Source organism: Pseudocitrobacter vendiensis (assembly GCF_943590815.1).
GTDB lineage: Bacteria > Pseudomonadota > Gammaproteobacteria > Enterobacterales > Enterobacteriaceae > Pseudocitrobacter > Pseudocitrobacter vendiensis.
In genome coordinates, this window is the sequence record NZ_CALSBS010000011.1 from 57,672 (window position 1) to 143,478 (window position 85,807).

General features: G+C 54.5%; 76 protein-coding genes and 1 riboswitch (1 of these 77 running past the window's edge). Of the genes, 35 read left to right on the forward strand and 41 right to left on the reverse strand.

Annotated features, from left to right (window positions below; all coding sequences use genetic code 11):
• From acs to NMC31_RS13255, 4 genes are all read left to right on the forward strand, one after another.
• A protein-coding gene (gene acs, locus NMC31_RS13240) for an acetate--CoA ligase (RefSeq protein ID WP_253898212.1) crosses the window boundary here: on the forward strand, nt 1–1,260 show its 3' portion. 699 nt of this gene lie to the left of the window's left edge; only the last 1,260 of its 1,959 coding nucleotides appear in the window; the start codon falls outside the window, past its left edge; the stop codon is at nt 1,258–1,260.
• Nucleotides 1,261–1,396: 136 nt separating this feature from the next.
• A complete protein-coding gene (locus NMC31_RS13245) occupies nt 1,397–1,711 on the forward strand; it encodes a DUF485 domain-containing protein (protein WP_149461804.1) in 315 nt (104 codons plus the stop codon).
• The gene (gene actP, locus NMC31_RS13250; RefSeq protein WP_149461803.1) at nt 1,708–3,357 is read left to right on the forward strand and encodes a cation/acetate symporter ActP; all 1,650 of its coding nucleotides are present in this window, start codon (nt 1,708–1,710) and stop codon (nt 3,355–3,357) included. Before NMC31_RS13245 ends, actP begins: the two co-directional genes overlap by 4 nt.
• Before the next feature lie 151 nt (nt 3,358–3,508).
• Nucleotides 3,509–5,947 carry a DmsA/YnfE/YnfF family dimethyl sulfoxide reductase gene (locus NMC31_RS13255; RefSeq protein WP_253898213.1) on the forward strand — a complete coding sequence of 813 codons (2,439 nt, stop codon included), beginning with the start codon at nt 3,509–3,511 and terminating at the stop codon, nt 5,945–5,947.
• Nucleotides 5,948–6,157: 210 nt separating this feature from the next.
• Here the strand turns inward: NMC31_RS13255 and NMC31_RS13260 are convergent, their stop codons facing one another.
• The gene (locus tag NMC31_RS13260) at nt 6,158–7,726 is read right to left on the reverse strand and encodes a hypothetical protein (RefSeq protein ID WP_253898214.1); all 1,569 of its coding nucleotides are present in this window, start codon (nt 7,724–7,726) and stop codon (nt 6,158–6,160) included.
• Between the two features lie 47 nt (nt 7,727–7,773).
• Here NMC31_RS13260 and NMC31_RS13265 point away from each other — a divergent pair, with 47 nt between their 5' ends.
• Both NMC31_RS13265 and NMC31_RS13270 read left to right on the forward strand, forming a co-directional pair.
• Nucleotides 7,774–9,069 (forward strand): Gfo/Idh/MocA family protein, encoded by a 1,296-nt coding sequence (locus tag NMC31_RS13265; RefSeq protein ID WP_253898215.1) that lies wholly within the window; start codon nt 7,774–7,776, stop codon nt 9,067–9,069.
• 86 nt (nt 9,070–9,155) lie between these two features.
• Nucleotides 9,156–10,433, forward strand: coding sequence for an ABC transporter substrate-binding protein (locus tag NMC31_RS13270; RefSeq protein WP_253898216.1), 1,278 nt, complete (start codon nt 9,156–9,158; stop codon nt 10,431–10,433).
• Nucleotides 10,434–10,435: 2 nt separating this feature from the next.
• On the opposite strand, the gene NMC31_RS13275 is transcribed toward NMC31_RS13270, so the two are convergent.
• Nucleotides 10,436–11,125, reverse strand: coding sequence for an LrgB family protein (locus tag NMC31_RS13275; protein WP_253898217.1), 690 nt, complete (start codon nt 11,123–11,125; stop codon nt 10,436–10,438).
• Nucleotides 11,118–11,528 carry a CidA/LrgA family protein gene (locus NMC31_RS13280; protein WP_015966301.1) on the reverse strand — a complete coding sequence of 137 codons (411 nt, stop codon included), beginning with the start codon at nt 11,526–11,528 and terminating at the stop codon, nt 11,118–11,120. Before NMC31_RS13280 ends, NMC31_RS13275 begins: the two co-directional genes overlap by 8 nt.
• A gap of 103 nt (nt 11,529–11,631) precedes the next feature.
• Here NMC31_RS13280 and NMC31_RS13285 point away from each other — a divergent pair, with 103 nt between their 5' ends.
• A complete protein-coding gene (locus tag NMC31_RS13285; RefSeq protein WP_253898218.1) occupies nt 11,632–12,516 on the forward strand; it encodes a LysR family transcriptional regulator in 885 nt (294 codons plus the stop codon).
• Between the two features lie 113 nt (nt 12,517–12,629).
• On the opposite strand, the gene NMC31_RS13290 is transcribed toward NMC31_RS13285, so the two are convergent.
• Both NMC31_RS13290 and NMC31_RS13295 read right to left on the reverse strand, forming a co-directional pair.
• Nucleotides 12,630–14,276, reverse strand: a complete 1,647-nt coding sequence (locus tag NMC31_RS13290; protein ID WP_149461797.1) for a Na+/H+ antiporter — start codon at nt 14,274–14,276, stop codon at nt 12,630–12,632.
• 150 nt (nt 14,277–14,426) lie between these two features.
• Nucleotides 14,427–15,446, reverse strand: coding sequence for a LacI family DNA-binding transcriptional regulator (locus tag NMC31_RS13295; protein WP_149461796.1), 1,020 nt, complete (start codon nt 15,444–15,446; stop codon nt 14,427–14,429).
• A 245-nt stretch (nt 15,447–15,691) separates the two neighbouring features.
• Between NMC31_RS13295 and NMC31_RS13300 the strand changes: the two genes are divergently transcribed.
• The 5 genes from NMC31_RS13300 to NMC31_RS13320 all read left to right on the forward strand — a co-directional run bounded on the left by NMC31_RS13300 (nt 15,692) and on the right by NMC31_RS13320 (nt 19,668).
• Nucleotides 15,692–16,135 (forward strand): PTS sugar transporter subunit IIA, encoded by a 444-nt coding sequence (locus tag NMC31_RS13300; protein ID WP_253898219.1) that lies wholly within the window; start codon nt 15,692–15,694, stop codon nt 16,133–16,135.
• An 82-nt stretch (nt 16,136–16,217) separates the two neighbouring features.
• A complete protein-coding gene (locus NMC31_RS13305) occupies nt 16,218–16,490 on the forward strand; it encodes a PTS sugar transporter subunit IIB (protein WP_015966306.1) in 273 nt (90 codons plus the stop codon).
• 22 nt (nt 16,491–16,512) lie between these two features.
• Nucleotides 16,513–17,895: a PTS ascorbate transporter subunit IIC gene (locus NMC31_RS13310; RefSeq protein WP_253898220.1), complete on the forward strand. Its 1,383-nt coding sequence runs from the start codon at nt 16,513–16,515 to the stop codon at nt 17,893–17,895.
• Nucleotides 17,895–18,722, forward strand: a complete 828-nt coding sequence (locus tag NMC31_RS13315) for a transketolase (RefSeq protein ID WP_436650293.1) — start codon at nt 17,895–17,897, stop codon at nt 18,720–18,722. Before NMC31_RS13310 ends, NMC31_RS13315 begins: the two co-directional genes overlap by 1 nt.
• Complete coding sequence (locus tag NMC31_RS13320) at nt 18,715–19,668, forward strand: transketolase family protein (RefSeq protein ID WP_253898221.1); 954 nt, start codon at nt 18,715–18,717, stop codon at nt 19,666–19,668. Before NMC31_RS13315 ends, NMC31_RS13320 begins: the two co-directional genes overlap by 8 nt.
• A gap of 115 nt (nt 19,669–19,783) precedes the next feature.
• Here NMC31_RS13320 and NMC31_RS13325 read toward each other — a convergent pair whose 3' ends face one another.
• The 3 genes from NMC31_RS13325 to soxR form a co-directional block, all read right to left on the reverse strand.
• Nucleotides 19,784–21,133, reverse strand: coding sequence for an NCS2 family permease (locus NMC31_RS13325; protein ID WP_253898222.1), 1,350 nt, complete (start codon nt 21,131–21,133; stop codon nt 19,784–19,786).
• A gap of 415 nt (nt 21,134–21,548) precedes the next feature.
• Nucleotides 21,549–22,217: a glutathione S-transferase family protein gene (locus NMC31_RS13330; RefSeq protein ID WP_253898223.1), complete on the reverse strand. Its 669-nt coding sequence runs from the start codon at nt 22,215–22,217 to the stop codon at nt 21,549–21,551.
• 263 nt (nt 22,218–22,480) lie between these two features.
• Nucleotides 22,481–22,939, reverse strand: a complete 459-nt coding sequence (gene soxR / locus NMC31_RS13335) for a redox-sensitive transcriptional activator SoxR (RefSeq protein ID WP_253898224.1) — start codon at nt 22,937–22,939, stop codon at nt 22,481–22,483.
• 87 nt (nt 22,940–23,026) lie between these two features.
• Between soxR and soxS the strand changes: the two genes are divergently transcribed.
• Nucleotides 23,027–23,356: a superoxide response transcriptional regulator SoxS gene (soxS, locus tag NMC31_RS13340; RefSeq protein ID WP_149461789.1), complete on the forward strand. Its 330-nt coding sequence runs from the start codon at nt 23,027–23,029 to the stop codon at nt 23,354–23,356.
• Between the two features lie 272 nt (nt 23,357–23,628).
• The gene (locus NMC31_RS13345) at nt 23,629–23,910 is read left to right on the forward strand and encodes a YjcB family protein (RefSeq protein WP_253898225.1); all 282 of its coding nucleotides are present in this window, start codon (nt 23,629–23,631) and stop codon (nt 23,908–23,910) included.
• A 54-nt stretch (nt 23,911–23,964) separates the two neighbouring features.
• Here the strand turns inward: NMC31_RS13345 and ssb1 are convergent, their stop codons facing one another.
• Nucleotides 23,965–24,492: a single-stranded DNA-binding protein SSB1 gene (gene ssb1 / locus NMC31_RS13350; protein WP_149461788.1), complete on the reverse strand. Its 528-nt coding sequence runs from the start codon at nt 24,490–24,492 to the stop codon at nt 23,965–23,967.
• A gap of 247 nt (nt 24,493–24,739) precedes the next feature.
• On the opposite strand from ssb1, the gene uvrA reads away from it, so the two are divergent.
• On the forward strand, nt 24,740–27,565 hold the full coding sequence (uvrA, locus tag NMC31_RS13355) for an excinuclease ABC subunit UvrA (RefSeq protein ID WP_149461787.1): 2,826 nt from the start codon (nt 24,740–24,742) through the stop codon (nt 27,563–27,565).
• On the opposite strand, the gene NMC31_RS13360 is transcribed toward uvrA, so the two are convergent.
• The 5 genes from NMC31_RS13360 to dnaB form a co-directional block, all read right to left on the reverse strand.
• Nucleotides 27,566–27,919 carry an MmcQ/YjbR family DNA-binding protein gene (locus tag NMC31_RS13360; protein WP_149461786.1) on the reverse strand — a complete coding sequence of 118 codons (354 nt, stop codon included), beginning with the start codon at nt 27,917–27,919 and terminating at the stop codon, nt 27,566–27,568. It lies immediately after the preceding gene.
• A 131-nt stretch (nt 27,920–28,050) separates the two neighbouring features.
• Nucleotides 28,051–28,764 carry an acid phosphatase AphA gene (gene aphA / locus NMC31_RS13365; protein WP_253898226.1) on the reverse strand — a complete coding sequence of 238 codons (714 nt, stop codon included), beginning with the start codon at nt 28,762–28,764 and terminating at the stop codon, nt 28,051–28,053.
• A 196-nt stretch (nt 28,765–28,960) separates the two neighbouring features.
• Nucleotides 28,961–30,154, reverse strand: coding sequence for an aromatic amino acid transaminase (gene tyrB / locus NMC31_RS13370; RefSeq protein WP_149461784.1), 1,194 nt, complete (start codon nt 30,152–30,154; stop codon nt 28,961–28,963).
• A 138-nt stretch (nt 30,155–30,292) separates the two neighbouring features.
• Complete coding sequence (alr, locus tag NMC31_RS13375; protein ID WP_253898227.1) at nt 30,293–31,372, reverse strand: alanine racemase; 1,080 nt, start codon at nt 31,370–31,372, stop codon at nt 30,293–30,295.
• 47 nt (nt 31,373–31,419) lie between these two features.
• Nucleotides 31,420–32,835: a replicative DNA helicase gene (gene dnaB / locus NMC31_RS13380; protein ID WP_108476017.1), complete on the reverse strand. Its 1,416-nt coding sequence runs from the start codon at nt 32,833–32,835 to the stop codon at nt 31,420–31,422.
• Nucleotides 32,836–32,898: 63 nt separating this feature from the next.
• On the opposite strand from dnaB, the gene NMC31_RS13385 reads away from it, so the two are divergent.
• Complete coding sequence (locus NMC31_RS13385) at nt 32,899–33,882, forward strand: quinone oxidoreductase (RefSeq protein WP_253898228.1); 984 nt, start codon at nt 32,899–32,901, stop codon at nt 33,880–33,882.
• 165 nt (nt 33,883–34,047) lie between these two features.
• Here the strand turns inward: NMC31_RS13385 and pspG are convergent, their stop codons facing one another.
• The 3 genes from pspG to NMC31_RS13400 form a co-directional block, all read right to left on the reverse strand.
• Nucleotides 34,048–34,290, reverse strand: a complete 243-nt coding sequence (pspG, locus tag NMC31_RS13390) for an envelope stress response protein PspG (protein WP_149461781.1) — start codon at nt 34,288–34,290, stop codon at nt 34,048–34,050.
• Between the two features lie 139 nt (nt 34,291–34,429).
• A complete protein-coding gene (gene dusA, locus NMC31_RS13395; RefSeq protein ID WP_253898229.1) occupies nt 34,430–35,425 on the reverse strand; it encodes a tRNA dihydrouridine(20/20a) synthase DusA in 996 nt (331 codons plus the stop codon).
• A gap of 234 nt (nt 35,426–35,659) precedes the next feature.
• The gene (locus tag NMC31_RS13400) at nt 35,660–37,006 is read right to left on the reverse strand and encodes a conjugal transfer protein TraF (RefSeq protein ID WP_436650301.1); all 1,347 of its coding nucleotides are present in this window, start codon (nt 37,004–37,006) and stop codon (nt 35,660–35,662) included.
• Between the two features lie 277 nt (nt 37,007–37,283).
• Here NMC31_RS13400 and zur point away from each other — a divergent pair, with 277 nt between their 5' ends.
• On the forward strand, nt 37,284–37,799 hold the full coding sequence (gene zur, locus NMC31_RS13405; protein WP_231825649.1) for a zinc uptake transcriptional repressor Zur: 516 nt from the start codon (nt 37,284–37,286) through the stop codon (nt 37,797–37,799).
• A 77-nt stretch (nt 37,800–37,876) separates the two neighbouring features.
• Here zur and NMC31_RS13410 read toward each other — a convergent pair whose 3' ends face one another.
• The 4 genes from NMC31_RS13410 to NMC31_RS13425 form a co-directional block, all read right to left on the reverse strand.
• The gene (locus tag NMC31_RS13410) at nt 37,877–38,086 is read right to left on the reverse strand and encodes a CsbD family protein (RefSeq protein WP_015966328.1); all 210 of its coding nucleotides are present in this window, start codon (nt 38,084–38,086) and stop codon (nt 37,877–37,879) included.
• A gap of 137 nt (nt 38,087–38,223) precedes the next feature.
• Nucleotides 38,224–39,552, reverse strand: a complete 1,329-nt coding sequence (dinF, locus tag NMC31_RS13415; protein WP_253898231.1) for an MATE family efflux transporter DinF — start codon at nt 39,550–39,552, stop codon at nt 38,224–38,226.
• A 67-nt stretch (nt 39,553–39,619) separates the two neighbouring features.
• Nucleotides 39,620–40,228, reverse strand: coding sequence for a transcriptional repressor LexA (gene lexA, locus NMC31_RS13420; protein WP_253898232.1), 609 nt, complete (start codon nt 40,226–40,228; stop codon nt 39,620–39,622).
• A gap of 109 nt (nt 40,229–40,337) precedes the next feature.
• The gene (locus tag NMC31_RS13425; protein WP_253898233.1) at nt 40,338–40,706 is read right to left on the reverse strand and encodes a diacylglycerol kinase; all 369 of its coding nucleotides are present in this window, start codon (nt 40,704–40,706) and stop codon (nt 40,338–40,340) included.
• Between the two features lie 130 nt (nt 40,707–40,836).
• Between NMC31_RS13425 and plsB the strand changes: the two genes are divergently transcribed.
• Nucleotides 40,837–43,278: a glycerol-3-phosphate 1-O-acyltransferase PlsB gene (gene plsB, locus NMC31_RS13430; RefSeq protein WP_253898234.1), complete on the forward strand. Its 2,442-nt coding sequence runs from the start codon at nt 40,837–40,839 to the stop codon at nt 43,276–43,278.
• Between the two features lie 178 nt (nt 43,279–43,456).
• Here plsB and ubiA read toward each other — a convergent pair whose 3' ends face one another.
• The 5 genes from ubiA to malK form a co-directional block, all read right to left on the reverse strand.
• A complete protein-coding gene (gene ubiA / locus NMC31_RS13435; protein ID WP_149461775.1) occupies nt 43,457–44,329 on the reverse strand; it encodes a 4-hydroxybenzoate octaprenyltransferase in 873 nt (290 codons plus the stop codon).
• A 12-nt stretch (nt 44,330–44,341) separates the two neighbouring features.
• The gene (gene ubiC / locus NMC31_RS13440; RefSeq protein ID WP_253898235.1) at nt 44,342–44,836 is read right to left on the reverse strand and encodes a chorismate lyase; all 495 of its coding nucleotides are present in this window, start codon (nt 44,834–44,836) and stop codon (nt 44,342–44,344) included.
• Between the two features lie 188 nt (nt 44,837–45,024).
• Complete coding sequence (malM, locus tag NMC31_RS13445; protein WP_253898236.1) at nt 45,025–45,966, reverse strand: maltose operon protein MalM; 942 nt, start codon at nt 45,964–45,966, stop codon at nt 45,025–45,027.
• Between the two features lie 112 nt (nt 45,967–46,078).
• Nucleotides 46,079–47,404, reverse strand: a complete 1,326-nt coding sequence (locus NMC31_RS13450; RefSeq protein ID WP_253898237.1) for a maltoporin — start codon at nt 47,402–47,404, stop codon at nt 46,079–46,081.
• 75 nt (nt 47,405–47,479) lie between these two features.
• Complete coding sequence (gene malK, locus NMC31_RS13455) at nt 47,480–48,589, reverse strand: maltose/maltodextrin ABC transporter ATP-binding protein MalK (protein WP_015966337.1); 1,110 nt, start codon at nt 48,587–48,589, stop codon at nt 47,480–47,482.
• 372 nt (nt 48,590–48,961) lie between these two features.
• Here malK and malE point away from each other — a divergent pair, with 372 nt between their 5' ends.
• The 3 genes from malE to malG all read left to right on the forward strand — a co-directional run bounded on the left by malE (nt 48,962) and on the right by malG (nt 52,729).
• Nucleotides 48,962–50,152 (forward strand): maltose/maltodextrin ABC transporter substrate-binding protein MalE, encoded by a 1,191-nt coding sequence (gene malE / locus NMC31_RS13460; protein ID WP_253898238.1) that lies wholly within the window; start codon nt 48,962–48,964, stop codon nt 50,150–50,152.
• A gap of 127 nt (nt 50,153–50,279) precedes the next feature.
• Nucleotides 50,280–51,824 carry a maltose ABC transporter permease MalF gene (gene malF / locus NMC31_RS13465; RefSeq protein WP_253898239.1) on the forward strand — a complete coding sequence of 515 codons (1,545 nt, stop codon included), beginning with the start codon at nt 50,280–50,282 and terminating at the stop codon, nt 51,822–51,824.
• A 14-nt stretch (nt 51,825–51,838) separates the two neighbouring features.
• Entirely contained in the window at nt 51,839–52,729 is an 891-nt protein-coding gene (malG, locus tag NMC31_RS13470) for a maltose ABC transporter permease MalG (RefSeq protein ID WP_108475999.1), read from the forward strand.
• A 95-nt stretch (nt 52,730–52,824) separates the two neighbouring features.
• Here the strand turns inward: malG and psiE are convergent, their stop codons facing one another.
• The 6 genes from psiE to pgi all read right to left on the reverse strand — a co-directional run bounded on the left by psiE (nt 52,825) and on the right by pgi (nt 59,471).
• Complete coding sequence (gene psiE, locus NMC31_RS13475) at nt 52,825–53,235, reverse strand: phosphate-starvation-inducible protein PsiE (protein ID WP_015966341.1); 411 nt, start codon at nt 53,233–53,235, stop codon at nt 52,825–52,827.
• Between the two features lie 359 nt (nt 53,236–53,594).
• Nucleotides 53,595–55,691 (reverse strand): YjbH domain-containing protein, encoded by a 2,097-nt coding sequence (locus NMC31_RS13480; protein ID WP_253898240.1) that lies wholly within the window; start codon nt 55,689–55,691, stop codon nt 53,595–53,597.
• Complete coding sequence (locus NMC31_RS13485; protein WP_253898241.1) at nt 55,691–56,428, reverse strand: capsule biosynthesis GfcC family protein; 738 nt, start codon at nt 56,426–56,428, stop codon at nt 55,691–55,693. The genes NMC31_RS13480 and NMC31_RS13485 overlap by 1 nt, the downstream gene beginning before the upstream one ends.
• Entirely contained in the window at nt 56,425–57,063 is a 639-nt protein-coding gene (locus NMC31_RS13490) for a YjbF family lipoprotein (protein WP_253898242.1), read from the reverse strand. The genes NMC31_RS13485 and NMC31_RS13490 overlap by 4 nt, the downstream gene beginning before the upstream one ends.
• Before the next feature lie 63 nt (nt 57,064–57,126).
• Nucleotides 57,127–57,369, reverse strand: a complete 243-nt coding sequence (gene yjbE / locus NMC31_RS13495) for an exopolysaccharide production protein YjbE (RefSeq protein ID WP_253898243.1) — start codon at nt 57,367–57,369, stop codon at nt 57,127–57,129.
• A 452-nt stretch (nt 57,370–57,821) separates the two neighbouring features.
• Nucleotides 57,822–59,471, reverse strand: coding sequence for a glucose-6-phosphate isomerase (gene pgi / locus NMC31_RS13500; RefSeq protein ID WP_253898244.1), 1,650 nt, complete (start codon nt 59,469–59,471; stop codon nt 57,822–57,824).
• 234 nt (nt 59,472–59,705) lie between these two features.
• Nucleotides 59,706–59,900, forward strand: a riboswitch (Lysine riboswitch).
• 85 nt (nt 59,901–59,985) lie between these two features.
• Here pgi and lysC point away from each other — a divergent pair.
• From lysC to NMC31_RS13515, 3 genes are all read left to right on the forward strand, one after another.
• A complete protein-coding gene (gene lysC / locus NMC31_RS13505) occupies nt 59,986–61,335 on the forward strand; it encodes a lysine-sensitive aspartokinase 3 (RefSeq protein WP_253898245.1) in 1,350 nt (449 codons plus the stop codon).
• A 98-nt stretch (nt 61,336–61,433) separates the two neighbouring features.
• Nucleotides 61,434–62,375 (forward strand): ketopantoate/pantoate/pantothenate transporter PanS, encoded by a 942-nt coding sequence (gene panS / locus NMC31_RS13510; RefSeq protein WP_108475993.1) that lies wholly within the window; start codon nt 61,434–61,436, stop codon nt 62,373–62,375.
• Between the two features lie 360 nt (nt 62,376–62,735).
• Complete coding sequence (locus NMC31_RS13515; RefSeq protein ID WP_253898246.1) at nt 62,736–63,008, forward strand: YjbD family protein; 273 nt, start codon at nt 62,736–62,738, stop codon at nt 63,006–63,008.
• Here NMC31_RS13515 and rluF read toward each other — a convergent pair whose 3' ends face one another.
• Entirely contained in the window at nt 63,009–63,881 is an 873-nt protein-coding gene (gene rluF, locus NMC31_RS13520) for a 23S rRNA pseudouridine(2604) synthase RluF (protein ID WP_149461759.1), read from the reverse strand.
• A 348-nt stretch (nt 63,882–64,229) separates the two neighbouring features.
• Here rluF and NMC31_RS13525 point away from each other — a divergent pair, with 348 nt between their 5' ends.
• From NMC31_RS13525 to NMC31_RS13560, 8 genes are all read left to right on the forward strand, one after another.
• Complete coding sequence (locus NMC31_RS13525; protein WP_253898247.1) at nt 64,230–65,177, forward strand: sugar-binding transcriptional regulator; 948 nt, start codon at nt 64,230–64,232, stop codon at nt 65,175–65,177.
• A 71-nt stretch (nt 65,178–65,248) separates the two neighbouring features.
• Complete coding sequence (locus NMC31_RS13530; RefSeq protein WP_253898248.1) at nt 65,249–66,055, forward strand: SDR family oxidoreductase; 807 nt, start codon at nt 65,249–65,251, stop codon at nt 66,053–66,055.
• 9 nt (nt 66,056–66,064) lie between these two features.
• Entirely contained in the window at nt 66,065–66,472 is a 408-nt protein-coding gene (locus tag NMC31_RS13535) for a mannose/fructose/sorbose PTS transporter subunit IIA (protein WP_253898249.1), read from the forward strand.
• Nucleotides 66,472–66,966 (forward strand): PTS sugar transporter subunit IIB, encoded by a 495-nt coding sequence (locus NMC31_RS13540; protein WP_253898250.1) that lies wholly within the window; start codon nt 66,472–66,474, stop codon nt 66,964–66,966. The genes NMC31_RS13535 and NMC31_RS13540 overlap by 1 nt, the downstream gene beginning before the upstream one ends.
• Nucleotides 66,967–67,031: 65 nt before the next feature.
• Nucleotides 67,032–67,829, forward strand: coding sequence for a PTS mannose/fructose/sorbose transporter subunit IIC (locus NMC31_RS13545; RefSeq protein ID WP_253898251.1), 798 nt, complete (start codon nt 67,032–67,034; stop codon nt 67,827–67,829).
• Nucleotides 67,830–67,840: 11 nt separating this feature from the next.
• Nucleotides 67,841–68,665 carry a PTS system mannose/fructose/sorbose family transporter subunit IID gene (locus NMC31_RS13550; RefSeq protein WP_015966358.1) on the forward strand — a complete coding sequence of 275 codons (825 nt, stop codon included), beginning with the start codon at nt 67,841–67,843 and terminating at the stop codon, nt 68,663–68,665.
• A 51-nt stretch (nt 68,666–68,716) separates the two neighbouring features.
• Nucleotides 68,717–69,946 carry an L-sorbose 1-phosphate reductase gene (sorE, locus tag NMC31_RS13555; protein ID WP_253898252.1) on the forward strand — a complete coding sequence of 410 codons (1,230 nt, stop codon included), beginning with the start codon at nt 68,717–68,719 and terminating at the stop codon, nt 69,944–69,946.
• The gene (locus NMC31_RS13560; RefSeq protein WP_253898253.1) at nt 69,939–70,751 is read left to right on the forward strand and encodes a shikimate 5-dehydrogenase; all 813 of its coding nucleotides are present in this window, start codon (nt 69,939–69,941) and stop codon (nt 70,749–70,751) included. Before sorE ends, NMC31_RS13560 begins: the two co-directional genes overlap by 8 nt.
• A 26-nt stretch (nt 70,752–70,777) precedes the next feature.
• Here NMC31_RS13560 and NMC31_RS13565 read toward each other — a convergent pair whose 3' ends face one another.
• Complete coding sequence (locus tag NMC31_RS13565) at nt 70,778–71,092, reverse strand: CcdB family protein (protein WP_253898254.1); 315 nt, start codon at nt 71,090–71,092, stop codon at nt 70,778–70,780.
• Entirely contained in the window at nt 71,092–71,385 is a 294-nt protein-coding gene (locus NMC31_RS13570) for a type II toxin-antitoxin system CcdA family antitoxin (RefSeq protein WP_253898255.1), read from the reverse strand. The genes NMC31_RS13565 and NMC31_RS13570 overlap by 1 nt, the downstream gene beginning before the upstream one ends.
• A gap of 182 nt (nt 71,386–71,567) precedes the next feature.
• Between NMC31_RS13570 and pepE the strand changes: the two genes are divergently transcribed.
• The gene (gene pepE / locus NMC31_RS13575; RefSeq protein ID WP_253898256.1) at nt 71,568–72,257 is read left to right on the forward strand and encodes a dipeptidase PepE; all 690 of its coding nucleotides are present in this window, start codon (nt 71,568–71,570) and stop codon (nt 72,255–72,257) included.
• An 82-nt stretch (nt 72,258–72,339) separates the two neighbouring features.
• On the opposite strand, the gene NMC31_RS13580 is transcribed toward pepE, so the two are convergent.
• Both NMC31_RS13580 and metH read right to left on the reverse strand, forming a co-directional pair.
• On the reverse strand, nt 72,340–73,971 hold the full coding sequence (locus NMC31_RS13580) for a Na/Pi cotransporter family protein (RefSeq protein ID WP_149461750.1): 1,632 nt from the start codon (nt 73,969–73,971) through the stop codon (nt 72,340–72,342).
• Nucleotides 73,972–74,305: 334 nt separating this feature from the next.
• Entirely contained in the window at nt 74,306–77,989 is a 3,684-nt protein-coding gene (gene metH / locus NMC31_RS13585; protein ID WP_253898257.1) for a methionine synthase, read from the reverse strand.
• A gap of 202 nt (nt 77,990–78,191) precedes the next feature.
• Here metH and iclR point away from each other — a divergent pair, with 202 nt between their 5' ends.
• Nucleotides 78,192–79,016: a glyoxylate bypass operon transcriptional repressor IclR gene (gene iclR / locus NMC31_RS13590; protein WP_149461748.1), complete on the forward strand. Its 825-nt coding sequence runs from the start codon at nt 78,192–78,194 to the stop codon at nt 79,014–79,016.
• A 153-nt stretch (nt 79,017–79,169) separates the two neighbouring features.
• On the opposite strand, the gene aceK is transcribed toward iclR, so the two are convergent.
• From aceK to metA, 4 genes are all read right to left on the reverse strand, one after another.
• Nucleotides 79,170–80,954: a bifunctional isocitrate dehydrogenase kinase/phosphatase gene (gene aceK / locus NMC31_RS13595; RefSeq protein ID WP_253898258.1), complete on the reverse strand. Its 1,785-nt coding sequence runs from the start codon at nt 80,952–80,954 to the stop codon at nt 79,170–79,172.
• Between the two features lie 102 nt (nt 80,955–81,056).
• Complete coding sequence (gene aceA, locus NMC31_RS13600) at nt 81,057–82,361, reverse strand: isocitrate lyase (protein ID WP_253898259.1); 1,305 nt, start codon at nt 82,359–82,361, stop codon at nt 81,057–81,059.
• Nucleotides 82,362–82,392: 31 nt separating this feature from the next.
• On the reverse strand, nt 82,393–83,994 hold the full coding sequence (gene aceB, locus NMC31_RS13605; protein ID WP_253898260.1) for a malate synthase A: 1,602 nt from the start codon (nt 83,992–83,994) through the stop codon (nt 82,393–82,395).
• Nucleotides 83,995–84,264: 270 nt separating this feature from the next.
• Nucleotides 84,265–85,194 (reverse strand): homoserine O-acetyltransferase MetA, encoded by a 930-nt coding sequence (gene metA / locus NMC31_RS13610; RefSeq protein WP_149461744.1) that lies wholly within the window; start codon nt 85,192–85,194, stop codon nt 84,265–84,267.
• A 156-nt stretch (nt 85,195–85,350) separates the two neighbouring features.
• On the opposite strand from metA, the gene NMC31_RS13615 reads away from it, so the two are divergent.
• Nucleotides 85,351–85,794: an acetyltransferase gene (locus tag NMC31_RS13615; RefSeq protein WP_253898261.1), complete on the forward strand. Its 444-nt coding sequence runs from the start codon at nt 85,351–85,353 to the stop codon at nt 85,792–85,794.
• Nucleotides 85,795–85,807: the final 13 nt, after the last annotated feature.

Here is an 85,807-nt window from a genome sequence, read left to right on the forward strand (position 1 = left end):
GACTTATGGTGGAGCGACCTGATTGAAAAAGCTGACGACCAGCACCAACCGGAAGAGATGAATGCCGAAGATCCGCTGTTTATTCTCTACACCTCCGGTTCAACCGGCAAACCGAAAGGCGTGCTGCACACCACCGGGGGTTACCTGGTTTATGCGGCCACCACCTTCAAATATGCGTTTGATTATCATCCGGGCGACATCTACTGGTGTACCGCGGATGTGGGCTGGGTCACCGGTCACAGCTACCTGCTTTACGGCCCGCTGGCTTGCGGCGCGACTACGCTGATGTTTGAAGGCGTGCCGAACTCACCAACCCCGGCGCGTATGTGTCAGGTTGTCGATAAACACAACGTTAACATTCTTTACACCGCGCCAACGGCGATCCGCGCCCTGATGGCGGAAGGCGATAAGGCGATTGAAGGCACCGATCGCTCTTCCCTGCGCATTCTTGGTTCCGTTGGCGAGCCAATTAACCCGGAAGCGTGGGAGTGGTACTGGAAGAAAATCGGTAAAGAGAAATGCCCGGTGATCGACACCTGGTGGCAGACCGAGACCGGTGGATTCATGATTACCCCACTGCCGGGCGCGACTGAACTGAAAGCCGGTTCTGCCAGCCGCCCGTTCTTCGGTGTACAGCCTGCGTTGGTGGATAACGAAGGGAATCCGCAGCAAGGCGCAACCGAAGGTAACCTGGTGATCACCGACTCCTGGCCGGGTCAGGCACGCACGCTCTTTGGCGATCATGAACGCTTCGAGCAGACCTATTTCTCGACCTTCAAAAACATGTATTTCAGCGGTGACGGCGCGCGTCGCGACGAAGATGGCTATTACTGGATAACAGGCCGCGTGGATGACGTGCTGAATGTTTCCGGTCACCGTCTGGGTACGGCGGAAATTGAATCGGCGCTGGTATCGCATCCGAAAGTCGCGGAAGCGGCAGTGGTCGGCATTCCGCACAATATCAAAGGCCAGGCGATTTACGCTTATGTCACGCTGAATCATGGCGAAGAGCCGACGCCGGCGCTGTACACTGAAGTGCGTAACTGGGTGCGTAAAGAGATTGGCCCGCTGGCGACGCCGGACGTGCTGCACTGGACAGACTCATTACCCAAAACGCGTTCGGGCAAGATCATGCGCCGCATTCTGCGCAAGATAGCCGCGGGCGATACCAGCAACCTCGGCGACACCTCGACGCTCGCCGATCCGGGCGTGGTGGATAAACTGCTCGAAGAGAAGCAGGCGATTACTATGCCTTCATAACGCAGCCTTTCTCCCTCTCCCCGTGGGAGAGGGTCGGGGTGAGGGCCGTCATGGGCACCTTTCCCCCTCACCCTAACCCTCTCCCTCAAGGGAGAGGGAATTAAAATATCTCAACCCTACCTCTGGAGACTCTGTGATGAATGACACCATTTATCAGCGGATAGAAGACAGTGCGCGTTTCAGGGAGTTAGTCGAAAAACGGCAACGGTTTGCCACCATTCTGTCGATTATCATGCTGGTGGTTTATATCAGCTTTATCCTTTTGATTGCATTTGCGCCTGGCTGGCTGGGCACCCCGCTGCACGCGGGTACCAGCGTCACCCGAGGTATTCCTATTGGCGTGGGCGTGATTCTTATCTCCTTCGTCCTGACCGGTATTTATATCTGGCGCGCGAACGGCGAATTCGATCGTCTTAACAACGCGGTACTGCACGAGGTAAAAGCATCATGAAGCGAGTCCTGACGGCGCTTGCCGCCACACTACCCTTCGCCGCTAACGCAGCCGATGCTATCAGCGGTGCCGTACAACGCCAGCCAACCAACTGGCAGGCGATTATCATGTTTTTAATTTTCGTCGTGTTTACGCTCGGTATTACCTACTGGGCCTCTAAACGCGTACGTTCGCGTAATGACTACTACACCGCTGGCGGCAACATTACCGGTTTCCAGAACGGGCTGGCGATTGCGGGCGATTATATGTCTGCCGCCTCATTCCTCGGGATCTCCGCACTGGTCTTTACCTCCGGTTATGACGGGCTGATTTACTCTCTCGGCTTCCTGGTGGGCTGGCCCATCATTCTGTTCCTGATTGCCGAGCGCCTGCGTAACCTGGGCCGCTATACCTTTGCCGACGTGGCCTCCTATCGCCTGAAGCAGGGACCCATTCGTATTCTCTCCGCTTGTGGTTCGCTGGTGGTCGTCGCGCTGTACCTCATTGCGCAGATGGTCGGTGCGGGCAAACTGATTGAGCTGCTGTTTGGCCTGAACTATCACATCGCGGTGGTGCTGGTTGGCGTGCTGATGATGATGTACGTGCTGTTTGGCGGTATGCTCGCCACCACGTGGGTACAGATTATCAAAGCCGTGCTGCTGCTGTTTGGCGCGAGTTTTATGGCCTTTATGGTGATGAAACACGTGGGCTTCAGCTTCAATAACCTGTTCACCGAAGCAATGGCCGTGCATCCGAAAGGTGAAGCCATCATGAGCCCTGGCGGGCTGGTGAAAGATCCGATTTCCGCGTTGTCGTTGGGCCTTGGTCTGATGTTCGGTACGGCGGGGCTACCGCATATTCTGATGCGCTTCTTCACGGTCAGCGATGCCCGCGAAGCGCGTAAAAGCGTGTTCTACGCTACCGGCTTTATGGGTTACTTCTACATCCTGACCTTTATCATCGGCTTTGGCGCAATCATGCTGGTGGGGGCGAATCCGGTCTATAAAGATGCGGCAGGCGCGCTGATTGGCGGTAATAACATGGCGGCGGTTCACCTGGCAAATGCGGTCGGCGGTAACCTGTTCCTCGGCTTTATTTCCGCAGTGGCCTTCGCCACCATTCTGGCGGTCGTCGCCGGGCTGACGCTGGCAGGCGCTTCGGCGGTGTCGCACGACCTTTACGCTAACGTCTTCCGTAAAGGCGCCACCGAGCGTGAAGAGCTGCGCGTATCAAAAATCACCGTACTGGTGCTGGGCGTGATTGCTATCGTGCTGGGCGTGCTGTTTGAAAACCAGAATATCGCCTTCATGGTTGGCCTGGCGTTTGCGATTGCCGCCAGCTGCAACTTCCCAATCATCCTGCTCTCCATGTACTGGTCAAAACTGACCACCCGTGGCGCGATGATGGGCGGCTGGTTAGGCCTGCTGACAGCAGTGGTGCTGATGATTCTCGGCCCAACCATTTGGGTACAGATCCTCGGCCACGAAAAAGCCATCTTCCCGTATGAATACCCGGCGCTGTTCTCCATCACCGTGGCATTCCTGGGAATTTGGTTCTTCTCGGCAACCGACAACTCTGCTGAGGGTAACCTTGAGCGCGAACAGTTCCGCGCCCAGTTTATCCGTTCACAAACCGGCCTCGGCGTCGAGCAGGGTCGTGCGCATTAATGTTCCCTTTTCCCCGGCTTTGTGGCCGGGGAATTTGTGATTCCACGCGGTCAGGTCAATACTGAAGCCTTTTCTCAAGCGTAGTATCAGCCACTTCAATATTTCCGCTTAATTAATTATCACTGCGGATAAATATGTCGTGGAGTCACTCATGTTCACCAGACCCGAGGCAAACCGCCTTTCTCGCCGCCAGTTTATCCAAACCAGCGCAACGAGCGGACTGGCCGTTGCTGCCAGCACCCTATCTTTGCCTTTCAGTATCAAAATCGCCCTCGCGGCAGATGATAACTGCAACGCATCAGTAGAAGAAAAAACGGTATGGGGAACCTGCTCAGTCAATTGTCATAGCCGTTGCGCACTGCGACTCCACGTACGCAATAATGAGGTTTATCAGGTAGAAACGGATAACACGGGTGATGATAGCTACGGAAACCAACAGGTGCGTGCATGCCTGCGAGGGCGATCCATCCGTCGACGAATGAATCATCCAGATCGTCTCAACTACCCAATGAAACGCGTCGGAGCACGCGGAGAGGGTAAATTTGAGCGTATAAGTTGGGATGAAGCACTTGAGATGATGGCCAGCAATCTGCAACGTATCGTCAAAACCTGGGGCAACGAATCCGTCTGGATCAATTACTCATCCGGTATCAAGGGAGGCAATATCACGCTTTGCTCCCCTAACAACTCTTTGGTTAGCCGTTTGATGAACTGCTATGGAGGTTATCTGAGTCAGTATGGGTCGTACAGCCAGTCGCAGGTCACCTGCGCCATGACCTATACCTTTGGTAGCAACGACGGCAATAGTATGTCGGATATCGAGAATAGCAAGCTGGTGGTGCTTTTCGGCAATAACCCGGCAGAGACCCGTATGAGTGGTAGTGGCGTCACCTACTACCTTTCCCAGGCCCGGGAACGGTCGAAAGCGCGCATGATCGTTATTGATCCCCGTTATACCGATACGGCCGCCGGACGAGAAGATGAATGGATCCCGATCCGCCCTGGTACGGATGCTGCGCTTGCCGCAGGTATTGCCTGGGTGCTGATCGTTGAGAATCTTGTCGATCAGGCATTTCTCGACACCTATTGCGTTGGCTACGATGAAACGACGTTGCCGAAGGGTGCGCCTGAAAACGGGCACTATAAAGCCTATATTCTGGGCGAAGGCGATGATGCAACAGCAAAAACCCCCCAGTGGGCATCGAAAATCACGGGCATTCCTGTGGAAAGGATTATCAAACTGGCACGAGAAATTGGCAGTACCAAACCCGCTTTTATCTCGCAAGGTTGGGGGCCGCAGCGACAGGCAAACGGCGAGCTCACAACTCGGGCCATCGCTATGCTACCGATCCTAACGGGCAATGTCGGTATTCATGGTGGCAATAGCGGCGGACGTGAAACCTCTTATATTCTAAAAATGAACGCCATGCCGGTACTGAAGAATCCGGTAAAAACAAAAATATCCTGCTTTTCATGGACCGATGCCATCGTTCGCGGCCCGCAGATGACAGCGCTCAAAGACGGCGTGAAAGGTAAAGATAAGCTGGATGTCCCCATCAAATTTATCTGGAACTACGCAGGGAATACGCTGGTCAATCAGCACTCCGACATCAACCGAACCCACGATATCCTGCAAGACACATCGAAATGCGAAATGATTGTGGTCATCGAGAACTTTATGACCTCTTCGGCAAAATATGCCGACCTGCTATTACCCGATCTCATGACCGTCGAGCAGGAAGACATCATTTCCAATGACTATACCGGCAATATGGGCTACCTGATTTTTAGCCAACCCGCCACTACGCCTAAATTTGAGCGTAAACCGATTTACTGGATTATGGGGGAACTGGCAAAACGGCTCGGTCCTGATATTTATCAGCGATTTACAGAAGGGCGAAGTCAGTCTGAATGGCTTCGTTATCTCTATGATCAAACGCGCGAAAAAGATACCGAACTGCCGGAATTTGAGGCGCTGAAAGCGATGGGGATCTACAAACGACGAGATCCAAAAGGTCATCATGTCGCCTATCAGAAATTCAGAGAAGATCCTCAAGCCAATCCTCTCAAAACACCCAGCGGTAAAATAGAGATCTACTCCTCGGCACTCGCGGATATCGCCAACACATGGCAACTGGAACGCGATGAAACCATCAGTCCACTGCCGGTTTATGCTTCCACGTTTGAAGGCTGGGACGATCCGTTACGCAAAACCTATCCGTTACAGATGTTTGGTTTCCACTATAAGGGAAGGACCCACTCCTCCTACGGCAATGTGGATGTGCTGGCAGAAGCCTGTCGACAGGAAGTGTGGCTAAACCCCATTGATGCACAGAAACGCGGGGTAAAAAGCGGGGATGAGGTCCGCGTTTTCAATACCCGAGGAGAGCTTTATGTCACCGTTAAAGTAACGCCCCGAATTATGCCTGGCGTCGCGGCGATGGGTGAAGGAGCATGGCATCAAGCCAATATGTGGGGAGACAGAATCGATCACGGTGCGTGTATGAATACACTCACTACTCAGCGACCATCCCCTCTCGCGAAAGGCAACCCGCAGCACACCAATCTGGTCGAGATCGTAAAACGCTAGCACAATTCCGGGCCTGGTCAGCCCGGGAAGTGATCACACTTTCCGCCTCTTCTGGTGATAACAATCACCTTTTAAGACAGAAGAAAAGCGATCTTCATCACACTGTTTTCTCTGAAGATGCCAGGCATATCACACAATTTACGCCTGGAGAAAATCCTCCCCACCAGGGTCTCCACATAGAGACGACACCGCAACGCCAACGCCCTATTCTTACCTCATCGACAAACTGTAAGCGAAACGACTCAGACGTTCAGGATTCAACAGCATAGGCAAAAACAGCGGACTGCCCGCGGGTGGCGTTTCCAGCCAGCGGTCGAGCGTGTCGGCATAGCGCAGCAGCGCGTTTTGCTGTTCAGCCATTTCGCTGGCGGAAGGCTCGCTACCGTAATGATCGTGCCAGGTGAGCAGCGTCACGCTGGCGGCGACGCTGGAAAACATCTGGCCGTAGACTTCGGCGCTACGCCAGGCGGCGAGCAGTTGTTCCAGTGAATCGTTCGGGCAAGTGATGCGCGGCATCAGTTCCCGCAGGCTCTGTACGGCGTTGGCGGCGAGGAAGCAGGCGGTCTCTTTCTCAAGGGCGATCAGCTCGCGCTGCTCATTGCCAAGCGCCGGGTCATCGGTGGGCATCAGCGGCTGGTACGCCTGCATCCAGTTGGCGCTGCGGGTGTCCATGTGCAGCAGTTGTTGCGCCTGAGAAAGGCTTTCGGGGATCTGGCTTTGATAGTGCATACGCCGTCCCAGCAGGTTAGGCGTTTTGCACAGCCAGTCATAGCTGGTGTGCAGCAATGTAGCGAGGCGTTTTTTATCCTGCGACGACCGGAAACGAAGCTGCTGCTGTTCAGCCCAGCGTTCGAAGGTGGAGGGCGCGCCCTCCTGAAGTTGATTCGCCGCCGACAGGCCGAGCAGATTGATGGCGTTGACGGAGTCCATCACCCGGCTGTCGGGTAACCACTGCCAGCTGACGCGGGAAGTGATGGCTTCAACTTCGTTTTCCGCCACGCTCAGCGCCCAGCTCAGGCGACCGCTGATTTCATCTGCGAGATAGCACGGCAGCGCCGTCCAGCCGTAGCCGGTGCCGAAGAGGTCAAACTCGATCCACTTATTGTGGCCGGGCAGCGTGGCGATATTGGGATGGTTGGCGAAGCCGGGGTGGTAATCCAGCTCGGTGGCTTTGATGGAGGCACGCACGTCGCCCGGCAGGGTCGCGAGAATGCTCGAGAGCTGCTGGCGCGGCCAGCTGTCATCGATAAAGTCGCGCAGTACCAGCTTCTTGCCCTGCCCGCGCAGCAGGCTCCAGACGGAATGCAGGCTGCGCTGCCAGCCGGAAGTCTGAAACGCAGGCGTTGTCAGGCTGAGAATTAAACCGCTCAGGTGCGGCAACGCCTGCAATAACGGATGCATGATTGCCGCATAAAATTGCGGCCAGAAATCGGGTGCGCTTTTTTCATCAAATGCCAGCTCGGGAAATTTGCGCTTGATAATGTCATCCGTCGGTGCCGCTTCACCCTGAAGCCAGAAGGATAAATTATTGTCGGCCAGATAACGGTCAACGCGTTTTAAATACAGCAGCGCGTAATTTTGCTGATGAATAAGGTTCTCGACATTCAGTTTCTGACTCAATGGCGAGGGCGTAGCCAAAATAGAAAGCAGTTCCTGTTGGTGCAGGATTATCCCGGTGAAACCATGCTGTTTCGCACTCTGCACGCCCTGAACAAACCAGGGCCAGTGCCAGATAAAGGTGCTATTCAGTTCCATCAACTGGTGGGGAATACGTTTCATCGCGACATCCTGCCATTATTTGGTCGTTTATCATAATCGAGGACACAATGAAAAAATATGCGCTGGTCGGCACGGGAGGACGTGCGGGTTTATATATTTCAGCTATCGGCGGTCAATGGCGCGAAAATGCCAAACTGGTGGCCTTTTGCGATACCAATCAGACGCGCATGAATTACGCCAATACGCTGCTACAAAAAGAAGGCGCTGAGCCCGTTTCCACCTGGAAAGCCGCGCAGTTTGAAGAGATGATCTGTGAAACCCGCCCGGACATTATTATCGTCACCACCATGGATCGCACGCATGACGACTATATCGTGCGGGCGCTGCACGCGGGTTGTGATGTGATCACCGAAAAACCGATGACCATTGATGAAAAGCGCGCCCTGCGCATTCTGGACGCCATCGAAGAAACCGGCCATACCGTGCGCGTGGCATTCAACTATCGTTATGCGCCGCATCATAGCAAGGTGCGCGAACTGCTGATGCAGGGCGTGATTGGTCAGGTCACATCAGTGCACTTCGAGTGGCTGCTCAACACCGAACACGGGGCAGACTATTTCCGTCGCTGGCACCGCGAAAAACGCAACTGCGGCGGCCTGCTGGTGCATAAATCAACCCATCACTTCGACCTGATGAACTTCTGGCTGGCAAGCTACCCGGAACGCGTTTACGCCGAAGGCAGCCTGCAATTCTACGGCAAAGAGAACGCCGAAAAACGCGGCGTGACGCAGTTCTATCCACGAACGCATGGCTACACGGAAGCGAAAAATGATCCGTTTGCGCTGGAAATGGCGGAAAACGCACAGCTAAAAGCGCTCTATCTGGACGCCGAACATGAAGATAACTATTTCCGCGACCAGAGTGTCTTCAGTGACGGCATCACCATCGAAGACACGATGTCAGTGCTGGTGAAATACCAGAACCAGGTGCAGCTCACCTACTCCCTGAACGCTTACTTACCGTGGGAAGGGCTGAATGTGGTGTTCAACGGTACCGAAGGGCGTCTGGAGATGAAAATCATCGAGAAATCCTACGTCAACGCGGGCGGTAAACGCGAGAACGAAGGCAGCCTGGAGCTGTGTGATATCACCGTCTTCCCGATGTTTGCCGAGCCGTGGAAAGCGGATTTCACCCTTGGCGAAGGCGGCCACGGCGGTGGCGATAACGCCATGCTGGCGGATCTGTTTGGCGTACCGGGCAACGACCCGCTACAACGCGCCGCCGACCACCGGGCCGGGGCGATGTCCATTCTCACCGGAATTGCCGGGAATATTTCGATGCAGCAGCAGCGCCCGGTCAATTTTAAAGAGTTTGAACTCGTTTCTCGCCTGACCAAACGTTAATCACTACGGCGCGGCGACCTGCCGCGCCAATACCTCTGGTTAGTATTTTGCTGTTACTCACCTGCTTCTCTGTTTCGGAGTCGATAATGAATAAAATAGCTACAGGTGTTATCGCAACCCTTTTAATGTCCTGCACCACCGCCTGGGCGCAGCCCGTGGAATTACGCATGTCCTGGTGGGGCGGCAACAGCCGTCATCAGTCAACGTTAAAGGCTATCGCCGCGTTTGAACAAAAATACCCCGATATAAAAGTAAAGGCGGAATATACCGGCTGGGATGGCCATCTTTCGCGTTTAACCACGCAAATGGCGAGCGGTACCGAGCCCGATGTCATGCAAACCAACTGGCCGTGGCTGATTATTTTCTCTAAAAATGGCGAAGGCTATTACGATTTAAATAAGCTGAAAGAGGTGCTGGATTTAGCGCAGTACGCGCCGGGCGATCTCAATTCCACCACCGTGAAAGGTAAACTTAATGGTCTACCGATTTCGGTGAATGCCCCGGTGTTTTATTACAACGATGTCACCTGGAAAAAAGCGGGGCTGACATATCCAAAGAACTGGGATGAACTTTTTGCTGCGGGGAAAACCTTTCGCAGCACGTTAGGGGAAAACTATTATCCGTATGCGATGGTTGATCAGGATGTTATTTTACTGCTCAACGCGTGGATGATGCAGAAATACGGCAAGCCGATGTTTGATTCCAGTGGAAAATTCACCTGGAATGACGCGCAGTGGCAAGAGGCCTTTTCTTTTGTGAAACGTCTCAGCGACGATCACGTTATTCCAGGGCCAAAAACGATGTCCTCTTATGGCAAAGGCAATCTCTATGAGATGAAGCCGTGGATCACCGGCGAATGGGGAGGTACGTTTACATGGAATATTTCTATTCGCATGTATATCAATAACATGACACCGCCCGCTCAACTGGTGTTAGGCGATTATGTTATGCAGCCGGGAGCACGTGATTCTGGTGTCTATTTTAAAACCGCGCAGATGTTCTCCGTGTCGAAATCGACCCGTCATCCTCAGGAAGCCGCAACGCTTATCAACTTCCTGCTGAATGATCCGCAGGCGGTGGAAGCATTGGGGCTGGAGCGCGGTATTCCGTTAAGCAAAACCGCAGAGAAAATATTGACCGACAATGGCACGATTGATCCGAACGACCCGGTCGTTGCCGGGCTGCGCCAGGCACAATCATTACCCACAACCGCCGTTGCGACACCTTACATTGAGGATTTACAGGTGGTGGATCAGTTCACCGCGGCGCGCGAAAAAATGGATCATGGCGGCCAAACGCCTGCCCAGGTTGCCGTCACATTCCGCCAGCAGGTTGAGCGTATTGTTCGGCGGTTGAACCGTTAATTTTAAAACATCATCCAACCCACCAGCGGGGCGACCAACACCATCACCACGCCTGACAGCATCATCACCAGGCTTGCCACCACGCCCTCCTGCGGGCCGAGCTCGTAGGAGCGCGCGGTTCCGGCGCCGTGCGATGCAGCGCCAAATCCTGCGCCTTTTGCCATACCTTCACGAATGGAGAGGCGTAAAAACAGCACATCGCCAATCGCCATACCAAAGACACCGGTCACTACCACAAACAACGCCACCAGATCCGGCTGTCCGCCGAGCGGTTTAGCCGCCGCCAGCGCGAACGGCGTGGTTACCGAGCGCACCGCCAGGCTGCGCTGAATTTCATCGGGCAACGTAAACAGACGCGCCAGCCATACGGAACTGGTCACCGCCACCACCGTTGCGGTAATCACCCCGGCAGACAGCGACATCCAGTGTCGCTTGATGATCGCCAGATTGTCATACACCGGTACGGCAAACGCGATGGTCGCCGGGCCCAATAGCCACAGCAGCCAGTGCGCTTCACCCATATAGTTTTGATAGGAGATATGACCGAACACCAGCATGAGCACCAGCAGAACTGGCGTTAACACCAAAGGCATCAGCGGCAGTTTGCGAAAGCGGCGATAGAGTCGCTTGTTGGCGAAATAGAGCACCAGCGTAATCGCCAGACACAGCACGCTCAGTTGAAAGTTACTCATGACGCATCCGCTTCAGTTCGTAACGATAGACTTTATCCACCACCCAGGCCGTCGCTCCGAGCACCATCATGGTGCTGAGCGCAATCACCAGGAAAATACGCCAGCCATCGACCATCAGCAGTTGCGCATAATTCACCACCGCCACCACAGCGGGCACGAAGAAGAGCAGCATTTCCGCCAGCAGCCAGCGCGAGCCCGCGCGCACCCACTTCAGCGGCACAATATGGCAGACAATCAGCGCCAGCATCAGCACCATCCCCACCAGGTTGGCGGGCAGCGGCAGATTCAGCCAGTTCACCAGATATTCAGCAAAAACAAAGAGCCCCGCGTACAGAATGACCTGCACCGGCACCTGAAGACGTTGCAAAACGGAGGGCATCACGCGCCCTAAGGCCTCGGCCATGAAAGGAGTGTCCAGAAAAAATCAGAGACGCACAGTATAGTGAGCGTACGAGGATGGCAGAAATGAATTAAACTCATCGCAGGTATAGTTTCGAGGCATAATCATGGACATCAGAACGCTGCGCTATTTCGTTGAAGTGGTACGTCAGCAAAGCTTTACCCGCGCGGCGGAGAAACTCTTCGTTACGCAGCCCACCATCAGCAAGATGCTGAAAAACCTGGAAGATGAACTCAACAGCACCCTGCTCATCCGCGACGGACGCAAATTGCTGCTCACCGATACCGGGCAAGTCGTATTTGAACGCGGGCTGGTGATCCTCGATGAATTCCGCCAACTGGAAGCCGAACTGACCGATATCAACCACCTCAACAAAGGCCAGTTGCGCCTCGGCATCCCGCCAATGGTCGGCATGATGATGGCCGGGCCCATCAGCCTTTTTCGCCAGCGCTACCCCGGCGTAGAACTCAAAGTGTCCGAATTCGGCGGGCTGACGGTGCAGCAGGCGGTGATGAACGGCGAGCTGGATTTAGCCATGACCGCGCTGCCGGTGGAAGAAGAGAGCGGCCTTGCGACGTTGCCGCTATTCAGCCACCCGCTTTGCGTGCTGGTTCCCCGTTCCGGCGAGTGGCTGGAACAGTCCTCAGTTTCTCCGGAGCAGCTCGCAGCACATCCTTTGCTTATCTATAACGAAGATTTCGCCTTGAGCCGTCAGTTGATGCATCTGTTTAATCAACACAACGTGAAGCCGCGTATCGCGGTGCGCAGCGGCCAATGGGATTTCCTCGCGGCGATGGTCCAGGCGGGTGTCGGCGTGGCGATTTTGCCGGAGCCGATTTGCGAAAGGCTGGATGCGAAAACGCTGCGCTGGCTGCCGCTCGAGAGCGAACTGCACTGGCAACTGGGCATGATTTGGCGCGAAGGCGTGTATTTGTCGCACAGCGCTCAGGCGTGGCTGAAGTGCTGTGAGGGGTTTTGGTTACCGAAGTAGGCAACCCTCACCCTAACCCTCTCCCACAGGGAGAGGGAACCGCTCGCAGATAAATGACAGAACAGCGCCGGTTGTCTCCCTCTCCCTGTGGGAGAGGGCCGGGGTGAGGGGCATCACTCACCTTCAATCAACAGCGCTTCCAGCAAATCAAGGTCATGCAGCAATTTCTGCAATGTCTCGTTACTGATCTGCCGCGTCGCACGCAGGTGATACAACTCCCCGCGCTCTGAACGCAGCGCCGCCAGGCGGAAACGACGTTCCAGTTGCTCTTCCAGCATGGACGTTTCGACGTCATTACGCCCATCGGCGCGGCGACGCAGGTTACCAATGACGCGGGAACTGACTTCCGTCAGCAACTGGTTATCAATGTTCTCCTGGGTATCTGCCGCCAGTCGCTCTTCCATCTTCTGAATCGCGACAATCGCCACTTCCGCCGTTGCAGACCGGGCCAGACGCTCCTCTTTTTGCTGCTGTGGCAGGTCACGAACTTCAACGTGGCGCAGCAGAATTGGCAGCATAATCACGCCGACAAACAGTGAGAAGAGAATGACGCCCGCCGACAGGAACACCAGCTCATAACGTGCCGGGAAGACGTTGCCATCAGGCAGCAGCAGCGGGATGGAGAGCACACCGGCAAGGGTTATCGCCCCGCGCACGCCGGCGAAGGAGGCAATGGCCAGCTCGCGCGTTGACCAGCTCCCGAACTCCATCGGTTTTTTCTTCAGGAAGCGTTGGCTGAAGCGCTGCATCGTCCACAGCCAGCCAAAGCGCACCAGCATCAGCGCCGCATAAATCAGCAGAATATCGGTAAACAGCATCCAGATTTCAACGTTCGGATCGGCTTCTGCAGCCACCAGCGAGGTCTCAAGAATGCCCGGTAATTGCAGGCCCAACAGCAGGAACACCATGCCGTTAAACACGAACTCCAGCATCGCCCAGGTGCTGTTGGCACGCAGACGCATTGCCAGCGGCGCGGTACGCATCACGCCAGAACGGGTGATGGTCATCCCCGCAGCCACCGCCGCCAGGATGCCGGATACGCCGACGTGTTCCGCAATCAGATAAGACGCGAACGGCAGCAGGAACAGCAGTACGATTTGCGTTGCCGGCTCATCGCCGCCCCAACGGCTGAGGAAGCGCAGCGAGCGACCATATAGCCAGCTCACCACAAAACCGGCCAGGATGCCGCCAATCGCCACTTTCATAAATTCCAGCGTCGCGCCGCCAACGGTAAAGACCATCGTGCCCATGGCAACCGCCACGGCAAATTTTAGCGAGACCAGGCCCGAAGCGTCGTTCATTAACGCTTCGCCCTGCAAGATACCCATGATTTTCTTCGGAATGCGCCCTTCACCAACAATGCCGGAGAGCGCCACCGCATCGGTCGGCGACAGCACCGCCGCCAGCGCGAACGCAGGCACCAGTGGGATCCCCGGCACCAGCCAGTAAATCAGGAAACCAATACCAACTACCGTTACCAGCACCAGCGCAAGGGCCAGGCCGAGGATTTCGCGCCCGTGTTCAAGGAACTCGCGGGTCGGCGTTTTCCAGCCATCGGCGAACAGCAGCGGCGGAATAAACAGAACGAGGAACAGCTCCGGGTCGAACTCCACGTGAAGGCCGAAGGTCGGCCACGCCAGCAGCGCACCGATGGCGATCTGCATCAGCGGCAGTGGCACCTGAAATGGCAAGACACGGGTTACAACCCCGGAGAGCGAGACCACGAGGGTCATGATGAGTATGGTGAAGAATATTTCCATGCGATCCCTGTTTGCAGCGTTGTCTTATTATGTGGAACGTAAAATATGAAGCGTCATGCCTCTGTATCATACGCATACCAGAGTAACGCAAAAGGAAACGAGACGATCCTTAAAATGAAAAATCGACCGGTAAAAAAATGCGAAAAATCATTAACAGCTGTCGCGCTGGCACAACCTTGAGGTAATCGTAGCTTTCGGGCTCCAGTCGTTGTCGCTCAGTCGCGCGAGTAACGCTTTTCCGGCATCCGCGCCAATTTTTCGATGCGGCACAGCCATGGTGGTGAGGGGTGGCTGACACACCCGGCTCACATCGCTGTCGCCAAATCCAACAACCGCGAGATCTTCCGGCACTTTAATACGCCGACGCTGACACTCATACAGCACACCGCAGGCCAGCTCATCCGATTCACACACCAGCGCGTCCAGTTCCGGCCAGGCCAGCAGAAATTCCGGAAGCTGCGCTGCACCGGTGGAAAACGTGGGCGACGACGCCGCGTTAATGACGCGATCCGGGGAACGGTGATGACGCAACATCGCCTTGTACCAGCCCTGCAGGTGCTGTTGAAACACCCATTTCTCCTGATTGGCGCAGAGTAAGCCTATATTTTGATAGCCTCGCGTAATCAGCATCTCGGTCAGTTCAAACATCGCAGCAGCATGGTCAATGCCAATATTCATATCAATAGGATCGGCACGCACCGCGCCAATCTCCATCACCGGAATCGACGCATTTTGCAGCCAGTTGCGCACGTTTTCACTGTGTTCGACGCTCAGCAGTACCGCCGCCGCGATATTGGAAGCCAGCAGGGTTTCCAGCAGTTTTTCTTCCTGCTCCGGCTGATGCTGAGACTCCGCCAGCATGATTTGATAGCCCGCCGGTTGCAGCACCTGTTGTAAACCCGCAAACATTTCTGAGCAGCCGAATTCGCTAAGATGCGGCACGACCATCGCGATCGTCCACGATGAGGCGGAAGCCAACGCGCTGGCCGCCAGATTCGGCACATAGCCAAGCTCCTGAACAGCGGCTTCAATTTTCTCGCGTAACTTATCCGATACCGCCTCGGGCGTTCGCAGGGCCCGGGATACGGTCATTGTACCAACCCCTGCCAGCTGGGCGACGTCGGCCAGCGTAACCTTTCCCGTACTGCGTCGTTTTCGGGTTATCGACATTTGAATTCCTGAGTAAACGCTATGTTATTAGAGAGTTAGCGATCATTTTTTCTTCACATGTTGGGCAGTATACGCCGGAAATCCACAATTTTGCTGTGAATTGATGCGCCCCGATTTGATAGCGCTATCACAATTTCCAATGATACATTTTGATAGCGCTATCTTTGTGACAACCATCACGGTTACCAACTTCGCCGTTGAATAAAGTTTGCTCATTCCACACATCCCGTTGCAGGAGAATCCATGTGCTGAACCAATGGCTGAACGACACCACCATTGCACTAAAAGATGAGGTTGAAAGCTGGCCTCAGGCGCTGGAGATTTGTGCTCAGCCGCTGCTTAAGTCAGGGATTATCGAGCCCGGTTACGTGACGGCGATAATCCAGCAGCATCAAAAGTTAAGCCCCTATTACGTCCTGGCGCCCGGTCTGGCAATGCCGCACGCCCGCCCCGAAGAAGGTGCTCACGCAATAGGATTGTCATTGCTGAAATTACAGCGCGGTGTGGCGTTCGGGGCCGATGAATTTGATCCGGTAGATGTGATTATCATGCTCGCGGCCCCCGATAAGCACAGCCATATTGAAATGATTTCTGCGCTTGCCGAGCTTTTTTCCAGCGAAGACGATCTCGCATTGCTGCATCAGGCGAAAACATTAGAGGAGATTACAACCATTATTTCCCGTTTCTGATTTTATTTTTTCTCCGTTTTACATGCTCACGATCTCTCCTGACATCGTGCGCCCGTACTCTACTCAAAATAAGGTAACAACCATGAAAATAATGGCAATTTGTGGCTCCGGTTTGGGCAGTAGTTTTATGGTGGAAATGAATATCAAAAAAGTACTGAAGAAATTAAATATTGAGGCGGAAGTCGAGCATTCAGATTTATCTTCGGCAACACCCGGCGCTGCCGATCTCTTTGTGATGGCGAAAGATATTGCCAGTAGCGCCAGTGTTCCGGAAAGTCAGCTCGTCGTCATTAACAATATTATCGATATTAATGAATTAGAAACTAAGCTCAGCGCTTATTTCTCGGCACAATAATCCTGATTAAAGCGAGGCGGATATGTTTATCCTTGAAACGCTAAATTTTGTTGTCGATATTCTTAAAGTCCCTTCCGTTCTGGTCGGGTTAATTGCCTTAATTGGCCTCGTGGCACAGAAAAAATCATTTTCTGATGTAGTAAAAGGTACCATCAAAACCATTCTCGGCTTCATTGTGCTGGGCGGCGGCGCATCCGTTCTGGTGGGTTCACTGAATCCACTCGGCGGTATGTTCGAGCACGCGTTCAACATTCAGGGCATCATTCCTAATAACGAAGCAATCGTCTCTATTGCGCTGGAAAAATATGGCGCATCAACGGCGCTCATCATGGCCTTCGGCATGGTAGCCAATATCATCGTCGCCCGCTTTACGCGTCTGAAGTACATCTTCCTGACCGGGCACCATACGTTCTATATGGCGTGCATGATCGGCGTTATTCTGACAGTGGCAGGCTTCGACGGCATTGGTCTGGTGTTTACCGGGTCGCTGATTCTTGGTCTGGTGATGGCCTTCTTCCCGGCGCTGGCGCAACGCTATATGAAGCGCATTACCGGTACTGACGATATCGCGTTTGGTCACTTCGGCACGCTGGGTTATGTGCTTTCTGGCTGGATTGGCAGCGTGTGCGGAAAGGGTTCCCGCTCTACTGAAGAGATGAACCTGCCGAAAAATCTGAGCTTCCTGCGCGACAGTTCGATCTCGATTTCGCTCACCATGATCATCATTTACATGATTCTGGCCGTCAGTGCCGGACGCGAATATGTTGAAACCCAGCTCAGCGGCGGACAAAACTACCTGGTTTACTCCATCATTCAGGCCATCACCTTTGCAGCGGGCGTGTTCATCATCCTACAGGGTGTACGCTTAATCCTCGCAGAAATCGTGCCGGCCTTTACCGGCTTCTCAGAAAAACTGGTGCCTAATGCCCGCCCGGCGCTGGATTGCCCGGTCGTCTATCCCTATGCGCCTAACGCGGTTTTAATTGGTTTCCTGTTCAGCTTCCTCGGCGGGTTGGTTGGTTTGTTCCTGCTCGGGCAGTTCAAACTGGTATTGATTCTGCCTGGCGTTGTACCGCACTTCTTCACCGGTGCCACCGCAGGCGTGTTTGGTAACGCCACCGGAGGCCGACGCGGCGCAATGATCGGCGCATTTGCCAACGGCTTGTTGATCACCTTCCTTCCTGTATTGCTGTTGCCAGTGCTTGGCGCGATTGGCTTCGCGAATACCACCTTCTCCGACGCGGATTTCGGCGTCGTCGGCATCATCATGGGTAACCTGGCGCGCTACCTCTCACCGTTGGCGATTACCGGCCTGGTCGTGGCGCTGTTCGCGCTACTGGTGGTCTACAACATCGTAAAAAGTAAACCCAACGCGCAGCAGCAAGACACAGGAGCAAAATCATAATGCATGATGAACTGAAAAGACTGGCGCGCGATATTCGCGTTGCCACGCTGAAATCATTAACCCAGCTGGGTTTTGGCCACTATGGCGGCAGCATGTCGGTGGTCGAGACGCTGGCGGTGCTGTATGGCGATGTGATGCGCATCGACCCCGCCGACCCGGACTGGCCGCAGCGCGACTATTTTGTCCTGTCGAAAGGTCATGCGGGCCCTGCGCTGTACAGCACGCTGGCAATCAAAGGCTATTTCCCGATGGAGGAGTTGGCCACCCTTAACCAGAACGGCACGCGCCTGCCAAGTCACCCGGACCGGCTCAAAACGCGCGGCGTGGATGCCACTACAGGCTCGCTCGGCCAGGGGATATCTATCGCGGCGGGCATGGCGCTGTCGCATAAACTCGCCAGCCGTCCTAATCGCGTATTTTGCATTGTCGGCGACGGTGAGCTGAACGAAGGTCAATGCTGGGAAGCGTTCCAGTTTATCGCCCACCACAAACTGAACAACCTGCTGGTATTTATCGACTGGAACAAGCAGCAACTGGATGGTGAACTGGACGACATTATCGCCCCCTTCGATCTTGCGGAAAAATTCCACGCTTTCGGTTTCGATGTACAAACGGTAAAAGGCGACGATATTGCAGCGATTCAGGCCGTCACCCGCCCGGTACGCAGCGGCGATGATCGTCCCCGCATCGTGATCCTGGATAGTGTGAAAGGGCAAGGTGTGCCTTATCTGGAAAGTCTGAGCAATACCCACCATCTGCGCCTGAATGATGAGATGCGAGAGGCGCTGAATGAATCTATTCGCCAACTGGAGGCCGCGTATGATTAAGGTTGCACCTGCGGGAGAAAAAGACGCCGTTGAAATGCGTAAGGTCTACGCCGGATTCATCGCAGAACAGGTCAAGGCAGGCAGCGAGATTATTGCACTGGAAGCAGACCTGATGAGTTCGATGGCGATGGATAGCGTACAGCGCGAATTTCCCCAACACGTCATCAACTGCGGGATCATGGAGGCCAACGTGATTGGCACTGCCGCAGGGCTGGCGCTGACCGGGCGAAAACCCTTTGTCCACACGTTTACTGCATTCGCCAGTCGCCGCTGCTTTGACCAGTTATTTATGTCGCTGGATTATCAGCGCAATAACGTCAAAGTGATCGCCTCTGATGCGGGCGCCACTGCCTGTCACAACGGCGGCACGCATATGTCGTTTGAAGATATGGGCATTGTGCGCGGCCTGGCGCACTCCGTGGTGCTGGAAGTCACCGATGCAGCAATGTTTAAAGATATTCTGCGCCAACTCGCTACCCTGGAAGGTTTCTACTGGGTACGTACCATCCGTAAACAGGCACCCACGGTTTATCAGGAGGGCTCGACATTCACCATTGGTAAAGGAAACGTTCTGCGCGACGGCAATGACATCACGCTAATCGCCAACGGTATTATGGTGGCGAAAGCGCTCGAAGCGGCGGAAAAGCTTTCTGCTGAAGGAGTGAGTGCCGCCGTTATCGATATGTTTACGCTCAAGCCTATCGACCGAATGCTGGTGAAGAACTATGCCGAGAAAACAGGGCGAATTGTCACCTGCGAAAACCACAGCATTCATAACGGGCTGGGCTCGGCGGTGGCGGAAGTTTTGGTGGAAACCTGCCCGGTCCCGATGCGCCGTGTGGGCGTGAAAGAGCGCTATGGCCAGGTAGGAACGCAGGATTTTCTGGAGCAGGAGTATGGGCTCACACGCGATGATATTGTCGCGGCGGCAAGGGAATTGCTGTAGTAAAGGTGTAAAAAAAGCGGCCGTGAGGCCGCTTTAGAGGAACTGTAGGGCGCACGCTGTAAATAGCCTGATAGCGCTGTGCCCATCAGACCTACAAAGCCCGCAGTAATACGAATTAAATCGCCCAACCGCCCGCATAAAACGCCACCAGCGCTACCGCAATCACGATAGTGCCGATATTCAGCTTACGCCACTCACCAGACACCACGCGGCCAATCACCAGCGTGGCGAAACCGATCATAATGCCGGTCACAATGTTGCAGGTCAGCACGATAAATACAGCGGTAATCAGGCCAGACATCGCATCAACAAAGTCGTTGAAGTCAATACGTGCCACGTTGCTCAGCATCAGCAGGCCAACGTACATCAGCGCCGGAGCGGTGGCGTAGGCCGGAACCAGATAAGAGAGCGGAGAGAGGAACAGAATCAACAGGAACAGGATGCCGACGGTGATCGCCGTTAAGCCCGTCTTGCCGCCCGCCGCCGTACCGGCTGCAGATTCGATGTACACTGCCGCTGGCGCTGCGCCAACAAACGCGGAGAACACGCTGCTCAGGGAGTCAGTGGTCAGCGCTTTGCCGCCGTTGATAATCTGCCCGTCTTTGTCCAGCAGGTTAGCCTGACCGGCGACGGCGCGAATAGTGCCAGTGGCATCGAACACCGCCGTCATCACCAGCGCCAGTACGCTAGGCAGCACGATCGGGTTCAGTGCGCCCATGATATCCAGGCTGCCAATCAGGGAGTTACCGTTGTCATCGCTCAGAGAAGGCATGGCGAAGAAACCGGAGAAGTGTACATTCGGGTCAAAAATCAGGCCGACAATCGACACCCCGATAATGGTCAGCAGAATGCCGCCCGGCACTTTCAGTTTTTCGAGTCCGATAATCATAGCCAGACCGACCAGCGACATAATTACCGGGAAGCTGGCAAAGTGACCCAGCGCAACCGGCAGACCATCCAGCGGGTTCTTGATCACCAGGCCAACGCCGTTTGCCGCAATCAGCAGCAGGAACAGGCCGATACCGATACCGGTGCCGTGCGCGATACCCTGCGGCAAATTGCGCAAAATCCAGCTACGGATGCCCGTCGCAGAAATAATGGTAAACAGAACACCCATCAGGAACACCGCGCCCAGCGCGACCGGAATGCTGATTTGTTGGCCCAGCACCAGGCTGAACGCAGTAAACGCGGTCAGCGAGATAGCACAGCCAATGGCCAGCGGCAGGTTAGCCCACAGACCCATCACGATGGAGCCGACGCCTGCCACCAGACAGGTAGCCACGAAGACTGCCGCAGGCGGGAAGCCTGCTTTGCCCAACATCCCCGGCACGACGATAACGGAATAGACCATCGCCAGGAAGGTGGTAAGACCGGCGACAATCTCCTGACGAACGGAGCTACCACGAGCAGAAATTTTAAACCAGGCGTCGAGTGAACCGCCGGTACGCACTGAAGGCGTAGACATAGAAAACATCCCCTGAAAATTTTTATCATTCGTTCGCATACGTGGTGGAGCATCCACTGACAGTTAAACGTCATCTCCTTGTGCTTAAACCTCGCGGCAAAGGGGAGCCGCAAAAAAGCAAACGTTTAACTCCGCGCATACAATACGGTTGAGCGTTACCTGCCACCCTGCACATGCAGAATGGGTATTTTCTGGACGACAGCGGCAAATTGACTAAGCATAAAACGTCAAAAATGCCAGCAGAAGGCGTCAGAATTTTAAGGCAAACGATTATCTGGTTTTTATGGCACCATTTTCAACTGATGTTTACGCCATTTCGCTAAAATTCGCTTATGACGATGAAGAAATCGCCAACCCATGCGCAAACGTTATCGTTCATGCGCAATCTAACAACATTTTTGTTGCAACTCTGGCGTTATTCACCGGGAAGTGAAAAGGGACCGCCCTTCTCAATCGCCTGTTGCCAGGCCGGACGTGCTTCCACCCGCGCCTTCCATGCGGCGATATGGGGCAGAGACGGTATCCCACCGCGAGAAAGCAGCGCAAACAGCGGAAAACTCATCTGAATGTCCGCCATGCTCAGGCTCTCCCCCGCAAACCACGGCGTTTTCGCCAGATGCGACTCAATAAACCCGGCATGCGTGGCAATCTGCTTATTCAGCCAGGCTTTCTGAACGCCCGTTCCCAACACTTTCCCCACCGTGCGCAACCCCAACGGCACCGGGGATTTGCCCAGCATCTGGAGAACCAGTTTGATCATCATGAGCGACATCAACGAACCTTCGGCATAGTGCAGCCAGAAGCGATACTGCAGTTTTTCGTCGATATCCTGCGGTTTAAAGCGGTTTTCGGGATCACCGATTTCCTGAAGATACTCGAGGATCGCGCCAGATTCAGCAATAACGTGCCCGTTATCTTCGACAATCGGCGATTTTCCCAGCGGATGGATTTTTTTCAGGGTGTCGGGAGCCAGCATATCAGCCCCGCGCTGATAGCGAACAATCTGGTAAGGCAGGTTCAACTCTTCCAGCGCCCAGAGCACGCGCTGCGAGCGGGATTGATTCAGATGGTGGACGGTTAACATGATTTTCTCCGCAGGTTTGTTCAAATTAACTATAGGAACAGACGGCAATCCCCGTAAAAATTGCGGCGAAAAAAACGTCAATCTGACTGGCGAACAGGGGGAGGAGAGGTAGACTTAAAGTGTCAGCACAAACCGGAACCTCCAACCCGTAGCTCGACCGAGGGATGCTGATGTCGGGGGAAACCCTCCCATGAACCAGTGGGATAGAGCGAAAGACAAAGACCGGAACATACGAAAGCGCCCAGTTGTGGCGCTTTCGTTTTTTATTCGTCTTCCAGCAGGCGCGCGCCTGTTCCTTCCTCCCCCAGTTTATCGCCAGGATTACGCAGAGGGCAGTCACGCAGTGACATACAGCCGCAACCGATACAGCCATCAAGCTGATCGCGCAGCGCTTCCATCGAGTGAATGCGTTTATCCAGCTCCTGACGCCACTGGGTGGTCAGGCGTTTCCAGTCTTTTTGCCCCAATGTATGCCCTTCGGGCACCGCGCCCAGCGACTCGCCGATCGTGGCGAGCGGAATGCCCAGACGCTGAGCGATTTTAATGATGGCTACATAGCGTAGCACGTCACGTTTGTATCGCCGCTGGTTGCCCGCGTTGCGCTGGCTGCGGATGAGCCCTTTGCTTTCATAGAAGTGCAAAGCGGAGACGGCAACCCCGGTACGTCTGGCGACTTCGCCCGGTGTAAGCAGCGTTTTAATGCGCGTTGGTTTTTTTTCCATTTTCTGCTTTACCTCAAGTTAACTTGAGGAATTATACTCGCCAGCAAGACAAAAGTTGAAGCAAAAATAGACAACGGGGAGAGCCTTATGTCCCATCGGGAAATTATTCAAACGCTTATCGAATGGATAGATGAACATATCGATCAACCACTGAATATTGATATCGTGGCGAAAAAATCCGGCTACTCGAAATGGTATCTGCAACGGATGTTCCGTACCGAGATGCGTCAAACGCTGGGTGACTACATTCGTCAGCGTCGCCTGCTTTTGGCTGCCCAGGAACTGCGTAATACTCAGCGCCCGATTTTCGATATTGCCATGGATCTGGGTTATGTTTCCCAGCAAACCTTCTCGCGTGTTTTCCGCCGTGAATTCGACCGCACGCCGAGCGACTATCGCCACCGTCTTTCCGCATGAACAACACGCCGGATGGCGCTTACGCTTATCCGGCCTACAGATAAAACAGAGCCCTTTCCTTATGTAACTATTGTCAGCGATAAATGGCGCAATTTGCTGCGTTTACCTCTGGTGAATAAAACAGCAATTGTGATATAGTTCACACTATAGAGTGAAACAAAAACAGCGTTTCATATCAATTGTGAATGCCTGTCGATAGCCAGAGTGGACTACACCTTCGTGAGAACGCCGCGCTGTCAGGGCATACCGTTTATCTCTGAGGATAAGGTCTCATGGTTTCTATCTCTACAAGTGTCGTGCTGTTACGCTGGCCGCTTTTCAGCGCCATTCTGATGTTCCTTGCCAGTACGCTGAAAATTCGCTTGCGCAAAGCTGATTACGCGGGTCTCGCGGTGATTTGTAGCGCGCTGGGCGTGGCCTCTGCCTGCTGGTTCGCAACCGGGTTGCTGGGAATTACGATGGTGGATATTGCGACTATCTGCAATAACATCAAAGAGGTGATGGTGGAAGTGATGAGCCAGACACCGCCAGAATGGCCGATGGTGTTGACCTGATAAACCCCTATTTATAAAAAAACCTGCTTTCGCAGGTTTTTTTATGTCTGAAAATCAGAACGGGATATCGTCGTCGAAGTCCATTGGCGGTTCGTTAGACGGTGCCGGAGCAGCCTGCTGCTGCGGACGAGACTGCGCGCCGCCGCTGAACTGGTTGCCGCCCTGTGGCTGCTGAGGCTGGCCCCAACCGCCCTGCTGCTGACCCTGACCACCTGCCGGTGCGCCGCCGCCCTGACGACCACCCAGCATCTGCATGGTGCCGCCAACGTTGACAACCACTTCGGTGGTGTATTTTTCAACGCCGGACTGATCGGTCCATTTACGGGTACGCAGCTGGCCTTCAATATAAACCTGAGAGCCTTTACGCAGGTATTCACCCGCAACTTCCGCGAGTTTGCCGAACAGCACAACACGGTGCCATTCAGTTTGCTCTTTCATTTCACCGGTCGCTTTATCACGCCAGGATTCGGAAGTAGCCAGCGTAATGTTGGCAACTGCGCCACCATTCGGCATGTAGCGTACTTCCGGGTCCTGGCCCAGATTACCGACGAGAATCACCTTGTTTACGCCTCTGCTGGCCATGATTGTCTCTCCTGAATGTGTTTCTTAATAGTGTAAACGCGCGATTGTAGCATTTCAAAGAGGCGTTTTGATAGCATGCGACGGTGATTCCACTAAACTCGTTTACGTTGAATATCTTACACTCAACAATGGAATGCACATTCCACTACTGTATATTCATTCAGGGTGAGTTGTGTCATAATTAGCCGTTTCCGCCGTTTGTCCTTCAAGCAAATCTGGCAAGCCGAGTCTCTACCGGGAAAGGTAAATGGATAAGATCGAAGTTCGGGGCGCCCGCACCCACAATCTCAAAAATATCAACCTCATCATCCCGCGCGACAAACTGATTGTCGTTACCGGGCTGTCGGGGTCTGGCAAATCGTCACTGGCTTTTGACACCCTCTACGCCGAGGGGCAGCGTCGCTACGTCGAATCGCTTTCTGCGTATGCGCGCCAGTTCCTGTCGCTGATGGAGAAGCCGGATGTCGATCATATCGAAGGGCTGTCGCCTGCTATCTCTATTGAGCAGAAGTCGACCTCACACAACCCGCGTTCCACGGTCGGGACCATTACCGAAATTCACGACTACCTGCGTCTGCTGTATGCCCGCGTAGGCGAGCCGCGTTGCCCCGATCACGACGTGCCGCTGGCGGCGCAAACCGTCAGCCAGATGGTCGACAATGTGCTGACGCAGCCGGAAGGCAAACGCCTGATGCTGCTGGCGCCAATCATTAAAGAGCGTAAAGGCGAGCACACCAAAACGCTGGAAAACCTGGCAAGCCAGGGCTATATCCGCGCGCGTATCGATGGCGAAGTGTGCGACCTGTCCGATCCACCGACGCTGGAGCTGCAAAAGAAACACACCATTGAAGTGGTTATCGACCGCTTCAAAGTGCGCGAAGACCTGGCACAGCGTCTGGCCGAGTCGTTTGAAACCGCGCTGGAGCTTTCCGGCGGCACGGCGATCGTCTCCGATATGGACGATCCGAAAGCGGATGAGCTGCTCTTCTCCGCCAACTTCGCCTGCCCGATTTGCGGCTACAGCATGAGCGAACTGGAACCGCGTCTGTTCTCGTTCAACAACCCGGCGGGCGCGTGCCCAACCTGTGACGGCCTGGGCGTGCAGCAATATTTCGACCCGGACCGCATCATTCAGAACCCGGAGCTGTCGCTGGCGGGTGGCGCTATTCGCGGTTGGGATCGCCGTAATTTCTACTATTTCCAGATGCTGCGCTCGCTGGCGGAGCATTATGATTTCGACGTTGAAGCCCCGTGGGGCAGCCTGAACGCATCAGTGCAGAAAGTGGTACTGTACGGTTCCGGCAAAGAGTCTATCGAATTCAAATATATGAACGATCGCGGCGATACCTCCGTGCGTCGTCATCCGTTTGAAGGCGTGCTGCACAATATGGAACGCCGCTACAAAGAGACGGAATCCAGCGCGGTGCGCGAAGAGCTGGCGAAATTCATCAGCAACCGTCCGTGCGCCAGCTGCGACGGCACGCGTCTGCGCCGCGAAGCACGTCACGTGTACGTGGAAAATACCCCGCTGCCGACCATCTCTGACATGAGCATTGGTCATGCGATGGACTTCTTCAATAATCTGAAACTTTCCGGCCAGCGCGCGAAAATCGCCGAAAAAGTGCTGAAAGAGATTGGCGACCGCCTGAAGTTCCTCGTCAACGTTGGCCTGAACTACCTCACGCTATCCCGCTCGGCAGAAACCCTCTCCGGCGGTGAAGCTCAGCGTATCCGTCTGGCGAGCCAGATTGGCGCCGGGTTAGTCGGCGTGATGTACGTGCTGGATGAGCCGTCCATCGGCCTGCACCAGCGCGACAACGAACGTCTGCTCGGCACATTGATTCACCTGCGTAATCTCGGTAACACGGTGATTGTGGTCGAACACGATGAAGACGCCATTCGTGCCGCTGACCACGTTATCGACATCGGACCGGGCGCGGGTGTACACGGTGGTCAGGTTGTCGCGGAAGGGACGCTGGACGACATCATGGCAGTGCCAGAGTCGCTAACCGGCCAGTTCATGAGCGGCAAACGTAAAATCGAAGTGCCGAAAAATCGCGTACCGGCGGACCCTGCAAAAGTGCTGAAACTGAGCGGCGCGCGCGGCAACAACCTGAAAGATGTCACGTTGACGCTGCCTGTGGGCCTGTTTACCTGTATCACCGGGGTATCCGGCTCCGGGAAATCTACGCTGATTAACGACACCCTGTTCCCGATTGCCCAGCGTCAGCTTAACGGCGCGACTATCGCCGAACCTGCGCCGTATCGCGATGTTCAGGGGCTTGAACACTTCGACAAAGTCATCGACATCGACCAAAGCCCGATTGGCCGTACCCCGCGCTCAAACCCGGCAACCTACACCGGCGTCTTTACGCCTGTGCGTGAGCTGTTCGCGGGCGTGCCGGAATCACGCGCGCGCGGCTATACGCCGGGGCGTTTCAGCTTTAACGTACGCGGCGGACGCTGTGAGGCGTGTCAGGGCGATGGCGTGATCAAAGTCGAGATGCACTTCCTGCCGGATATCTACGTGCCGTGCGACCAGTGCAAAGGCAAACGCTATAACCGCGAAACGCTGGAGATTAAGTACAAAGGCAAAACCATCCACGAAGTGCTGGATATGACCATTGAAGAAGCACGTGAGTTCTTCGATGCCGTTCCGGCGCTGGCGCGCAAACTGCAAACCCTGATGGACGTCGGCCTGACCTACATTCGTCTCGGCCAGGCGGCGACGACACTTTCTGGTGGTGAAGCCCAGCGCGTCAAACTGGCGCGTGAACTCTCCAAACGCGGTACCGGACAGACGCTGTACATTCTCGATGAGCCGACCACCGGCCTGCACTTTGCGGATATTCAGCAACTGCTGGAAGTGCTGCACCAGTTGCGCGACCAGGGCAACACCATCGTGGTCATTGAGCACAACCTTGATGTGATCAAAACCGCCGACTGGATTGTTGACCTCGGCCCGGAAGGCGGCAGCGGCGGCGGGGAGATTCTCGTCTCCGGCACGCCAGAAACCGTCGCCGAATGCGAAGCCTCACATACGGCGCGCTTCCTTAAACCGATGCTGAAGTAGTCACTTCACTAGCTGCTGCCGGGTTTGTTCCGGCAGTAGCGTGATTGCCTGCTGATACGAGGCATCCACGAGATAGTAAATTTGCGAGTCCGGCAACGTGCCGTCGAGGTAAACCGTGCTCCAGTGCGCTTTATTGAGATGACGGCTGGGACGCACATCGCTGTGCTGCTGGCGCAGCAGTTCTGCCAGCTCAGGGCTGGTTTTCAACGACACCGCCGGGCGTTCTTCCACCTCTTTGACCATCGCGAAAAGCACATCCGCAACCTTAATCTGCGTCGCTTTCCAGTCGCTGTGGACGCTTTGCTCCGCGCCACGCTTCGCCATGCAGTACACCAAAAGATCCGAACTGGTCATTTTATACCTCTTAGTCTCACGAGCCACGGAGTGCCAAACGTCATCACCTCAGTGTGCAACAAGTCGCCGAAAGGTGAAACCTTCCGGTGACTGATTTTTGACTAAAAAAGCATCATTTATTTACGGGACGTTTAGTACTCGGAATTAACAATCACTTCTTCGTTGTACCTGCCCGCCTGCGGCAGTGGTCGATACGTGGAATTTGAGGCGCGCAACACACGGATACCGCGAGCACCCGCTTCACGCGCCGCCGAGATATCATTATCCGAATCGCCGTAGAAGACCTTTACACCCTTCTCTTTCAGCCACTGCGTTTTGGTATTCTGGCCCGGTTTGTCACCGGCAAAAATGACCGGATTCATGCTGGTCGCCGGGATCAGGAAATAATCCTGCAACGTTTTGGAGACCGTTTCGGTTTTGGTTTCGCTACGCCCGGTAACGAAATAGATGCTGTCACCGCGCTTCACGTGCATCGCGATCAGTGAACGGGCCACTTCTTTCGGAATGCTGAACTCATCCCAGCCGTTGTTCATTTTTTCCCAGAATGCAGGGTTCTTCAGATACGCTTCGCTGCCCGGAGACCAGGTTTTCTGCCCGCGCCAGAAGCCGGGGCTGGAAAACAGCACCGTGTCATCGATATCAAATCCCACTGCCATCGGTGGATGATTCATCAGGCTGTTTTCAATTTGCGCCACTGATACCCAGTGGATGGGGGCCTGTTCGGCCAGTTTAGCGACATCCGTACCCGGATAGAGCGGAGAAGGTGATGAAGCGTGAGCAGTAACCGTGTTATTTAACGCGAACAACAAACAAACGGCGCTCAGCGCCTGTGTGATCTTGCGCATAGTTTTCCCTAAATCGTCGTCTTGTTTTTGTTTTAAAGTGAGTAATACTTCAAAAAATTAGAAAGACCTTAACGGTTACAGGGAGTGAAGGGAAGGATTTTCCAGGATTTATCCTGGAAAAAGGATAAGAGATCACATTTTCACATTGAGAAACTCTTCATGCGGCAGTGATGCCGCATGAAGAGTAAGCACTTGCTTACATAACCGCCGCAAATGCCTGCGCGACGCGATGCACGTTACGGGAATTCAGCCCGGCAACGCACATACGGCCGCTGGCAATCAGGTAGACGCCAAACTCCTCACGCAGACGATCGACCTGTGCAGCACTCAGACCGGTATAGCTGAACATACCGCGTTGCTTGAGGAGGTAGTCGAAATTCCCGTCCGGCATGGCTTCTTTCAGTACCTTCACCAGCGCCTGGCGCATGTCCAGAATACGCGTGCGCATCGCTTCCACTTCCGCCAGCCACGAGGCTTTCAGCGCGTTGTCATTCAATACGGTAGACACAATCTGCGCACCGGTTGTCGGCGGGCTTGAGTAGTTACGACGAACCGTCGCTTTCAACTGCCCCAGCACGCGTCCTGCGGCGTCGGCATCTTCGCAGACCACGGATAAACCGCCGATACGCTCACCGTATAACGAGAAAATTTTTGAAAATGAGTTGCTCACCAGCACCGGCAAGCCCGCAGCCGCAATCGTGCGGATGGCATAGGCATCCTGCTCCATGCCGCCGCCAAAGCCCTGATAGGCGATATCCAGGAACGGGATCAGGTTACGCGCCTTCAGCACCTCCGTCACGGCATCCCACTGACTGTTCGTCAGGTCCGCACCGGTTGGGTTGTGGCAGCACGGATGCAGCAGCACGATGCTTTGCGCAGGCAGCGTGTTGAGGGTTTCCAGCAGCGCGTCAAAACGCACGCCGTTGGTCTCACCGTCGAACCACGGATAGGTTTTGACCGTAAAGCCCGCGCCCTCAAAAATGGCGACGTGGTTTTCCCAGGTCGGATCGCTGACCCAGACGCCGGAATCCGGGAAGTAGCGTTTGAGAAAATCCGCACCTACTTTCAGCGCACCGGAACCGCCCAGGGTCTGAATGGTGGCGACGCGTTTCTCCGCCAGCACCGGATGATCGGCCCCAAACAGTAGCGGCGCAATGGCCTGACGGTAGCTGTTCAGCCCTTCCATTGGCAGGTAAAGCGAGGCGCTATGCGGCTGGGCAGCAAGGCGCTTTTCAGCCTCTGCAACGGCCTGAAGCTGGGGGATGATGCCCTCTTCGTTATAGTACAGGCCGATACTGAGGTTCACTTTGTCGCTGCGCGGATCCTCTTTGAAACGCTCCATCAGCGAAAGAATAGGGTCGCCAGCGTAGGCGTCAACTTTTTGAAACACGAGGTGGTTCTCCAGGTTTACAGAAGGCAGGTAATAACACAATAAACCGGAAGCGGGAGAAGGTCGAGAGGATGTTGTCGCCGGATGTTATCAAATAGTAGGCCGGGTAAGGCGCAGCCGCCACCCGGCACCACACAATCAATCAATATACTTCATCGCCACGCGCGACGTCAGACGCGTGATAAGTTCGTAAGCGCTCACTTTTGTGATTTCCGCGATGCGCTCAACGGGCAGCCCTTCACCCCACATCACCACCGGATCGCCTGCTTTATCCTGCGCTGCCGGCCCCAGGTCAACGCAGATCATATCCATCGCCACGCGGCCCGCAATGGGCACTTCACGGCCATTAACCAGCACCGGGGTGCCGGACGGCGCAGCGCGCGGGTAACCATCGCCATAGCCCATCGCCACCACGCCCAGCCGCGTATCGCGCTCGCTGATCCAGGTACCGCCGTAACCAACCGGCTCACCCGCTTTATGCTCGCGCACGGCAATCAGGCTGGAGGTCAGCGACATCACCGGCTGGAAGCCGAAATCCGGCCCCCAGGGCTTTTGTTCCAGCGGCGATACGCCGTAGAGGATGATGCCCGGACGCGCCCAGTCGAAATGCGACTGTGGCCACAGCAAAATGCCGCCAGACGCTGCGATAGAGCGTTTTCCCGGCTTGCCTTCACAGAAAGTGTTGAAGATATCGAGCTGTTTCTCGGTCGCGCCGCATTCAGGCTCATCAGCACGCGCAAAGTGGCTCACGATATTCACCGGCTGACTAACGTTCTCGCACTGGCTCAGACGTTGATAAAACGCATCCGCCTCTTCCGGACGCACGCCGAGACGGTGCATGCCCGTATCCAGTTTCATCCACACCGTCACCGGGCGGCTCAGTTTCGCGGTTTCCAGCGCTTCCAGCTGTTCCATATTATGCACAGCGGTATGCAGTTGCTGTTCAGCGATAAGCGGCAGATCGGTGGCGTTGAAAAAACCTTCCAGCAGTAAGATGGGTTGCGTAATGCCGCCCTCGCGCAACCGCAGGGCCTCTTCCAGACGTGCGACGCCAAAGGCGTCGGCATCGGGGAGCGTTCGCGCGATCTCCAGAAGACCGTGTCCGTAGGCGTTCGCTTTCACCACCGCAACCAGTTTGCTGGCAGGCGCCAGTTCACGCAGACGTTGCAGATTGTGTCGCAGAGCGCGGCGGTTAATCACTACAGTTGCCGCTTGCATTTGTGTTCCTTGAAAAGTGTTTGCTTGAGTTACCTGAATCAATCTTGTTATTCGTCGTCGTACTGCGGGCCCGCGTAGTTATCGAAACGCGACCATTGCCCGTTAAAGGTAAGACGCACGGTACCGATCGGGCCGTTACGCTGCTTACCGATAATAATCTCGGCGATACCTTTTAAGTCACTGTTTTCGTGATAAACCTCATCACGGTAGATAAACATGATTAAGTCGGCATCCTGTTCGATTGAGCCGGATTCACGCAGGTCGGAGTTGACCGGGCGTTTATCGGCACGTTGTTCCAGTGAACGGTTAAGCTGCGACAGCGCCACCACCGGCACATGTAATTCTTTTGCTAACGCTTTGAGCGAGCGGGAGATTTCCGCGATTTCCAGTGTACGGTTATCGGAGAGTGACGGCACGCGCATCAACTGAAGGTAGTCGATCATGATAAGACCAATACCGCCGTGTTCGCGGGCGATACGGCGTGCACGCGAGCGCACTTCCGTCGGCGTCAGGCCCGAGGAGTCATCGATGTAGATGTTACGCTTCTCAAGCAGAATACCCATCGTGCCGGAAATTCGTGCCCAGTCTTCATCATCCAACTGACCGGTACGGATTTTGGTTTGATCTACGCGCGACAGTGACGCCAGAGAACGCATCATAATCTGTTCCGATGGCATCTCCAGCGAGAAGATCAACACCGGTTTATCCTGCAACATCGCCGCATTTTCGACGAGGTTCATCGCAAATGTCGTTTTACCCATCGATGGACGCGCGGCGACGATAATCAAATCCGACGGTTGCAGCCCCGCGGTTTTTTTATTGAGGTCGTCATAGCCTGTATTTACACCTGTCACACCATCGTGCGGCTGCTGGAAAAGTTGCTCAATACGGGCAACGGTGGCGTCCAGCACATCGGCGATATTTTTCGGGCCCTCATCTTTATTCGCGCGGCTCTCCGCGATTTTAAAGACGCGGGATTCCGCGAGATCGAGCAAGTCTTCGCTGGTACGGCCCTGAGGATCAAACCCCGCTTCGGCGATTTCATTCGCCACCGAAATCATCTCACGGACAACGGCACGTTCGCGGACGATATCGGCATAAGCACTGATATTCGCCGCACTTGGTGTATTTTTTGACAACTCTGCCAGGTAAGCAAAACCGCCAACGCTATCAAGCTGACCCTGACGCTCCAGCGATTCCGCGAGCGTAATCAGGTCAATCGGGCTGCCCGTTTCCTGTAAGCGCCCCATTTCAGTGAAGATATGGCGGTGCGGACGGGTATAGAAATCATCAGAGACAACACGCTCGGCGACATCGTCCCAGCGTTCGTTATCCAGCATTAAACCGCCCAACACCGACTGTTCCGCTTCAATCGAGTGCGGCGGCACTTTCAGCCCGGCGACCTGAGGATCACGCTCACGAGCTTCAGTCTGTTGTTTGTTGAAGGGTTTATTTGCTGCCATAGTGAATGGAGTTACCGAGATAAAGATTGGGTCGAAAGATTACCACATTGTTCAGGAGGAAGCATGGCAACACGCATCGAATTTGACAAGCATGGCGGACCCGAAGTACTCAAGGCCGTAGACTTCACCCCCGTCGATCCGGCAAGCCACGAAGTGCAGGTCGAGAACAAGGCTATTGGCATTAACTATATCGATACCTACATCCGTAGCGGGTTATATCCACCGCCGTCGCTACCAAGCAGCCTGGGTACCGAAGCGGCGGGCGTGGTGACGAAAATCGGTAACGACGTGAAACACGTTAACGTCGGCGATCGTGTGGTTTACGCGCAGTCTGCGCTGGGAGCCTATAGCGCAGTGCATAACGTGGCGGAAGACAAGGTGGCGATTTTGCCAGATGCCATCACTTTTGAGCAGGCGGCGGCGTCGTTCCTGAAAGGGCTGACGGTGTTTTATCTGCTGCGCAAAACCTATGAAATTCAACCGGACGAGCCGTTCCTGTTCCATGCCGCAGCGGGCGGCGTAGGGCTGATTGCCTGCCAGTGGGCGAAAGCGCTGGGCGCGAAACTAATCGGTACCGTCGGCAGCGCGGAAAAGGGTAAACGTGCGCTGGAAGCCGGTGCATGGCAGGTGATTAACTATCGCGATGAGAATATCGTCGAACGCGTGAAAGAGATTACCGGCGGTAAGAAAGTACGCGTGGTGTATGACTCGGTCGGGAAGGATACCTGGGAAGCGTCGCTGGATTGCCTGCAACGCCGCGGGTTGATGGTGAGCTTCGGCAACTCTTCCGGGCCCGTCACCGGTGTGAACCTGGGTATTCTCAACCAGAAAGGTTCGCTGTATGTGACCCGCCCTTCCCTTTACGGCTACGTGACGACGCGCGAAGAGCTGCAGGAAGCGAGCAATGAGCTGTTCTCATTGATTGCCAGCGGTGTGATTAAAGTGGATGTGGCAGAGAAACAGAAATTTGCGCTGACGGATGCGAAGCATGCGCACGAGGTTCTTGAGAGCCGGGTGACACAGGGTTCGAGCCTGTTAATCCCCTAGAAAAGCTTAGGGCTTCCACATGGGAAGCCCTTACTTTTTTTAGTTCGGCTGTATGTAGGGTACAGCTCGATGAATTCGTTAACGGCGCAATAGTGACAGATTTATTACGCGAAACCTATGCAGTTTTATGCAAAATTTCTATTGTGTGACGAACCCCTCAATACCTTAGTAACGCCAACGGTTATTGCTCCGATACTCGGGAATTTTTGGTGTTTTAATCGCCCGAATCACCCATACCACGGCAATCGCCAGCAGTAACCAGGGCAGCAATTTAAACATCAGCGCGAATAAGCCGCCCACAAACATCAGCGCCGTGGCGACGAAAAGCGCGGCAATAATGCCCAGGAGTGAAACGCCCGTTACCAGCAGCATCACAAAAAATCCAATCACAAACAGTAGCTCAAACATGACTCTCTCCCAAAGATATCGTCATTCTCTGCCTGTGCTATTACAAAAATCATGCCAAAATTAACTTATTGAATATCAATAAAAACGCCCGACAACTACGTGCCGGGCGTGGTGAATTTGACCAGTTTTTAGTGAAATTTTAACGCTTATCGGCAACCAGCTTCAGTGCGTGCTCCAGCACGTTGATATCCGCTCCAGCTTTGTGGGCATTCTCGCTCAGGTAGCGACGCCACTGGCGCGCGCCCGGAATGCCCTGGAACAGACCCAGCATATGGCGAGTCACGTGGCCCAGATAAGTACCGTTACTCAGTTCACGCTCGATGTAGGGATACATTGCACGCACCACCGCAACCGGGTCCGCATCTGCACCTTCGATGCCAAAGATTTCGCGATCAACCGTCGCCAGAATGCCGGGGTTCTGGTACGCCTCACGCCCGACCATGACGCCATCCATATGTTCCAGATGGGTTTTCGCCTCTTCCAGCGATTTAATGCCGCCATTGATCGACATTGTCAGGTGTGGGAAGTCGCGCTTCAGTTGATACACGCGTGGGTAGTCCAGCGGCGGGATCTCACGGTTCTCTTTTGGACTGAGGCCAGAAAGCCAGGCTTTGCGCGCATGGATGATGAACATCTCGCACTCGCCGCGTCCGGCAACGGTACTGATAAAGTCGCAGAGAAATTCGTAGCTGTCCTGGTCGTCGATGCCAATACGCGTTTTCACCGTCACAGGAATGGATACCACATCGCGCATCGCTTTCACGCAGTCGGCGACCAGTTGGGCATTGCCCATCAGACAGGCGCCGAACATCCCGTTCTGTACGCGATCGGACGGGCAGCCGACGTTAAGGTTAACCTCGTCATAGCCACGCTCTTCTGCCAGTTTCGCGCACTGCGCCAGCGCCGCCGGATCGCTACCGCCAAGCTGCAATGCGACCGGGTGCTCTTCTTCACTGTAAGCCAGGTAGTCGCCCTTACCGTGAATAATCGCTCCGGTGGTGACCATTTCCGTGTACAGCAGCGTGTGGCGCGACAACTGGCGCAGGAAATAGCGGCAGTGTCTGTCGGTCCAGTCGAGCATTGGCGCGATGGAGAAACGGTGTGCAGGAAAAACGGAGGACGAAGATTCTGGCATGGCGATTTATTAAGCATTCTGAAAAAGGGGCGCTACTATAGCACAAAGCAAAAGCGGTGAGGCAAGGTTGCGATGGTGTATCGGCGGTGGGCGTGGTGAATCGCCCCTGGGCGCTGCGCTTGCCGGGCCTACGGTGGCTTGGGTGCGGCTGGCTGCCCGGGGCGCTACGCTTGCCGGGCCTACGGTGGCATCTACCGGGTAGGCCGAACAAGCGTAGCGCATCCGGCAAAAGGCTCAGAACGTGACGCTTAACTGCGCGCCAGCCCCCCAGGTTTCATCTTCACCAACCAGCCCCATCAGGTCGACATGCACGCGGTTAAACGGCGCGAAACCCACACCGCCGGTGAAGACATTACTGTCATTATTCTTCACGTCCGCACGATAACCGGCGCGCACGGCGAGCCAGTCGAGCGGACGAACTTCCGCCCCGACGCCAACATACTGCGAGTTATCCTCGCTTTTAAAGCCTTTCGTCTCAGTCAAATCGCCATCGGCGCTCACCGTCACCAAATCGTTATGCCACGCCACCCCCGCGGTCACCAGCGGGCGAATCTGATAGGTGTCTTTATAGTTGCTGGTCACGCCCGTTTCGCCATTGGTGATAAAGACATCTTTGGTTTCGATATCCCGGGAGATCAGGTTTTGCCCGCTTACGCCCACCGTCCAGTTCTCGCCAAAGTCTGCTGCAATACCGGCATCGACGTTAAAGCCGGTATCATCGTTGCGGTAGCGGCTGCTGTTCCAGTCGCTGCTGTCATAATTGTAGATAGAGGTGGTGTAGTTATAGAGCCAGGTTTTTTGCAGCTTTGGCGTGATGCCGACCGAGACGGGCACATCGCCCAGCTCAAATTGCCGCGCCACCGCAACGCCGTAGTCAGAGACAATCGCCACGCGCCCTGAGGCCGTTGAGTTGAGGTGTTTGGTGATTTCATCCGAGCCGCCCACCACAGCTTTCCCGGCCTCAGTAATCGCCGTCACCTGGCTGCCTTCAATTCCCCTCAGGTAATCAATATCACCTTGATCGATAGCGGAACTCACCCGCCCGTGGGCATAGGCTTTGGTGATAAAGGCCACCGAGAGCACGTCGTTTGGAATACTGACGGCAATCCCTGCGCCTCCGCTGGCGCGCGCTGTTTTGCCCTTCAGATAATCCAGCTCGCTGGCCAGATCGCCTGCCGCGCCCTGAAACTGTCCTAACGTACCCTGTGGGTCGAGCAGGATATCCTGCAAGGTGAGGTCATTAAGTACGCCGCGATAGTTATTCACTTTGTCATTAATCTCGTCGATTTCATCCTGAAGATTGTCTTTATCGGTAATTTGCGCACCCACGGCAGGAAGAATTACCGTAATGTCATCGTCTGGTTTGGCTTTCGCCAACAGCGCGGGGTTAATCAGCACGCCGCTCCCATAATTTGCCGACGCAACGCCGGTGCCCCCCATCGCGTCATTCCGCGCTTCTGACCAGGTGTTGGCGGCATGCGCCTGATTTGCCATAAATAAAGATGCCGTCAAAGGAATAAGCGAATATTTAATGTTTATTTTCACAGTCGTACCGTTTGTTTGCAGGTGAAAACGCCCCATGCGAATAACGCCTAAGGGGGAACTATTGCTGCGAAAAAGTGGAATTAAGTGAGAAAAAGCAGGATATATCTGGCTTTTCGCCTTATCGTTCTTATTAACGTTACCCTTCCTATTTATAGATGAGTGACACCGCGCTTCCCAGCATTTATGCCATTCAATCAGGCTTAAGGATGTGCTTTAAGATTTACCTCAGGGTGGCGATTATTCAGACACTCGGTGTTTTTGCCATAACATGGTAAAGTAGAGGTCTATTTCCCCCGTAGCGCGAGGACGCAAAATGGATAAGACCACTTCGCAAGATATGTTGGCGCAGGCTGAAAAGCTGTGTGCGCAGCGCGGCGTGCGCCTGACTCCACAGCGTCTGGAAGTGCTACGTCTGTTGAGCCTGCAACAGGGTGCTATCAGCGCGTATGACCTTCTCGATCTGTTACGCGTGAAAGAGCCGCAGGCCAAGCCACCTACCGTTTATCGCGCGCTGGAATTCCTGCTCGAGCAAGGGTTTGTGCATAAGGTGGAATCCACCAACAGCTACGTGCTGTGCCATCTGTTTGATCAACCTACGCATACATCAGCAATGTTCATCTGCGATCGCTGCGGCGTGGTGAAGGAAGAGTGTGCGGAAGGCGTGGAAGATATTATGCATATGGTCGCGGCACGCATGGGCTTTGCGCTACGTCATAATGTAATTGAAGCGCACGGCCTGTGCGCAGAATGTGTGGAGGTAGAGGCATGCAGTTCACATGAACATTGCCACCACGACCACACGATTCAGATCAAGAAAAAGGCACGGTAATTCGAGGGTTGGCACATCCTTGTACCAGCGGGTAGAAACGCTTATTGAGGGGAGTTAAGCGTTATGCATCAGCGAGATTACCAACGGTAATCGTTATGGGTTTCCCAATCGCTGACTTCTTTCTCGGCCTGGTCTTTAGCATATCCATAGCGTTCCTGGATTTTACCGACCAGCTGATCGCGTTTACCTTCGATAACGGTCATGTCATCGTCGGTCAGTTTGCCCCATTTCTCTTTCGCTTTACCTTTGAACTGTTTCCAGTTACCGCTGAGTTCGTCTTTGTTCATCATCAGCTCCTTATCATTCGATCATGGATGAGATATCACTTCGTCCTTCGGCGTTCATTTCTGCTGAACGTGATAATAAGTGTAGAAGAGGATATTACTGACGATTCACTATTCAGAATTTTTAACCATCCTCGCCGTTAAGTCTGCGGCGAAAACCAGGTGCCTTTTTGCCAGTGATGACGCCAGATAACCGCCAGCGACAAACCACGCAGCGCAAGGAATACCGCCAGCGCCAGCCATAAACCGTGGTTGCCCAATATCGGCACCGTCAGCAGCGTTAAGGCGAAGCCTGCGGCAGCCACGGCCATGCTGTTGCGCATTTCCGCCCCCCGCGTCGCACCAATAAACATGCCATCCAGCAGATAACACCAGACACCAATCACCGGCAAGACCGCTTGCCAGAGCACATAACGATCGGCAAGTTGCTGTAATGATGGCAGAGACGTCAGCATTGCCACGATATGACCGCCTGCCAGGGCGTATACCAGCGCAAACGCCAGCGCCACAATGCCTGCCTGTCGGCAGGCCGCGCGCCAAACCTGCTGTAACTGGCTATCATCACGCGCGCCATAAGCCTGCCCGGAGTGCGCTTCCACAGCATAGGCAAAGCCATCCAGCGCGTAGGCGGTGAAAGTGAGCATGGTCATCAGCACAGCGTTGACCGCCACCACATCGCTACCCAGCCGCGCACCAAATACGGTTAATGCGCCAAAACAGAGTTGAAGTAACAGCGAGCGCAGCATGATGTCGCGATTGAGCGCCAGCAGGCTGCGTATATTTCCACGCCAGGCCGTCTTAAGCATGTCAGATGTAATTCCGCGCAGCACCAGCACCTTACGCGCCATCAGCAGGCCAATGAGCATCGTGGCATATTCGGCAATCACCGTCGCCAGCGCCGCCCCCTGCACGTTCATATGCAGGCCCATCACCAGCCACAGATCGAGAACGATATTCAGAACGTTGCCGACGATCAGCAAAATCACCGGCGCGCGGGCGTACTGAACGCCAAGCAGCCAGCCCAGCAGCACAAGGTTGGCCAGCGAAGCGGGGGCACTTAACCAGCGAATTTCAAGGAAACGCCGGGCCTGCTCCAGCACGGCGTCGCTACCGCCGACAACCGTGAGCGCCAGGTTGATAAGCGGCCCTTTGAACAGCACGATAAGTAACCCTGCCCCTAATGCCAGCAGCAGCGGTTGCACCAGCGCGCGGGCAAGCCGGATGGGATCTTTCGCGCCAAAAGCCTGCGCAGTTAAGCCGGTGGTGCTCATACGTAAAAAGAGCAACAGCATAAACAGGAAGCTGGTTGCCGTTGCGCCAATCGCCACGCCGCCGAGGTAGACCGCGCTATCCAGATGACCAATCACCGCCGTATCCACAAGCCCCAGCAAGGGAACCGTGATATTGGAGAAAATCATGGGAAGGGCGAGACGCCATAATGCCTTGTCGGCAGCCGTGAAGAGCGACATGGTTAGGAACCTGAACAGATAAGATAACGGACAACGGCGCATAAGCGCCGTTGTTATTGGGAGAGGATTACAGCCATTCGCCGTTGCGGATCACGCCAACGGCCAGCCCTTCAATAGAGAAGTTCTGATGGCGAAGATCGACGACAATCGGGGAAAACTCGCTGTTTTCCGGTAACAGTTCGACGACGTTGCCCTGTTTTTTCAGGCGTTTTACCGTCACTTCTTCGTCGATACGCGCGACAACCACCTGGCCGTTACGCACGTCCTGGGTTTTGTGCACCGCGAGCAAGTCACCGTCCATAATACCGATATCTTTCATCGACATGCCGCTAACCCGCAGCAGGAAGTCAGCGTTTGGTTTGAACAGTGAAGGATCGACCTGATAGTGACCTTCAATGTGCTGTTGTGCCAGCAGCGGTTCACCTGCAGCGACGCGGCCAATCAGAGGGAGGCCGGTTTCTTCTTCAACCAGCAGACGAATGCCACGCGAGGCACCCGAAACAATTTCAATGACGCCTTTACGCGCCAGTGCTTTCAGATGCTCTTCCGCCGCATTCGGGGAACGGAACCCCAGGCGCTGAGCAATTTCCGCACGTGTCGGCGGCATGCCCGTTTGGCCGATATGATCTCGAATGAGATCAAACACCTCTTGCTGCCTGGTCGTTAACGCTTTCATTCCGCCCCCTGGGTGTATATACAGTTATGCTGTGAGTATATACAGTCAATGGCTATTTTGGAACCGCAAAACACACAAAATTCAGGAGTTTTCGTAGATTCTGCGAGCCTTAATGGAAATGTGACCACAACAGAACGGCCCAGGTCATCACCGCAACGAAAATCGCCAGCAATACCGCCGCGGACCCCATGTCTTTCGCGCGCCCCGAGAGTTCGTGATACTCCGAACCAATACGGTCAACCACGGCTTCCAGCGCACTATTGAGAATTTCCACTATCATCACCAGAAGGACGGAGCTAATCAGCAGGACGCGGGTAATGGCGTCAACGTCCAGCCAGCAAGCGATGATAATGGCCACAACCGAGGCGACCCCTTCCTGGCGGAACGCGGCTTCGTTTATCCACGCCGCGCGAAAACCTTTCCAGGAATAACCAGTCGCTTTGATAATTCGGGTGAGTCCAGTGGTATTATTGGCCATCAAATAGAACCTTTTAATGTTATACGCATCAATGACAGTAGCTGTTATCGGCGGTAGAACAGAAATCCTGCTGACTTTCTGATATTCTTGCCGCGCATTTGCATGATTAACCAGAGGCTTTACATCGTTTATGTCCGGTTGGCCACGAATTTACTACAAATTACTGAATTTACCATTAAGCATACTGGTAAAAAGCAAGTCTATTCCGGCAGAGCCTGCCCAGGAATTGGGGCTCGATACCTCGCGCCCAATCATGTACGTCCTGCCTTATAACTCTAAGGCCGACTTACTGACCTTGCGCGCCCAGTGCCTGGCGCACGATCTCCCAGACCCGCTTGAGCCACTGGAGATCGACGGCACCCTGCTGCCCCGCTATGTGTTTATCCATGGCGGCCCGCGCGTGTTTACCTATTACACGCCGAAAGAAGAGTCTATCAAGCTGTTCCACGACTATCTCGATCTGCACCGCAGCAATCCGAATCTGGACGTGCAGATGGTACCGGTATCGGTGATGTTTGGTCGTCGTCCGGGGCGTGAAAAAGGCGAGGTGAACCCTCCACTGCGCATGCTGAACGGCATTCAGAAATTCTTCGCCGTCTCCTGGCTTGGCCGCGACAGCTTTGTGCGTTTCTCACCGTCTGTCTCTCTGCGCCGCATGGCCGATGAACACGGTACCGATAAAATTATCGCGCAAAAACTGGCGCGCGTGGCGCGTATGCACTTCGCTCGCCAGCGTCTGGCCGCGGTAGGCCCTCGCCTGCCAGCGCGTCAGGATCTCTTCAACAAGCTGCTCGCCTCGCGTGCGATTGCCAAAGCCGTTGAAGATGAAGCACGCAGCAAAAAAATCTCTCATGAGAAAGCGCAGCAAAACGCCATCGCGCTGATGGAAGAGATTGCCGCCAACTTCTCCTACGAGATGATTCGACTGACGGACCGTATTCTGGGCTTCACCTGGAACCGTCTCTATCAGGGTATCAACGTGCACAACGCCGAGCGCGTTCGCCAGCTGGCACATGACGGCCACGAGATTGTGTATGTGCCGTGTCACCGTAGCCATATGGACTACCTGCTGCTCTCCTACGTGCTCTATCACCAGGGGCTGGTGCCGCCGCACATTGCTGCCGGTATCAACCTGAACTTCTGGCCCGCTGGCCCGATTTTCCGTCGCCTGGGCGCGTTCTTTATTCGCCGTACCTTTAAGGGCAACAAACTCTACTCCACCGTCTTCCGCGAATATCTCGGCGAGCTGTTCAGCCGTGGTTATTCCGTTGAATACTTTGTGGAAGGTGGACGTTCCCGTACTGGCCGCCTGCTGGACCCGAAAACCGGCACCCTGTCGATGACCATTCAGGCGATGCTGCGCGGCGGTACGCGTCCTATCACACTGGTGCCGATTTACATCGGTTACGAGCACGTGATGGAAGTGGGTACGTACGCAAAAGAGCTGCGTGGCGCGACCAAAGAGAAAGAGAGCCTGCCGCAGATGCTCAAAGGCCTGAGCAAGCTGCGCAACCTGGGCCAGGGCTATGTGAACTTCGGCGAGCCGATTCCGCTGATGAACTACCTGAACCATCACGTACCGGAGTGGCGTGAGTCTATCGATCCTATCGAAGCCATTCGTCCGGCCTGGCTGACACCTACGGTAAATGGTATCGCCGCCGAACTGATGGTGCGCATTAACAACGCTGGTGCGGCAAACGCCATGAACCTGTGCTGTACCGCGCTGCTGGCATCTCGTCAGCGTTCTCTGACCCGCGAGCAGTTAACTCAACAGCTGGACTGTTATCTGTCGCTGCTGCGCAATGCGCCGTATTCGCCGGATGCCACCACGCCAAACGTGACGGCCAGTGAGCTTATCGACCACGCGCTGCAGATGAACAAGTTCGAAGTCGAGAAAGACACCATCGGCGATATCATCATTCTGCCGCGCGAGCAGGCGGTGCTGATGACTTACTACCGCAACAACATCGCCCATATGCTGATCATGCCGTCGCTGCTGGCGACCATCATGACCCAGCATCGCCTTGTTTCTCGCGCGGATGTGCAGAACATGGTTGAAGTGATCTATCCGATGCTGAAAGCTGAGCTGTTCCTGCGCTGGGAAAAATCAGAGCTGGCGTCGGTGATTGATACCCTGGTTGATGAGATGGAACGCCAGGCGCTGATCACCCGTCAGGGCGATGAACTGCACATCAATCCGTCGCATTCCCGCACCCTGCAACTGCTGGCCGCAGGCGCGCGTGAAACGCTGCAACGTTATGCCATTACGTTCTGGCTGCTGAGCGCCAACCCATCGATGAACCGTAGTACGCTGGAGAAAGAGAGCCGTACCGTGGCACAACGTTTGTCGGTGCTGCACGGCATTAACTCGCCGGAGTTCTTTGACAAGGCGGTGTTCTCCTCGCTAGTGCTGACGCTGCGTGATGAAGGTTATATCAGCGACAGCGGTGACGCCGAGCCGGAAGAGACGATGAAGGTGTACCAGATGATGGCGAACCTCATCACCCCGGACGTGCGTTTGACGATTGAGAGTGTGACGCAGGACGAAGAACCGGCGCCGAAAGACGCCTGATGGCGCTTCGCTTATCAGGCCTACGGGACCGGAGCTTGTCGGGCGGGCAAGCGCAGCGCACTCGCCAGATGCCTGATGCGCTTCGCTTATCAGGCCTACGGGTTCGGAACTTGTAGGGCGGGCAAGCGCAGCGCCCCCGCCATAAAAAAAGCCGGATAAAATCCGGCTTTTTTCCTTTTTAGAAGTGCCAGTAACTCATCGCCAGACCGATAAACAACACCAGCCCAACGTAGTTATTGTTCATAAACGCCTGGAAACAGGCCGCGCGTTCACGGTGTTGAATCAGCTTTTGCTGGTACGCGAACAGCGCGCCCGCAATGAAGATTGACCAGTAGAATTCCCAGTTAAGCCCGTTCAGGTAACCAATCGCCGCCATCAATACCAGCACGCCCACCTGCAAAATACCGATGATTAAGCGATCGTATTGACCAAACAGAATTGCTGTTGATTTCACGCCAATTTTCACGTCATCGTCGCGGTCAACCATCGCATACTGCGTATCGTACGCCACCGCCCACAGAATATTCGCCAGCAGCATCAACCAGCAGCTCAGCGGCAGCGATTCACTGACGGCGGCAAACGCCATGGGGATCGACCAGCCGAATGCCGCGCCCAATACCACCTGCGGCAAATGGGTATAGCGCTTCATAAACGGATAGACCCACGCCAGCGCCAGCCCGGCAACGGAGAGCAGAATGGTCATGGTATTGAGCGTCAGCACCAGCAGGAACGACAGCAGCACCAGCACGGCAAACAGGGTTCGCGCTTCTTTTTCCGTCACCGCACCACTCGGTAACGGACGGTTGGCGGTGCGTTTTACATGACCATCAAATTTACGGTCAGCATAGTCATTCACCACGCAACCGGCGGCGCGCATAAGCCAGACACCCGCGACAAATACCGCCAGAATCCATAACGGCGGTACGCCGGGCGCGGCAACCCATAACGCCCACAAGGTCGGCCACAGTAGCAACAGCGCACCAATCGGCTTGTCGGTACGCATCAGGCGATGAAAGGCCAGCAGCTTATTCTGCGTCAGACTCCTCTCCATTTTCTCTTCCTCTTAGTACAACGGCGATGCAGGCAGAAACAGCTCGGTCAGGAGCAGCGGTTTCCCACTCAACCGGAGGCGGGAACGACGCCCCCAGAGAGCTGCATGGCAACCTATCTCAATAAAATCACGCGTGAGCATGGAAGACGTAAACAGGTAACGACCCAGCGGCGTCTTGCCAAGCTGTTGCAGCGCCAGTTCCGGGCCACTTAAAGTCGATTCCGGCACTACTGTGCGCCCGGCAAGCCAGGGCACGCCGTCCACACACAGCAATATTTCTCGTAGCCAGTAGCGTTGCTCGTCGGGCAACAAGGGTAACTCTTCCGCTATAGCATCGCGGGTGACAAACCCTTCGTCAATCAGTGTGACGCTGACCACACCATATTGTTCAAAGCGTTTGGTCATGGAATCTTCCAGCAACAGCCAGTCGAGTTGTTCAGCGTCGAGCGAGGGGATTGCGTCAAAATAGTTTAGCGCACGCAGTTGCGTCAGTGCGGGATGCGTCATGCCTGACTCTCCAGTACATAATGTGCGGCTATTGTATCGCAGAATGGGGCGGGCGGGAGTGCAGTAATGGCTAAATACGATCATTGACGCAACAGTTATGCAACAGCATGGCGCACAACAGAAAAAAAGTGCGCCCCGAGGGGCGCACCGAAAGGCATAGCCTAAACATCAGCACTGTGGGGATGTCATTACCCCTTGCCTTTTACAGCGCTGATAAAGGTGGATCTCGCAGAGGTAGAACCGAGGCGCTCAGCTTCATCCAGCAGTTTCAACGCTTTATCCACATCACCACTCGCAACCGCCTGCTTTATGGCTTTGTTGAAGTACGATTCGGTATCGTTCAGCATCGGTTCACTTTTCTTCGCCGGTGCTGGCGCAGGTGCGGCGGCTACGGCGGCAGGTGCGGCGTAAGTCGGTGCAGCGGTGTTACCCACCGTGACAGGTGCCGGGCCGGAAGAGCCAAACAGTGGGCCAACCAGAACGCTGGAGGTACTATTGGTTTTCACTTTCAGCTTCAACGTGCCATCGGTGATATGACGCGCAATCGGGTCCGGGATATCAGGAATCGCGTTACCGACGCCTTTGGCGTAGGACTTCGCCGGATCCAGTAATTGGGTGGTTTTTTGCAGATCCTGCTCGGTGGTGAACACCAGCACATACAGTTTCTGTTGGCCCAGCGCAGGCGTCAGACGCATTTCACCTTCAAGACGGTCAGCGCTCATGACGCCCGGTTCCTGATAGGTGAAGTAGCTTGACGGGAAGAACGCTGATGGCGTCATGTTCTGGTCCAGAATCAGAACGTTCGGTGCAAAGACGCTGGTTTGTTTATTGACTTCACTGCTCAGCGTGAGCGTGAGTTCACCAATGTTGGCCGGCACACTGTAGGCCGCAACCGGGCCGCTGATACCAGGCACATTCAGGCTCTGACCGCCTGTGGAGAGCGTTGTGGTCTGGACTTTAGATTGATCCACCGGCGTCCAGGTCAGTTGCTGTAACGCAGCGGTCGGAATAGTTGGCGCGGCAGAGGTGTTCTGCGGCACGTAGTTTACATCGGCAAAGGTGACTGCCGGTACGCTTGCCATAAGACCTGCGCAGAGGCCGAGGGCGACGAGACTTTTCTTCATTTTCATTGTTATTACCTCAGATACAAAGCTCAGCGCTCGCCAGGCAATAGCGCGCTGCGCATAAAGAGAGAGGGGCTTGCGCCCCTCTTTTCAGGCATTACATCGAGTTAAACGACGATTACCACCAGATTTCCATCTGTGCGCCGAAGGACCACTCATCGTTGTCGCCACGGCTATAGGTTTTAGCACTGGTGTCTTTGGTCGCGATACCGTTGTTGTAGCCCCATTTTTCATCCCACTTCGCATAGGTTGCGAAGACACGGATAGCCGGACGAGACCAGATGCTGTCGCCTGCCTGCCACTGTTGCGCCAGGGTAATTTTGTACTGGCTGTTGCGATCGCCAGTCTGCTGAGATTTAACGTTGTCGTAGCCGACTTCCATTAGTGTGCTCATGATCGGTGTCCATTTGAACATCGGACGCACACCCACGGTGTACCACGTCGTACCGTTGTTATCGTCACGGTCGATATCCTGATACATACCCACATACATCAGGTCCCAACGCTCGCCCAGGGAGATTGCACCGTGGTCGAGGATACGAACCAGAGAGCCGTTGTTATTGATTTCGTTGTCAACAATCCCGATTTCTGCATCAGGATCGTAGTTATTGCCAGTGAAGGACCCCTGTGGAATACCTTTGCCCTGAGTTGTCATTGCATCAGTTGCGTACTGGACAACAAATTTGTTGTAGCCTTTCAGCATGCTCTGGGTATGTTCGGCAGTGAACATCCAACCGTCTTTGGTTGCGCCATCAGCAAAGCTGTAGCCGTCAGTTTTGTTCGCACGACCATAGTCAACACCCAGTTCCAGCACGCCGTCCGGGTTGGTTTCCAGACCTGCTAAACGTACGTCGAAGACGTCGTTGGCAGTGTCTTTATAATCACGGTAGATATCATTACTGGAGAAAATGTAAGAACCGCCAGCTTCCTGAGAACGGGTGGCTGCCAAAGACAGTTTACCGAAGCCCAGATCGATGTTTTCGATACCGGCACCAGGACCAGAAATATCCCAGTAGTAGAAGTCGATCATGTGCACATCATGACGCTGATAGAAGCGCTTACCGGCCCAGATGGTGGAACCTGGCAGCCATTCAATCAGGTTTTTACCCTGCACGTTGGCTTCACGGAATGCCGGGTCAGTACCTTCCCAGTCATTCTGTTGAGCAACGGAGTACGCCACGTTGGTGTCAAAGTAGAAACTCTTATCACCTTCTTTCCAGACTTCCTGGCCCAGCTTCAGTTCCGCATAGGTTTCACATTCGTTACCGAGACGGTACTTACTTTGTGCACCTGTTGCCTGGAAACACTGTTGTTCACCGCCGCTGCCAGTCCAGCCAATACCGGAACGCGCGTAGCCGTGGAAATCAACTGCCAGTGCCTGAGCAGACATAACGCCTGCCGCAACGGCGACTGCCAGTGGAAGTTTGCGCAGAGTAATCATCATTCTATCTCCTGAGATCATTGCTTTTCTTTGAAACACGAACCCTTGTAGCCGGGTTTTGTGCCTTTGTTATGGGAATCAAACGCCGGGCTCTTTATGCAACCGACGACATGCGGTGCCATCCTCACGGAACAGGTGGCAACGCTCTGGTGGCAAGCCAATAGCGAATGTGGCTCCCTCTTCTACTAACACCACATCATTCTGGCGATAGACCAGGTTCTGATGGATGGCGGGGATCTGGATATGAATTTGCGTTTCGTGACCAAGCTGTTCCACAACGTGGACTTCGCCTTCGAGGGTGACATCCGCGATGTCGCTGGGCAGCAGATGTTCAGGGCGAATACCCAGTGACATGTTGGCGCCGACCTGCACATTGTTACTTTCTACCGGCAGCCAGACCTGTTGACGGTTTGGCAGCTCAACCTGCACCTGGTCAATCGCCGTAGCGGTGACTTTGACCGGCAGGAAGTTCATTTTCGGCGAGCCGATAAAGCCCGCAACAAAGCGGTCGGCCGGATAGTGATAGAGTTCAAGCGGCTTGCCGACCTGCGCGACGCGGCCTGCATCCAGCACCACGATTTTGTCGGCGAGCGTCATCGCTTCAACCTGATCGTGGGTGACGTAAATCATCGTGCGGCCCAGACGTTTGTGCAGGCGGGAAATTTCAATACGCATCTGCACGCGCAGCGCGGCATCCAGGTTGGACAGCGGTTCATCGAGCAGGAACACGTTCGGTTCCGCCACCAGCGTACGGCCAATCGCCACGCGTTGACGCTGACCACCGGAAAGTGCTTTTGGTTTGCGCTCTAACAGGTGCGCCAGCTGTAATACTTCGGCAACCTGATTCACACGCTGGTTAATGACTTCTTTTTTCGCGCCCGCCAGTTTCAGACCGAAGGACATGTTCTCGGCGACGGACAGATGCGGATAAAGCGCATAGGACTGGAACACCATGCCCACACCGCGTTCCGCAGGCGGGATTTCGTTCATCCGGGTTTCCCCGATATAGAGGTCGCCGCTGGTAATCGTCTCAAGCCCGGCGATCATGCGAAGCAGTGTAGATTTGCCACAGCCCGACGGCCCAACAAACACCACGAACTCCCCTTCCTGGATATCCAGGTTGATATCTTTCGATACCACCACGTCGCCCCAGGCTTTCGTTACATTTCGCAGTTGTACGTTTGCCATCGCCTTCTCCCTTGTTACAACCCGTCACTAACAGAAACATTCAAGATGGATTGAACTATGGGGTATCCCTTGTTGTCGCGAATCCTCCACCCCCCTTGTTTTTTATGGGGGAGGAGGCGGGAGGATGAGAAAACGCCTTCTGCCACCGGGGGTTAGGGGCTACAGGGAAAATCGTGAGCTGGCCTGCAAAAACGGGGCGTTTTTTATGTGCGCCAGGACTCATAACTCTGATTTATGTAACAGAGATCACATAAACACCCCCTGGGGCGTAGAGGAAGGGAGGATGGAAAGAGGTTGCTAAAAAAGGAGACTCAACAACGTAAAAACCACCTCTGTGTATCCACGAGTACATCACCAAAAAGGACGGGATATATGAAAATTAAAACTGGCGCTCGCATCCTCGCGCTGTCGGCTCTGACCACGATGATGTTTTCCGCCTCAGCCCTCGCGAAAATCGAAGAAGGAAAACTGGTTATCTGGATCAACGGCGATAAAGGCTATAACGGCCTCGCCGAGGTAGGTAAGAAATTCGAGAAAGACACCGGCATTAAAGTCACCGTTGAACATCCGGATAAGCTGGAAGAGAAATTCCCGCAGGTTGCGGCAACCGGTGACGGCCCGGACATCATCTTCTGGGCGCATGACCGTTTCGGCGGCTACGCGCAGTCTGGTCTGCTGGCTGAAATCAGCCCGGACAAAGCCTTCCAGGACAAACTCTATCCGTTCACCTGGGACGCCGTTCGCTACAACGGCAAACTGATCGCTTACCCGATTGCGGTTGAAGCGCTCTCCCTGATTTACAACAAAGACCTGGTCCCGAACCCGCCGAAAACCTGGGAAGAAATTCCTGCGCTGGATAAAGAGCTGAAGGCGAAAGGTAAGAGCGCGCTGATGTTCAACCTGCAAGAACCATACTTCACCTGGCCGCTGATCGCCGCCGACGGTGGCTATGCGTTCAAGTTTGAAAACGGCAAATATGACGTGAAAGACGTGGGCGTAGATAGCGCTGGCGCGAAAGCGGGTCTGACCTTCCTGGTTGACCTGATTAAAAACAAACACATGAATGCGGATACCGATTACTCCATCGCTGAAGCGGCCTTTAACAAAGGCGACACCGCGATGACCATCAACGGCCCGTGGGCATGGTCTAACATCGATAAGAGCAAAGTGAACTACGGCGTAACGCTGCTGCCGACTTTCAAAGGCAAGCCGTCTAAACCGTTTGTCGGGGTGCTGAGCGCCGGTATCAACGCCGCGAGCCCGAACAAAGAGCTGGCGAAAGAGTTCCTCGAAAACTATCTGCTGACCGACCAGGGTCTGGATGAAGTCAACAAGGACAAACCGCTGGGTGCCGTTGCACTGAAATCATTCCAGGATCATTTGGCGAAAGATCCGCGCATCGCGGCCACCATGGATAACGCCCAGAAAGGCGAAATCATGCCGAACATCCCGCAGATGTCTGCATTCTGGTATGCCGTTCGCACCGCAGTCATCAACGCCGCAAGCGGTCGTCAGACTGTCGATGCCGCACTGAAAGACGCGCAGGGTCGTATCACTAAGTAATGCTGTAGAGCATGTGCCGGATGCGGCTTCGCCTTATCCGGCCTACGATTCAGTGTAGGCCTGATAAGCGCAGCGCATCAGGCGCATCTCCAGCCAGGAAGTTTCAACGTTGTAGAGGAAGATCCCCATGGATGTCATTAAAAAGAAACATTGGTGGCAAAGCGACACGCTGAAATGGTCAGCAATCGGTCTGCTGGGCCTGCTGGTGGGTTACCTTGTAGTTTTAATGTACGCACAAGGGGAGTACCTGTTCGCCATCATGACGCTGATTTTAAGCTCTGCTGGCCTGTATATTTTCGCCAATCGTAAAGCATACGCCTGGCGCTATGTTTATCCGGGTATGGCCGGGATGGGGCTGTTTGTCCTGTTCCCACTGATTTGCACCATCGCCATCGCCTTCACCAACTACAGCAGCACTAACCAGCTTACCTTTGAGCGTGCGCAGCAGGTGCTGATGGACCGCTCTTATCAGGCAGGTAAGTCTTACAACTTCACGCTGATCCCGGCGGGTGACGACTGGCAGCTGGCGCTTACCGACGGTGAAAGTGGCAAGAATTACCTTTCCGACGCCTTTAAATTAGGCGGCGAACAGAAAATTACGCTTAAGGAAGCGGATGCCCTGCCGGAAGGCGAGCGTGCGGCGCTTCGCGTGATCACCCAAAACCGTCAGGCCCTGAACCAGTTAACCGCCGTTCTGCCAGATGAAAGCAAAGTCGTGATGAGTTCTTTACGTCAGTTCTCCGGCACTCGCGCGCTTTACACACTGGGCGCTAACGACGAACTGACCAACAACCAAACCGGCGTGAAATATCTGCCGAACAACGATGCAGGTTACTACCAGGCGGTCGATGCCTCCGGTAATCTGACCGGCGAGAAGCTGAGCCCAGGCTATACCGTGACCATCGGCTGGGATAACTTCACTCGCGTCTTCACCGACGAAGGGATTCAGAAACCATTCTTCGCCATCTTTATCTGGACGATTGTCTTCTCGGTACTGACCGTCATTCTGACCGTTGCCGTCGGCATGGTACTGGCATGCCTGGTGCAGTGGGAAGCCCTGAAAGGCAAAGCGATTTACCGCGTGTTGCTGATTCTGCCCTACGCCGTACCGTCGTTTATCTCGATTCTGATTTTCAAAGGGCTGTTCAACCAGAGCTTTGGTGAAATCAACATGATGCTGAGCGCGCTGTTCGGTATCAAACCCGCCTGGTTCAGCGACCCAACCACCGCGCGTTCGATGATTATCATCGTCAACACCTGGCTCGGTTACCCGTACATGATGATCCTGTGCATGGGCCTGCTGAAAGCGATTCCGGACGACCTGTATGAAGCCTCGGCAATGGATGGCGCAGGCCCGTTCCAGAACTTCTTCAAGATTACGCTGCCGCTGCTGATTAAGCCGCTGACGCCGCTGATGATTGCCAGCTTCGCCTTTAACTTTAACAACTTCGTTCTGATTCAACTGTTGACCAACGGCGGCCCGGACCGACTCGGCACCACAACCCCTGCCGGTTATACCGACCTGCTGGTGAGCTACACCTACCGTATCGCCTTCGAAGGCGGCGGCGGGCAGGACTTCGGCCTCGCCGCAGCGATTGCCACGCTTATCTTCCTGTTGGTCGGTGCGCTGGCGATAGTGAACCTGAAAGCCACGCGTATGAAGTTTGATTAAGGGAGATAACGACAATGGCTATGGTACAACCGAAATCTCAGAAACTGCGCTTGTTTACAACGCACCTGTTACTCCTGATCTTCATCGCGGCAATCATGTTCCCGCTGCTGATGGTTATCGCCATTTCACTGCGCGAAGGTAACTTCGCGACCGGCAGTCTGATCCCGGAAAAAATTTCCTGGGAGCACTGGCGGCTGGCGTTGGGCTTCAGCGTAGAACACGCTGATGGCCGCGTCACACCGCCACCCTTCCCGGTTCTGCTGTGGTTGTGGAACTCGGTGAAAATTGCGGGCATCACTGCGATTGGCATCGTCACCCTCTCCACCACCTGTGCTTACGCCTTTGCCCGTATGCGTTTCCCGGGGAAAGCGACCCTGCTGAAAGGGATGCTGATTTTCCAGATGTTCCCGGCAGTGCTCTCGCTGGTGGCGTTGTATGCGTTGTTTGACCGCCTCGGCCAGTACATTCCGTTTATCGGCCTGAACACGCACGGCGGCGTAATCTTCGCCTACCTGGGCGGTATCGCGCTGCACGTCTGGACGATTAAAGGCTACTTCGAAACTATCGATAGCTCGCTGGAAGAAGCGGCGGCACTGGATGGCGCAACCCCGTGGCAGGCGTTCCGCCTGGTGCTGCTGCCGCTTTCCGTACCGATTCTGGCGGTGGTGTTTATCCTGTCGTTTATCGCCGCGATTACCGAAGTACCGGTAGCGTCACTGCTGCTGCGTGATGTGGACAGCTACACCCTGGCCGTTGGTATGCAGCAATATCTCAACCCACAAAACTATCTGTGGGGCGACTTTGCCGCAGCCGCTGTGCTCTCTGCCATTCCGATTACCGTCGTGTTCCTGCTGGCGCAGCGCTGGCTGGTTAATGGCCTGACGGCAGGCGGTGTGAAAGGTTAATACCCTCGTTCTACCCTCCCGGAAACGGGAAAAGCCACTGCAATCCTCGATTTAACTTGTGACTGTTGTTTGGCGCTCTTCGGAGCGCCATTTTTTTATTCCCGTTTCAGGCGTTTGGAGTTACACAACCACAGGGTGATCACCAGCAACAGGATCGCCCCGGAGTAGATCAACACGTCGAGCGGCGAGGTGTGATCGACGATGATCAGGCGCACAATCGCGGTGATCCCGATATAGATGAAGTAGCGCAGCGGGAAGTGAAAACCGGACTGAAAGTACTTCACGATCAGTGCGATAAATTCGAAATAGAGAAAATAAACCACCAGCCCTTCCACCAGCTCGTATTTGCTGGTGCGCTCAGGTGCAAAAAGCACGTCGGCTAAGTGCAGCGTCTCTTTGCCGAGAAAGATGACCAGAATCATACCAAGGCAGAGTAGCCCAAGGTTGAGGACAGTCTGTAAGATCGTCGAGATAAACTCGACGCGTGGACGGGGGAGTGATGTCATGGCGGCCTCTCCTGTGCAGGCTGAGCCTCCTGTATAACGCAAAAATGTGATCCAGATCTACATTTTTTACATCAGCAGTGCCGGATGGCGGCTACGCCTTATCCGGCCTACAGAGCGCGTCAAAACGTTGCATAACACCTTCAAATCCCCCGTAGGCCGGATAAGGCGTTTACGCCGCCATCCGGCACACAGACCGCATCAAAACGTTACATCGCACCTTCAAATTCCCCGTAGGCCGGATAAGGCGTTTACGCCGCCATCCGGCACACAGGCCGCATCAAAACGTTACATCGCACCTTCAAATCCCCCGTAGGCCGGATAAGGCGTTTACGCCGCCATCCGGCACACAGACCGCACAATTACCGGAAATTCATGCTCTTATCACTGGTAATCCCATACAAGTCAAACTTGCGCCCCAGCTTCTGGCCGCCATCACGGGTCAACGGCACCCAGTTCACCGCGGCGCGGCTGCGGGTGGCACCAGCGGAGAAGAGATCCAGCGGCACAGAGACATACACGCCTTTAGTGAACTCCCCTTCCCCATACTCATCGCCGGAAACGTTGGTGATGGTAGCGTAGCCACCGACCACCACGCCGCTGTCGAAGTGTTTAGAGATATCGAGCGTGCCGCCCTTATCGCCCGCCAGATACTGGCCGACGCTGGCTTTGACCAGCACATCCTGGGCAAACGGCGGCGTCCAGTACGCGGTGAGATGCCCGGTCTTCACACTGTAGTCGGTGAATTTCATCATGTCCTGCGCGCTGCGCCAGTCACGCTGTTTCACATAGTTGGCATCAATACCCACCGCCCAGTTGCTGTCTACCGGGCGATAAAGCGCCTCGACGCCTGCCCCGCCGAACATGGTTTCCAGATAGCCGCCATAAACCTGGCCATAGAAATTATTCCCCAGATACTGGAAATAGTTCGCCTGCAGGTTATTCACATAGACATTATTCTCAACGTATTCACGCACATGAGTACGCACCCGCGGCAGTTTCGAGTCACTCGGCGGGTTGGTGTAGTTAAACTTGTCGTAGTTGTTGGCGATGTTGGCAAACAGGCTTCCGCTGGTCAGCAGGTGGTCGGTCACCCACCAGTCCGCCGTACCCATCACACCCAACTGATACATATAAAAACTTTCTGGCCCGCCAACGGATTGGCTCAGCACCGGGTCGATATGGAAATCGAAGCGCGATTTATCGATATACCAGCCCTGCTCGGTGGTTTCCGGCACGATCGGCGTGACGCGCTTTTGGTCCAGCGGCGTTTCGTGGCCGAGCGGCTCGCCTTCCAGATGACGTTGCAGGCTGGCGACATTAGTTTCCGTGGTCACCTGCGGCATGTTGAGGCGATTTTCGGTAATGCGGATGGTGCGAATGCCTTCCGGCAGATCGTTCATGATGATGCGATTCGCCCGATCGATGCCCTCGCGCGAGTCGCGATATTTCACCTGCTCGCCGGTGACATAGAGCGTATCGCCTTTGGTTTGAATATTCGGGTCGGCAAATCCGGCGTTATATTTCAGCAACGTAAGCTGATTCGCTACCACCGAATGTTGCAGAATCGCATCCTGCGGCTGCGGGCGATATTTAGGTCTCGCGTTGTCGTTGTAAGACGGACGCAGATCGTTGAAATTCGTGCGCAGGGTGAAGCCGAACATTACGGTATTCCCACGCTCGTAGCTCAGGTTAACGTCGGCCCAATCCGCAACGCGATAAATAGCGCCGACGTTAAACTTGCTTTTCTGGTCCAGTTTTCCGGCAAAATCCTGCTGGTAGTTATTGCCTTCATACTCCAGTTTCAGGCGTAGCGGCTGCCAGGGTGTTTGATATTCTACCCCGCCAAAAAACGCCGCCGGGCCGCGGAACATCTGGCTGCTGTCCATCGATCCCGCTTCGCGGTAGCTGTTGTCGCGATGGCAATATTTATCGCTGTAAGAGCAGAACGGGTTCGTGGCGTTGCCGCTGGTGCCCAGATAGCCCCAGCCCATTCCGAGGGAGAAGTCGAACGGCCCCCAGGCTTTGTTGGCAACGATATATTCCGAGTCAAACAGCCCGGTACCGCCGATATCGCGCGCGCCGACGGAAACCTGCGGCATCCAGTAACTCTCTTCCCACAGGCGCAGTTTCAGGTCGAAGGCTTTATCTTTATAGGTTTGATCGCCCGAGAACGCATCGACGCTGCTGTATTGTTTGGTTCGCACGTCGGTATAACGCAGCGTCGTTTCCAGCCACGGGAACAGTTGCACGGAGGCAGAGTAGTAGCGGTACTGATCGTTATCGCGATAGTTAAGGCTGATTTCCCCTTCCCTCGCCATTCGAGCGGTAGGTGTTTGCAGCAGGCCGACGCCGCCAAAATCAGACTGCGAAGGGCCAATGGGCGCCGGATACGTTTCGGCATGGCACGCGGCGCTGACGCCCAGCGCCAGCAGGCTATAGAGGTATTTTTTCTTCATTAATCAGGTATCCGCTGCGACAGGGAGCGAAGAATGGCGACGTTGAGTTCATCGTATTTCTTCGTCCACAGTGAATCGGCAAAGCCAACAAACACGATGCTGCCGGGCATCGGCTCAATATGACGTCGGTTCCAGTAGGCGATGGGGGCCTTCAGCGTGCGGCCATCGGGATAAATCACCCACGCGTAGCTCCGCTCGCCGCCGCTGAGTCGTTCAACATCTTTGAGATAGCCTGCGACATCGCGACCGGGCGTAAACGCCACTTTGCCAGGGCGATTGATCAAACCGAAAAGCGTTATCGTCGAGGGTTCATTGCCTACCCACAGGCTGTATTTCCCCTGAAGCGGCGGATTTTTCCCTTCACCGATGCGAACGTCATCCGGGTCCAGCGAGACAAACTGTCGTCCCGTGACGTTGATGGCCTGAAGCTGCTGGCGTAAGGCATTAATGGCAGCGGCATCACTTCCGCTCGCCTCCATCGCCGCGCGGCTTAACGCGGCGAGTAAAACCTGATGCTGTTGCTGAGCTATCGTGGTCGCCTGCTGTTCGGCGATCACCGCACCGCGCCACCAGCTTCCGGCGAGTCGTGGCTGTGCAACGAGATCCGCCAGACGGTCGGCGTTGGTCAAGGTCAGCGTTTTTGTCTCGCCTTCACGATGAACATCCACGGTGCCTGCTGCGAATGCGCCACCCGAGATGGCGCAGAAAAGTCCTGCGATGAGCGTGATTTTTTTCATTGTTTTGCGGCCTTGATCAGGGTCGTTTTCACCGGGAAATAGCCCGCTCCAAGGTATTGTTCTGATTGTCGAATCTGGCCTTCGTCATCAATCCAGAAGCGGTTGCGCCAGGTTGTTTGGTCGGTGGTCACCGTTTCTTCCAGCACGCGGACCGGCGTCTCGCTTCCGGCTAAGGTCAGCGTTTCGCGATCGCCCCAGTGGAAGGTGGATTGCGCGGTGGCGTAACGCACCTGACGGTGCTCGGTCCAGCCCATCGTGCGCGTCCAGCTTGCGCCATCCACCACCTGATTAGGTTTGGCTAACGGGTCGCTGGCGAGATTGTTAACATCCAGCAGGTTGTCGCCTGCCAGTTGCGTCTTGACGATACGGCCGTGCTGCGTGACCAGCGTGGCCTGATCCTGCGTCACCCACTTGTGCTGACCGTTTTCCGAATAAGCCAGCGCCACAAAAATCTGCGGGCCGTTATTGAGCTGAATATACTGGCTGGCGTAGGGCATATTCTGGATATCGTCCGCTGTAAGATGCACGCCGGGCGTGCCGAACAGGCTATCCCATAACGATTTTCCCAGACCTTTTGTGCTGGATGAACACGCCTGAAGCAGCAGGCAAAGAGTGATAATGGCAAGTCGCTTCACGACGTTTCTCCGAAGGGGCAAAATAACCACACCGAAGTGTGGTTATGGGTAAACGCACCCGTATTACTGGGTACTGGTTGTTGTGGTGGTCGTGGTTCCGGTATTGGAGCCATCACCGCCACCTGTCGCTGCCAGCGCGACACCTACCGCAGAACTCACGGTGCTGGCGCTGGTCGCGGTAGAACTCCCCGCGGAGACAGACGTCGCCGCAGAGCCCGCCGCATCACCGGTTTCCACCGGCGCTGCTGACGCGGATGCCGCCGCAAACGCAGATATGGCAAAAATGCCATAAATGATTTTCTTCATAACAATTTCCCTTCATTGAATAAATGGAGGTACATACCCTGGGAATTCCGGATTGCAGAGTGAAAGTCAGCATGAAATACATGCGTGGCTCACGCACATACAACCTGAAAATAAGCGGGTATACCTGAAATATTCAGGCGTCATCGAGTATACACAACTCAATACCGGGAATTAGCGTCAGGGGAAGTGAGCAAGGGATTTTAAGAAAATGAGAAAAAGGTAACAGATAAGTATTATTTATTGATTATAAAAAGCAGTAAATCAGCAAGTTACGAATAAAATACATATATTAAACCTGCGTAATATCTGAAAATGAACTCTTATTTAATTCAGCTCTATTTATGTTTTAGGAATATGCTCATCGGTAATTTTCAGCTGAGATCACGGACAAGGGGATTTATCCGATAAAAAAAATGCCGGCTATTACGCCGGCATTTTCAGATTAAGACGACTTATGCACGCCAGGATTTGTAACGGTTAATCAGGCCGTTGGTAGAGCTATCGTGGCTGCTAATTTCGCTGCCATCTTTCAGTTCCGGCAGAATACGGTTTGCCAGCTGTTTACCCAGCTCAACGCCCCACTGGTCGAACGTGAAGATGTTCAGGATAGCGCCCTGAGTAAAGATTTTGTGCTCATACAGCGCAATCAACGCGCCCAGGCTGAACGGGGTGATTTCGCGCAGCAGGATGGAGTTGGTTGGGCGGTTGCCTTCAAAGACTTTAAACGGCACCACGTGTTCCAGCGTGACCGGATCTTTACCCTGATCGCGATATTCCTGTTCAACCACTTCGCGAGATTTACCGAACGCCAGCGCTTCGGTCTGGGCGAAGAAGTTAGACAGCAGTTTCGGGTGGTGATCGGAAAGCGGGTTGTGAGTAATAGCCGGCGCGATGAAGTCACAAGGAACCATTTTGGTGCCCTGGTGAATCAACTGATAGAACGCGTGCTGGCCGTTAGTACCCGGCTCGCCCCAAATGATTGGGCCGGTCTGGTGCGCCACTTTGTTACCGTTGCGGTCAACATACTTACCGTTGGACTCCATGTTGCCCTGCTGGAAGTAGGCCGCAAAACGGTGCATATACTGGTCGTACGGCAGAATCGCTTCAGTTTCCGCGCCGAAGAAATTGTTGTACCAGATGCCGATCAGCGCCAGCAGAACCGGCAGGTTTTTCTCAGCAGGCGTGGTGGAGAAATGCTTGTCCATCGCGTGCGCGCCGGAGAGCAGCTCCACAAAGTTGTCGAAGCCGACGGAGAGAATGATCGACAGACCGATGGCTGACCACAGAGAGTAACGGCCGCCCACCCAGTCCCAGAACTCGAACATGTTGGCGGTATCAATACCAAACTCGCCCACCGCTTTCGCGTTGGTGGAAAGCGCCGCGAAGTGTTTCGCCACGTGTTTTTGATCGCCCGCCGTCGCCAGGAACCAGTCGCGCGCGCTGTGGGCGTTGGTCATGGTTTCTTGCGTGGTGAAGGTTTTGGATGCGACCAGGAACAGGGTGGTTTCCGGGTTAACGGTTTTCAGCACTTCCGCGATGTGAGTACCATCGACGTTAGACACAAAGTGCATATTCAGATGATTTTTGTACGGACGCAGCGCTTCAGTCACCATGAACGGGCCGAGGTCAGAACCGCCGATACCGATGTTGACCACGTCGGTGATCGCTTTGCCAGTATAGCCTTTCCAGCTACCGGAAATGATGGCTTCAGAGAAACCTTTCATCTTATCCAGCACAGCGTTAACTTCCGGCATCACGTCTTTGCCGTCAACGATAATCGGGGTGTTGCTGCGGTTACGCAGCGCCACGTGCAGCACGGCACGGTCTTCGGTACGGTTGATTTTCTCACCGGAGAACATCGATTTAATCGCGCCGCTCAGATCGGTCTCTTTCGCCAGATCCTGCAGCTTACTCAGGGTTTCTTCCGTGATGCGGTTTTTAGAGAAATCCACCAGCATCAGATCGTCAAACGTAGCGGAAAACTTGCTGAAACGGTCGCTATCTTTGGCAAACAGCTCGGCAATAGTGACATCTTTCATTTCATCGAAGTGTTTCTGTAGTGCCTGCCACGCAGCGGTCTGCGTTGGGTTGATATTTTTCATTAGCAATACCCTTCTGATTTGAGAATCGTTACTGCCCTCGATTGTAGCGCCAGTTACAAAAATTTGTGATCGTTTTAGTGTTACAGGCAACAAACAAGGCATAGAGTCGCAAAAAGTATAGCTGTCATAAGTGTTTTTTCTGACACCCCTTTTTGCATGAAAAATCCGCATAACCCCAGCGTTGACAGGGGTGGCTTAAGCCTTTATTTATAAAGGCACTACCTGCGCATGGCGCAGGCCAGAAGAGGCGCGTTGCCCAGGTAATCGTATTTCAGGAGCCAGTCCGCGAAAGATACGTGAGGGGGAGCAACGCCGAGGTGGCTGAACGCCTGGTCACGTTCGCTATCGGCTACAGGGGCTGAATCCCCTGGGTTGTCACCAGAAACGTTGGCAGTCCGGCGTTTCGCAAGGTGGAGCACTTCTGGGGAAATCGTAGTTTCTGCGTCCCCCTGTATACCGCTCTTCCCTTGTGCCAAGGCTGAAAAAAGGAACCCCTGACACGAGGCAGTACACAATGACAGATTTTGTCGTCGCCAAATTTGGCGGCACCAGCGTAGCCGATTTTGATGCCATGAACCGCAGCGCGGACGTGGTGCTCTCCGATTCCCGCGTCCGTTTAGTGGTGCTTTCCGCCTCCGCAGGCGTGACCAATCTGCTGGTTGCGCTGGCCGAAGGGCTGGAGGCCACCGAACGCTTCGCCAAACTGGATGCCATCCGCAAAATCCAGTTCTCCATTCTGGAACGCCTGGCGAACCCGAACGTGATCCGCGAAGAAGTGGAACGCCTGCTGGAAAATATCACCACGCTTGCGGAAGCGGCTTCTCTGGCCACCTCAACCGCGTTGACCGATGAACTGGTCAGCCACGGTGAACTGATGTCCACCTTGCTTTTCGTTGAAGTGCTGCGCCAGCGGGATGTGCAGGCGCAGTGGTTTGACGTGCGTAAAGTGATGCGCACCAGCGATCGCTTTGGCCGCGCCGAACCGGACGTTGCTGCGCTGGCCGAGCTGGCAACCCAGCAACTGGCCCCGCGTCTGGCGGAAGGCATGGTCATCACACAAGGCTTTATCGGCAGCGAAGCCAAAGGCCGCACCACGACGCTTGGCCGTGGCGGCAGCGACTACACGGCGGCCCTGCTGGGTGAAGCGCTGCACGCCACCCGCGTCGATATCTGGACGGATGTGCCGGGCATCTACACCACCGACCCGCGCGTGGTTCCGGCGGCTAAACGCATTGATGAAATCGCCTTTGAAGAAGCGGCCGAAATGGCGACCTTCGGCGCGAAAGTGCTGCATCCGGCCACGCTACTGCCCGCCGTACGCAGCGATATTCCGGTGTTTGTGGGCTCAAGCAAAGATCCAAAAGCCGGTGGCACGCTGGTGTGCAATAAAACGCAGAATCCACCGCTGTTCCGCGCACTGGCCCTGCGTCGTAAACAAACGCTGGTGACCCTGCATAGCCTGAATATGCTGCACTCACGCGGTTTCCTGGCGGAAGTTTTCGGCATTCTGGCACGTCACAATATCTCGGTGGATTTGATCACTACATCTGAAGTCAGCGTAGCGTTAACACTGGATACCACCGGCTCAACATCGACCGGCGATACGCTGCTAACGCAGTCACTGCTGATGGAGCTTTCCGAACTGTGCCGCGTCGAAGTGGAAGAAAATCTCGCGCTGGTCGCGCTGATTGGTAACGATCTCTCTAAAGCCTGCGGCGTGGGGAAAGAGGTGTTCGGGGTAATGGAACCGTTCAACATCCGCATGATTTGCTATGGCGCATCCAGCCACAATCTGTGCTTCCTGGTACCCGGCAGCGAAGCCGAACAGGTTGTGCAGAAGCTGCATCAGAATTTGTTTGAATAAACCCCTTCCACGCGATAAACAATACCTATGGCCGGGCTCGAACCCGGCCTTTTTATAACAACACAATGCAAACACAACGCTATCGCAAGGAATACAACATGCTCGCTGTTCTGACCCGGCTGTTCCCGTTATGGGCACTGCTGCTCTCCGTTATTGCGTATTATACGCCGCCCACGTTCACTGCCATCGGCCCGTGGGTGCCAACTCTTCTGATGCTGATTATGTTCGGCATGGGCGTGCATCTTAAAGTGGACGACTTTAAACGCGTGCTTTCACGCCCGGCACCAGTTGCGGCGGGGATTTTCCTGCATTATCTGGTGATGCCGCTCGCCGCGTGGCTGTTGGCGCTACTGTTTAAGATGCCGCCGGAGCTTTCTGCCGGGATGGTGCTGGTTGGCAGCGTGGCGAGCGGTACTGCATCCAACGTGATGATTTATCTGGCGAAAGGCGACGTCGCACTGTCGGTCACCATTTCGTCTGTTTCTACATTGGTTGGGGTGATCGCCACGCCGTTGCTCACCCGTCTGTACGTCGATGCGCATATTCAGGTTGATGTAATGGGCATGCTGTTGAGTATTCTGCAAATCGTAGTGATCCCCATTGGTCTGGGGCTGATTGTGCACCATCTCTTCCCACGCGTGGTGAAAGCCGTAGAGCCCTTTCTTCCCGCGTTTTCAATGGTGTGCATTCTGGCGATTATCAGCGCCGTGGTGGCCGGTTCCGCATCACACATCGCTTCGGTCGGTTTTGTGGTGATTATCGCCGTCATTCTGCACAACACGATCGGCCTGCTCGGCGGCTATTGGGGCGGGAAGCTGTTTGGTTTTGATGAGTCCACCTGCCGCACACTGGCCATTGAAGTGGGGATGCAAAACTCTGGCCTTGCGGCTGCACTGGGTAAAATCTACTTCGGCCCACTCGCGGCGCTGCCCGGCGCGCTGTTCTCGGTGTGGCACAATCTTTCCGGCTCACTGCTTGCGGGTTACTGGTCCGGGAAGCCGCTTGATGAGAAGGCAAGGGATGCGGTGAAAGAGGGATGATTCGCGGCCCGGTGAGGTGAACTTGCCGGGTTTAGCCTACTTGCAATGAGTGGCTCAATCTCTCGTTCAGCATTCTGATAGAGCTGTTGGGCTTCCTCGTCGCCAAAACCCAGCTCAGAAAATATGTTGGCATCCGCAGGCGTCACGTGCTGAATTTTGACATCAATGGAGGGGCTTATTTTCGGTTCCTTAGCACTCGCTGTACTGCCTGATAATGGGCTTTTGCAATATGTTTGTCTTGTTCAGAATTGTGCTGAGTCTTTTTGCTGGAGATAAATAATCTGCGATGTGCTTTCAGAATTAGTTTCTTTCGCACAATTTCCCGTACACTGGACTCTCTGGCTAACTGAGGGCACCATCATGGCACTCCCCCGCATCACCCAAAAAGAGATGACCGAACGCGAGCAGCGTGAACTGAAAACGTTGCTTGATCGCGCCCGTATCGCGCATGGCCGCGTGTTGACCAATGCTGAAACGAACAGCGTCAAAAAGGAATATATTGATAAGCTGATGGTTGCGCGTGAAGCTGAAGCGAAGAAAGCCCGCCAGTTGAAGAAAAAGCAGGCTTATAAACCGGATGCGGAAGCGTCGTTTTCCTGGTCAGCGAATACGTCGACGCGCGGCAGACGCTGATTAACGCCCTTTTTTCTTACGCCCCGGCGAGGTAAAACGCTTACCGTTGGACGCCGGGCGGCTCCCTTTTTCAGCCGTTTTTTCCATCTTCACCACCGGGCGCTTGATGCCCGCCGTTTTCGGTTTTGCCTTCGCCTTTGGCTTCGCTTCCGAGGAAGAGCCTTCGATAAGTTTAAACAGGTCGATGAGCTCATCATCGGTTAAATCACGCCACTCGCCCAGCGGAATACCGCTTAAACTAACGTTCATAATGCGCGTACGTTCCAGTTTCTTCACTTCGTAGCCAAAGTGCTCACACATGCGGCGAATCTGACGATTCAGGCCCTGTACCAGCGTGATGCGAAACACAAACGGTGCTTCTTTCTTCACTTTGCACTTCTTCGTCACCGTACCCAGAATCGGTACACCCGCCGCCATACCGCTCACGAACTCATCCGTCACCGGTTTATCTACCGTAACCAGATACTCTTTTTCGTGATCGTTACCGGCACGCAGGATCTTATTAACCAGATCGCCGTGGTTGGTCAGGAAAATCAGCCCCTGAGAATCTTTATCCAGGCGGCCAATCGGGAACACGCGCTTGCTGTGGTTGACGAAATCGACGATGTTATCGCGTTCGCCATCTTCCGTAGTGCTGACAATCCCCACCGGCTTGTTCAGCGCAATCAGCACCAGATCTTCTGCCTCGCGAGGCTCAATCAACTGACCGTTTACTTTTACAACGTCGCCAGGTTTCACCTGATCGCCAATGGTGGCGCGTTTACCGTTAAGGAAAACGTTACCTTGTTCGATATAGCGATCGGCTTCGCGACGAGAGCAAATTCCGCTTTCGCTGATGTATTTATTTAAACGGATGGATGAGTCGGGCAGCATAAATTCTCCTCTAAAACGCGGAATATACCCTACCTGTTAGCGATGAAAAACAGGGTTATGCGGCAACGTCGCAATTAAATGTGATCTCCCGCGCCTTTTATCACAAAAGTGTCGCCACAAACCGGGTGCATTTTTGCGTTACCAAAATCAAGATAATCAAGAGATTACGAATTACCGCACATCTGTGCTGATGACTGCTACGCACATAAACAAATGTGCAAGAGAAATCGCCATTTCATCCCACACAAAGAGTGAAAAATCGCTTTTAAAGCCCCACGTGATGGGGTTATATCAGATCAAGCGGTTAAAAAGCGTATTTGCACATATGTGCAGAACCAGGAGGCGGCAATGGAAAACAGTGACGATATCCGGTTGATTGTAAAGATTGCCCAACTCTATTACGAACAGGATATGACGCAGGCGCAAATCGCGCGTGAGCTGGGAATTTATCGAACGACGATCAGCCGCTTGCTTAAACGAGGCCGCGAGCAGGGTATTGTCACCATCGCTATCAACTATGACTACAACGAAAACCTCTGGCTGGAGCAGCAACTGAAGCAAAAGTTTGCCCTGAAAGAAGCCGTGGTGGTGTCGGGGCATGATGAAGAGGAAGACACGCAACTGACCGTGATGGGGTTACACGGCGCGCAGTTGCTGGATCGATTGCTGGAGCCGGGCGATATTGTCGGTTTTTCCTGGGGCCGCGCGGTACGCGCTCTGGTCGAAAATCTACCGCAGGCAGCGCAATCCCGGCAGTTAATCTGTGTACCGATTATCGGTGGGCCATCCGGAAAACTCGAAAGCCGCTATCACGTGAACACATTAACCTACGGCGCGGCGGCGAAGCTGAAAGGAGAATCGCATCTCGCAGATTTTCCTGCCCTATTGGATAACCCATTAATTCGTAATGGGATCATGCAGTCTCAACACTTTAAAACCATCTCGGCCTACTGGGATAACCTGGATGTTGCGCTGGTAGGGATTGGCTCACCTGCCATTCGCGATGGTGCTAACTGGCATGCATTTTATGGCGGCGAAGAGAGTGACGACCTGAATACCCGCCAGGTCGCCGGCGATATTTGCTCGCGCTTTTATGATATTCACGGCGTAACGGTCGATACCAATATGAGTGAAAAAACACTCTCAATCGAGATGAATAAATTAAAGCAGGCGCGTTATTCCATAGGCATTGCCATGGGCAAAGAAAAATACAGCGGTATTATTGGCGCACTACGCGGAAAATATATTAATTGTCTGGTAACAAATAGCGACACCGCAGAACTGTTACTGAAATAAAAAATCTGCCCGACTTAAACCGTAATGAAAAATTGCGGCGGGCCTCTGTTACCTAAAATCAGGAGTCTGTTATGCAAACGTGGTTAAATTTGCAGGATAAAACCATTATTGTCACCGGCGGCGCATCCGGCATTGGCCTGGCAATTGTCGAAGAATTATTAGCACAAGGCGCGAATGTACAGATGGCCGATATTCACGGTGGTGACGGTCAATATGAAGGTCATAAAGGTTATCAGTTCTGGCCGACCGATATTTCCAGCGCTAAAGAGGTGAATCATACGGTGGCCGAAATTATCCAGCGCTTTGGCCGCATCGACGGTCTGGTAAACAACGCCGGGGTCAATTTCCCGCGTCTGCTGGTCGATGAAAAAGCGCCTGCCGGGCAATATGAACTCAATGAAGCCGCGTTTGAAAAAATGGTCAATATCAACCAGAAAGGCGTTTTTCTGATGTCGCAGGCAGTGGCGCGACAGATGGTCAAACAACACGATGGTGTGATTGTGAATATTTCCTCAGAAAGCGGGCTGGAAGGCTCTGAGGGTCAGAGCTGTTACGCCGCCACCAAAGCTGCGCTCAATAGCTTCACACGCTCCTGGTCGAAAGAGCTGGGTAAACACGGTATCCGTGTGGTCGGCATCGCGCCGGGAATTCTGGAAAAAACCGGGCTGCGCACGCCGGAATATGAAGAGGCGCTGGCGTGGACGCGCAATATCACCGTTGAGCAACTGCGTGAAGGCTACACCAAAAATTCCATTCCTATTGGGCGTTCCGGAAGATTAGCGGAAGTAGCTGATTTTGTTTGTTATCTGCTGTCTGAACGCGCCAGCTACATCACCGGAGTAACCACTAACATCGCGGGCGGTAAAACGCGCGGGTAAGGAGGCTTTATGGTCAACGCCATTTTTTGCGCCCACGGCAAATTAGCCTGCGCCATGCTGGAATCGGTTCAGATGGTATACGGCGACGCCAATGTCGAGGCAGTGGAATTTGTGCCCGGCGAGAACGCCGGAGACATCGTGGCAAAGCTGGAAAAGTTAGTGAGTATTTACAATCAGGACGAGTGGCTGATTGCCGTAGATTTACAATGCGGTAGCCCCTGGAATGCGGCCGCGACGCTTGCAATGCGTAACCCGCGCCTGCGGGTGATCAGCGGCCTTTCTCTGCCGCTGGCGCTCGAACTGGTCGATAACCAGGGCAGCATGAACGTTGATGAACTGTGTGAACACCTGACGCAAATCGCAACGCAAACCTGCGTTGTCTGGAAACAACTGGAAAAGGCTGAGGAGGATTTCTAATGAACATTACGCTCGCCCGCATTGATGACCGCCTGATCCACGGCCAGGTCACCACCGTCTGGTCGAAAGTGGCTAATGCCCAGCGCATTATTATCTGTAATGACGAGGTGTATAACGATGACGTTCGCCGGACATTATTGCGTCAGGCCGCACCGCCGGGAATGAAGGTTAACGTGGTCAATATTGAAAAAGCCGTCGCGGTATATCACAACCCCCAATACCAGGACGAAACCGTATTCTATCTTTTCACTCGTCCCCAGGATGCCTTAGCGATGGTTCGTCAGGGAGTGAAAATCGGCACCCTGAATATAGGTGGAATGGCCTGGCGGCCTGGCAAAAAACAGTTAACCAAAGCCGTCTCATTAGATGATGAGGATATTGAGGCATTTAATGAACTGAATAATCTTGGCGTCACACTGGATTTACGCGTTGTAGCGTCAGATCCTTCTATTAATATTATCGACAAAATAAAAGAGCAATCAGCCACAAATTAAATAATAGCGCCTGTGTACGTATGCTTTAACAGGCAGGGATGACGACACTTAAAAGGTGACAAATAATGGAAATAAGTACCCTACAAATCATTGCCATATTTCTTTTTTCCTGTATTGCCGGAATGGGCAGCGTGCTGGATGAGTTTCAGACTCACCGCCCGCTTATCGCCTGTACGGTCATTGGATTAATCCTTGGCGACATTAAAACCGGGATTATGCTCGGCGGCACACTGGAGCTTATTGCGCTCGGCTGGATGAACGTCGGTGCAGCGCAATCTCCGGATTCCGCGCTCGCCAGCATTATCTCCGCCATTCTGGTTATCGTCGGCCAGCAAAGTATCGCCACGGGCATCGCGATCGCCCTTCCCGTGGCGGCGGCAGGCCAGGTGCTGACGGTCTTCGCCCGCACCATCACCGTGGTGTTCCAGCACGCGGCGGATAAAGCCGCAGAAGAAGCACGCTTTCGCACCATCGATATTCTGCATGTCTCCGCGCTTGGCGTGCAGGCGCTGCGCGTTGCTATTCCGGCACTGATTGTCTCGCTGTTCGTCAGCGCCGATATGGTCAGCAATATGCTGAGCGCGATACCGGAATTCGTCACGCGAGGTCTGCAAATCGCAGGCGGCTTTATTGTCGTCGTCGGCTACGCCATGGTGCTGCGCATGATGGGCGTAAAGTACCTGATGCCCTTCTTTTTCCTTGGCTTTATCGCGGGAGGCTATCTCGACCTCAGCCTGCTGGCCTTTGGCGGCGTCGGCGTGATTCTCGCGCTGGTCTATATCCAGTTGAATCCGCAGTGGCGTAAGTCCGAACCGCAACCCCAGGCAAATTCCTCCACCGCCCTTGACCAGCTTGACGACTAACGGAGCCCATCATGGAACAGAGAAAAATCACACGCAGCGATCTGGTGAGCATGTTTCTGCGCTCCAACCTGCAACAGGCGTCCTTCAATTTTGAACGCATTCATGGGCTGGGTTTTTGCTACGACATGATCCCCGCCATCAAGCGCCTGTATCCACTGAAAGAAGACCAGGTTGCCGCGCTGAAGCGTCACCTCGTGTTCTTCAATACCACTCCAGCCGTGTGTGGCCCGGTCATTGGCGTGACCGCCGCGATGGAAGAAGCGCGCGCCAACGGTGCTGAAATTGATGACGGCGCCATCAACGGGATCAAAGTTGGCCTGATGGGCCCGTTGGCCGGGGTTGGCGATCCGCTGGTCTGGGGGACCTTACGCCCGATTACCGCCGCGCTCGGCGCATCGCTGGCGTTATCCGGCAACATTCTCGGCCCGCTGCTGTTCTTCTTTATTTTCAACGCGGTGCGTCTGGCGATGAAGTGGTATGGGCTGCAGCTCGGCTTTCGCAAAGGCGTGAATATTGTCAGCGATATGGGCGGGAATGTGCTGCAAAAACTGACCGAAGGCGCGTCGATTCTTGGCCTGTTTGTGATGGGGGTGCTGGTCACCAAATGGACGTCAATCAATGTACCGTTGGTGGTTTCACAAACGCCTGCCGCAGACGGCTCCACCGTCACCATGACCGTGCAGAACATTCTCGACCAACTTTGCCCTGGTTTGCTGGCGCTCGGTCTGACACTGCTGATGGTGCGTCTGCTCAACAAAAAAATTAACCCCGTATGGCTGATCTTCGCCCTGTTTGGCTTAGGGATTATCGGCAATGCGCTGGGCTTCCTGTCCTGATTCTTCGCCCCGGCGCAACTGACGGGGCCATCGCTCAACATGAGGTGGTTTATGAAAACAACAGCTCTGCGTCTTTACGGTAAACGTGACCTGCGTCTGGAAACCTTTGACCTTCCTGAAATGCAGGAAGATGAAATTCTGGCGACAGTGGTCACCGACAGCCTGTGTCTTTCCTCCTGGAAAGAGGCCAATCTGGGTGAAAACCATAAAAAAGTACCCGACGATGTGGCAACCCATCCGATCATCATCGGCCATGAGTTTTGCGGCGATATTCTGGTCGTGGGTAAAAAATGGCAGCACAAGTTTCAGCCCGGCCAGCGCTATGTGATTCAGGCCAACCTGCAACTGCCCGATCGCCCGGACTGCCCCGGCTACTCCTTCCCGTGGGTGGGTGGTGAAGCGACGCATGTGGTTATCCCGAACGAGGTCATGGAACAGGATTGCCTGCTGGCATACGAAGGCGAGACCTACTTTGAAGGCTCGTTGGTCGAGCCGCTCTCCTGCGTAATTGGCGCGTTCAACGCCAATTATCATCTGCAGGAAGGCACCTATAACCACAAGATGGGGATTCGCCCACAGGGACGCACGCTGATCCTCGGCGGCACCGGACCAATGGGACTGTTGGCGATTGACTACGCGCTGCATGGGCCGGTGAATCCATCGCTGTTAATCGTCACCGATACTAATAACGACAAGCTGAGCTACGCGCGCAAACACTATCCGTCAGAGCCGCAAACGTTGATTCACTATCTCAATGCCGCCGAGGCCTCGTACGAGACGTTAATGGCACTGAGCGGCGGCCACGGCTTCGACGATATTTTCGTTTTCGTGCCCAATGAAGGGTTGGTTACCCTCGCCTCTTCGCTGCTGGCAGCCGACGGTTGTATGAACTTCTTCGCCGGGCCGCAGGATAAACACTTCAGCGCGCCGATTAATTTCTACGATGTGCATTATGCATTTACCCACTACGTGGGCACGTCGGGCGGCAATACCGACGACATGCGCGCAGCGGTCAAACTGATTGAAGAGAAAAAAGTGCAGGCCGCAAAAGTGGTAACACATATTCTCGGGCTGAATGCCGCTGGCGAAACTACGCTCGAATTGCCTGCCGTCGGCGGTGGGAAAAAGCTGGTGTATACCGGAAAATATCTGCCGCTGACGTCACTCACACAGATTCAGGATGAAGAACTGGCGGCGATTCTGGCGCGTCATCAGGGAGTCTGGTCCGGCGAGGCGGAGCAATACCTGCTCGCGCATGCAGAGGCGATTACCCATGATTAATCGCGATACTCAACTCTGTATGTCGCTGGCCGGCCGCCCCGGTAACTTCGGCACGCGTTTTCACAACTATCTGTATGAAAAGCTGGGGCTGAATTTCATCTATAAAGCCTTCACTACCCAGGATATTGCAGCGGCGGTGAAAGGCGTGCGCGCGTTGGGTATTCGTGGCTGCGCCGTGTCGATGCCGTTTAAAGAAAGCTGCATGCCTTTTCTTGACGCGATCGATCCGTCAGCAAAGGTTATTGATTCAGTGAATACCATCGTGAATGACGACGGCAAACTAACCGGGTTCAACACTGACTATATCGCGGTGAAAAGCCTGATTACCCACCACCAGCTCAATACCGCCGCACGCGTGATGATTCGCGGTAGCGGTGGTATGGGCAAAGCGGTGATTGCCGCCTTTCGTGACGCAGGCTTTACGGATGTCGTCATCGCCGCGCGCAACCGCGAGAGCGGCCCGATGCTGGCGAAGCAGTATGGGTTTCAGTGGCAACCACTGCCGGAGGGTATCGCCTGCGATATCCTGGTCAACGTGACGCCAGTCGGCATGAACGGTGGTAAAGAGAGCCATGAGTTGGCCTTTAGCGAAGCGATGGTCTCTACGGCAAGCGTCGTTTTTGATGTTGTGGCCTTGCCGCCGGAAACGCCGCTCATTCGCCTGGCGCAACAGCTTTATAAACAGCCGATTAGCGGCGCGGAGGTGATTGCCTTGCAGGCCGTTGAGCAATTCGCGATGTATACCGGCGTGCGACCCGATGCGCAGTTGATTGCGCAAGCAGCAAGGTTTGCGCGAGAAGGATGAGCGACATGAGCGCCTTAACAGGCGCTCTAATATCCGTTCAGGATAAAATCTATCGCATCTCGCAACATCAGCCTTTCAGATGTCAGGTCTGCCGCGCATTCGCCCAGTTCTTTCGCGGTAATGCTCCCCATCATATGCATCATAACCGCATATGGTTGTCCGCAAATCTTCACGATGGGGCAAACCTTGGCTGGCGGTTTGCCCGGCAGTTGCTGCAATGGGACGACGGGAGCAACCAAAACATGCCTTAATACGTTCGCGATGGGATGCTGCAAGTTAATCAAATACGGATACGCTTTTTTCCCACTCCCGATATTTTCGTAGGCACAGAATTGCTCCATCAGAACGACCTTTGAAAATCGCTGAACGAACCGTTCTCATCAACCCATTGGTTAACGGACTCAATTGAATCTTTATTCTCCTGCAGCCACGTCTCTCTTTTATTTTCGCGAAATTTCTCGAGAAGCGCTTCGGTTAACACTGCTGACAGATTAATCTTCAACTTGCGTGCTTCTTCCAAAATCTCTGGTGACAAAGAAACGTTTACGGATTTTTTGATGCCCGATGTCGTGCGCATAATAACCCCCATAATAATGCGCATGTTTTGCCTTAGAGTAGCGTAATTTGTGTTCATTTTCTAATCCCTTTTCTTTGTGATTGAGCAAAAAATAAACCTCTTATTTCAATCTGTCACACGTGTTATCTCAATCCTGCGAGCGTCTTTCCAGAACTCCGTGAACCCCGTCAGCGAGTCTTATTACCCGGCGTGATAGCATAGTCATCAACCCCTTAATTCCCTGATTGTCTGGAGAAAGAATGGAACTGCTGCTGTTAAGTAACTCGACGCTACCGGGTAAAGCCTGGCTGGAACATGCGCTACCGCTGATTCGTGGCGCGCTAAACGGTCGCCGTTCGGCGGTATTTATTCCCTTCGCGGGCGTAACGCAAACGTGGGACGCCTACACCGCAAAAACGGCGGCAGTCTTTGAGCCGATGGGCGTGTCGGTCGTCGGAATCCATAACGCCGCCGATCCCGTCGCCGCCATTAACAATGCTGATCTGGTGATTGTCGGCGGCGGGAATACCTTCCAGTTGCTGAAAGAGAGCCGCGAGCGTGGGTTGCTGGCGCCGATTGTTGATGTGGTGAAGCGCGGCGCGCTCTACATCGGTTGGAGCGCCGGCTCAAATCTGGCTTGCCCAACCATTCGTACCACCAATGATATGCCGATTGTCGATCCGCAAGGTTTTGATGCGCTCGGGCTGTTCCCGCTGCAAATTAACCCGCACTTTACCAATGCACTGCCGGAAGGACACCAGGGGGAAACGCGCGAGCAACGCATCCGCGAACTGCTGGTTGCCGCACCGGAACTGACGGTAATTGGTTTACCGGAGGGTAACTGGATTCAGGTGAGCGGTGAAGTCGCGACGCTTGGTGGGCCAAATACCAACTATCTGTTTAAAGCGGGTGAAGAGGCGGTGCCACTGGAGGCTGGACACCGTTTGTAAAGAATGTTGCCGGATGCGCTGCGCGGATACGGCCTACAGATTGTAGGCTGGATAAGCGCAGCGCATCCGGCGTCAAAACGTACTAATAGTCATCCCGCTCGTCATCTTCGTCCGGCTGCTCCAGCACGCTGTAAGCCACTGAACAAAACAGTGAGTTGAGACGCTGCATATCGCCCAGCAGGCCAAGGTGTAGCGAGCTGGTTTCAATACTCTGCACGTTCTGCTGGTGCAGACGATCGACGTGCGCATGCGAGTAACGGCGATTCAGGATGCGGAAACGATGTTTGCTGCGGCGCAGGCGACGGGCACTGGTGACATCACCGGAGAAGAATACCGACATCGCCAGCTGCAGGTTACTCAGCAGTTGATCGTAAAGTGCATCCAGTTCCTTCAAGCCTTCTACCGAGAACGCGCGGCGGGCCGCCAGCGATTTATCGGCAATCTCACTGCCCATCCGTTCCACGATATCAGACGCCTGCTCCAGGTTGAGTGACATCTCAATAATTTCCGCCCAGCGTCGGGATTCCTCTTCCGCCAGTTCATCCTTCGGCATGCGAGCCAGATAGAGTTTGATGGCGGTATAAAGCACGTTAATGTCGTCAGCCAGCTTGCGCAGCTCTTTCTCTTCACGCGGTTCGCCGTGCATCACCTTTTTCAACCCTTCAAGCATCTGCTCCATCGCATCACCGATACGCAGCGCTTCACGCGCGGCATTAGCCAGCGCCAGCGTTGGCGTGTCGAGGGCGGTGGTATCCAGATGCTTTGGCTTCAGGCGTGCGTCCAGTTCAGGTTCATCGCGGATCATTCGTTTGCAGAAACGCGCCATCGGCTCGGCGAAGGGGATCATCACCACGCAGCGAATCAGGTTGTAAAAAACGTGGAAATAGATAACCAGTTCTGATTCCGGTAGCGGCAGTTTGTGCAGCGTTTCGGCCAGTACGCGTACAAATGGCAGAATAATCAGGCTGCCCACCAGCTTAAAAAGCAAACTGCCCAGCGCCACCCGGCGAGCGGCGGCATTAGCGGCACTGTTGTTGAGCATCGCCAACAGGCCAGAGCCGAGGTTAGCGCCAATCACCAGACACAGCGCCACCGGGAAGGAAATAATCCCCGCCGTGGTAAGCGTGGCGGTCAGCAGCACGGCGGCCAGGCTCGAATAACTGATGATGGCGAACATCGCGCCAATCAGCGCATCCAGCATGATATCGCCGGTGAGCGAGGCAAAAATCACCTGTACGCCGTTGGCCTGAGTGATCGGCGTGACGGCCTGGACGATGAGTTCCAGCGCCAGCAAAATCAGGCCAAGGCCAATCCCGACGCGACCCAATTGCCCGGCGCGCGACTGTTTGCGGCCGAGGAAGAAGATCACGCCGATAAAAATCAGCAGCGGCGATAACCAGGATAAATCGAAGGTGAGGATACGCGCCATCAGCGCGGTCCCCACGTCAGCGCCCAACACAATCACCAGGGCAGGCGTCAGGGCGACCAGATCCTGGGCGACGAACGACGTCACCAGCATGGTCGTCGCGTTACTGCTCTGCACCAGCGCAGTGACGCCAATGCCGGCGCAGAAGGCGAGCGGTTTCTTTTCAACGCTACGGCTGAGGACGGTACGCAGACGCGCGCCGAAGACGCGCATCACGCCCGTGCGGACAATGTGGGTGCCCCAAACCAGGAGGGCGACCGCGGAAAGCAGGTGTAACAGCGTTAACACAGAGTGGGGTTCTCCTTATCGTTATTGTTTTCCTGAGGCTATCTGCGCGGTTCTGCCGGATGGCGCTGCGCTTATCCGGCCTACACGCAAGTCGTGAATCCGGCGGCGAACCATGTAGGCCCGGTAAGCGCAGCGCCACCGGGCAAAACCAACGCGCTCATGTAGGCCCGGTAAGCGCAGCGCCACCGGGCAAAACCAACGCGCTCATGTAGGCCCGGTAAGCGCAGCGCCACCGGGCAAAAACGACGAAGCCTTCTTCCAGTATAAGGGTTTACTCACAAGAAAGAGACAGGGCGCTCAATGAGCGCCCTGTTTGTTGTAAGGAAAAGTGACGTTAATCCGCGTCATACCCCAGATTCGGGGCCAGCCAGCGTTCAACTTCCTCTACGCTCATCCCTTTGCGGCGGGCGTAATCTTCCACCTGGTCACGCTGAATTTGCGCGACCGCGTAGTACTTGCTGTCCGGGTGGCTGAAATACCAGCCGGAGACCGACGCGCCGGGCCACATGGCGAACGATTCCGTCAGCTTCATGCCAGTGTGTTTTTCGACGTCCAGCAGTTCCCAGATGGTCCCTTTTTCCGTGTGTTCCGGGCAGGCAGGGTAACCAGGCGCCGGGCGAATGCCCTGATAGTTTTCACGGATCAGCTCTTCGTTGCTGAGGTTCTCATTCGGCGCATAGCCCCAGTAAACTTTACGCACGCGCTCATGAAGATATTCGGCAAAGGCTTCCGCCAGGCGGTCGGCTATCGCTTTCACCATGATTTTATTGTAATCATCATGCTGCGCTTCAAAAGCATCCGCCAGCGCATCCTCTTCCAGCCCACCGGTGACGGCGAACGCGCCGATGTAGTCTTCTTTACCGCTCAGTTTCGGCGCGACAAAATCGGCAAGACAGTAGTTCGCAAAGCCCACTTTCTCGGTTTGCTGGCGTAAATGACGACTAACGGTGAGCACGTGCGTGCGCGTTTCGTCACGGTAGATTTCAATGTCATCACCTACCCGGTTCGCCGGGAACAGGCCGACCACACCGCGCGGATTCAGCGTTTTTCCGGCGCTCAGTTTGTCGAGCAACTCATTGGCATCTTTAAACAGACGCTGCGCTTCTTCGCCAACGACTTCATCTTCCAGAATGCGCGGATATTTCCCGGCCAGCGACCAGGTCATAAAGAACGGCGTCCAGTCGATGTAGTTGCGCAGCGTTTCGATACTGGCTTCCACTTCCTGCACGCCGAGACGGTGCGCCACCGGCGGCGTGTAGCTCGCCCAGTCGAATGCCAGATCGTTTTCACGCGCGGCCTGCAAAGTTACCGGCGGGGTGCGCGGTTTCTTACGCCCATGCTGAATTCGAACGGTTTCGTACTCTTTACGCGTGCGGGCGACAAAATCGTCACGCTGCGTATCGGAAAGCAGCGCCGCAACCACGCCAACGGTGCGAGAGGCGTTCTGTACATACACCGTTGGACCGCTGTAGTTCTGCTCGATTTTCACCGCCGTGTGCGCTTTAGAAGTCGTCGCACCGCCAATCAGCAGCGGGATGGTGAAGCCCTGACGCTCCATCTCTTTCGCCACGTTAACCATTTCATCCAGCGACGGGGTAATCAAGCCGGAGAGGCCAATCAGGTCCGCATTCACTTCTTTGGCGGTTTTGAGAATTTTGTCGGCAGGCACCATCACGCCCAGGTCGATGATTTCGTAGTTGTTGCACTGCAACACCACGCCGACGATATTTTTGCCGATATCATGGACATCGCCTTTTACGGTCGCGATCACCATCTTGCCGTTGCTGGAGCCTTTCTCTTTGCTGGCTTCAATATACGGCTCGAGATAGGCCACCGCCTGCTTCATGACGCGCGCCGATTTCACCACCTGCGGCAGGAACATTTTACCCTCGCCAAACAGATCGCCGACCACGTTCATGCCATCCATTAGCGGGCCTTCAATCACCTCAATCGGGCGAGTTGCCTGCTGACGCGCCTCTTCCGTATCCAGCTCGATAAACTCTGTAATGCCTTTCACCAGTGAGTATTCGAGGCGTTTTTTCACGTCCCACGAACGCCACTCGGCCTGCTGGGCGTTGGCGGTGTCGTCGGTTTTGCTGCCGCGATATTTTTCGGCAAGATCCAGTAAACGCTCGGTGCCATCGTCGCGACGATTAAGAATCACATCTTCCACCGCGTCGCGCAGTTCAGCCGGCAGGTCGTCGTAAATCGCCAGTTGCCCGGCGTTCACAATCCCCATGTCCATACCGTTGCGGATAGCGTAGTAGAGGAACACCGCGTGAATGGCTTCGCGCACCGGATCGTTGCCACGGAACGAGAAAGAAACGTTAGAAACGCCGCCGGAAATCAGTGCATGCGGCAGCTCGCGTTTGATATCTTCACACGCGCCGATAAAGTCCTGCGCATAGTTGTTGTGCTCTTCAATGCCGGTCGCCACCGCGAAGATGTTCGGGTCAAAGATGATATCTTCTGGCGGGAAGCCAACCTCTTCGGTGAGGATTTTGTACGCCCGACGGCAAATCTCGATTTTCCGTGCGCGGGTATCGGCCTGGCCCTGTTCGTCAAAGGCCATCACCACGACTGCCGCACCGTAGCGACGCAACAGTTTCGCGTGATGAATAAAGGCATCGACGCCCTCTTTCATCGAGATAGAGTTAACAATGCCTTTGCCCTGGATACACTTCAGACCTTTTTCAATGACCTCCCATTTTGAGGAGTCGATCATAATCGGCACGCGAGCGATATCCGGTTCACCGGCAATCAGATTGAGAAAACGCACCATCGCCGCTTCGGCGTCGAGCATCCCTTCATCCATGTTGATATCGATAATCTGCGCGCCGCTTTCCACCTGCTGGCGAGCCACATCCAGCGCTTCGCTGTATTTCTCTTCTTTAATCAGGCGTTTGAACTTAGCGGACCCGGTGACGTTGGTGCGTTCACCCACGTTCACAAACAGGCTGTCGTCGCCAATGTTCAGCGGCTCCAGGCCAGACAAGCGGCAGGCAACGGGCAGTTCAGGCAGCTTGCGCGGCGGCAGCCCGGCAACGGCACGGCTCATCGCGGCAATGTGTTCCGGCGTGGTACCACAGCAACCGCCGACGATATTCAGGAAGCCGGCTTCCGCCCATTCGCGAATCTGTTTTGCCATGGTGTCGGCATCGAGATCGTATTCACCAAAGGCGTTCGGCAGCCCGGCGTTGGGGTGGGCGGTGACGTAGCATTCCGCAATACGTGACAGTTCCTGTACGTACTGGCGCAGTTCATCCGGCCCCAGCGCACAGTTCAGGCCAAAGGTCAGCGCTTCGGCGTGGCGCAATGAGTTGTAAAATGCTTCAGTGGTTTGCCCGGAGAGCGTTCGCCCGGAGGCATCGGTGATGGTGCCGGAAATCATGATCGGCAGGTCAACGCCCAGCGCTTCAAACTCTTCTTTTACTGCGAAAATCGCCGCTTTGGCGTTGAGGGTGTCGAAGACGGTTTCAATCAGGATAAGGTCCGCGCCGCCTTCCACCAATGCTTTCGTTGATTCGCGGTATGCGGCCACCAGCCCATCAAAAGTGATATTGCGAAATGCCGGGTCGTTAACATCAGGTGAGATGGAGGCCGTACGGTTGGTGGGGCCAAGAACGCCTGCCACATAGCGCGGTTTTTCCGGTGTGCGTGCAGTCCACTCATCGGCGCAGGCACGCGCCAGTTTAGCGGCAGCGAAGTTGATTTCCGCCGACAGGGATTCCATCTGGTAATCCGCCATGGCGATGGTTGTGGAGTTAAAGGTGTTGGTTTCAATGATATCCGCGCCCGCTTCGAAATAGGCATCATGAATGGCGGAGATCACCTCCGGCTTGCTCAACACCAGCAGGTCGTTGTTACCCTTGAGGTCGCACGGCCAGTCGGCAAAACGCGCGCCGCGAAAATCCGCTTCGCTCAGGCGATAGCTCTGGATCATGGTGCCCATGCCCCCGTCCAGAACCAGAATTCGATCATTTAACTGCTGACGTAATTGTTCAACTTTGCTGCTCACACGCACTCCCGACCACGCTCAACCAAACCCAGAGAAAAAAACGGCAATAGACCATACTGGCATAAACCCTGATGGTGGAAAAGAGAACAACGCGCTACATGAGACAAGTTCACCATGACTCATCGGATCAGTAAGTCTGGCGATTGCATTATAATCAAATAAAACGAAAATGATTTCCACGATACAGAAACAGGAGTTCGCTATGGTTGCCACCGTTCCCGCGAAGCGCGGAAGAAAACCCGCCGCAGCCGCCGCTCCGCAGAGTGGCCAGGTTCAGTCTTTAACGCGCGGGCTGAAATTACTGGAATGGATTGCCGAATCAAACGGCAGCGTTGCGCTGACTGAACTCGCCCAGCAGGCCGGATTGCCCAATTCCACCACTCACCGTTTACTGACCACCATGCAGCAGCAGGGTTTCGTCCGTCAGGTGGGCGAGCTGGGGCACTGGGCCGTGGGCGCGCATGCATTTATCGTCGGCAGCAGTTTTTTGCAGAGCCGTAATTTGCTGGCGATTGTCCACCCTATCCTGCGCAAACTGATGGAAGACTCCGGCGAGACGGTCAACCTGGCGGTGCTGGATCAAAGCGACCATCAGGCCATTATTATTGATCAGGTTCAGTGCACGCAGTTGATGCGCATGTCTGCCCCCATTGGTGGCAAACTGCCGATGCACGCCTCCGGCGCGGGTAAGGCGTTCTTATCGCAACTGAGCGAAGAGCAAGTTACCGGCTTACTGCACCGCAAAGGGCTGCACGCCTATACCCATGCGACGCTGGTGTCGCCGGTACATCTGAAGGAAGACCTCGCCCAAACGCGCAAGCGCGGGTACTCCTTTGATGACGAAGAGCATGCGCTGGGGCTGCGCTGCGTGGCGTCCTGCATTTATGACGAGCACCGCGAGCCGTTTGCAGCGATCTCCATTTCCGGGCCGATTTCACGCATTACCGACGACCGGGTAACTGAGTTTGGCGCGATGGTGATCAAGGCGGCGAAGGAAGTAACGCTGGCGTATGGTGGGATTCGATAACAAAAATGCCCCATCGCTGATGGGGTATTCCAGATTGCCGACAAAGTGCGCGTTGTTCTTGCCGGATGCGGCGTAAACGCCTTGCCCGGCCTACAAAACCTCGCTAATTCAATATATTGCAGAATACCTGAAGGCCTGATAAGCAAATCGCCATCAGGCTGATCGAGGCATAACGCCGGATGGCGGCGCAAGCGCCTTATCCAGCCTACGATCGGTTTCATAACGCACGCTGAAACGCTGGCGACGACGGTAGGCGTAAACATCTTCCACATGACCATTTTTGATGCGCGTCTGTAGGCCGCGCCAGTAGTCGGCGCTGAACAAGTCGGCATGCATCTCTTCAAACAGCGGGCCGATACGCGGGTCGGCACAGAGCCAGTGGCGAAACTCCTCCGGGAAGACATCGCCCGGCGAGACGCTGTACCAGGGTTCGCTGGCCAGTTCGTCCTCCGGGTAGCGCGGGGGCGGTATATCGCGGAAATTCACTTCGGTCATATAGCAGATTTCATCGTAATCGTAGAACACCACGCGGCCATGACGGGTGACGCCAAAGTTTTTAAACAGCATATCGCCGGGGAAAATATTGGCGGCGGCGAGCTGGCGAATGGCATTGCCGTACTCTTCAATCGCGTCGCGCAACTGCTGGCCCTCGGATTGCTCCAGCCAGATATTGAGCGGCACCATGCGCCGTTCGATGTAGAGATGACGGATAACAATGTGATCGCCCTGCTCGGTGATTTTCTCCGGCGCTTCTTGCTGCAATAGCGCCATCAGCGCAGGCGAGATTTGCCGTTTTTCCAGCACGAAGTTTTCGAACTCCTGGGTGTCCGCCATCCGCCCGACACGATCGTGCTCTTTAACCAGTTGATAGCAGGCGCGAACGTGCGCGGCATTCATCTCTTTTTGCGGCGCAAATTTGTCTTTGATGACCTTAAAGACGCGATCGTAGCCTGGCAGCGTAAACACCAGCATTACCATGCCACGAATACCCGGCGCTTCAATAAACTGCTCATCAGTACCGGAGATATAGTGCAGGTATTCACGGTAACTTTCTGTTTTTGCATGCTTCTGGCAGCCAATCGCCATATACAGCTCTGCCGTGGATTTGCCGGGCAGGATCTCGCGCAGCCATTCCACCATCGCCGCTGGCAGTGGCGCATAAACCATAAAATAGGATCGAGCAAAGCCAAAGACAATGCTCGCTTCCGTCGCGGTGGTCAGACAGGTATCAACAAACAGCTCTCCTTCATCCGTGCGGTGAATGGGGACTAAAAAGGGCAACGTAGAAGAGGGTGTCACCAGCTTGCCAACCAGCCACGCTGCCTTATTGCGATAAAACAGTTCGTTCGCCACCTGCAGGTGCGATTGTTGAAGCATCGCCAGGCCGAAGGTTTCATTCAGATGTGCAATGATGTAGTTGATATCACGCTGTTTATTCTGCCACGGCAGACGTAACGGCAGGTCAGTCAGCAGGCGATTGAGCAGCAGCCCCCAGCCGTGTTCAGGAAAGAAATCCTTCGCCAGCGGGCGTGGAATGGTGCGGAAACGGCGCTCCGGCTGTGAGCTAAAAATAAAAAGCCGCTCCGGTGTGAGCGAGCGGTGATCGAATAACCGGCAGTAAACCGAGTTAAAAAAGCTCTCCGCGATTTCGAAGCGAGGGTAATCGGGGAGAAGCGCGGTGTAGTGCTCTTTCACGCGTAACAAAAATTCGGCATCCGCGCCTTTGCCATCAGTGATGCAGCGCAACTGCTCCACCACCAGACCAACGTGGTGATCATAAAGGTGAATACGGCTTTTAATCGCCTTCTGCACAGCGTGCCAGTCGGCCTGTTCAAAGCGCTGCTGCGCGCCGGAGGTCACTTCCAGAAAACGCCCGTACTGGGCGTCAAAACCTTGCAAAATGGTGTGGGCAATCAGTAATTCCAGGCCACGCGGCATAATCGACCTCGTCCGGTGCGCGGTATGCCGGATGGCGCTGACGCTTATCCGGCCTACAAAACGGTGTAGGCCCGGTAAGCGACGCGCCACCGGGCATCTGGATCAGAACTGTGACTCTTCCGTTGAACCGGTCAACGCGGTTACTGAAGAAGCGCCACCCTGAATAATGGTCGTCACGTTATCGAAGTAGCCCGTCCCCACTTCCTGCTGATGAGAAACGAAGGTGTAACCGTCTTTGCCCGCTTCAAATTCTGGCTGCTGCACTTTCTCAACGTAGTGCTTCATCCCTTCACCCTGCGCGTAGGAGCGCGCCAGGTCGAACATGTTGAACCACATGCTGTGAATGCCCGCCAGGGTGATGAACTGGTATTTGTAGCCCATATCCGACAGTTGCTGCTGGAAGCTGGCGATGGTTTTATCGTCCAGATTTTTCTGCCAGTTGAACGACGGCGAGCAGTTATAAGCCAGCAATTTACCTGGATATTTCGCGTGAACCGCCTCGGCAAAACGGCGCGCGAGGTCAAGATCCGGCGTGGAGGTTTCACACCACACCAGGTCTGCATACGGCGCATACGCCAGACCACGGCTAATCGCCTGTTCGATACCCGCACGGGTTCGGAAGAAGCCCTCACAGGTGCGTTCGCCGGTGATAAATTTGCTATCGTAAGCGTCGCAATCAGAGGTAATCAGATCCGCCGCATCCGCATCTGTTCGCGCAATAACCAGCGTCGGCACGCCCATAACGTCAGCGGCCAGGCGTGCCGCAACCAGTTTCTGGATAGCTTCCTGCGTAGGAACCAGCACTTTTCCACCCATATGACCGCACTTCTTCACCGATGCGAGCTGATCTTCGAAGTGAACAGCCGCTGCACCGGCCTCAATCATCGACTTCATCAGTTCATACGCATTGAGCACGCCGCCGAAACCGGCCTCCGCATCGGCGACGATCGGCAGGAAATAATCGGTATAACGTGGATCATTCGGTTCGATACCGGACGCCCATTGGATCTGATCAGCACGGCGGAAGGTGTTGTTGATCCGATCCACCACCGCAGGCACCGAGTTCGCCGGGTAGAGGGATTGATCCGGATACATGCTTGATGCCAGGTTGGCGTCAGCCGCTACCTGCCAGCCGGAAAGGTAGATAGCTTCAATACCCGCTTTCGCCTGCTGCAACGCCTGGCCGCCGGTCAGCGCGCCGAGGCTGTTGACGTAGCCTTTCTTCGACTCGCCGTGCAGCAGTCGCCACATCTTCGCCGCACCCAGTTGCGCCAGCGTGCACTCCGGGTTAACCGAGCCGCGTAATTTCACCACTTCCTCGGCGCTGTAGGGGCGACGAATGCCTTCCCAGCGCGGTTGAGTCCACTCTTTCTGTAATTCTTCAATTTGTTGTGTACGGGTTTTCATGTGCAGATGCTCCATATTGTTATGTGGTGATTTACGCTAACAGGCGGTAGCCTGGCAGTGTCAGGAAGTCGATAAGGTCGTCGGAGGTGGTGATCTGCTCCATCAGGCGCGCGGCGTCATCGAAGCGCCCACTGCTGAAGCGATGCTCGCCCAGCTCTTCCTGAATCACCAATAACTCTTCAGCCAGCATCTGGCGGAACAGCGCTTTGGTGACGGCTTTGCCGTTGCTCAGGGTTTTCTCATGATGGATCCATTGCCAGATAGAGGTGCGAGAGATTTCCGCCGTCGCCGCATCTTCCATCAGGCCGTAGATTGGGACGCAGCCGTTGCCGGAGATCCACGCTTCTATATACTGCACCGCGACACGAATATTGGCGCGCATGCCCTCTTCGGTACGTTCACCGTCACAGGGGGCCAGCAGTTGTTCAGCGGTGATCGGCGCATCGTCGGTGCGGGTCACGAATAACTGATTTTTATGCTCGCCGAGCACATCGTTGAAAACCGCCATCGCGGTATCCGCCAGTCCCGGATGCGCCACCCATGTGCCATCGTGACCGTTATTGGCTTCCAGCGATTTATCCGCTTTGACTTTGTTAAGCACCTGCGTATTTCGCTCGGCGTCTTTACTCGGGATAAACGCCGCCATGCCGCCCATCGCGAACGCGCCGCGTTTGTGGCAGGTTTTAATCAGCAGGCGCGAATAAGCGCTGAGGAACGGTTTGTCCATCGTCACCACCTGGCGGTCAGGCAATACGCGGTCCGGGTGGTTTTTCAGGGTTTTAATGTAGCTGAAGATGTAATCCCAGCGGCCGCAGTTCAGGCCGACAATGTGATCGCGCAGCGCGTGCAGGATTTCATCCATCTGGAAGACGGCGGGCAGCGTTTCAATCAGCAGAGTCGCTTTGATGGTGCCGCGCGGCAGGTCAAAACGATCTTCCGTATAGCTGAAGACTTCACTCCACCAGGCCGCTTCCTGCCAGGCCTGGGTTTTCGGCAGGTAGAAGTAAGGGCCGCTGCCTTTCTCCAGCAACGCTTTGTAGTTGTGGAAGAAGTAGAGCGCGAAATCAAACAGGCTGCCCGGAATGGCTTCACTGCGCCAGGTAACGTGTTTCTCCGGTAAATGCAGGCCGCGCACGCGACAAATCAGCAGCGCGGGATTGGGTTTCAGCTGGTAGATTTTCCCGGCGTCATTGGTGTAACTGATGGTGCCGTTCACGGCATCACGCAGGTTGATTTGCCCATCAATCACTTTGTTCCAGTCCGGTGCCAGCGAATCCTCAAAATCGGCCATAAAGACTTTTACGTTGGCGTTCAGGGCGTTAATCACCATTTTGCGTTCAACAGGGCCAGTGATCTCTACACGGCGATCCTGTAAGTCTTCGGGAATACCACGGATTCTCCAGTCACTGTTACGAATGGAAGCGGTTTCCGAAATAAAATCAGGCAACTTTCCATCATCGATATCCTGCTGTTGCTGAATGCGCGCAGCCAGCAGTTTATTGCGCTTCGGCGTAAAGCGTGTCACCAGTTCGCTGAGAAATTCAACGGCTTCTGCCGTTAAGATTTGTTGCTCCTGCCCGGTAAAAGGTTCGGTAAATACCAGTTCATCCGCCGTTGTTGCCTGTTGTGTCATTGTGCTGATCCTCATTATGTATTCCGATCGATCCCCCTGGGATGAACGGACGATCACTGCATAGTTTTCATTCAACACTTTTAAGACTATCCAGGAATTAATAAAAATCAAAAACGATTTCCATTTTTAATTTAAATTACATGTAACGTGATGATTAGAATGGAATTAAAATTTTTTAATTGATTGAGGTGCGTTTCGGAAATAAAAAAGGCACCCGAAGGTGCCTGAGGAAGAGTGCTGAAACGCTTTAGGATCGGGGGACGTAGACGATCAGTCCAGCGTTGGATTCATATTCCGCAGATCGTATGGTGTGATTTGGTAGACGTAATAGTTGAGCCAGTTGGCAAACAGCAGGTTGCCATGGCTACGCCAGGTGGCGCGTGGTTTATTCTGCGGGTCGTTTTTCGGGAAGTAGTTGTGCGGTACTTCCGGGCTAAGACCGGCATCCACGTCCCGGAAAAATTCGCCTGCCAGCGTGTTAGCGTCGTACTCAGGATGACCCGTCACAAATGCAATGCGCTTGTCTTTGCTGGCAAAGAGGTAAGCATCCCCACCGTCCGTTTCCGCCAGAATATCGAGGTCGGTATAGTCGCGAATCAGCGCTGCCGGAAAATCGGCATAGCGTGAGTGCGGTGCCAGGAAGCTGTCATCGAACCCACGTGTAAGCAAGGCGTGTGGCTGAAGAATATGGTGTTCATAGACGCCAGAAAGTTTGTCGCTGCGGGTTTGTTTTGGAATGCCATAAAGAATATTCAGCGCGGCCTGGACGGCCCAACAGACAAACAGCGTGGAGGTAACGTGATCTTTTGCCCACTCCAGCACCTGCTTTATCTGCGGCCAGTAGGCGACATCATTAAATTCGACCAGCCCCAACGGCGCACCAGTGACAATCAGGCCATCGAAGTTCTGATCGCGGATCTCGTCAAAATTACAGTAGAAGTTATTCAGGTGTTCAGCGGGTGTATTGCGCGATTCCCGCGCATCAATACGTAACAGTTGGATATCCACCTGCAACGGCGAGTTAGAGAGAAGACGCAGAAACTGGTTTTCCGTTTCGATTTTCTTCGGCATCAGGTTAAGAATCAGGACTTTGAGCGGACGGATTTCCTGACCTGTTGCGCGTGATGTGGTCATTACAAAGACATTTTCATCACGCAAGAAATTGACGGCTGGTAGCTCGTCCTGTACCCGAATCGGCATAACCTTGTTACCTCACAACATACGTATAAACGTTTAGACATCCAGATAGCTGACAATAACCAGGAATAAGTGAAATGTCGAGTCTGCATGTGAAAGGTGAGAAAGTTTCACCGACAACATTACCGTAGAATATAAGAATATATAAAAGGAGTATCTATGGTTATTAGTATTCGACGTTCCCGGTACGATGAAGGGGAAAAGCTGGTGGCTGTCTGGTGCCGTTCTGTTGATGCCACGCACCATTTTTTGTCCGCTGAGTATCGGGCTGAGCTGGAAAGGCTGGTACGCTCATTTTTACCGGAAGCACCACTTTGGGTTGCAGCCAATGCGCAAGATGAGCCGGTTGGTTTTATGCTGTTGAGCGGGCAGCATATGGATGCATTGTTTGTAGATCCTGATGCACGTGGAATGGGGGTTGGCCGTTTGTTGGTAGAACATGCACTTTCTCAGGCACCTGATTTAACGACCAACGTGAATGAGCAGAACGAGCAGGCGGTTGGGTTTTATAAGAAAATGGGGTTTAGAGTGACAGGACGCAGCGAGGTGGACGATCTTGGGAAGCCGTATCCGTTGTTGAATCTGGCGTATTTAAAGGGGTAGTGCGCGCTGTGTT

Bases quoted from the DNA above. Each gene is read 5' to 3' on its own strand.
- pspG (WP_149461781.1), bottom strand. From the start codon at position 34,290: ATGTTTGAGCTACTGTTTGTGATTGGATTTTTTGTGATGCTGCTGGTA.
- NMC31_RS13535 (WP_253898249.1), top strand. From the start codon at position 66,065: ATGGTCAACGCCATTTTTTGCGCCCACGGCAAATTAGCCTGCGCCATG.
- aceB (WP_253898260.1), bottom strand. From the start codon at position 83,994: ATGACACAACAGGCAACAACGGCGGATGAACTGGTATTTACCGAACCT.
- NMC31_RS13545 (WP_253898251.1), top strand. From the start codon at position 67,032: ATGGAAATAAGTACCCTACAAATCATTGCCATATTTCTTTTTTCCTGT.
- NMC31_RS13265 (WP_253898215.1), top strand. From the start codon at position 7,774: ATGAAAAAATATGCGCTGGTCGGCACGGGAGGACGTGCGGGTTTATAT.
- aphA (WP_253898226.1), bottom strand. From the start codon at position 28,764: ATGCGCAAGATCACACAGGCGCTGAGCGCCGTTTGTTTGTTGTTCGCG.
- NMC31_RS13410 (WP_015966328.1), bottom strand. From the start codon at position 38,086: ATGAACAAAGACGAACTCAGCGGTAACTGGAAACAGTTCAAAGGTAAA.
- iclR (WP_149461748.1), top strand. From the start codon at position 78,192: ATGGTTGCCACCGTTCCCGCGAAGCGCGGAAGAAAACCCGCCGCAGCC.
- NMC31_RS13315 (WP_436650293.1), top strand. From the start codon at position 17,895: ATGCATGATGAACTGAAAAGACTGGCGCGCGATATTCGCGTTGCCACG.
- NMC31_RS13280 (WP_015966301.1), bottom strand. From the start codon at position 11,528: ATGGCCGAGGCCTTAGGGCGCGTGATGCCCTCCGTTTTGCAACGTCTT.
- malF (WP_253898239.1), top strand. From the start codon at position 50,280: ATGGATGTCATTAAAAAGAAACATTGGTGGCAAAGCGACACGCTGAAA.
- malE (WP_253898238.1), top strand. From the start codon at position 48,962: ATGAAAATTAAAACTGGCGCTCGCATCCTCGCGCTGTCGGCTCTGACC.
- ubiA (WP_149461775.1), bottom strand. From the start codon at position 44,329: ATGGAGAGGAGTCTGACGCAGAATAAGCTGCTGGCCTTTCATCGCCTG.
- dinF (WP_253898231.1), bottom strand. From the start codon at position 39,552: ATGTCGCTCTTCACGGCTGCCGACAAGGCATTATGGCGTCTCGCCCTT.
- NMC31_RS13560 (WP_253898253.1), top strand. From the start codon at position 69,939: ATGATTAATCGCGATACTCAACTCTGTATGTCGCTGGCCGGCCGCCCC.
- NMC31_RS13615 (WP_253898261.1), top strand. From the start codon at position 85,351: ATGGTTATTAGTATTCGACGTTCCCGGTACGATGAAGGGGAAAAGCTG.
- NMC31_RS13485 (WP_253898241.1), bottom strand. From the start codon at position 56,428: ATGAAAAAAATCACGCTCATCGCAGGACTTTTCTGCGCCATCTCGGGT.
- ssb1 (WP_149461788.1), bottom strand. From the start codon at position 24,492: ATGGCCAGCAGAGGCGTAAACAAGGTGATTCTCGTCGGTAATCTGGGC.
- NMC31_RS13565 (WP_253898254.1), bottom strand. From the start codon at position 71,092: ATGGAGCAATTCTGTGCCTACGAAAATATCGGGAGTGGGAAAAAAGCG.
- NMC31_RS13330 (WP_253898223.1), bottom strand. From the start codon at position 22,217: ATGTTAACCGTCCACCATCTGAATCAATCCCGCTCGCAGCGCGTGCTC.
- NMC31_RS13270 (WP_253898216.1), top strand. From the start codon at position 9,156: ATGAATAAAATAGCTACAGGTGTTATCGCAACCCTTTTAATGTCCTGC.
- dusA (WP_253898229.1), bottom strand. From the start codon at position 35,425: ATGCCAGAATCTTCGTCCTCCGTTTTTCCTGCACACCGTTTCTCCATC.
- NMC31_RS13570 (WP_253898255.1), bottom strand. From the start codon at position 71,385: ATGAACACAAATTACGCTACTCTAAGGCAAAACATGCGCATTATTATG.
- NMC31_RS13450 (WP_253898237.1), bottom strand. From the start codon at position 47,404: ATGATGATTACTCTGCGCAAACTTCCACTGGCAGTCGCCGTTGCGGCA.
- NMC31_RS13325 (WP_253898222.1), bottom strand. From the start codon at position 21,133: ATGTCTACGCCTTCAGTGCGTACCGGCGGTTCACTCGACGCCTGGTTT.
- ubiC (WP_253898235.1), bottom strand. From the start codon at position 44,836: ATGACGCATCCCGCACTGACGCAACTGCGTGCGCTAAACTATTTTGAC.
- plsB (WP_253898234.1), top strand. From the start codon at position 40,837: ATGTCCGGTTGGCCACGAATTTACTACAAATTACTGAATTTACCATTA.
- NMC31_RS13255 (WP_253898213.1), top strand. From the start codon at position 3,509: ATGTTCACCAGACCCGAGGCAAACCGCCTTTCTCGCCGCCAGTTTATC.
- NMC31_RS13360 (WP_149461786.1), bottom strand. From the start codon at position 27,919: ATGACCAGTTCGGATCTTTTGGTGTACTGCATGGCGAAGCGTGGCGCG.
- malK (WP_015966337.1), bottom strand. From the start codon at position 48,589: ATGGCAAACGTACAACTGCGAAATGTAACGAAAGCCTGGGGCGACGTG.
- panS (WP_108475993.1), top strand. From the start codon at position 61,434: ATGCTCGCTGTTCTGACCCGGCTGTTCCCGTTATGGGCACTGCTGCTC.
- NMC31_RS13275 (WP_253898217.1), bottom strand. From the start codon at position 11,125: ATGAGTAACTTTCAACTGAGCGTGCTGTGTCTGGCGATTACGCTGGTG.
- NMC31_RS13525 (WP_253898247.1), top strand. From the start codon at position 64,230: ATGGAAAACAGTGACGATATCCGGTTGATTGTAAAGATTGCCCAACTC.
- uvrA (WP_149461787.1), top strand. From the start codon at position 24,740: ATGGATAAGATCGAAGTTCGGGGCGCCCGCACCCACAATCTCAAAAAT.
- NMC31_RS13295 (WP_149461796.1), bottom strand. From the start codon at position 15,446: ATGTCGATAACCCGAAAACGACGCAGTACGGGAAAGGTTACGCTGGCC.
- pepE (WP_253898256.1), top strand. From the start codon at position 71,568: ATGGAACTGCTGCTGTTAAGTAACTCGACGCTACCGGGTAAAGCCTGG.
- psiE (WP_015966341.1), bottom strand. From the start codon at position 53,235: ATGACATCACTCCCCCGTCCACGCGTCGAGTTTATCTCGACGATCTTA.
- NMC31_RS13320 (WP_253898221.1), top strand. From the start codon at position 18,715: ATGATTAAGGTTGCACCTGCGGGAGAAAAAGACGCCGTTGAAATGCGT.
- zur (WP_231825649.1), top strand. From the start codon at position 37,284: ATGGATAAGACCACTTCGCAAGATATGTTGGCGCAGGCTGAAAAGCTG.
- NMC31_RS13515 (WP_253898246.1), top strand. From the start codon at position 62,736: ATGGCACTCCCCCGCATCACCCAAAAAGAGATGACCGAACGCGAGCAG.
- lexA (WP_253898232.1), bottom strand. From the start codon at position 40,228: ATGAAAGCGTTAACGACCAGGCAGCAAGAGGTGTTTGATCTCATTCGA.
- NMC31_RS13540 (WP_253898250.1), top strand. From the start codon at position 66,472: ATGAACATTACGCTCGCCCGCATTGATGACCGCCTGATCCACGGCCAG.
- malM (WP_253898236.1), bottom strand. From the start codon at position 45,966: ATGAAAATGAAGAAAAGTCTCGTCGCCCTCGGCCTCTGCGCAGGTCTT.
- soxS (WP_149461789.1), top strand. From the start codon at position 23,027: ATGTCCCATCGGGAAATTATTCAAACGCTTATCGAATGGATAGATGAA.
- NMC31_RS13305 (WP_015966306.1), top strand. From the start codon at position 16,218: ATGAAAATAATGGCAATTTGTGGCTCCGGTTTGGGCAGTAGTTTTATG.
- NMC31_RS13400 (WP_436650301.1), bottom strand. From the start codon at position 37,006: ATGGGGCGTTTTCACCTGCAAACAAACGGTACGACTGTGAAAATAAAC.
- pgi (WP_253898244.1), bottom strand. From the start codon at position 59,471: ATGAAAAATATCAACCCAACGCAGACCGCTGCGTGGCAGGCACTACAG.
- lysC (WP_253898245.1), top strand. From the start codon at position 59,986: ATGACAGATTTTGTCGTCGCCAAATTTGGCGGCACCAGCGTAGCCGAT.
- NMC31_RS13480 (WP_253898240.1), bottom strand. From the start codon at position 55,691: ATGAAGAAAAAATACCTCTATAGCCTGCTGGCGCTGGGCGTCAGCGCC.
- dnaB (WP_108476017.1), bottom strand. From the start codon at position 32,835: ATGGCAGCAAATAAACCCTTCAACAAACAACAGACTGAAGCTCGTGAG.
- NMC31_RS13245 (WP_149461804.1), top strand. From the start codon at position 1,397: ATGAATGACACCATTTATCAGCGGATAGAAGACAGTGCGCGTTTCAGG.
- aceA (WP_253898259.1), bottom strand. From the start codon at position 82,361: ATGAAAACCCGTACACAACAAATTGAAGAATTACAGAAAGAGTGGACT.
- NMC31_RS13310 (WP_253898220.1), top strand. From the start codon at position 16,513: ATGTTTATCCTTGAAACGCTAAATTTTGTTGTCGATATTCTTAAAGTC.
- NMC31_RS13385 (WP_253898228.1), top strand. From the start codon at position 32,899: ATGGCAACACGCATCGAATTTGACAAGCATGGCGGACCCGAAGTACTC.
- sorE (WP_253898252.1), top strand. From the start codon at position 68,717: ATGAAAACAACAGCTCTGCGTCTTTACGGTAAACGTGACCTGCGTCTG.
- actP (WP_149461803.1), top strand. From the start codon at position 1,708: ATGAAGCGAGTCCTGACGGCGCTTGCCGCCACACTACCCTTCGCCGCT.
- metA (WP_149461744.1), bottom strand. From the start codon at position 85,194: ATGCCGATTCGGGTACAGGACGAGCTACCAGCCGTCAATTTCTTGCGT.
- NMC31_RS13285 (WP_253898218.1), top strand. From the start codon at position 11,632: ATGGACATCAGAACGCTGCGCTATTTCGTTGAAGTGGTACGTCAGCAA.
- NMC31_RS13530 (WP_253898248.1), top strand. From the start codon at position 65,249: ATGCAAACGTGGTTAAATTTGCAGGATAAAACCATTATTGTCACCGGC.
- NMC31_RS13290 (WP_149461797.1), bottom strand. From the start codon at position 14,276: ATGGAAATATTCTTCACCATACTCATCATGACCCTCGTGGTCTCGCTC.
- NMC31_RS13550 (WP_015966358.1), top strand. From the start codon at position 67,841: ATGGAACAGAGAAAAATCACACGCAGCGATCTGGTGAGCATGTTTCTG.
- rluF (WP_149461759.1), bottom strand. From the start codon at position 63,881: ATGCTGCCCGACTCATCCATCCGTTTAAATAAATACATCAGCGAAAGC.
- malG (WP_108475999.1), top strand. From the start codon at position 51,839: ATGGCTATGGTACAACCGAAATCTCAGAAACTGCGCTTGTTTACAACG.
- NMC31_RS13260 (WP_253898214.1), bottom strand. From the start codon at position 7,726: ATGAAACGTATTCCCCACCAGTTGATGGAACTGAATAGCACCTTTATC.
- aceK (WP_253898258.1), bottom strand. From the start codon at position 80,954: ATGCCGCGTGGCCTGGAATTACTGATTGCCCACACCATTTTGCAAGGT.
- alr (WP_253898227.1), bottom strand. From the start codon at position 31,372: ATGCAAGCGGCAACTGTAGTGATTAACCGCCGCGCTCTGCGACACAAT.
- soxR (WP_253898224.1), bottom strand. From the start codon at position 22,939: ATGGAAAAAAAACCAACGCGCATTAAAACGCTGCTTACACCGGGCGAA.
- NMC31_RS13345 (WP_253898225.1), top strand. From the start codon at position 23,629: ATGGTTTCTATCTCTACAAGTGTCGTGCTGTTACGCTGGCCGCTTTTC.
- NMC31_RS13425 (WP_253898233.1), bottom strand. From the start codon at position 40,706: ATGGCCAATAATACCACTGGACTCACCCGAATTATCAAAGCGACTGGT.
- yjbE (WP_253898243.1), bottom strand. From the start codon at position 57,369: ATGAAGAAAATCATTTATGGCATTTTTGCCATATCTGCGTTTGCGGCG.